This is a genomic window from Saccharothrix tamanrassetensis, assembly GCF_014203665.1.
Classification (GTDB): Bacteria; Actinomycetota; Actinomycetes; order Mycobacteriales; family Pseudonocardiaceae; genus Actinosynnema; species Actinosynnema tamanrassetense.
Map to the genome: position 1 here is coordinate 1 of NZ_JACHJN010000001.1, position 112,319 is coordinate 112,319.

The following is a 112,319-nucleotide window of genomic DNA, read 5'->3' on the forward strand; positions in this document are numbered from 1 at the left end:
AAGCCCCTACGCAAGGCTGACGCCCTACGCCGTCCTGCGCCACCTCCAACACTTACTCACGGTCTGGACAGGCCGCTGCCACACCTGCCGACAACCCGTCCAGACCCGAACAGCCCGACAAAACCGCAGCTCAACAGCACCTAACGAAGTCCTACTAGCGGGGCGGTCGGAAAAGGGGCCTGCCGATCGGCGGGCCCCCTTCGCGCGTCGTGAGGGCTTCCTAGGCGGTGCGGGTGCGCCGGCCCTTCAGCTCCTCCAGCCGCTCGTCCAGGAGCTCTTCCAGCTCCGGGATGGTGCGCCGCTCCAGGAGCATGTCCCAGTGCGTGCGCGGCGGCTTGACCTTCTTCGCCTCCGGCTCCGCGCCGTCGATGATCTTCGATTCCTGCCCGTGGAGTCGACACTCCCAGGTGTGCGGGATCTCGGCGTCGTCGGAGAACGGGACCTCGAAGTCGTGGCCCTTGGGGCAGGCGTACCGCACCGACCGGCGCGGGGCGAGGTCGTGATTGCGGTCGGTCTCGTAGCTGACTGCTCCGAGCCGGCTACCCCGTAGAACGCGGTCGGCCATGGCGGTGTCCTTTCGCTCGGCTCAGGGCCGGGGCCCAGGCTTTTTGCTCACCGAGTGCAACGATCGGACTGCTCCGTTCGTTCCCGGCTTAGCGGTCATGGTCGCCCACAGTGACGTCTTTCACCCGTCAACGAAGGCTTCCTCCTAAGGGATGCAATCGCGGCTGGATCGTGACGCGTTATCAAGCTGTCGGGCTACTTCATCACACGGATGGAGCAGTACCGGCAGAAAGTGTGCGGCTGCGACAGCTTAGACCGAACACGTAGGGCGATGTGACGGCGGGCTTAACGCGACAGTAGTGACAGTCATCATCCTTGTGGTCACGCAAAGTTATTTAGGTGGCGTACAGCACAGTCGCCACGCTGAGTGTCCGACTGATCGTGCTGCGTGGTGACCATCGGATGGGGTCACCCGTCCGGCCCGCACCCAAACGTCGGGCCCGGTACTTTATTTCCATAATGATTTCAGTGTGGACTTAAAGATCAATCCCGGCGAGTCGGTCCAGGAACACACGCTGCGCCGTGACGAGCTTCGAAGACGCCTCGGCGAGGGAGAACCAGGCGACCCGGTCGACTTCGGGGTACCGGCGGAGGTTGCCGGAGCCTTTGGGCCACTCCAGCTCGAACGTGCCGGGGACGACCTGCGCGGGGTCCAGGTCGCCTTGCAGCGCCCAGACGTGGACGGTCTTGCCGCCGGACTGCCGCACCTCGCCCAGGGGCGTCAGCTCGCCGTGGGGGACGGGCAGGCCGAGTTCCTCGGTGAACTCCCGGCGGGCGGTGGCCTCCAGCGGTTCGTCGGCGTCGGGTTCGCCCTTGGGGACGGACCAGGCCCCGGCGTCCTTGCGGGCCCAGAACGGGCCGCCCATGTGGCCGATGAGCACTTCCAGGCCGTCGTTGGTGTGTCGGTACAGCAGGATCCCCGCGCTGATCTTCCCTGTCACGGGGGACAGTGTGGCGTGCCGCGTCCGCGGGCCGCGGGGCGGTGTTCCGACGGGGGAGGCCCGGGGCTTCCGGAGCTGCGACCAGTCAGCCGGCTCGGCCGGGCTCGCCGGGACCGGGCGGGGTGTGGTCGACCAGCATGTGCACGAGTTGCTCGACGCTGACGTGCCACGTCTCCTTGGTCAGGTGGCCGCCGAGTTCCATCCCGGCGATGCCGTAGGCACTGGACATCAGCAGGGCGCCGTAGCGGGGGGCGTCGGCCTCGCCGACCACATCCGCGACGAGCGCCAAGAACTCGCTCGCGACGCGGTCCGCGGCCTCGACGGCGACCGGCGTGTTCGCCGGAGTGCTGAACATCAGCGCGAACAGGTGCGGCTGCCGGCGGGCGACCGCGATGAGCGCCAGTAGACCTCCTTCGAGCCGCGCTCGCACGGGGATCTCGAGGTTCGCGCGAAGCCGCGCCGCCTCCTCGGCCAGTGAGTTCCACGCGTTGACGGCGAGCTGGGTCAGGAGGTGGTCCTTGTTCTCGAAGTGGCCGTAGGGCGCGCCGCGGGAGACCCCGGCCCGCGCGCCCACCGCGCGCAGGGTGACCGCGTCCGGGCCGCCTTCGTCGAGCAGCTCGGACGCGGCACGGATGAGCGCTCGTCGCGTGGTCGCTGCGGTCTCCGCTCGTGTCACGCCACCACCTTACTTGACAATGTCATCTGAAATGGGACCATCGGTCATATGACAGCGTCACATGAGACCGGGGCGGGCGACGCTCTAAACGCCCTGACGAAACCCTCGAACCGGAGGCACCTGGCCATGGCACCGACATCCCAAGCCGTTCCCGACCTCGCCGACCGCACCGTCGTCGTCACCGGGACCACCTCCGGCCTCGGCCGGGCCCTCGCCGCCGTGCTGGCGAGGGCCGGCGCCCGGGTCCTGATGACCGCTCGCGACGCCGAGCGTGGAGCGGCGGCCGTCGAGCAGGTGCGGGCGGGCATCGACGGGCCGGGCTCGGCCGAACTCGTGCTGCTCGACCTGGCCGACCTCGCCTCGGTGCACACCGCCGCCACGGACATCCGGGAACGCACCGGCGACCGGGTCGACGTGCTGGTCAACAACGCCGCCGTGTCACTGGGACCGCACGAGCGGACCCGGGACGGGTTCGAACTGCAGATCGGCACCAACCACCTCGGCCCGGCCGCACTGACCTGGCTGCTCATGCCGGCGCTGCGCACGGCCGGGCTGCCGGAACGGCCCGCGCGGGTGGTCACGACGTCGAGCCTCGGGCACCGCACCGGCGGCCTGGACCTCACCGACCTGCACTGGGAACGCCGCCGCTACTCACCGACACGCGCCTACGGAGCCTCCAAGCTCGCGAACCTGCTGTTCGCCGCCGAACTCGACCGGCGACTGCGGGGCACCGGGGACTCGGTGCTCTCGATCGCCGCCCATCCGGGACTGACGGCCTCGGAGCTGCTCAACAACGCCCTCGCCCGCAGTAACACCCGGGGCGCCCGAATGCTCGTGCTACCCGACCGGTACCTCTCCCAGCCGGTGGCCGCGGGCATCCAACCGCAGCTGCTCGCCGCCACCGGTCCGGTCCGCGGTGGTGACTACCTCGGACCGACCGGTCCCTTCGAGATCCGTGGCCCGGCCGGTCCCGCCCGTCGCACCGCGACCGCACGAAACCCCGAGCTCGCGCGCGAGCTGTGGCAGCTCACCGCCTTCGTCACCGGGATCACGCCGGACCCCTGATCCACGATCACCCCGGGTACGGCCTGCCCGCCGCCACTTCACAGCCGGTACGGGTCGGTGAGGCCGGACACCGGGACACCGGAGCGCCGGGAGATCAGTCCGGCCAGCCCACGTACGTCGTCGTACGTGGTGTTGAACCTCCACGCAGCTTCCTGGCCGGTCTCCCGCGCCGTGAACGCCACCTCGTAGGCGAAGGCGTTGCCCGCCGGGAGCGAACCGATGGCGAACTGCGTGTTCTGGCCCTCGATCGACCGGATCTCCGACCACGCCACGGCGACCACGCGCCTGCCGGCGGCGTCGACGAAACCCTCGGAGAACAGGTAGAGCCCACCGCGCACGCGCTGGAACCAGACATAGCCCCAGGTGATGACGATCAGCAGGCCGACCACCACAACGCCGCGACCCCAGACGTTCTCCGGCCCGTTGACCACGAAGTTCATGACGACGACGAGGATCACCAGGCACGCCAGTGCCCCGCCGAGGCCGGGGCGGCGGCGCACCCGCCGCTCGAACCCGCCGAGGTTCTCGCGGGCGGCGCGGGCCAGCACGCGGGGCGCCGGCGTGTCGGTTGGGTCGCTCGTCCCGGCCATCGGGCCAGGGTAGCGAGCCGACCGGGGGTGGTCGGGGGTTATGGCCACCGTCGCAGGTTCCGGGCGTGGTCCGGCCGTGCCCCTACTCGGTGAGGCTGAGCTGGCGTCCCTGGACGGTGTCGGGGCCGAGGTCGCCGGTGCGGTAGTGCTTGCGGCACAGGACCTGGTAGCGGACCTCGTCGGGGGTGTGGGCGGTGTCGGCGACCAGGACCGTGTCGCCGGCGCGGACGACGTCGCCGTCGTGGACGCGGGCGTTGAAGCGTCCGGGGTGGCCGCACCAGCACAGGACGTCGACCTGGATGGCGTTGAGTTCGTCGGCGAGTTCGAACAGGCGGCGGGAGCCGGGGAACATGGTGCTGCGGAAGTCGGTGGCCAGGCCGAAGCAGTAGACGTCGAGCTGGGCGTCGTCGGCGAGTTCGGCGAGTTGGTCGACCTGGGCGGGGGAGAGGAACTGGGCCTCGTCGACGATGAGGTAGTCGACGCGGGTGCCCCGGGCCCAGTGTTCGCGGACGAGTCCGCACAGGTTCATGTCCTCGTGGACTTCGACGGCGCGGCGGGCCAAGCCCATGCGGCTGGAGATGGTGGGGGTGCCGGAGCGGTCGTGGCGGACCAGCAGGAGGCCGCTGCGGCCCTGGCGGGCCTGGTTGTGGTCGATCTGCAGGGCGAGGGTGGACTTGCCGCAGTCCATGGGGCCGAAGAAGAACCGGAGCCTGCCGGTGGGGGCGACGCCCCGTCGTGCGCCGGCGGCGGGCACGGAGGACAGGGCGTCGGTCGGGTCGGTCTGGGGGTTCGTCGGCTCCACGGCGGGCCACCTTAATGCGGCGTCGGGGCCCCTGGGCGTGCGACGGCGCGCGACACGAAGTACCACTCGTCACCCAATCGAGTGAATAACTTCAGTGCTGACCAAAAAGACACCCGACAAAGCAGCTCGGCTTCCGGCGCGCAAAACAAAAGCGCACAGAACCGACGGCCTGCCTCGGGCGATCAGCCGCGGCTCAACGTGCGGTCAGCGCGGTGGGCGACCGTCGCTGTCACCGAGGGGGTGCCGCCGACCCGGCGGTCCCATGACCGGCCGCCAGAGGGGCGCGGCCGGTCGACGGTCCGATGGGATTGGAGTGACATGAGGAGACTGTGCTCGATGGTGTCGGCGGCGGTTTTCGCCGTGCTGGTGTCGGCCGCCCCCGGGGTCGCCGGGGCGGAGGAGGGGGACTCCGCGATCGCGCCGCAGGCGGTCCAGACCTTCAAGAGCTACGGGACCGGCAAGTGCATGGACGACAGCCACGTGGGCCTGCGGGTGTTCCCGTGCAACGGCCTGAACTATCAGAAGTGGCAGGTCCAGGTGTGGCCGAACGGGACGCGCGAGCTGCGCAACGTGGCGACCGGAAGGTGCGTCGACCACAGTCACGAGGGTCTGCGCAGCTTCCCCTGCAACCGGTCGGCCTACCAGAGTTGGAAGGTCCGCAAGAACACGTTGGGCATCGAGTTCGTGAACCTGCACACGGGCCGCTACCTGATGAGTGCCCCGGACGGGCTCAACGAGTTGTGGGCCGTGAAGTGGTCGGTGGGCGGCGCCAACGCCATCTGGATCTGACCATCGCCGACGCCTTCGTCCGATCCGCCTCCGGTCGTCGCCTCGCGTGCGGCCGGAGGCGGTGCGTGTCACGGCGGAGTCGGTGAGGCCTCGTCCGTCGATCGCTCGCTGGACGCCATATTACGCTTTGCGATATAACCTGCGGTGTGAGAGGTATGTCGGAGCAGGCGTTCCTGGTGCTGACGGCGCTGGCCGAGGAGCCGTTGCACGGGTACGCGGTGGTGCAGTCGGTGGAGTCGTTGTCCGAGGGCCGGGTGGTGCTGCGGGTGGGCACGCTGTACGGCGTGCTGGACCGGTTGGTGGCCGAGGGGTTGACGGAGCGGGACCGGGAGGAGGTGCACCAGGGGCGGTTGCGCCGGTACTACCGGTTGACCGATGCCGGGGTGCGGGCGTTGTCGGCGGAGGTGGCGCGGTTGTCGGCGAACGTGCGGGCGGCGTCGTCGGTGTTGCGGGCGAGGGAGGCGCGGTGAGCTCGAACCTGGAACGCCGTTACCGGGCGCTGTTGCGGGTGCTGCCGGTCTGGTACCGGGCGGAGCGGGAGGAGGAGATGGTGGGGATCTTCCTGGCGGGCCGTGACGGTGACCTGGATGCCGAGTACGGGTGGCCGGGGTGGGGTGAGGCGTGGGCGACGCTGGGGTTGGCGGTGCGGGTCCGGTTGCGGGCCCGGAGCCGGGCCGGGGACGTGGTGCGGCTGGTGGCGTCGGCCGGTCTGCTGGGGCATGTGGTGTCGGCGGCGCAGGGCGCGGCGGCGGTGGTGCGGTTCGGCGGGGTGTGGACGGGGTGGTTCGACGCGTTGGTGGTGGCGGCGTTCGTGGGGCTGGTGGCCGGGCGTCGGGTGATGGCGCGGGTCGCCGTGGCGGTGGCGGCGTTGTGCGGGGTGGTGGTGGCGTTGCGGGCGGCGTTGTCGGCGGGGCCGGTGGGCTGGGTGTTGGTGGTGCAGGTGCCGCTGTGGGTGACGGCGGTGGCGGTGTTGCTGGGGTTCCACCGTGAGGCTCCCCCGGTCGCGCGGGTGCGGTGGTCGGTGGCGGCGGTGGTCGGTGCCGTGGTGGGTGCGGTGTGGGGTTTTCTGGTGCCGTTGTCGATGGCGGGGTTCGGCGGGGCGTGGTTGGTGGCCGCGGCTGTGGTGGTGGTGTTCCGGCCGTGGGCGGGTGTTCGTGCCGGGACGCCGGTGTCGGCCGGCTGAGGTGGTCGTGGGGTGGGGTCGCCGGTGGGCGCGCGTTGCGGCTGTGCGCCGGCCGGTGTGGCCCTTGCCCGTCTTTTCCTCGCCTTTCGTCCGTCCGGCCCGCGACGGGCCTCGGTGTCGCACCTCTCGGTGTCGGGCCCCGGTGCCGGGCCCCGGTGTCAGACCTTGGCGGGCACCGGGTTTCTGGAGGCGGTGATGGCCTTGCGGATCGGCACGAAGATCATCAGCACGAACCCGATGACGAAGAACACCACCAGCGAGATGATCGCCAGCCGGAACGAGCCGGTGGCCTGGCCGACGCCGGCGAACACCAGCGGGCCCAGCCAGGAGGTGGAGCGTTCGCCGACCTCGTAGAGGGAGAAGTACTGCGCTTCCCGGCCGGGCGGGATCATCTGGGAGAACAGCGACCGGGACAGGGCGTTGGTGCCGCCCAGCACGATGCCGATGCCGACGGCGAGGCCGTAGAACTGGAGCTGCTGTCCGGCTTGGACGAAGAACGCCGCGCCGATGACGAAGATCCACACGATGAGGCTGACCATGATGGTGCGCTTGGCGCCCCAGTGCTTGGCGACCCAGCCGTGCAGGACGGCGCCGGCGAAGGCGACGAACTGGACGATGAGGATGGTGGCGATGAGGACGGTCTCGTCGAGTCCGAGTTCGTCGCGGCCGTACTGGGCGGAGACGTTGGCGACGGTGGCGATGCCGTCGGTGTAGATGAGGTAGGTGCCCAGGAACGCGAGGGTGAGCGGGAACGTCTTGGCCTGCCGCATGGTCTGGCGCAGTTCGCGGAACCCGTCGGTGATCACCGACACGCCGGATTCGCCGCCGCGCGGTTCCCGGTGGCGTTTGAGGCGGGCGAGGGGGATGAGGGTGAAGCCCGCCCACCACAGGCCGGACATGACGAAGCCGACGCGCACGGCGGCGCCTTCGCTCAGGCCGATGGCGTCGTGGCCGATGAACAGGCCCAGTTGCACGGCGAGGGCGAGGCCGCCGCCGAGGTAGCCGAACGCCCAGCCGCGTGAGGACACCGCGTCGCGTTCGTCGGGGGTGGCGATCTCGGGCAGGAAGGCGTAGTAGACGACGACCGACGCGCCGTAGCAGATGTTGCCGAGGATGAACAGGACGACGCCGAGGTGCCAGTTGGAGCCGCCGACGAACGCCAGGGCGATGGTGGCGGTGGCGCCGCCGAAGGCCAGGCCGCCGAGCATGCGTCGTTTGTTCTGGGTGCGGTCGGCGATGGCGCCCATGACGGGCAGCACGACGACCTGGACGAGGGTGGCGATGGACAGCAGGTAGCCCCACAGCGATCCGGCGGGGAAGTGGGCGCCCAGCAGCGAGATGTCGCACTGCTGCAGCGAGCTGGTGGCGCACGCGTCGGGTCCGTTGCGGGTGGTGTCCTCGCGGGCGGCTTCCTTGGCCACGGCGGTGAGGTAGCCGGAGAGGAACACCGTGACCACGGAGGTGGGGAACACCTGGTTCGCCCAGTCGTACCAGGTCCATCCGCGTTGTTCCCGCTTGCGGTCGATCGCGGGTGCTGGGCTGTCGGCCACGCTCATGGAGGCGGACTGTACTTCCCCGTCCGGGGGTGCGTGGTGATCACCGCCAACCTGTTGCCGTTCAGCCGCCCGCCCATGCCTCGCGGTTTCGCAGCACGTCACGCAGGACGTCGGGCCGGTCGCTGACCAGGCCGTCGACTCCCAGGTCGAGCAGGGTCCGCATCCGGTGCGCGTCGTCGACGGTCCACACGTGGACTTCCAGGCCCCGTCGGTGGGCGGCGCGCACGAACCGGTCGTCGACCACGACCAGGCGGCCCTGGGTGGCGGGTACCTGGGCGATGCGCCCGGCGATCGGCAGGCCGGGCAGCGGGATCCGGCCGGCCGCCCACAGCGCGGCGGCCGAGCGGGGGCCCATCGAGGTCATCAGGTCCGGTCCGCCGAGTTGCCGCAGTCGGGCGAGGCGTCTGTCGGAGAACGACGCCAGGCACACCCGGTGCAGCGCGCCGGCGGCTTTGAGCAGGTCGATCACGGGGGTGACCGCGTGGTCGGCCTTGACGTCGACGTTGAGCAGCGCGTCGGGCAGTTCCTCCAGCAGGTCGGCCAGCCGGGCGATGGGTTCGCGGCCGCCGACGTTGGCGTTGCGCACGGCCGACCACGGTTGGCCGGCGACGGGGCCGGTGCCGTCGGTGGTGCGGTCGAGGGTGTCGTCGTGGTGCACGACGACGACGCCGTCGGAGGTGGCGTGGACGTCGGTCTCCAGGTAGCGGAAACCTTCCCGGGCGGCGCGGCGGAACGAGGCGAGCGAGTTCTCCATGCCCGCCAGGTCGTCGAGGTGCCAGCCGCGGTGGGCGAACGCCCTGGGGTGCGGGCCGGACAGGTACGGGTGGTTCGCGGTCACGGCGTGGAGTCTGCCTTGGCGGCGTGGCGTTGGGGTGACCGGTGGGTAGCGGGATACCGTCGCCCGCCATGGAGCTGGTGACCGAGGCCGTCGCGTCGCGCCGGGAGGAGGCCAGGCATTGTGCCTGGTGTGGCCGTCGGCTGCCCGACAGCGGCCGGATCGGGCGTCCCCGCCGGTATTGCGCGCAGCCGTGCCGGCAGCGGGCCTACGAGCGGCGGGCGGCGGTGCAGCGCGGCGGGTTGCCCGAGGACGCGGTGGTGTTGTCGGCGGGGGAGTTGGCCGATCTGCAGGACCGGTTGTTCCAGTTGCGGTGTGCCGCGGAGGACGTGGCGACGGCGGCCGCGGACGGGGCGGACCGGGCGGAGCTGCGCCGGTTGGCCGAGGAGCTGGTGGACACCGCGCGCGGGCTGGAGCGGCTGCGCTGATCCGCGCGGCGCTTCCGGGCACCCAGTCCGCGGTTCTGCGGCACGGTGTCACCGTCGCGGCGCGTCCGGGGCGTGTCGCGCGGGGCGTGTCACGGTCGTGCCGCGGGTGTGCCGTGGGGGTGGTCGCCGGAGTCGGTGCGGGTCGTGGCGGGTGCGGTCGGCGGGGCGGGCGGCGGAGGGCCCGGGGATCGCCCGTGCGGGGGTGGGCGTCGGCTTGCCCCCCGTGCGGGGACTCCACCATCATTGCGCGCGGGGTGGCGAGGAGGGCGCGTGGACGGCGACGGCGCGTTGCACCGGGAGGTGCTCGACCGGGCCGATGTCGGTTTCGGTGTGACGGACGGGCACGGGACGCTGCGCTGGGTGAACCCGGCGCTGGCGGAGATCGTGGGTGTGGCGGCGGACCGCGTCGCGGGCCGGTCGCTGCCCGCGTTGCTGCCCGGGGTGCCCGACCGGCCGCGGTCGAGCCTGGCGTTGCTGATGCCCAGCGCCCACCGCCGGGGTCACCGGTGGCTGGAGGTGACCTGCCAGCCGTTGGGCTGTGACGGGGAGCTGCTGTACCGGGTGGCGGACGTGACGGCGTGGCGGGACCGGGAGCTGGAGGCCACGCACGAGGCGGACGCGTTGCGCCGCGCGCAGATGATGGGCCGGATGGGCACCTGGGAGTGGCACATCGCCGAGGACCGGGTGGTGTGGTCGGACGCGCTGCTGGAGATGTTCGGGTTCCCGCCGGGCACGCGGCTGGACTTCGACGGCTACGCCGGGCTGGTGCACCCCGACGACCTGCCGATGATCCAGGCGACCCTGGAGGAGGCGATGCGGTCGGGCGCGGGGTTCTCCTACACCCACCGCATGGTGCTGGCCGACCGGCGCACCGAGCGGTGGTTCGAGTGCTTCGGGGAGATCGTCAGCGCGGAGGACGGCACGCCGCTGCGGGTGCTGGGCACCGCGCACGACATCACCCGGGCGCGCCGGGTGCACGACGAGCTGCTGGCGCTGTCCGAGCAGGACCCGTTGACCGGGTTGGCCAACCGGCGGGCGGTGACCCGCGAGCTGGAGCGGCGGCTGGGGTCGGGGTCGTCGGGGTCGTTGCTGCTGCTGGACCTGGACAACTTCAAGGACGTCAACGACCTGCGCGGGCACGCCGTGGGCGACCGGCTGATGAAGACCGTCGCCGGGACGCTGCGGTCGCGGCTGTCGGGGTCGCAGCTGATCGGCCGGCTGGGCGGCGACGAGTTCGCGGTGGTGCTGCCGGGCTGCACGTCGGCGGAGGCGGTGCGGGTCGCGGACGGCCTGCGGGACGCGGTGGCGGCGCTGCCGCTGGTCGCGGCGTCCGCGCACGTCACGGTGAGCACCGGGGTGGCGGAGTTCGGCGCGGGTGACACGTGGGAGCTGGTGCTGGCCAACGCCGACCTGGCGCTGTACGCGTCGAAGGCGGCGGGCCGCAACCGGGTCACCGTGTACGAGCCGGGCCACTACGCGGACACCGCGAAGCGGGTGTCGGTGATGGACCGGCTGCGGGCGGCGTTGGACGGCGGCGGGCTGGCGCTGCACGCCATGCCGATGGTGCAGCTGCTGTCGGGTCGCACGCTGGGGCACGAGCTGCTGCTGCGCCTGGAGGACGGGCAGGAGCCCTACCTGGGGCCGGCGGACTTCCTGCCCGAGGCCGAGCGTTCCAACCTGGTGCTCGACATCGACCGGTGGGTGCTGTCCACCGCGATCGACACCCTCGTGCGGCACCCGGACCTGGACCTGCGGTTCAACGTCAACGTCTCCGGCCGCACCCTGGAGGACGAGGACTTCGGCGGGTTCGTGCTGGACCGGCTGGCCACCGCCGGTGTCGCCCCGGGCCGGCTGGGCCTGGAGATCACCGAGACCGCGGCGGTGACGAACCTGGACGCGGCGCGGGCGTTGGCGTTGCAGCTGCGGGCCTTCGGCTGCCGCATCACCCTGGACGACTTCGGTTCCGGCTTCGGGTCCTTCGTGCACCTCAAGCACCTGCCGATCACCGGTATCAAGATCGACGGCGAGTTCGTGCGCGGTATCGACGAGCGCTCCACCGACGCGGTGCTGGTGGCCGGGATCGTGGAGATCGCCCGCGGCCTGGGGCTGTCCGCGGTCGCCGAGTGGGTGGAGCGGCCCGCGCAGGTGGAAACCCTGACGCGGCTGGGCGTCCGGGTGGGGCAGGGCTTCCACCTGGGCCGGCCGGTGCCGCTGGGGCGGATCCTGACGGCCGAACCGGTAGGTCCGAACGGAGCATTGTCGACACCCTTGGCCGGTGCGGAGGATGGGGCGCGTTCCTGATCTCCGCCCGCCGCTGTACCCGCCGATGGGAATTCGCCCCGTGTCCGGTCCTTCCGCCAGCCCCGCGCGCGGTGTGCGCCGCATCGAGCTGAGCACCGCCGATCCCGAACCGATCGCCGACTTCTACGCCCACCTGTTCGGCTGGGTGGTGATCGCCGAGACCGACGGCACGTTCACCGGCTGGGTCGGCGACCGCCTCGCCCTGCGGGTGCGGCCCGGCGGGGACGGGTTCCGGGTCGTGTTCGCCGGCCCCGGCCCGCGTGAACTGCGGCAGGGCGCCGCGGTGGACCAGGGGCGGGTGCTGCACGGCCCGTGGGCGCCCGAACCGCGTGCCGGGGAACCGTGCTGGGTGGAGTTCATGGGCACCGCCGACGACCCGTACTGGGCCGGTGAGCTGGGCTGGCGCACCCGCAGCCCGGACGAGCCGTTCACCGTCTACGACACGCCGCGCGAACACCGGGCCGTGGCGGGGCGGCTGGTGGGGGAGCGGCAGCGCTGGCTGTGCTACTTCGCCGTGCCCGACACCGCCGGGACCGCCGGGCTGGCCGCGGACCTCGGCGGGCGGGTGGTCGTGCCGCCCACCGAGGTCCCCACCGGGCTGGTCGCCTCCCTCGCCGACCCGGCGGGCGCGGAGTTCGCGGTGCTGCAGGACCCGCCCGGCTGGGGCGGCGCCTGGTACACCCCGCCCGCCGCACCCTGAACCCGCCCCGCCCGATCCCGCCGGGCACCGATCCCGCCCCCGCCCCGCCGGGCACCGGCCCGACGACCGATTCCCACGACGGGGTCGGCCGCCGGACGGGCACCCGGCAGTGCGCCCTACCCCGGCGGCGCCCGGAAGCCGCCGATCTCCCGTTCGAGCAGCTCGGCCAGCCGCAGCGGGGTGCGGTCCTCGAACATCGGGCCGATGAGCTGCACTCCGACCGGCAGGCCCTCGGGGGACCTGCCGGCCGGTACGGCGGTGGCGGGCAGGCCGGGCATGGTGGCCAGACCGGCCCAGACCAGTTGGTCGAAGTACGGGTGCCCGACGCCGTCGATGTCGATCCGGCGCCGCATCGGATCGGGTTCGTGGTCGTGCGGGAACGCGGGAGTCGGCGTGACAGGGCACACCACGGCGTCGAACTCGGCGAACAGCTGCCGCCAGCCGTGGCGGTGCAGCTCGCGACGGCCGGCGGCCTCCATCCAGTCGTGGTGGCTGAACACCATGGCGCGCAGCCTCGCCGCGTCGAGGCTCTCGTCGTCCGCGCGCAGTGCGGCGACGCGGGCCCGCAGCTGCTCGTCCGATCCGATCGGGAAACGCGCGACGGAGCCCGAGATCAGCAACTGCATGTAGAGCGTCGCGGCCTCGGCCAGGTCGGGCAGCAGCCGGCTGTGCCGTTCGACGCGGGCGCCGCCGTCGACCAGCGCGTCGGCCACCCGGTCCACGCCCGCCCGCACGGCGGACCCGGTCGGGACGAGCGGATGCCCGTCGACGACCAGGACCCGGAAGTCGCCGAGCCGCTCGTGGCGCGCGGGCGGCAGCCTCAGGTCGTAGGCCTTGCCGTGGGTCAACGGGTCCGGGCCGGCCATGACGTCGAGCAGGAGCGTGAGGTCGCGGGCGGTGCGCGCCATCGGACCCACGACGGCGAGGTCCAGGTCGACCGGCAACGGCGCCGCCGGCGGCGCGACCATGCCGCGGGTCGCCGCCAGTCCGAGTGTCGGCTTGTGCGCATACACACCGCAGAAATGCGCGGGGGTGCGCAGCGAACCGGCGAGGTCCGAGCCGATGGACAACGCGCCGAATCCGGATGCCAGGGCCGCCGCCGACCCGCCGGAGGACCCGCCCGACGTGCGACCGTGATCCCACGGATTGTTCGTGGTGCCGTAGATCTCGTTGAAACTCTGGATGTCCTGCAACCCCAAAGGCACATTGGTCTTACCCAGCACAACCGCGCCCGCGGCCTTGAGCCGCGACACCTGTACCGCGTCCTCGGCCGGCACATGATCCCGGTATTGCGGCATGCCCCAGGTCGTGGGCAGCCCGGCCATGTCGTAGGACTCCTTGACCGTCACCGGGATACCGAGCAGCGGCCGGACCTCCCCGCGGGCCCGCGCCCGGTCGGCACCGCGCGCGGCGGCCCGCGCCCGGTCGAAGTCCGGCACACAGATCGCGTTGACCGCCTTGTCGTCGCGTTCGATACGGGCAATCGCCTCGTCGGTCAGTTCCGCCGAGGTCACTTCACCGGCACGCAATGCGGCCGTCAACTCTCCGGCTGTCCGGAAACTCCACTCCATGAAATTCGACGCTACCGACCCCCGAAGCAGGCCACGAAATTCCGATTCGCGCAACCGGATGGACGTCTCGAATCATCATGTCGCTTTCCGGAACGACCCGTTGTGACCGTTCAACGGAATGTGATCACCCGCCCGGGTGCCGCGGATCAGGGGTGCACGGGGCTGGGTTCGTCGGTGGGTTCGTCGGTGGGCTCGTCGATGACCTTCGGCACCGAACGCAGGGCCCGGCCCGCGACCGCCGCCAACACCACCAGCAGACCGGCGCACACCCACAGGCTGGTCGCCGCGCCGTCCACGAACGCCTGCCGGGCCGCCACCACCAGCGGAGCGGCCACCTCGCCCGGCAGCGACGCCGCCACGTGCAGCGTCGCCCCCAGCGAATCGGCCGCCGCCGCGTCCACCCCGGCGGGCAGCACCACGTCGTCCCGGTACACCGCTCCCAGCACACTGCCCAGCACGGCGATGCCCAACGCGCCGCCCACCTCGGTCGCGGTCTCCGAGATCGACGCCGCCGCACCCGCCCGTTCCCGCGGCACCGACGCCAGCACCGTGTCGTTGGTGACCGCGAACGCGAACCCCACCCCGACCCCGTAGACGACCATCGCCGGCAGCATCGACCAGAACGACGCGTCGACCGCCAGCACCGCCGCGAACAACGCGAACCCCACCGCCGTCAACCCCAACCCGAGCGCCACCACCGCGGCCCGCCCCCACCGCCGCACCAGCGACCCGGCCAGCACCCCGCCCACCGCCGCGCACAACCCGCCCGGCAGACCACCCAAACCCGCCTGCAACGGCGACCACCCCAGCACCAGTTGCAGGTACTGGGCCAGCAGCAGCGACAACGACAGGCTCGCGAACATCGCCACCAGCGTCGCCCCGATCGACGCCGAGAACGCCCGCAGCCGGAACAGCCGCACGTCGATCAACGGCTCGGCCAACCCCGACTGGCGGCGCGCGAACACCACCAGCGCCACCACGCCCGCCACGGCCGCGACCGCCACGTCGACCTGCCCGACACCGTCGTGCGCGGCCACCTTGACCGCGTAGACCACCGCCACCACACCCACCACCGACAGCAGCACCGACAGCGGGTCCACCCGCCCCGGACGCGGGTTGCGCGACTCCGGCAGCACCACCGCGCCCACCCCGATCAGCAGCGCCACCACCGGCACGTTGACCAGGAACACCGAACCCCACCAGAAGCGGTCCAGCAGCAGCCCGCCCACGATCGGCCCGAACGCGAACCCCGCCGCACCCACCCCGCTCCACAACCCGACCGCCGCGCTGCGCTCCCGCGGATCGGTGAACACGTTGCGGATGATCGACAGCGTCGACGGCATGATCGTCGCCCCCGCCACCCCCAGCAGCGCCCGCGCCGCGATCAGCGACTCCGGGGTCGGCGCGTAGGCGGTGGCCACCGACGCCACCCCGAACGCCGCCGCGCCCACCAGCAGCAGCCGCTTGCGGCCCCACCGGTCACCGGCGTTGCCCATCGTCACCAGCAGCCCCGCCAACGCGAAACCGTAGACGTCGGCGATCCACAACACCTGCGACGCCGACGGATCCAGATCGGCGACCAGCGCCGGGACCGCCAGGTGCAGCACCGTCAGGTCGATCGCCAACAACAGCATCGCCAGACACGCCAACACCAGCGTGCCCCACTTGCGGAAATCCCTGTCCATGCGCGGCAGCCAAGACCACACCGCGCACCGGTCACGCACGAAGCGCTGACAACACCCCGTCACGCCCCAACCCGGCACCCTCCGCCGCCCGCGCCCGGAACACCGCGTCGCCCAGCACGGCCCGCGCCGCCCGCTCCGTGCCCAGCACATCCGGGTCGACCACCGCCACCGTGCCGCGCAGCCCGTGCGCCGCCCCCAGCAGCAACGCCGCGCCCCGCGCGTCACCCGACGCCAACGCCAACGCCGCCCGCGCGTCGGCCACCCGCGCCACGACCATCTGGTTGCCCCACTCCGCGGCCGACTCCAGCGCCAACCCCAACGCCTCCCTCGCCGCCACCGGATCACCCTCGGCCAACGCCGTGCGCCCCACCGCGACGTGGATCGACGCCCGCACCTCCGCCGGCCCGAACCACCCCGACGGACACACCCGCAGCGCCTGCTCGCACCAGTGCCGCGCACCCGCCAGGTCACCCCGCGACCGGCACACCTCCGCCATGCCCAGCCGCACCTCCGCCAACGTCCCCACCGCACCCTGCGACCGCGCCGAGGCCGCCGCCCGCTCCAGGTCCGCCCACGCCGAGTCGAACTCGCCCCGGTGCCGCGCCCACTCCGCCCGCTGGGTCAACATGCCCGCCGTGTGCTCGGTCACCCCGAACGCCTCCGACAGCACCAGCGCCTCGTCCAGGTACCGCACCGCCGCACCCAGGTCCCCGTCGGCCCGCGCCAACTCCGCCAACTGCGCCGACACCACCGACATGCCCCACCGCTCGCCCAACACCCGGAACCGGCCCAACGCCTCCAGGTGCGACACCCGCGCCTCGGCCAGCCGGCCCGCGTACTGGAACTGCATGCCCAACCCCAACCGCGCCAACGCCTGCGACCAGTCGTCCGGCCCGATCAGGCTGCCGCGCAACCCGTCCAACGTCGGCGTCTCCACATCCGGCACCCCGTAGGCCATGCCCCACAGCATCGTCAGGAACGGCCGCGTCGCGGGACCGGCGAACACGTCGTGCAGCTGCTGCTTCGGCGACGGCGCACCCGGCACCGCCTCCCGCGCACCGGTCGACGACGCGTACAACGCGCACACCAGGTACTCCTCGGCCAACCCCGCCGGCGCCACCGGCCCCACCGCGCGCACCACCTCCTCGGCCAACAGCGACCCCTCCGTGCGCAACCCCCGCACCCAGAAGTACCAGCCCAGCTCCGCCATCAACCGCAACGCCAACCCGCGCTCAACCCCGACCGCCCACCGGATCGCCGCCTTGAAGTTCTCGTGATCCGCCGACAACCGCGCCAGCCACTCCAACTGCCCGGCCCGCAACAGGTGCGGCGAGGCCTCCACCGCCACCCCCAGCGCCCACCGCGCGTGCGCCCGCCGCACCCGCTCGAGCTCACCGGCCTCCACCAGCCGCTCGGCGCAGAACGCGCGGATCGTGTCCAGCATCCGGTACCGCCGCCCGGACACCTCCACCAACGACTTGTCCACCAGCGACGGCAACAGCTCGTCGGTCCCCGGCACCCCGCACACCGCCGCCGCCGACTCCAACGTCGTGCCGTCGGAGAACACCGTCAACCGGCGCGCCAACACCCGCTCGTCGGCATCCAGCAGATCCCAGCTCCACTCCACCACCGCGTGCAGCGTCCGGTGCCGCGGCGCCGCCGCCCGCGACCCCCGCGACAACAACCGGAACCGGTCACCCAACCGGGCCGCCACCTCCGCCACCGGCAACGACCGCACCCGCGCCGCCGCCAGCTCGATCGCCAACGGCATCCCGTCCAACGCCCGGCAGATCTCCACCACCGCCGGCCCCGACACCCCGTCCAGCACGAACGACGGGTTCACCGCCACCGCCCGATCGACGAACAACCGCACCGCCGCCGACCCCACGTCGTCCACCGGCAACGGCGGCACCGGCCGCACCGTCTCCCCGGTGACCCCCAACGCCTCCCGGCTCGTCGCCAACACCCGCAACCCCGGACACGCCGTCAACAACGCACCCGCCAACACCGCCGCGTCCGCCACCACGTGCTCGCAGTTGTCCAACACCACCAGCACCGACCGCTCCGCCAACGCCGCCACCAGCCGCTGCACCGGCGACGACACCGCCCGCAGCCCGTCCTCCCGCAACCCCAACGCGGTCAACACCGCCTGCGGCACATCCCCGCCCGCACCCAACGGCGCCAGATCCACGAAGAACACATCACCCGGGTCCGACGCCGCGACCTCCACCGCCAGCCGCGTCTTGCCCGCCCCACCCGGCCCCAGCAACGTCACCAGCCGCGACCCCAGCAACGCCCTCCCGACCAGCCGCACCTCCTCCGCCCGACCCACGAAACTGGTCAACTGGGCGGGCAGCACGTGCCGCGCCGGCGACCGCTCACCCCGCAGCACCTCCAGGTGCGCCGCCGCCAACTCCGGCGACGGATCCGAACCCAACTCCTCGACCAGCACCGACCGGGTCCGCTCGAACACCGCCAACGCCTCCGCCCGGCGGCCCTCCCGGTGCAGCACCCGCACCAACCGCGCCACCAGCCGCTCCCGCAACGGGAACCGCGCCACCAACTCGGCCAACAGCGCCACCGGAGCCACGTCGTGATCCTCCACCGCCCGCAGCCGCAGCTCCTCCCACCGCGCCGCCTGCGCCTGCGCGAACGGCGCGTCACCCACGTCCCGCAACGCCGGACCACGCCACAACGCCAGCGCCTCGCCCGGCAACCCCCGCGCCACCAGGTCCTCGAACCGCAACGCGTCCACCTCGGACCGGTCCACCACCAGCCGATACCCCGCCGCGGACCGCTCCACCTCCACATCCAGCAACGACCGCAACCGCGACACCTGCGACTGCACCGCGTTCGCCACCCCCGCCGGCGGCCGATCCCCGTACAGGGCGTCCACCAACCGGTCCAGCCCCACCACCCGGCCCGCGTCCACCAACAACACCGCCAGCAACGCCCGCAGCCGCGGCCCGCCGACCGGGACCTCCGTCCCGTCCGCACGCCGCGCCACCACCGGACCGAGCACACCGAACCTCACGCGGCAGGATTGTTCCCCACCACCGGCACACCGCGGGCCCGATCGCGCCCGCCCGCAGTGTCGGCAACCCGACACCACGGGCCCGACGGGACACCAGACCCGTACCGGCCGGGACCGCCCGGACCCGGACAGTCGGCACGACACCCGACCCGGCGAACCGAAACCGGGGGAGTGCCGCACCGATCGCGCGACCCCCGCCGGGCCCACACCCGATCAGTCGCGGCGCGGCCCGACCCCCGCCGGGCCCACACCCGATCAGTCGCGGCGCGGCCCGTCCGGGGCGGCCCGCGACAGGATCTCGTCCACCACGTCGTTCTTCGCATCCGCGTAGTCCTGGACGTACGTCCAGTCCCGCGCCGCCAACCCCGACTTCACCGACTCGTACAACGCCCGATCCTCCTCATGGGCGCGCAACCAGTCCCGGAACGTCAACATCCGGGTGATCTCCGGACTCCCCACCGTGTGCACGTGCAGGTTGACGTCCGTGTCCGGGCCCTTGAACATCCGGTGCTCGTGCCACTCCGGCTCCCGCACCCGCAACACGTACCCCGCCGCCTCCAACGCCGGCACGTACGTCGACTCGTCACCCGAATCCGCCACCACCAGCAGCACGTCCACGATCGGCTTGGCCGCCAACCCCGGCACCGACGTCGACCCCACGTGCTCCAACGCCACCACCACCGGACCCAGCACCGCCCGGATCCGCGCCGCCTCCCGCTCGAACAACCCCGGCCACACCGGGTCGTACGCCACCACGTCCACCCGGCCGTTCAACTTCGCCGGCGGCGACACGTACGCCGCCAACATGGCCTCCTGCGAGGACACCGAACGCTCCCGGACCATGACCACCCTCCTGATAGGCAGTCGACCAGGATAAGCCCCTCACCCCGGCAACGGCGACGCGTTTCCCGCCGCGAACAGATCCCCGAACCGACCCACCCGCTCCCGCACCTCGTCCGCCACGAACACCAGGTCCTCCGGCGACCGGCACGCCACCACCTCGTCCCACGTCACCGGCGTCGACACCGACGGCACCGGCCGCGCCCGCAACGAGTACGGCGCCACCGTCGTCTTCGCCGGGTTGTTCTGCGACCAGTCGATCAACACCTTCCCGGTGCGCTGCGCCTTCGCCATCCGCCACACCACCGCCTCCGGCGACTCCCGCGCCAACCGCTGCGCCAACCCCTTCGCATACACCGACGGCCCCTCCGGCGACGACACCCGCACCGCCGCGTACACCTGCAACCCCTTCGACCCGCTCGTCTTCACCACCGGCGACAACCCGTCCGCCACCAACACCCCGCGCAACCGCTCCGCCACCCGACAGCACTCCACCACCGTCGCCGGCGCACCCGGATCCAGGTCGAACACCACCAGATCAGGGGAGTGCCGCGCACCCCGCGCACCCACCGTCCACTGCGGCACGTGCAACTCCAACGCCGCCAGGTTCGCCAACCACACCAACGTCGCCAAGTCCTCCACCACCACGAAGTCCGCGAACTCCGCCCCCCGCGACGACCCCGGCGTCCCCACCCGCACCGTCCGCACCCACTCCGGCGCGTGCGACGGCACGTTCTTCTCGAAGAACGACTGCCCCTCCACCCCGTTCGGGAACCGCCGCAACGTCAACGGCCGACCCGCCAGGTGCGGCAACAACACCGGCGCGATCCGCGTGTAGTAGTCGATCACCTCCGCCTTGGTGAACCCCACCTCCGGGTACAGCACCTTGTCTAGGTTCGTCAGCCTCAACCGCCGCTCACCGACCCGCACCACCTGCCCCTCACCCAAGACGCCGCACCTCCCCGGGCGACTTGTCCGGCCGCAACCCCCGCCACGTCGGGAACCGCAACCGCCCATCCGCCGTCCACTCCCGGAACACCACCTCACCCACCAACACCGGACGCACCCACCGCGCACCCCGCGCCCGCTCCCGCGGCACCACCGACGAAAACGGCGACCGACCCACCTCCAACGACCGCAACCGGTCGGTCAACCCCCGCAACTCCTCCTCACCGAACCCCGTACCCACCGACCCCACGAACCCCAGACCCTCCCCGTCCGGAATCCCCAACAACAACGACCCCACCACCCCCGCCCGCCTGCCCACACCCGGCCGCCACCCGCCGACCACCACCTCCTGCGCCACCACCTCCGTCACCTTCACCCAGTGCGGCGACCGCACACCCGGCACGTACCGGGAATCCAGCCGCTTCGCCACCACCCCCTCCAACCCCTGCTCCCGACTCGCCGCCACCACCTCCGGCCCCGCACCCGGATACGCCCTCGGCGTCGCCCAATGCGCACCCGCGACACCCAACCCCTCCAACAACTCCCGCCGCCGCACATACGGCAGGTCCAACGTCGACGCCCCGTCCAGGTGCAACACGTCGAACACCAGATAGGTCACCGGGTACCGCGCCGCCAACCGCCGCGCCTGCGCCCCACCCGCGTGCATCCGCTGCTGCAACGCCCCGAAACTCGGCCGCCCACCCGACAACGCCACGACCTCCCCGTCCAACAACACCTGGGTCGACCCCAACGCCCCACCCAACCCCTGCAACTCCGGATACGTCGCCGTCACGTCGTTGCCCGACCGCGACACCAACCGCACCCGACCACCCTCCACCCGCGCGACCGCCCGCACCCCGTCCCACTTGAACTCGAACGCGAACTCCCCACCGGGCTCCGGCAACACCGACGACGCCGTCGCCAACATCGGCGCCACCGACTCCGGCAACGCCACCCAGTCCGGCCGCGCCGCCTCATGCCGACGACGCACCATCCAGTCCTTCCCGTCACCCGACCCCGACCCCGCCCGCCGGAAGAACACGAACTCGCCCCGCACCCGAGACCCGTGCAGCACCACGTCCACCTCGCGGTCGCTCCACTTCACCGTCTCGTACCGGCCCCGATCCCAGATCGACATCGAACCCGCGCCGTACTCGCCCTTCGGGATCACACCCTCGAACGACGCGTACTCCAACGGGTGATCCTCGGTGCGCACCGCCAACCGGATCGTCCCCGGCTCCGCCGGCAACCCCTTCGGCACCGCCCACGACACCAACACCCCACCCCGCTCCAACCGCACGTCCCAGTGCAGCCGCGACGCGTGGTGCTCCTGGATCACGAACGTGTCGTCACCACCACGGGGGAGCAGCGCACCATCGGCGGGAACCGGCTCCGGCGTCCGACCCGGATCCCGCTTGCGCCGGTACTCCGAAAGATCCCCGCCCATCCACGCCCCCGACTCAACCGACCCGGACCAGGACCCCCGACCCCGCCTCAGGCAGGCTTCGCCTTCTTCTTCGCCGGAGCCTTCTCCGCCTTCTCCGACTTGCCCGCCGCACCGTCACCCGACTTCGCCGACGACGACCGCGACCGCGACGACGACGAACGCGCCGGAGCCTTCTTCGCCGCGGGCTTCTTCCCACCCCGCGACGACCGCGCCTGCTCCACACTCCGCTCCAACGCCGTCATCAGGTCGATCACCTCACCGGACTCCTCGGCCTCCGGCTGCTCCGGCAGCTCCGCACCCTCCGCCTTCGCCTCGATCAACTTCTGCATCGCCACCGTGTACTCGTCACTGAACTCACCCGGGTCGAACGACCCCGCCATGCTCTCCACCAGCGACGACGCCATCTTCAACTCCTGCGGCCGCACCTCGATGTCACCGTCGAGGAACTCGAAATCCGGCTTGCGCACCTCATCCGGCCACAACATCGTGTGCATCACCAACAGGTCGTCACGGGCCCGCAACATCGCCAACGTCTCCCGCTGACGGATCGTGATCTTCACGACCGCCAACTGGCCCGACTTCTCCAACGCCGTCCGCAACAACACGTACGGCCGCGCCGCCGCCTTGTCCGGCTCCAGGTAGTACGACTTCTGGAAGTAGATCGGATCGATCTCCTCCACCGGCACGAACTCCAACACGTCGATCGCGTGATCGGTGTTGATCGGCAGCTTCTCCAGGTCCTCCGCGTCCACCACCACCATCCGGCCGTCATCCAGCTCATAGCCCTTGGCGATGTCCGCGAACGGCACCTCCTCACCACACACCTGGCACACCCGCTTGTACCGGATGCGCCCACCGTCCTCCCGGTGCACCTGATGGAACCGGAAGTCGTGCTCCTCCGTCGCTGTGTACAACCGGACACCGATCGTGACCAGCCCGAAGGAGATCGCCCCGCGCCACACGGACCTCATTCCACGTGAGTACCCGTCACACGCGACTTCCGCACCAGTACGTCACCCGAACGGGCTAAAAACAGGCGTGGCGACACCACCCCACGGCCACCACGACACCCCCGACCGGCCCAACCGACGACCGACCCGGCCTACTCCTCCCGCGGCGACCGGGACGACCGCACCCGATCCAGACTCCGCCGCAACGCCGTCATCAGATCCAACCCGCCACCGGTCTCCTCCGGCGCCCGCGACACCGGGATCTCCGCACCCGCCGCCTTCGCCTCGATCAACCCCGCCAACGCATCCCGATACCCGTCCGAGAACACCCCCGGATCGAACTCCGCCGTCATCGAATTCACCAACGACGTCGCCACCCGGACCTCCGGCAACCCCGACTCCACCACCGCATCGCCCAAAAACCCGAAATCCGGCTCCCGCACCTCATCCGGCCACAACAACGTCTGCAACACCAACACCCGACCACGCGGCCGCACCACCGCCAACGACTCCCGCCGCCGGATCGCCACCCGCACCACCGCCACCCGCCACGCCCGCTCCAACGCATCACGCAACAAGCAGTACGACCTCACCGCCGACCGCTCCGGCTCCAGGTAGAACGAACGGTCCAACAGGATCGGATCCACCTGATCCGCCTGCGCGAACTGCACCACCTCGATCGTCCGCCCCGACACCACCGGCAACCCCTCGAAATCCTCCGGCTCGAACAGCACCAGCCGACCGTCCGCCAGCTCGTACCCCTTCACCACGTCGACCAGCGCCACCTCCTCGGCACACACCTCGCACACCCGCCGATGCCGGATCCGCCCACCATCCGCCCGATGCACCTGACGGAACCGGAACCCGTGCTCCCGCGTCGCCGAGAACAACCGCACCGGGAACGTCACCAGCCCGAACGTCACCGAACCGCGCCACACCGCCCTCATAAGACCTGCGTACACCCGTGCGAACAACCACACACCCAAGTCACCCGGACAGACCAGCCCAAGCCGACCCCACCCCGAACCCACGACAGCACAACCCCAGGGGCCTACTCCTCCCGCTGACCCGGCAACCGCGACAACGACACATACGTCCGATTCCCCGCCACCGCCGCCCGCCGCTCCCGAGCCGTCGCCTCGATGTAGTTCTGCGACGTCGACAACGACGCATGCCCCAACAACGCCATGATCTCCGACGCCGACGCACCGTCCTCCGCCAACCGCGTCGCGAACGTGTGCCGCAACGCGTGCAGGTTCGCCCCCGACGGCACCCGGTCGTGCAACCCCGCCCACCGGAAACACGACCGCACCAGGTACTCCAACCCACCCCGCCCGATCGGCTCCCCGCGCCGATCCCGCAACAACGCCGAACCCCGGTCGAACCGCGCCTGCGGGAACCGCGCCCGACACGACACCAGGTACTGCTCGATGATCCGGTCCATCGCCGGCTCGATCGGCACCGACCGATCCCGGTTGCCCTTGCCCGCCACGTGCAACCGCCGCTCACCCGGCCGACCCACCACCGACGCCAACGTCAACGTCCGCATCTCCGCCGACCGCAACCCCGCCACCAACCCCAACGCGATCACCAGCACATCCCGCTCCGGCCACGGATCACGCCCCTTGCTCGCCCCCTCCGCCGCCGCCGTCAACAACCGCTCCGGCGTGTCCTCACCCCGCAGCGGCTTGGGCACCAGGGGAGGGGTCTTCGGCCGCGCCACCGCACCCATCGGATTGCCCGGCACCAGGTCCTCGGCCACGCAGAACGTCAGGAACTGGTTCCACGTCGACCACGCCCGCAGCACCGAGCTCTTCGCGTGCGAATCGGCGAACACCCCGAACGCCGCCCGCAGGTTCCCGGCCGTCAGGTGGGCGATCAGCAGGTCCGCAGGGGGAGTGGAGCACACCTCGGCCAGCAGCGCCGTGATGCCCGCCAGGTCGCGCCGGTACGCCGCCGTGGTGTGGGGGGAGTCCTTCCGGGGGCGGCGGGCGAGGAAGAACGACTCCTGAGCGGCGAGAACTCGCATTGGATCTTCATACCGCACCCCACCGACAATCCCCGGCACCCGCCGATCCCCGTGTTGATCAAGCACCGCCCAATTCAACGCATGATGGATAATGGCGATTATCCATGAAACAGAGGTCCGGGCGGGGCTGGGCGGCGGTCGACCGGCCCGGAGGCTCCGCCGGGGGATGTCGCCGCTCCCGACGATCCCGCAGGCGCCCGACCGCCGTTCCCCGTGCGTCCTCGTCATGCGCGTCCGCATCGGCCGGCCCGGCGCATCCGGCCTGAGGTTCGAGCCCGAACGTTCCTCGGGACGACGCCAGGGCGTTGATCACCGGGCCGGGACGGCTCGGACGACGTTGTCGGGCCATCCCGGCACACCAGCATCGATACGTCACGTGACGTATCGATGCCCTGGTCCACCAGCCTGTCCATAACGCCGATAATCGACATTATGTTAAGTAAGACGTTCGGGAGGACCCTGCCGACTGCTGCGGGCCTCCCCTCCGGTCGCCGACGCGCCTCTGGCAGGCTGCGCCGCGCGCGTCGGGGTTTCGACGCCTCCGTGCCCCGCGACGCCCGACAGGCGACGCTTCCGACGTGACGGCCGGCGGCTCGTGTGGGCTGCCGGCGTGACGTTCGGGTCGTTCGGACCGCCTGGTCCACTGGCTCGATCAGGTGTTCGATTCCGTGCGTGGCGGTGTTCCGGGGAGCTACTCCCCTGTCGTGAAATGCGTGCCGGCCTTGATCTTGGCGAGGGTGTCGTTGTAGTGCGGGTTGGCCATGACGCCGAGGATGTTGCCGAACGGGTCGATGACGCTGGCGGTGATGTAGCCGTGGCCGCCGTGGTCCTTGGGGCCTTCGTGGGGCTTGGCGCCGAGGGTCTGGAGGCGTTGGTAGGCGGCCTCGATGTCGTCGACGGCCCAGAAGACGATCTGGCCGGCGGGGCTGGTGGTGACGTCGTGGGTGGCGTAGGCGCTGTTGATGATGCCGAACTCGTGCAGGTAGTCGCCGAGGCGGAATTCGATGTAGCCGCCGGGGACCTCGAAGTAGGGCTCCAGGCCGAGGACTTCGGTGTACCAGGTCTTGGCGGCGTCGAGGTCGTCGGCGAAGTAGTTGGCGGTGGTGAGTCCTCGCAGCATGTCGGTCTCCTCGGTGGTTCCTGCGCTGTGGTGGTTCCTGCGCTGTGTGGGTTCAGCTTGCGCCGCGAAAGTGCTCACCTTCTGAGCACTTTTCCGGGGAGACTGCTTTTCATGCGTGCGGATCGCCTGGTGGCGACTTTGCTGTTGATGCAGGCGCGTGGCCGGGTGACGGCCGCGGAGTTGGCCGGTGAGTTGGAGGTCTCGGTGGCGACGGCGCGGCGGGATCTGGAGGCGTTGTCGGCGGCGGGGATCCCGGTGTACCCGCAGCCGGGGCGTGGTGGTGGGTGGCGGTTGGTGGGGCGGGCGCGGACGGATCTGTCGGGGTTGTCCGCGGCGGAGGCGCAGGCGTTGTTCCTGTTGGTGGGTCCTGCGGCGGCGGTGTCGGCGGAGGCGAGGGCGGCGTTGCGGAAGTTGGTGCGGGCGTTGCCGGAGACGTTCCGGGCCGATGCGGAGGCGGCGGCGGACGCGGTGGTGGTCGATCCGGCGCGGTGGGGGCAGGAGGGTGGTGGGCGGTCGGGGTTGGTGGCGTTGTTGCAGGGTGCGGTGGTGCGGCGGCGTCGGGTGCGGTTGGGGTATGCGAAGCGGTCGGGTGAGCGGTCGGAGCGGGTGGTGGATCCGTTGGGGCTGGTCGACAAGGACGACGTCTGGTACCTGGTCGCGGGTACGGCGCGGGGGCAGCGGACGTTCCGGGTGGACCGGGTGGTGGATGCGGTGGTGACCGACGAGGAGGCGGTGCGGCCGGAGGGGTTCGAGCTGTCGGAGGCGTGGGGTCGGGTGGTGGAGGAGGTGGAGGGGCGGCAGAGGTCGGCGTCGGCGTCGGTGGTGGTGCCGGCGCGGTTGGTGTCGGTGTTGCGTAGCCAGTTCGGGCGGCATTGCGTGGTGGAGGCCGAGGTGGAGGGGCGTGCGCGGGTGCGGGTGTCGGCTCCGTCGGCGTTGATGATCGCGCAGCACCTGGCGGGGTGGGGTGCGGTGGCGGAGGTGGTGGGGTCGGTGGAGGTGCGGGGTGAGTTGGCGCGGTTGGGTGCGGAGTTGGTGGCGCGTTACGGGGTGTGAAGGTGGGCGCGGATGCGGTCGTGCATGGACCGCTCCCCCATGGCTTCGATGGCTCGTCGGACCAGTTCGCTGAGGGGGTACGGGAGTTCGGCGTCGAGTTCGCGGGCGGCGGCGTTGGTGGCGTCCCATTCGGCGTGGAGGGCGGGCAGCAGGGTTCGGGTGTGGTCGGTGAGGTGGACGATGCGTTGGCGGGCGTCGGTGCCGGGGCGCAGTTCGACGAGGCCGTCGCGTCGCATCTGGTTGACGGTCTGGCTGATGGCGGAGTGGGTGATGCCGATGGTGGTGGCGAGGTCGCGGATGGATTGGGGGCCTTGGGTGTCGACGAGTCGGACGATGGGTGTGTAGCGGGGGCGGAAGTCGGGCAGGCCGAGGTCGGCGTAGATGTGGGCGACGGCTCCGTCGGTGTGTTCGAGTAGGTGGCGCAGTCGGGTGCCGAGGAAGTCGGTGGTGGGGTTGTCTGCCACTCCCCTAATGTAACAGTGCTGTTGTTGTCGGGCGGCTGTTCTCGGGCTGTCGTCGGGCTGTCGTCGGTGTGGGAGGGGTGGCGCGGTGTACCCGGAGATCGAGCCGTTCGAGCACGGGATGCTGGACGTGGGTGACGGGAACCTCGTGTACTGGGAGGTGTGCGGCAACCCGGAGGGCAAGCCGGTGGTGTGCCTGCACGGTGGGCCGGGTACGGGCTGCTCCCCCGGTATGCGTCGGCAGTTCGACCCGGAGGCGTACCGGATCGTGTTGTTCGACCAGCGCGGGTCGGGTCGGAGTCTGCCGCACGCGGCCGATCACGGCACGGATCTGTCGGTGAACACGACGGCGCACCTGGTGCGGGACATCGAGTTGCTGCGGGAGCACCTGGGTGTGCGGCGGTGGATGGTGTTCGGCGGGTCGTGGGGTTCGACGTTGGGGCTGCACTACGCGGAGTCGTTCCCGCAGCGGGTGACGGAGGTCGTGCTGGTGGCGGTCACGTCGGGGCGGTACGACGAGATCGACTGGCTGTACCACGGGTTGGGGCGGTTGTTCCCCGAGGAGTGGCACCGGTTCCGGGCGGGTGCTCCGGAGGGGGCGGGGAATCTGGTGGCGGCGTACGACGCGTTGCTCAACGATCCGGATCCGGCGGTGCGGGTGAAGGCGGCGGACGACTGGTGCGACTGGGAGGGGTCGATCGTGTCGTTGGACCCGGATCACCGGCCGGGGCCGCGGTGGTCGGATCCGCGGTGGCGGCGGGCGTTCGCGCGGATCACGGCGCACTACTTCCGGCACTACGCGTGGCTGGAGGACGGTCGGGTGTTGCGTGAGGTCGGGCGGCTGCACGGGATCCCGGCGGTGTTGGTGCACGGCCGGTTGGACCTTCAGGGGCCTTTGGTGACGGCGTGGGAGCTGGACCGGGCGTGGCCCGATGCGGAGTTGTGGGTGGTGCACGGGGCGTCGCACAGTGCGCAGGATCCGGGGATGGCTGAGGCGGTGGTGGCGGCGACGGACCGGTTCCGGCCGTAGGGCTCCCCCGGCATCGGGCGGTGCGCGGTCGGGTGCGTCGCTCAGGGCCGGTCTGTCGGGGGTGTGGCGGGGCGCCAGACGAGGGTGGTGCGCAGGTCGGTGCCTTCGAGGTCGACGGGCACGGGGACGCGGTAGGTGCCGATCTGTTCGAAGTGGTCGCGTGGCAGGTGGGCGCGGTGGGGGTCGCCGACGAGGACCTGGGCGCCCGCGGTGTGGGCGCGGCGCAGGAACGGCAGGACGCGGGCGGCCATGGCGCGGTCGTAGAACACGTCGCCGGCGAGGACGACGTCGACGTCGGGGTCGGTGTCGAGCAGGTCGGTGATGTCGACGTGGACGGTGACGTGGTTGGCGTGGGCGTTGAGGGTGATGGCGGCGCCGGCGAGCGGGTCGATGTCGTTGGCGGTGACGTGGGCGGCTCCGGTGGTGGCGGCGGCGATGGCGACGAGGCCGGAGCCGGAGGCGAGGTCGAGCACGCGTTTCCCGGCGGTGGTGTGCGGGTGGTCGAGCAGGTGGCGGGCCAGGGCTTGGCCGCCTGCCCAGGGGAAGGCCCAGAACGGCGGGTCGGGGTGGCCGGTGGTCTCCCACAGGCGGGTCACGTCGGTGGCGGTGTGCAGCACGATCCCGGGCACCAGCGGGACCGGTGCGGGGGTGGTGTGGCGGCGGACGAAGTCCTGCACCGGGTCAGGCGGCGCCGGCCTGGCGGGGTTGTTGTTCGAGGTGGCGGCACAGGGCGTCGAGGGACAGGCCGACGGCGTCGGCGAGGGCGGCGACGGTGAAGAACGCCGGGGTGGGGATGCGGCCGCGTTCGATCTTGCGCAGGGTTTCCACGGAGATGCCGGCGGCGGTGGCGACCTGGACCATGCTGCGGGGGCCGCGGGCTTGGCGCAGGGCTTCGCCGAGGCGTTCGCCGCGGTCGCGGTCGGACTGGGTGAGTGGTTGTCGCACCATGCTGTGATAGTAATACCGGTATTACTATCACGGTGAGGAGCATGTGGTGATCGAGCTGAAAACCCCCGGCGAACTGGACGCGATGCGGGTGGCGGGCCTGGTCGTGGCCGACGCGCTGGCCGCGGTCCGGGCACGGGCCCGCATCGGGGTGTCCCTGCTGGAACTGGACGAGGTGGCCGCCTCGGTCATCCGCGACGCCGGTGCGTCCTCGTCGTTCCTGCACTACCACCCGTCCTTCGCGCCCACCCCGTTCCCCGGCTGGATCTGCGCGTCGGTCAACGACGTGATCGTGCACGGCATCCCCTCGGCCTATCGGCTGCGCGACGGCGACCTGGTCAGCATCGACTGCGGTGCGCACGTCGACGGCTGGCACGGCGACTCGGCCGTCAGCTTCGTCGTCGGCACCGCCGACCCCGCCGACCTGGCGCTGATCGGGACCGCCGAACGGGCCCTGGCCGCCGGCATCGCCGCCGCCGTGCCCGGCAACCGGATCGGCGACGTCTCCGCCGCCGTCGGCCGCGTCGGCCGCGCCGCCGGCTACGGGATGCCCTCGGACTTCGGCGGCCACGGCATCGGTCGCGCGATGCACGAGTCCCCCGGCGTGCCCAACGAGGGCAGGCCCGGCCGGGGGCTGACGCTGCGGCCGGGCATGGCGCTGGCCATCGAGCCGATGCTGCACGCCGGAGGGCGTGACGCGTACTACGCGGCCGAGGACGGATGGTCGTTGCACACCGTCGACGGCAGCCGCGCCGCGCACGTCGAACACAGCGTCGCGATCACCGACGACGGGCCGCGGGTGCTCACCGCGCCGCGCCTGCCCGCCGAGGCGGTCGTCTCCTGAGCGTGATCGGCCGCTCCCGCGCGCGGCACGCGTGCCGACGCGGGAGCACGGCGTGCCGCAGGGGGCGGCGCTCCTCCTGTCCGGACTGCCACCAGACGGCCGGGAGTGGCGCAGATGCGGCACTCCCGGCCGCATCGGCGCACCCGGATCCCCGCCCGGGAGTCGCACACCGGGTCGGGGACTACAGGCCACCCGCCACGCGCAGCACCGCGCCGGTCGTGAACGACGCCTCGTCGCCCAGCAGCCACACGATCGCCGCCGCGATCTCCTCCGGTTGCCCCGCCCGTCCCAGCGGGATCGCCGACGCCACCCGCTGCGGCCGGTCCGGCACGCCGGACAGCTCGTGGATCGCGGTGTGCACGGTGCCCGACGCGACCGCGTTCACCCGGATCCCGCGCGGCCCCAGCTCCTTGGCCAACCCGACGGTCATCGCGTCCACCGCCGCCTTGCTCGCCGCGTAGTGCACGTACTCCCCCGGACTGCCCAGCGTCGCCGCCGCCGAGGACACCGACACGATCGCCCCGCCCGCCACCAGGTCCCGCGCCGCCCGCCGCGCGCACAGCAACGCCCCCAGCACGTTGACCTCCACCACCCGCCGCAGGTCGGACACCTGCGTCGCGGCCAGCGGACCCACCGGGCTGGTGATCCCGGCGTTGATCACCACGCCCGTCACCCGGCCCAGTTCCGCCGCCGCGGTGAACAGCGCGTCCACGTCCTGCTCCGAGGACACCTCCGCCCGCACCGCCACGCCGCCCACCTCGGCCGCCAGCGCCTCGGCCTCCCGCGCCGCCGCCCGGTAGCCGATCACCACCCGGTGACCCGCCGCCGCGAGCCTGCGCACCGTCGCCGCGCCGATCCCCCGGCTGCCGCCGGTCACCACCGTCAGGCGTTCCGCCACGCCGTCACCTCCGTCCCGATCGCGTCCGACCACGCCCGCCGGCATGTCGGCCCCCGCCACCGTCGCCCCGATCCCCGCCGCCCGGCAACCGTGCTCCGCGACACCACCCGCCGACCGGGAGCGCGACCCGGGTGCCTAACCGGCGGCCTGCGCGGGACCGGCCGGTCCGATGACCCCGCCGTCAGAACCGGTGCCCCGCGGCCCACCGCACCCACCGGAGGGCCCACGCCGCCCCGACGGCACCGCGGCCCGGAACAACCCCAGACCCAACGCATACGGATCGTCCAACCCCACCGAGCGCACCGCGTCCGCCGGCAACGCCAGCAGCGACACCGCCACACCCAGGAAGTAGGCGTCCAGCAGGCCCGCGTCCCGCGCCGAGGACGGCAACCCCGCCGCCCGGTGCAGCGCCGCGCCGGCCTCCGCGTTGGACACCACCATCCGCCCCAACGCCTCACGCACACCCGGCCGCCGCACCGCCTCCAGGTACAGCTCCACCATCGCCAGCAACTGCGTCGGATCCTCCGCCACCGCGCGCCGCAGCAACGCGGGGTACAGCTCCGCCACCTCCGCCGGCGAGATGTCCGCCGGGGTCGTCGCCGCCAGCCGCGCCACCGCCTCGCCGTGCGACTGCGTCATCCGCCCGGCCGCCGCCTGCAACAACGACTCCCGCGACGGGAAATAGTTCTTCGTCGTGCCCTCCGGCACACCCGCCGCCCGGTCCACCGCGCGATGGGTCAACCCCCGGCCGCCCTCGGCGGCCAGCACGGAGATCACGGTGTCGCACAGCAGCTCACGGCGGGTCGTCACGGAGACGGGACCTTATCCGACCTCGGACCGCCCGCCGTGGCCACCACCCGCCCCGCGTCCAACACCAGCCACACCCCGCACACGCAGCGCACGTACGACACGCGGCCGTGCGTGGACGCCGGACGGACGTGCTCGGAGGTGGGCCAACCGCAGGAAGGGCATCTGGTCATCACACCACCAGCGTGGTGTCATGGTTCAGTGCATTTCAACCCTTACGGCGGAGCCGCCGCCCAACTCGCCGCCGCACTGGTCAACGCCCACCCCGACAGCACCGGCGACGACCTGCGCACCCTGCTGCACGACCAGGGCTACCGACCCGTCGGCACCCTCACCCCCGACCAGGCCCGCGAACTCACCACCTGGGCCCGCCGGCTCGAACCCGTCTTCGCCGGCACCACCGACCGCGTCGCCCACCTCAACACCCTGCTCGCCGAAACCGCCGCCAAGCCCTACATCTCCACCCACGACGACCGGCCACCCCACCTGCACTTCGCCCCGGAGACCGCGCCCACCGCCGACCGCGTCCGCGCCTTCACCGCCACCGGCCTGGCCCACGTCCTGTGCGAGGACCCCGACCGCCTCGGCCGCTGCGCCCGCCCCGGCTGCGGCACCGTCTACATCGACACCTCCCGCAACGGCCGCCGCCGCTACTGCACCACCCGCTGCGCCAACCGCCTCCAGGTCGCCCGCCACCGCCGACGCACCCCGACGACACCCCGACCGACGGCACCACAACCGGCCACACCCTGAACGGCAGCGCCCCGACCCGGCAGCACCCTGAACGGGCGGCAAGGCCCCGACCTGCGACGACGTCGGGACTGTCGGTGCCCCGTGGGACGATCGAACCGGGGGCCGGAGGCCACACCCGCACCCAGCGCGCGGGACCACGACGGGTCGGCGTGCGGCGTGCGGTGTGCGTCAGCGCATCACCCGGCGGCCGAACCGGACGTCGCCGAACTCCGCCGTCCCGCCGATCAGCGCCGACCCCACGTCGGTCCACCCCCGGAACCACGACCGCGAGAACACCGCGTCCTGGTGGAACACCGCATCGGTGAACAACGCCCGCCCGCCGAAGAACCCGTCCGCGAAGTCCGCCGCACCACCGAACTCGGCCCGCCGCAGGTCCACCCGCCCCGACACCTTCACCGCCCGCAGCCGCGCCTCCCCCGCCACCTGCACCCCCGAGCACGCCAGGTTCCCGGTGAACACCGCCGACAGCGCCGACAGCGACCGCGCGAACAGCGCGTCGGTGAACACCGCGTGCCGCAGGAACCGCGCCCCGTCGAACGCGGCCTCCCCGGTCACCGTCATCGCCGCGAACCGCGCGTCGCCCACGAACACCGCCCCGGTGAAGTCCACCCGCCCCACCCGGCACCCCGACAGGTCGAAGTCCACCAGGATCGCGCCGGCCGCGGGCACGTCCATGCCCGGCCAGAAGTCCTCGCCCGGCCGCAGGTGCGACACGAGCTCCCGCTGCACGGCCGTGCGCCACGGCGAGTCCAGCCCCCGGCTCACCCCGCCCCGCAACGCCGCCAACCACGTGTCCACCACGTCCTGCCGGCGGCGCGGCAGCTCGCGGCCGATCGCCGCCAGCAGCAGCAACCCCTCGCGCTCACCCGCCCGGAACAGCCGGTTCGCCTCCCGCCACACCGACACCGGCGTCACGGCCTCGCCACCCGTGCGGCGACGGGCGTGCTCGTCGAGCAGGGTGTCGGCACGCCACCGCCGGTGATGGCGCACCACCACCGCGGCGACCACCAGTGCGACCGCCAGCCACAGCACCCACGTCGGCATGACCCCGATCATGCCCTGCCGGATACGCCGGCGGACGTACCGCACGTCGCCGCTTCCCGACGGACGCCGAAATCCGCCACGGCGCGGAGGATCGGTGACATGAGCGCCCCCGACCCCGCACTGCGGGCATCCGACACCGAACGCGAGCACGTCGTCGCCGTCCTGCGCGACGCCGTCGGCGAAGGCCGCCTCACCCTCACCGAAGCCGAGGACCGCATCGCCGCCGCCTACACCGCCGTCCACCGGGCCGACCTCGCGCCCCTGACCGCTGACCTGCCCCGGGCCGACCCGCCGGCCACCGCCGGCCTCGCCGCCACCGGACGCCCGGACCGACGACCGGACCGCCGGCGACCCCCGCTGCTGCCGGTAGTCGCAGTGCTGCTGGTCGTCGCCTGGATCGCCTCGCCGCTGCCGTTCCCCTGGCCGATCCTGCTCGTGGCGTTCCTCGTGCTGCGCCACCGCACCCGCCACCGCACGACCTGACCACCGCCGGGCCCCGCCTGCCCTAAAGTTCGACCATGGACCTGACCGACGCGTGCTTCGCGGGCGCCGCACGCCAAGCGGACCTGCTGCGAGCCGGTGACCTCACCTCCCGCGACCTGGTCGCGGAATGCCTGCGCCGCATCGACCGGCACGACCGCGACCTCAACGCGTTCCGGCTGGTGTTCACCGACCGCGCCCGCGCCGAAGCCGAGCAGGCCGACGCCCGCCGCGCCCGCGGCGAGGACGCACCCCTGCTCGGCGTGCCCGTCGCGGTCAAGGAAGACCTCGCCCTGCACGGCCTGCCCACCACCGGCGGCACCGCCGGCGTCGACACACCGGCCGCCGCCGACGTCACCCTCGTGCGTCGGCTGCGCGACGCGGGCGCGATCGTCATCGGCCGCACCCGCATGCCCGAACTCGGCCTGTGGCCCTACACCGAGAGCAGCTGGGCCGGCCCCACCAGGAACCCGTGGTCGCGGGAGCACTCACCCGGCGGCTCCAGCGGGGGATCGGCCGCCGCCGTCGCCGCGGGCCTGGTCGGAGCCGCCATCGGCACCGACGGCGCGGGCTCCATCCGCATCCCGTCCGCCTGCACCGGGCTGTTCGGCCTCAAACCCCACCGCGACCACGTCCCGCTCGACGAACCGGTGTGGACCGGCCTGGTCTGCGCCGGCCCCATCACCCGCCACGTCCGCGACGCCGCACTGCTGCTCGACGTCCTGGCCCCCGGCCACGAGCACACCGCCGCCGCCACCACCGACCCGCGACGCCTGCGCATCGCGGTGTCACTGCGGCCGTGGGGCCCGCCCGGCATCCCCATCAACGGCGAAGTCCGCGACGCCGTACTCGACACCGCCGGCCTGCTGGTCGACCTCGGGCACGACGTCACCCGCCTGGACCCGGAACTGCGCGAGATCACCGGCTCCACCGCCTTCGCCGCCCGCTACCTGCACTGCGCCGCCATCAGCGAAGCCCGGCTCGACCACCCCGAACGCCTCGACCGCCGCACCCGCCACGCCGCCGCACTGGGCCGCGCGCTGCCCGCGGCGACCGTCCAGGCCGCACTGGATCAGCAGGAACCCCTCACCGCGCACGCCAACCGCGTGTTCACCGACCACGACCTGCTGCTCACCCCGGTGCTCACCCGGCCGCCGCTGCGCATCGCCGAATGGCGCCACCGCAGCGCCGTGCCCACCCTGCTCGCCGCCGCCCGCATGACCACGTTCCTGCACCTGTGGAACGTCACCGGCAACCCGGCGGCCGCGGTACCGGCAGGCCACACCCGCACCGGCCTGCCCCTGGCCGTGCAACTCGTCGGCGCACCCCACGACGAGAACACCGTCCTCGCCGCGGCAGGCCAACTCGAACGGGCCCGCCCCTGGGCCGACCGCCGCCCACCCGCCTACGACACCCGCTGACCACCCCACGAGCCCGACGGACCTTCCGGCGACACGACGCCGCGCGGCGAACACGGCAGCGTCAGCGCCCCGGACCGGACACAACCCGGCCACCGCGACGCCACGACACAGCGGTCGCAGCCGTCACAGCGGTCGGTCGTCGCAGCCGTCACAGCAGTCGGTCACAGCCCGCGCGCCGCCAGCTCCTTCACCAGCACCCGCACCTCGTCCGACACCGACGCCCCACCCGCCAGCCGCGACTGCACCACCCGCCCCGACCACCCCAACCGCAGGCACTCGTCCACCGCCAGGTCCACCAACCGCCCCGCCGCACCACGCCCGCCGGTCGCCCGGATCCCGCGCCCCACCCACTCCAGCGCCTCCTGCGACCGCCCGGCGTCGCGCAACACCGTCGCCAGCTGCAGGTAGTGCCACCCCGACGACAGATCCCGCGCCAGCACCAGCACCTGCAGGTCAACGTCCCCGGTGTGCTCGGCCAGCTCCTCCATCACCCGCAGCAGCGCCCACCGCTCCCGGTCGTAGCGCCCCGGCTGCCCGAACCCGATCACCGGCAACCCGGAGAACCGCGCCACCGCCTCCGCCCGGTACCAGGCCAGCCCCGCCGCGCCCAACGCCGCCGCGTACGGCGCCAACCGCACCTCCGGCGGCTCCGCGAACCCCGTCTGGAGGTGCAACAGCCACCGCGCCAACGACTCCGGCGCCGGCGGATCCGACCCGCAGGCCACCGCGTGCAGGTCCAGCACCCGGTCCACCAGCCCGGCAAACGCCGCCCGATGGCCCCGATCCGCCCCCGCCGCCACCAGCAGCTCCGCGACCTGCTCGGTTACCCGCCGCGACCCCGCACCGGCCGACACCACCCCGGACAGGTCCGCCACGGCCGACGCCACCCCGTCCCACCGCCGGGACCACGAGACATCGGAGCGATCCAGCCAGAACTTCACTCGATCGGGTAACGGATGCACCGATACATCCAACCGCACCCCCTACCGTCCCAGCGATGCTCCACCCCGGTGCGCCACTGTGACGGTCATTGCCGAACGCAATGGGGGTGATCAACCGGACACCGGCCGATCGCCCCCGAACCCGGACAACGGTGGGGAACTACTCGTGCGACGAACGCGGCGGCTCCGTGCCCGGCGCGCCACCCGCAGCGCCACCCCCGGCGGGATCGGCCACGAGATCCACCTCGCCACCCGCGACCGCGCCCGGCAGCCCCGGCCGCTCGGCCGACTCCGACAACGCCTGCCGGGCCGAGTCCAACGGACCCGGCACCTCCTTGCGCGCCACCGCCTCCGCCGCCCGCACGGCCTCGGCCACCGCCGGGTCGGGCGCGGTGTCGAACCAGTCCGCCACCGACGCGTCGTCCTCCTCCGGCGTCGAGGTGCGCGGCTCCTCGGCCGGCGGCTCGTAGCGGAACACCCCGTCCTCGCCCGGCGCGCCCAGCATCCGCGCGAAACCCTCCAGCGCCTTGCCGTAGTCCGACGGGATCAGCCACACCTTGTTCGCATCGCCCTGCGCCATCTGCGGCAGCGTCTGGAGGTACTGGTAGGCCAGCACCTCCGGCGTCGGCTTGCCCGCCTTGATCGCCGCGAACACCTTCTCGATCGCCTTCGCCTGGCCCTGCGCCTGCAGGTAGCGGGCCGCCCGCTCACCCTGCGCCCGCAGGATCCGCGACTGCCGCTCCGCCTCGGCGGACAGGATCGCCGCCTGCTTGGCGCCCTCCGCGGACAGGATCGCGGCCTGCTTCTGGCCCTCGGCCGACTTGATCGCCGACTCCCGCTGGCCCTCCGCGTTGAGGATCATGGCGCGCTTCTCCCGGTCCGCGCGCATCTGCTTCTCCATCGAGTCCTGGATCGACGGCGGCGGGTCGATCGCCTTGAGCTCCACCCGCGCCACCCGGATGCCCCACCGGCCGGTCGCCTCGTCCAGCACGCCCCGCAGCTGGTTGTTGATCTGGTCGCGGGAGGTCAGCGTCTCCTCCAGGCTCATCCCGCCCACCAGGTTGCGCAGCGTCGTGGTCGCCAGCTGCTCCACACCCACGATGTAGTTGGAGATCTCGTACACCGCCGCGCGCGGATCGGTCACCTGGAAGTACACGACGGTGTCGATCGACACCGTCAGGTTGTCCTGGGTGATCACCGGCTGCGGCGGGAACGACACCACCTGCTCGCGCAGGTCGATGCGCGCCCGCACCCGGTCGAAGAACGGCACCAGGATGTTCAGCCCCGGCGCCGCCGTCGTGCGGTAGCGGCCCAGCCGCTCGATCACCGCGGCCGTCGCCTGCGGGATCACCAGCACCGACTTGACCGCGACGATCAGCACGAACAGCACCAGGACCGCGACGACGATCAGCGTGGTGGTCAACTCTTCCGCCCCTCCGACACCTCAGGACCCGGACAGCACCACGGCGGTCGCGCCCGAGATCTCCACAACAGTCACTTCCGCACCGGGTTCGATGACCGCGTGGTCGATCGACCGCGCCGACCACACCTCGCCACCGATGCGCACCCTACCGCCGTGCCCGTCCACAGTGGACACCACGACCGCCGTGCTGCCCGGCAGCGCGTCCACACCCGACCGGTGCCCCAACCCGGACTCCAGGCGCCGCTTCAACACCGGCCGCGCACCGACCACCAGGCCCAGCGCCAGCACCGCGAACGCCGCCGCGCCGAGCACCGCGTCCGCGCCCAGCGCGGAGGCACCCGCCGCGCCCAGCGCCGCCAACCCCAGCATGACCAGCACGAAATCGCCGGACAGGATCTCGGCCGCCACCAGGACGACACCGAGGATCAACCAGATCAACGCGGCCACGGGTCCATCCTCGCACCAAAGCGGCCCGCGAAACCCGTTTCACCCCGACTCCGGTTCCGTCACGAAGTCGATCAGCCGCTCCACCGCACCGATCAGTGGCGTCTCCAGGTCCCGGAACCCCCGCACCGCGGCCAGCACCCGCTGCCACCCCTGGTAGGTCTCGCCCCAGCCCAACGCCTCGCACACGCCTTCCTTCCACGGCACCCCGCGCGGCACCACCGGCCACGCGGCGATCCCCACCGACGACGGCTTCACCGCCTGCCAGACGTCCACGTACGGGTGGCCGGTGACCAGGACGTGCTCGTCGTGGACGTCGGCCACCAGCCGGGACTCCTTGCTGCCCGCCACCAGGTGGTCCACCAGCACCCCCAGCCGCCGCCCGGGGCCGGTGCCGAACGCCGCGATCCGCCCGGCCAGCACGTCCACCCCGTCCAGCGGCTCCACCACGACACCCTCGACCCGCAGGTCGTGGCCCCACACCCGCTCCACCAGCTCGGCGTCGTGCAGGCCCTCCACCCAGATCCGGCTGTCCCTGGCGGTGCGCGCCCGCAGCCCCCGCACCGCCACCGAGCCCGACGCCGACACCGCGCGCGTCGCGACCCGCCCGGCGACCGGCCTGACCAGCGTCACCGGCCTGCCCTCGAGCAGGAACCCGGCGGGCCGCAGCGGGAACAGCCGCTCCCGGCCGTGCCGGTCCTCCAGCACCACCCGGCCGTGCTCGAACCGCACCACCGCGCCGCAGAACCCCGACGCCGGGTCCTCCACCACCAGGCCGGGCTCGGCCGCCACCTCCGCCACCTCGCGCCGCTTCGGCCCGGCCAGCACGTCCCGGTCGTAGTCCTGTGATCGCACGACCGACGACGCTAGCCGCTCACCCGGTCGGATGACCCGCAGGCACGCCGGGGTCCGTCTCGCGGCCGGGGAAGAACACCGAGAACGCCGCGCACCACGCGGCCAGCCGGTCGCCGTCCACCGCGGCCGACATCGCCTCGATCCCGGTCGCCAGGTCCGGGGCCGCGAACGCGAAGTCGACCGCGTCCGCCGCCGCGTCCCCGACGCACGGCCGGGGGTCGATCGCCACCAGCCCCCGCGCGCCCGCGTCCAGCACGTTGCCCGGGTGCAGGTCGCCGTGCAGCAGCACCTGCGGCACCCGGTCGCGCGCCAACCCCGCCGCCGCCGCGTGGGCCGCCGAGTAGTCGCCCGGACGGCGCCGCGCCAGCAGCGGGAACAGGAAGTCCACCCGCTCGGCCAACGACGGGAACCCTCGCGGAGGCGGGATGTGCAGGGCCCGCAGCACGCCCAGCATCCCCGGCACGTCGTACACCGCCGACGTCCCCGGCTCCAGCCCCTCCAGCAGCAGCACACCCGCCGGCAGGTCCGCCTCCACCACCCGCACCGTCCGCGGCGAGGGCTCCCACGCCCGCAACGCGTCGTGCTCCTGCACCGCCAGTTCCGGCTCCGGCGTCAGCTTGAGCACCACAGGTGTGGTGCCCCGTGTGCACAGCAGCGTGTGCGACGTGCCGCCGGTCAGCTCCCGGACCGGCTCCAAGCCCCACCGCGCGCACAGCGACGACACCAGCGCGGGCAGCGCCTCGACCCACGTCACGACCCCCGGCCCGAACCGGGTCACCAACCTCGCGTTCACCCCGGCCCCCAGATACATCCCACTCGGACACCTACCACCCGGACCACACCCCGCCCGGGACATGTCTCAGGCGTCCAGGCGCAGGATGAACTCCTCGACCTCCTCGCCGCGGCCCTCGGCGAAACCCACGTCCTCGCCCACCGCGACGAACCCGCACTTGTCCAACACCCGCAGCGAACCCACGTTGTCCACGGCCGCCCGCGCGTACAGCGGCCGCACCGGGTCCGACGCCAGGTACGCCTGCAACGCCGCGGTGGCCAGCCCCAGCCCCCAGAACGCCCGGTCGATCCAGTACGTCACCTCCGGCTCGCCGAACTGGGTGAACCGCGCCACGTGCCCCACGACCCGCCCGTCGAACTCGATCGTCCGGGCCACCACCGCGTCGTCGGCCAGGATCCGCGCCCACCGCACCAGGAACGCCGCCCGGTCGGTCGGATCGGCCGCGCCGAAGGCGGCCATGCGGTTGGCCTCCGGGTCGAGCTGGTGCTCGAAGAACACCGGCACGTCGGCCTCGGTCACCTCGCGGAGTCGGACGATGCTCACGCGACCGATTAGACCACTGTCAGAACGCCGGCCACGGTATTGCCGGCCAGTCGTCGGACGGTCGGGGGAACACCCCGGCCGCCAGCAGCTTGTCCACCCGCTCCGCCAGCGTGCGCACCTCCGCGCGCGTCAGGTGCTCGTGCAGCGACTCGCCCAACGCGCCCTCCAGCCCCGAGCGCAGCCGCCGCAGCGACTCCACCGCCTCGCCCGGCAGCCGCTCGCCCAGCCAACCCCACAGCACGGTGCGCAGCTTGTCCTCGGAGTGCAGGCAGATCCCGTGGTCCACCCCGTACACCGCGCCGTCCGCGGCGTGCAGCACGTGCCCGCCCTTGCGGTCGGCGTTGTTGACCACCGCGTCGAACGCCGCCATCAACCGCACCCTGGGGTGGTCGGCGTGCACCAGCACCGCCGGTTCGCCGAACCGGTCGTGCGCGCGCAGCACCGGACGCCACCCCGGCCGCACCCGGTCCACCGGCACGATGTCCACCAGGTCGTCGTCCTCCCGGGTGTCCACCCACAGCTGCACCATGCCCGACCCGAACGGGCCCGCGCGCAGCACCGTCGGCGGCACCAGGTCGAACCCGGCCGCCTCCGACACCAGGTAGGCGGCCACCTCGCGGCCGGCCAGCGTGCCGTCGGGGAAGTCCCACAGCGGGCGCTCGCCGCGCACCGGCTTGTACACGCACTGCGCGGCCACCCCGTCCAGGGTGATCCCGCAGAACAGCGTCGCGTTGGACGCGTCGACCAGCCTGCCCTCGACCTCTATCCGGCCGCGCCGGAGCAGGTCCAGCACACCCTCGTCCGCGGGCCCCACCCTCGGGTCAGCCTTCGTCCGAACGCCGGTAGCCGTTCTGCCGCGGGCACACGTGCCCCGCCGGGTCCAGCGGCTCCGCGCACAGCGGGCACGGCTTGCGGCCCGCCCGCACCACCCGGTCGGCGCGCTCGGCGAACGCCCGCGCCTCCACCGGGCTCAGGAACACCCGGACCGCGTCGGGCCCCTCCTCGGTGTCGTCGAGGACCACCGCCTCGTCGACCTCCTCCTCGGTGATCGCGAGCAGTTCGATGACCACCGCCCGGGACTCGGCGTCCCAGCCCAGCCCCATCGTGCCGACCTTGAACTCCTCCTCGACCGGCACCGTCAGGGGTTCGGTGTCCCGGAGGTCGTCGGGTACCGCCTCGGGGACGTCCGCGCCGAACCGCCGGTGCACCTCCTCCAGCAGCGAGCCGATGCGTTCGGCGAGTACGGCGACCTGTTGCTTCTCCAGCGCCACGCTGACCAGCCGGGCCTCCTCGGAGGCCTGGAGGTAGAACGTGCGCTCGCCAGGCTCCCCGACTGTCCCGGCGACGAACCGGTCGGGCTGGCGGAATACGTGGATGACGCGTGCCATGACACCTGCGACCCTAGGCCACGCGGACAAGATCGGCAGCCCTCCCCCTGCTTTTCCGTCATCTGTGGAGGCGTGCGGCGCGGGCCCGCGCGGCGGGCCTGCCGCTAGGGTCGCGTGCGTGGTGAAGATCGCACCGTACGGAACGTGGACATCGCCCATCGGCGCGGCCGACGCGGCCGCCGCCGGCGGCGGCCTGCACTGGGTCGACCTGCACCGGGGTCGGGTCTGGTGGGCCGAGGGACGCCCCGCCGAGGGCGGCCGGGTCGCGCTGGTGCGCGACGGACGGGACCTGTTGCCGCCGCCGTGGAACGTGCGCAACCGCGTGCACGAGTACGGCGGGCGGCCGTGGGTGGTGCTGGACACCCCCGACGGGGAACGCGTCGCGTTCACCGACTGGGACGACCAGCGCATCTACCTGTTCGACCCGGACGACCCCCACCCGGTGCCCATCAGTCCCGAACCGGAGCGCCACCACGGCCTGCGCTACGCCGACCTCACCGCCGGACCCGGCGGCACCGAGGTGTGGTGCGTGCGGGAGACCGTCACCGGCGACGCGCGCACCGACGTGCGCCGCGAACTGGTGGCCGTGCCGCTGGACGGCTCCGCGCCGCGCGTGCTGGCCGCCAGCCACCACTTCATGACCGGCCCCCGGCTGTCCCCCGACGGCGCGCACTTCGCGTGGATCGGCTGGGACCACCCCGACATGCCGTGGGACGGCTCCGAGCTGTGCGTGGCCGCGGTCGGCTCCGCCGACCACCGCGTCCTGGCCGGCGGACCCCGCGAAGCGGTCTGCCAGGTCGAGTGGGAGACCCCCGACGCCGACGCGGACGACCCGGCGCCGGCGCTGCTGGCGCTGACCGACCCCGACGGCTGGTGGAACCTCTACCGGATCGGCCTGGACGGCACGAGCAGGAACCTCGCCCCGTGCCGGGAGGAGCTGGGCGGGCCGATGTGGCGGCTGGGCAACCGCTGGTTCGCCGCCATCCGCCCCGGCCGCTACCTGGTGCTGCGCTCCGGCGCGCTGGCCGTGCTCGACGAGCGCAGCGGCACCGTCACCGACGTGGACAACGACCTGCCGGTGTGGCTGTCGCAGCTGGCCGTGCACGACGGCGTGGTGGTCGGCGGTGCGGCCGGACCTCGCGACGAGGCGGCCGTGGTGACCCTGGACCTGTCCACCGGCGAGCTGACCCGGCTCACCGACCACCCGGCGTCCCTGCCGCCCGCCGACTACCTGCCGGTGCCCGAGGAACGCGTGTTCACCGGCCCCGACGGGCAGGACGTCCCGGCCTACGTCTACCCGCCGACCAACCCCGACTTCACCGGCCCCGACGACGAACTGCCGCCGTACGTGGTGCACGTCCACGGCGGGCCCACCGGCCGGTCCGTGCCGGTGCTCGACGTCGACATCGCCTACTTCACCAGCCGCGGCATCGGCGTGGTGTCGGTCAACTACGGCGGCTCCACCGGCTACGGCCGGGCGTTCCGGGAACGGCTGCGCGAGCAGTGGGGCGTGGTCGACGTCAACGACTGCGCCGCGGTCGCCCAGGCGCTGGCCGACGAGGGCACCGCCGACGGGGCCCGGCTGGGCATCCGGGGCGGCAGCGCGGGCGGCTGGACCTCCGCGGCGTCGATGACCTCGGTCAAGACCTACCGGTGCGGCATGGTGGCGTTCCCCATCCTGGACCTGCGCGGCTGGACCGGGGAGGGCGGCGAGACCCACGACTTCGAGTCCCGCTACGTCGAAGGCCTGGTCGGGCCGTGGCCGCAGACCGCCGACCGGTACGCCGAACGCTCCCCGTCCGGGCGGGTGGAGCGGCTGGCCGGACCGGTGCTGCTGCTGCAGGGCCTGGAGGACGAGATCTGCCCGCCCGAGCAGGCCGACCGGTTCGTCGCCGCCCTGGACGGCACCGGCATCCCGCACGCCTACCTGACCTTCGAGGGCGAGCAGCACGGGTTCCGCAAGGCCGGGACGATCATCGCCGCGCTGGAGGCCGAGCTGTCCTTCTACGGGCAGGTCTTCGGGTTCGTCCCCGACGGTGTGCCGGTGCTGGAGCTGCGTCGGTGACACCGCGTCCGCTGCGGGCCGGGGACCGCGTCACCGTGGTCAGCCCGGCCGGTCCCGTGCCGGCCGGGCTGCTGCAGGCCGGGGTGTCGTGGCTGACCACGTGGGGTCTGGACGTGCGGGTCGCGCCGCACGCCCTGGACATGCACCCCACCCTGCCCTACCTCGCCGGGTCCGACGCCGACCGGGCCCGCGACTTCGAGGACGCCTGGTGCGCCCCGGACACCGCGGCCGTGCTGTGCGCGCGCGGCGGCTACGGCAGCCAGCGCATCGTCGACCTGGTCGACTGGGACCTGGTGCTCAGCAGCCGCCCGAAGGCGTTCGTCGGGTCCAGCGACATCACCGCCCTGCACGAACCGCTGTGGCACGCCGGCGTGCCGACCTGGTTCGGGCCGATGATCGGCACCGGGGCGTTCGTGTACGACCCCGCCGCGCGCGACCGGTTGCGCCGCGCCCTGTTCGAGGGCGTCACCACGTTCCACGGCGTCACCGTCGCCCCGGGCACGGCGCGGGGCGTCGCGGTCGGCGGCAACGTCAGCCTGCTCGGCGCGCCACCACCGGACGGCGCGATCGCGTGGCTGGAGGACGTCGGCGAGGAGCCCTACCGGCTGGACCGGATGCTCACCTCGCTGCTGCGCGGCGACTGGTTCGCCGACGTCGCCGGAATCGTGCTGGGCTCCTGGACCGACTGCGGCGACGTCGCCGACGTGCTCCACGACCGGCTCGGCGGCCTCGGCGTGCCCATCATCGGCTCGGTCCCCTTCGGGCACTGCGCCGGACAGCACACCGTGCCCTTCGGGGTGACCGTGGAACTCGACGCCGACGCCGGCGTGGTGAAGGTGCTGGAGTGAGCCGCCCGGCCCGCCGTGCGGCGGGCCGGGCGAGGTCGCCCGGCGGGCGACCTCGCCGCGCGGGTTCCGCCGTCCCCGTCCCGACGGGGACCGGAGCGGCCCGGGGCTACCGGCCGAAGGCCAGCAGGACGCTGCCGCCGTCGGGGTTGGGGTAGCTGGGCCAGTAGCCGGCCTGGACGTAGACCATGCCGTTGGACACCACCGCGCCACCGCCGCCGCCGGAGATCGCGCCGCCGCGACCGGGCAGCCCGTTGACCGTCGTGAAGTCCCGCACCGTGTCGAACGTCCACAGCACCCGGCCGGTGCGGGCGGAGTAGGCGCGCAGCTTGCCGTCGTTGCTGCCCTCGTAGACCACGCCGGGACTCGACGACACCGCCGGGCCGTGCGCCAGGGTGCAGACCTCCGGGTGCTGCGCGGCGCCTCCCGTGGTGCAGCCGTCCGCCGGGTGCGGCGTCTCCCACAGCACCGCGCCGGTCGCCGGGTCCACCGCGAACAGCTTGCCCGGGTTGGCGAAGTAGGTCGCGATGTAGAGCCGCTGCCCGTCGAAGCTGGAACCCCACTGGATGCCCGAGACACCGCCGCTGGGCAGCGGCACACCCAGCTGGCGCCGCCACACGACCTCACCGGTCGTCGCGTCGAACACGTGGTAGACACCCAGCTTCTGGCCCACGCCGACCAGCTTGCGGCCGCCGACGGTGAACAGGTTCGGCGTCGCGCCAATGTCGTAGTCCAGCGCCGAACCGTCCTTCAGGCCGGGGCAGTAGCCCTCCGAGTCCGGGTCGTTGCACAGGCCCCGCCAGGTGTCGGACTCGGTCACCTGGTTGCGCCACTTCACCGCGCCCGACCGGGTGTCCAACGCCAGCAGCGTGTCGAAGTCACCCGCGCTGCCCGTGTAGTTCTGGCCGGTGCCCACGTAGACGGTGCCGGTGCGCGGGTCGATCGTCGGCGAACTCCACACCCCCGCGCCCGACGGCTCGTAGCGGGTCGCGCCGCTGGGCCACGTGCCCACGGCCCGCGGCTCGGGCACCGTGTAGTGCCGCCACACCAGGTCGCCGGTGCGGGCGTCCAATGCGTCGACGTGGCCGCGGAACGTGCAGCACGGGTAGGCCCGGCCGGTGCCCGGGTCGATGTCGGCGTTCTCGCTGCTGGACGTGCCGACGTAGACCTTGCCGTCGTGCACCAGCGGGGAACTGGTCACCGTCGCCGCCGGGTGCGCGTCGACCTGCTTGGCCCACACCACCCGCCCGGTGCGCTGGTCCAGCGAGTACACGTAACCCCGCAGGTCGCCGAAGTACACCCGGCCGTCCACCACCGCCGGGCCGTCCCACGGGACCGCCGGCCGCGGACCCGGCGCGATACCGGCGAGGTCGGTGGTCCACCGCTCCGCGCCGGTGCGGGCGTCCCGCGCGTAGAACTTGCCGTCCGGCCCGCCGAAGTACGCCGGGCCGTCCACGATCGCCGGCTGGCTGCGCACCGGCGCCGCCGACTTCCGGTAGGCGAACGCCCACTTGAGCTTGAGGTTGTGCACGTTGTGCGGCGTGATCCGCCACTCCGCGGCGTTGTGCCGCGACCCGGCCGGATCCTTCTGCCAGGTGGCCCAGTCCCCGTCCCGCCGGGGAGGCGAGGCACCGGTCGACCCGGCCCCCACCAGCACGACCGACGACGCCACCGCGAGCAAAGCCAGGACACGCTTGGGAAAACCCATCTTCTCCCCCTGTCATGGGTGCGACACACCCACCCTGACAGCACGCGGACGACAGGACGACAGGCGAAAGGAGCGGATCGGATCGGGAGAAGGTTGACCGTCGACCCACCGATCGGTTGATCCGCCCCGTCGCCGATCCCACTACGGCAACCGCCGGGCTGCCGGGGAACCGGCCACGACCTGTCTCACCGCCGAGCCCGATGCGGGGTGGTGGCGTGCGTCGAGCCGTGGACGACCGGCAACGATCCGGTGGTGGGCTTTTCCCCGCCCACCACCGGAATGCCGGCGGATCAGCGGGTGGGCGGGGCGCCGATGCGGTCGACCACCGCCGTGGTGACGGAGGAGTAGCCGGTGACGGTGCCCTTCGGGACGCCGGCGAACATCGAGTCGGACACCTTGCGCTCCCCGATCACCTCGCCGGTGCCGGGGTCGAGGATGATCTCCTGACGCTCTTCGCCCTCGGAGATGCCCAGCGCCACGCCCTTGTTGCCGTCCAGATCGACGGCGCCGTCGGTGACGTCCAGTCCGGGCAGGTGGGCCAAGGCCCGCAGCAGGTTCGCCCGTGCCGCGGCGGGCATCAGCCCGGTGCGCAACGCGTCCGCGGCGTAGACCAGGACCTGCTTGCCGCCGCCGCTGTCGGTGCGCAGCCGCTCGTACAACCGCGCCGGGTCGGTGGGCAGGCCGGCGACGAACTCCGGTCCGGGGAACTGCCAGTTCCCGTGCTCGGGAGCGCCCTGGACGAACTCGCCGCCCTCGGCGCGCCGCTCCGGCCACGGCAACTCCTCGATCACGACCCCGGCCGCGCGGGCTTCGGCCTCGGTGCCCTCGACCCACTTGCGGTTGCCGGTCTCCCGGCGCCGCTGCAACCACTCCCCGCCCGGATCGGCCGGAATCCACGTCTCGACGAGGTTCTCGTTGAGGAAGGAGAAACTCCTGCTCTCCGCGCCCGTCGTCTTCATCCACCAGGCATGGGTGGCCAGATAGCGGTACTGGCCGGCCGCCAACACCGGATCCGCGGCCCGCGCGGCGACGTCGGCGGCGCTGGTCAACGCCTCCTGTGCCTGCGCGGTGGCGGTGTCGGCGGAGAACAACACCGTCTGCGCCACCACACCCCCGGCCGCGAGCACCGCGACCGCGGCCGCCGCGGCCAGCCAACGGCGCACCGGACTGCGCCGACGCGCACCCTCCCCGGTCCCGACTGCGCCGGTCCCGAGCGTGCCCGGCCGCGGCCCGGTCCGGCCTTCCGCAGCCGCCACCAGGTTCTCCCGCACCCCCGCCAAACCGCGTTGATCAGTCTCGATGTCCATGTACAGCCCGGCCAGCGCGCGGTCGAGCTCGTCCTCGGTCCACACCTGCCGCATCCCGGCACGATCCCCCTCACGCATCGCCGTCCTCCATTCCACTGGTCGCAACAGGACTGTGTGAGCGCAACCACCGACGCACCCTGTGCAGGCGCGAGTGGACCGTGCCCACCGGGATGCCCAGGGCCTGGGCCACCTCCGTCGAGCTCAGCCGACCCCACGACGTCAGCAGCAGCACGTCCCGGTCCCCGGGCTCCAGCGCGGCCAGCGCACCGGCCAACTGCCGGACCTGCTGCTGCGCGGTGACCCGCTCGGACGTGCGGACCTCGGGCGACTCCGCCTGCACCCGGTCCGCCCCCACCATCCGGGCCCTGGCCTGCCAGCCCCGGACCTCCTGCCGCACGTGCCGCCGCAGCAGGTTGCCGGCGATCCCGTACAGCCACGGCCGCACCCCGGCCCGCGTCGGGTCATAGGTGTGCCGTCGCTGCAACGCCACCAGGAACGTCTCCGACACCAGGTCGTCGGCGGTCTGGTCCCCGACCCGACGGGCCAGGTAGGCGTGCAGCGACCCGGCGTGGTCGTCGAAGAGCCGCCCGAACACCACCCCCGGATCCGGCCCCGACAGATCCGGGTCGTCCCCGAGCGGCGGCCCCTGGCCGGGCTCCGCTGAATTCGCGGTCATCCTCGTCACGCCTCTACTTGCCCGCAGCCCACCGAGTCCTTCACGAGACCACCGGGCCCTGCCGGTCGTCAGACCCCGCCGGCAGAAGTGGCAGGCGCCGTCGCCCGGTCGCACACCGGGCCGGATCGTGCGCAGACACCGCAGTCCACCCGCCGCCCCGCGTGCACCCGTGGCCCGGCCGGGACACCCACGTCCCGGCGGCCGGCCCTCCGTCCCCGGCGCGTCAGCCCCGTGCCCGCCGAACCGCGTCCGCCGTGTCCGCCACCACCCGGATCTCCGCGGCCAACCCCGGATCGGCCACCCGGTCCGCCGCCTCCGCCAACGGCCCGACCAGCGCCGCCGAGTCGTCCTGCGCCAACGCCCGCCGCACCACCACGTCCACCGCCGCCACCCGGCCACCCAGGTCCCGCAACGACTCCGCGTTCTCCCGGGCCCACTCCCGCACCGCGCGCTCACCCGCGCGCCGGTCCCGCTCCGCGCGCACCCGGCCCTCGGCCGTGTCACCCAGGTCCGACCGCAACCGCAGGTACCGCCGCTCGGCCGCCTGCCTGCTCGACACCCCCAGCGCCGGGGCCAGCCGCGCCCAACTCGTGCCCTGCTCCCGCGCGGCGGCGATCAACCGGGGCTCCCACTCCGCCAACTCCGCCCGCAACCGCCGCAGCAGCACCAACGCCGCCAGCACGTCGCCCTCGCCGTCGACCGCCTCGCGCACGGTCTCGTAGTCGCCGCTCACGGCCCTACTGTGGCAGGTACGCGGCGTGCACGTCGTCCACAGACCACATCCGGTGCCGCATCCCCAACGCCACCATCCGCCGCACGTAGTCGGCGAGCGCCGTGTCGAAGTCCCAGCGCCGTTCCACCAGCCGCGCCGCCCCGTCCACGATCTCCGCCAGGTCCGCGCTGATCCGGTCGAACGACATGCTCGGCGAACGCGGACCGTCGTCGGACACCGGCTGCGGGTCGTCGGCGAACAGGTTGAACGCCGGGAACCGCGCCACCTCCGGCAGCACGCTGTAGAACGGGGTGCCGGGGAAGTAGTACTCCGGCCACCGGTTGCCCGAGATCGACAGCCACGGCGTGCCCACTGCCAGGGCCGCCATCGAGAACCCCGAGTGCGGCGAGACCAGCACGTCCGACGACGCCACCTCGGCCAGCTGCGCCACCAGCGGCCGGTCCACCGCGTCCACCGAGCGCACCGACCCGATCAGCTCGTCGAACTCCCCGCGCCCGAACGAGGTGCTGGTCCGCGCGTCGTCCCGCAGCTTGCCCACGAACACGAACTCCGCACCGGGGAACCGCACCGCCAACGCGTCGAGCACCAGCCGCCACGACCGCACCGACGGGTAGTTCGACCGCGGCCCGCTGCCGCCCGGCAGCACCGCGATCCGCACCCCCTCGTGCGGCTCGGCCTGGATCGGCAACCGGAACGCCTCGCCCGCCGCGTAGGGGAACCGCACCCCGCCCGGACGGAAGTGCTCCCGCGCCTGGTCGAAGTACCGCGCCAGACCGGGGAACAGGGTGCGCTGCCACGACTGCGACGCACGCTCGTCTTCCACCACCTGGTCCCAGTCGCGGCCGATGCGCGCCAACCGCGGTGCGAAGTCCGCCGACCCGTCGAACACGTCGACGTCGACCGCGTGCACCTCGTCGATGAAGGGGCACAGCCGCGCCGGTTCGACCGGGGTGGCCGAGTTCAGCACCACCCCGATCCGCAGGTCCGGATCCGCCCGGTGGTAGCCGTGGCAGCGGTGCAGCGCCTCGATCGCGTGACCGACCGGGTGGCAGTACACGAAGTTCACCAACAGGGATCCGGGCACGCCTCATCACACCGGTCCACCGGCCCGCACCGCCACCGGATTCCCGCCGACCCGGCCGGAACTGCCGGAATCCGGTCGCACCAGGCGACCGGATTCCGCGACACTGCCCGACCATGCGCCCCGCACCCGGCGAAGTGCTGCACTTCTCCGAAGACCCCACCATCACCCGGTTCGTCCCGCACGTGGCGGCCACCGCCCGACAACCCGACGCCTACGTGTGGGCCGTCGACCACGACCAGGCGCCCTCCTACTGGTTCCCCCGCGACTGCCCGCGCGCCATGGCCTGGGCCGGCCCCGACACCACCGCCGAGGACCGGGCCTGGCTGGGCCCCCGCCGCGTGCACGCCGTGGAATACCGCTGGCTGCGCCGCATGCAGACCGTGGCGCTCTACGCCTACCGGTTCGACGCCACCGCGTTCCGGCCCTTCGGCGACGCCGCCCACGTGGCCACCGGACCCGTCGAACCCCTCGGCCCGCCCGAACGCGTCGACGACCTGCTCGGCCTGCACGAACAGGCCGGCCTCGAACTGCGGCTGCTGCCCGACCTGCGGCCGTTCTGGGACGAGGTCACCACCCGCACGCTGGACTTCAGCGGCATCCGCCTGCGCAACGCGCAACCCGCGCCATGACCGGCCCAGCAACCGGCCCAGCGGCGGGCACAGCAACGGGCACCTTCGGTCGCACGCCGTTCACATTTCGATGGCGAAGGACGTGTTCAGGTCTGCGCCGGAATGACGAAACACCGGGTTGCCCACATACCGACCGGTCGGTACCCTCGTCGGGTGGGTGGAACCGAGCGACGGATCGACGCGGTGGTGCTGGACTGGGGCGGCGTGCTCACCGTCTCCGTGCCCGCGTTCATCGAGGACTGGCTGCGCCGGGAGGACGTCGACCGCGAGCGCTACGGCGTGACCATGCGCGACTGGATGGGCCGCGACGCGCTCCCGGACAACCCCGTGTCCCGACTGGAGACCGGCGAGCTGGCGGTGGAGGCGTTCGAACGACTGCTGGCCGCCGAGCTGGTCACCCTCGACGGCCGGGAGATCGCCGCGAAAGGCCTGCTGCGCCGCATGTTCGGCAGCGCGCACCCCGACCCCGCGATGGTCGGGCTGGTCCGCGACCTGCGCGCCCGGGGCGTGCGGACGGTCCTGCTGTCCAACAGCTGGGGCGAGGGCTACCCCGAGGACCTGCTGCTGGAGCTGTTCGACACGGTCGTGATCAGCGGCCGGGTCGGACTGCGCAAACCCGACCCGCGCATCTTCGAGCACACCCTGGAGGTCGTCGGCCTGCCCGCGCACCGCTGCGCGTTCGTCGACGACGCCCCGGTCAACGTCGCCGGCGCGCGGGCGGTGGGCCTGCACGCCCACCGGCACACCGACGCCGAGTCCACCCGTGCCGTGCTCACCGAGCTGCTGGGAGCCACCGCATGACCGAACCGCCCGGCCTGGACCTGGCCGCGCTCGCCGCCCACCTCGGCACACCGCCGCTGACCGCCGAGCTCATCCCCGGCGGCCGCTCCAACCTGACCTACCGGCTCACCGACGGCACCAACCGCTGGGTGCTGCGCCGCCCGCCGCTGGGCCACGTGCTGGCCACCGCCCACGACATGGCCCGCGAGCACCGCGTCATCTCCGCCCTGGCCGGCACCGCCGTGCCGGTACCGGAGGCCGGACCGCTGTGCGAGGACCCCGAGGTCGTCGGCGCGCCGTTCTACCTGATGCAGGAGGTGCCCGGGGTCGCGCTGCGGCACCGCGACCAGTGCCCGTGGCTCACCCCGGACAAGGCGGCCATCCTGTCCGAGCGGCTGGTCGACGTGCTCGCCGACCTGCACTCCGTCGACCCGGACGCGGTCGGGCTGGGCGACTTCGGCCGCCCCGACGGGTTCCTCCGGCGCCAGGTCGCGCGCTGGGGCCGGCAGCTGGAGTCCTCCCGCAGCCGCGAGCTGCCCGGCATCGACGAACTGCGCGACACGCTCGCCGCCACCGTGCCGCGGTCCCGCCGGGCGACCGTCGTGCACGGCGACTACCGGCTGGACAACGTGCTGGTCACCGCGGAGCCGACGGCGATCAGCGCGGTCCTGGACTGGGAGATGGCCACCCTCGGCGACCCGCTGACCGACCTCGGCCTGCTGTGCGTGTACTGGAACGGCCTCGGCATCGAGGACGACCCGATCACCGGCACGGTGTCCGCGCTGCCCGGCTTCGCCACCGCCGACGACCTCGTCCAGCGCTACGCCACCCGCAGCGGCGCGGACGTCACCGGCCTCGGCTGGTACACCGCGTTCGCCTACTTCAAGCTCGCCGTCATCCTCGAAGGCATCCACTTCCGCTTCACCACCGGCAAGACGGTCGGGGCGGGATTCGACCGGATCGGCCGACTCACCCTGCCGCTGGTCCGACGGGGACTCGCCGCGACCGCACGGGAGCACTGATGGACTTCGCCTACGACACCACCACCGGACAGCTGCGCGAGAAGCTGCTGCGGTTCATGGACGAGTTCGTCTTCCCGGCCGAACCCGTGGCCGAACGGCAACTCGCCGAGGCGGCCGACCCGTGGGCCCGGCCCGCCGTCATCGCCGAGCTCAAGGCCGAGGCCCGCCGGCAGGGCCTGTGGAACCTGTTCCTGCCCGACGCCGAACACGGCGCCGGCCTGACCAACCTCCAGTACGCGCCGCTGGCCGAGATCACCGGCCGCAGCCCGCACCTCGCGCCCGAGGCGCTCAACTGCGCCGCGCCGGACACCGGCAACATGGAGGTGCTGGCCATGTTCGGCACCGAGGCGCAGCAGCAACGGTGGCTCCGGCCGCTGCTCGACGGCGAGATCCGCTCCGCGTTCTGCATGACCGAACCCGACGTGGCCTCCTCCGACGCCACCAACATCGCCACCCGCATCGAACGCGACGGCGACGAGTACGTCGTCAACGGCCGCAAGTGGTGGTCCTCGGGCGCGATGAACCCCGACTGCGCCGTCTTCGTCGTGATGGGCAAGACCGACCCCGACGCCGAACGGCACCGCCAACAGAGCATGGTCCTGGTGCCCCGCGACACGCCCGGCGTGCACGTCGAGCGCGGTATGCACGTGTTCGGCTACACCGACGCCGCCCACGGCGGCCACGCCGAGATCCTGTTCGACGACGTCCGCGTGCCCGCCGACCACCTCATCGCCGGCGAGGGCGAGGGCTTCTCGATCGCCCAGGCCCGCCTCGGCCCCGGCCGCATCCACCACTGCATGCGGCTGGTCGGCATCGCCGAACGCGCCCTGGAGCTGATGTGCCGGCGCGCCGTGCAGCGGGTCGCGTTCGGCAAGCCCCTGGCCAACCAGGGCGTGGTGCAGGAGTGGATCGCCGAGTCCCGCGTGCGCATCGAACAGGCCCGGCTGCTGGTGCTCAAGACCGCGTGGCTGATGGACACCGTCGGCAACAAGGGCGCGCACACCGAGATCCAGGCCATCAAGATCGGCACCCCGCTGATGGCGGAGTGGGTGCTGGACAAGGCGATCCAGGCGCACGGCGCGGGCGGGGTCGGCCAGGACCTCCCGCTGGCGAGCCTGTGGGCGCAGGCGCGGACGCTGAGGCTGGCCGACGGCCCCGACGAGGTCCACCGCATGTCGCTGGCCAAGCGCGAACTGCGCCGCTACCGCTAGTCGCCGTGGCCGACACCGGGCCGGGCGGCGAATACCGACACCGTGATGCAGCGCCTCATGGGCGGGCTGCCAACCCGCCCGACCCGCCGCCGGTGCACCGAACCCACCAGTACACACCGTGACCGCCATCCTCCGAAGAGGGGAAGTCAAGAAGTAACCACTGTGGTGACAGGCGGGTCAACGACCGACACCCGTCGGTACGGTGTCGCCATGAGGCTCTTGATCTCCGCGGACATGGAGGGCGCGACGGGGGTCACCTGCACCGCCGACGTCGTGCCCGGGACCGAGCAGTGGCAGCGCTTCCGGCGGCTGTTCACCGGCGACGTCAACGCCTGCGCGGCCGGGGCCTTCGCCGGCGGCGCGACCGACGTGCTGGTCAACGAGGCGCACTCCAGCCAGCGCAACCTGCTGCTGGAAGACCTCGACAGCCGCGCCCGGATGCTCACCGGACGGCACAAGCCGCTGTCGATGATGCAGGGCGTCGACTCCGGTGTGGACGGTGTGGTGTTCCTCGGCTACCACGCCGGCGCGGGGGAAGAAGGCGTGCTCGCCCACACCTACCTGGAGAACTCGATCACCGGCGTGTGGCTCGACGGCGTGCCCGCGAGCGAGGGCAGGCTCAACGCGGCACTGGCCCGCGAGTACGGCGTGCCGGTGCTGCTGGTCACCGGCGACGACCGGACCTGCGAGGACGCCCGCGACTACGCGCCCGACGCCGAACTGGTCACCGTGAAGGAGTGCGTGAGCCGCTACGCCGCGATCTGCGCGCCACCCCGGGTCACCTCCGACCTCATCACCTCGGCCGCCCGGGTCGCGATTGGACGCGCCGGACCGGGGAACCCTGCCTTCGGCGCACACCGCATCGAGGTCGAGTTCGACGCGACACACCTCGCCGCGGCCGCCGCCGTGGTACCTACCGTGGAACAGGTCGGTCCGCGCCGGGTCGGCTTCGACGCCGCGTCGATGACGTCGGCGATGCAGGCGTTCAAGATCGTCACCGCCATCGCGGCGGGAGCGGTGGAGGGGATCTATGGCTGAGGACGTCGTCGACCTGTGCGCCGCGCTGCTGCGCTTCGACACCACCAACCACGGCGGGGGCACGTCGGCCGGCGAACGCGAGGCCGCCGAGTTCGTCGCCGGGCACCTGGACACGGTCGGCGTGTCCGCGTCCATCCTGGAACCCGCCCCGCGCCGGTCCAACGTGCTCGCCCGCGTGCCCGGCACCGATCCGACGCTGCCCGCGCTGCTCGTCCAGGCCCACCTGGACGTGGTGCCCGCCGACCCCGCCGAGTGGAGCGTGCCGCCCTTCTCCGGCGTCGAGCGCGACGGGTTCCTGTGGGGACGCGGCGCGGTCGACATGAAGGACATGGTCTCCATGGTGCTGTCGGTCCTCGGCACCTGGTCGCGGGAGGGCCGGCAGCCCCGCCGGGACATCGTGCTGGCCTTCGTCGCCGACGAGGAGGACCAGGGCTACTACGGCGCCCGCTGGCTGGTCGAGCACCAGCGGGACTTCTTCGACGGCGTCGCGGCCGCGATCAGCGAGTCCGGCGGCTACTCCTACCGGGCCGGTCCCCGCCGGCTGTACCCGATCGGCACGGCCGAGCGCGGGACGTCCCACCTGAGGCTGACCGCCCGCGGGCGCGCCGGGCACGGGTCGCGGCGCAACCCCGACAACGCCGTCGTGCACCTGCTCGGCGCGTTGGGCCGGATCGCCGCCCTGGAGCACCCGGTGCGGCTCACCCCCACCGTGCGGGCGTTCCTGGAACGCACCGGCGAGGCGCTGGGCGTCGCGGTCGACCTGACCGACGTGGACGGCACGCTGGCACGCCTGGGCCCGGCCGCGGCGCTGGCCGAGTCGACCGTGCGCAACAGCACCACGCCCACCGTGCTGCGCGCCGGGTACAAGGTGAACGTCATCCCCGGCACGGCGTCGGCCGACGTCGACGTGCGCACCCTGCCCGGCACCGTGGACGAGCTGATGGCGTCGATCGACGCCGTCCTCGGACCGCACGTGACGCGCGAGTTCCTCGACGAACAGCCACCGGTGCAGGCCCCGATCGACTCGCCGTGGTTCGACGCGATGGCCGACGCGCTGCGCGCCGAGGACCCCGAGGCGGCGGTCGTGCCGTACTGCATGGGCGGCGGCACGGACGCCAAGGCGTTCACCCGACTGGGCATCGACTGCTACGGCTTCGCGCCGCTCCACCTGCCCGAGGGGTACGACTACCGGGCCATGGCACACGGGGTGGACGAACGCGTGCCGGTCGAAGGCCTGCGCTTCGGCGCCCGCGTCCTGGACCGGTTCCTGTCGTCGTGACCCGCGGCCGGCCGCCGCATCGGCCTACGGGTACGGGTCGGTGACCTCGCGCAGCCGGGTCAGCGCGTCGCACAGCGCCGCCATCCGGCGTCGGCCCAGGTGGGCGGTCCACTCGGCTTCGACCTCGGCGATGACGGCCTCGGCGACCGGGATGGCCTGCCCGCCGCGTCCGGCGACCCGGACCAGGCGGGCGCGGGCGTCGGTCGGGTCCGGGGTGCGTTCCACGTAGCCGGCGCGTTCGAGCTGGTCGACCAGGAAGCCCGCGGTCTGCTTGGTGACCCGGGCGGCCTCGGCCAGTTCGGTCAGCCGGGAGCCGCTGGGGCCGATGCGCTGGAAGATGCGCGCCTGGGCCGGCGTCACGTCGTCGAACCCGGCCTCCGCCAAGGCCGCGAACACGCGGTTCTCCAGTTCCCGGTACGGGACGTAGAGCAGCAGGCCGATGTTGGGGTCCGCCAACGCCACTCCTCCTCGACGGAAGACAGGGAGACTGGTCGAAGTAGTCAGCCTATCGTTCCAAGTCGGGCGGTGGGCCGGCCGCACGGCGACTCCGGTGTGGACCGGTCCACCGAGGTCAGTCGAAGCGGATGTGCCTCACCCCGGTCCACGCCCTGCGCAGCCGGCCGCGCAGCGGGCTGTCGGTGTTCGGCGCGAGCGTCAGCCCGGCGGAGGCCGCGATGCGGTCGGCCGCCTGGGCGACGGTGATGTGATCGGTCCACAGGTGTTCGGCGAACTGCGGCTCGCGCAGTCGTTCCAGGCACCGGTCGAGCACCTTGACCGCCCAGCTCTCCCGGCGCAGCGGCGTGCCCTTGCCCACCAAGGCCTGTGCCACGTGCCCGAACGCCCGCTCCCGCAGCCGGTCCAGCACCACCTCGCGCGACGCCAGCAGCGCGAAGTGCCGCACGTCGTGACCGCGGTCGCGCAGACGCCCCACGATCTCCTCGAAATAGGCGGGCTCGATCACCGTCATGGGTGCGATCAGCACACCGTCCTGCTTGGACAGCGCCAGGTCCAGCACCTCGAACACGCCCTGCCGCCACGCCGGGAAGTCCTGGAAGTTGCCGCGCAGCGCGGGCGGCGTCATGCGGCGCAGGGCGAAGCCGACGGTCTCCGGGTCGCAGATGTGGCTGCCGGGCAGTCGTCGGGCCAACTCGTGCGCGGTCTGGGTCTTGCCGCCGCCGAACGGGCCGTTGATCCACAGGAGCATGGCTCCTGACTATCACGGATGGCGCAAACGCGGACGGTGCTCACGCGGGCAGGCTGTCACGGCCGGTGTCGACGCGCGCGGCACTGTCACGGGCGGCGGGCCAGGCGGGCGAGTTTGAGCGCGAGGTGCAGCTCCAGCCGGACCTGCCCGTCGGCCAGGTCGCGCCCGGTGACCGCGGCGATACGGCCCAGCCGGTAGTACAGGCTGGTGCGGTGCAGGTGCAGGGCCTCGGCGGTGGCGCGCGCGTCGCAACCGGCGTCCAAATAGGCCTCTAAGGTGGCGAGCAGCACGTCGGACAACCCCGCCAGCACACCGTCCGGCGCGGCACCGAGCAGCAGCCGGTACGCGCCCAGCTCCGACCAGCGGGCGACCCGGGGCAGCGCCGGATCCAGCGACGACAGCTCGGCCGCCGCCAGCGCCTGCCGGTAGGCCGACCCGGCGCGGTCCGGCGGGTGCGGGTCGCTCACGCCGACGTGCCCGGCCAGCTCCGGCAACGGGTCGGCGGCCGGCACGGTGCGCACCACGCGCGGCCGGAGCGCCACCACGACCCGGATCGGCGCGCGCTCGCCCACCTGCACCCCGGCGGCCAGCGCCGGCAGGTGGCCGACGACCGCCGCCGGGTCGACGTCGCCCAGCACCCACAGGTAGCCGACCAGCACGCCGTTGTGCCGCAACGGGAAGCCGACGCGTGCCTGGAACCCCAGCTCCTCGTTCGCGGGCACCCGCACCGGGCCGGTCGCGGTCGCGACACCGTGCCGGTCCTGCCACGCCGCGACCTCCGGCGGCACCCGCCGGGTGAGGATGGCGCGCACCCGTGCCGCGTCCACCTCGTCGGTCTGCGCGCTGTGCGCCACCACCCGGCCGGACACGTCGTCCACGGACACCCCGCGCCCCAGCACCCGCGACAGCTCGTCGAGCAGCTCCTGCATTCCTACAACTGTAGGAACAACTCGCGACCCCGCGCGGTCGCGGGCCGTCGGACGCCGGTCCTAGCGTCGGCGGCGTGACGAACAGCAGGATCGCCCCGTGGGCCTCGCCGCGCGCCCAGCGCCGGCTGGCCGAGGTGGAAGCCGCCGTGTCGGCCGACCTGAGCGCGGCCGGCGTCGCGGACACCGTCGGCAAAGCCCTGGCGGCGCACGCCGCACAGGTGGACGACGACGGCATCGTGCTCTACGCGGGCACCAACGTGCTCAGCCCGGCCGCCGCCGCGGCGAACCTGTCGTCGGTGTCCAGCCGGCCCAGCATGGGCTGGCCGGGCGAGAAGTACCAGGTGGGCCTGGAACACCTGGACACCCTGGAGGTGCTCGCGCCGCTGCTGGTCGCCGAGCTGATGGAGGGCTCCCACGCCGAGGTGCGGCTGCAGAGCGCCACCCTGGCCAACCTCGCGGTCTACACGGCGTTCGCCCGGCCCGGCGACAAGATCGCGGTGCTGCCCGAGGCCGCCGGCGGGCACGCCAGCCACCACCCGCAGGGCGTGCCGGCGGTGCGCGGCCTGACCGTCGTGGACCTGCCCTACGACCCGCGGCGGCTGGACCTCGACTACCCCGGACTGCCCGGTTTCCTGCGCGTGCACCGGCCCCGGATCGTGGTGATCGGGGCGAGCATGATGCTGTTCCCGCACGACGTGGCGACGGTGCGCGCGGCCTGCGACGAGGTGGGCGCGATCCTGCTCTACGACGCCTCCCACATGGCCGGGCTGGTGGCGGGCAGGGTGTTCCAGCGCCCGCTGCACGAGGGCGCGCACGTGCTCACGTTCTCCACCTACAAGTCCTTCGGCGGCCCGTCCGGCGGCTGCGTCGTCACCCGTGACCCGGAGCTGGCCGAACGCGTCTCGACCGTCGCCTATCCGGGGATGCTGGCCAACTACGACGCGGGCCGCCTCGGCGCGCTCGCGGTCACCGCCGCCGAACTGGCCGAACGGGGCCCGTCCTACGCGGCGGCGTGCCTGGCCAACGCGCGGGCGCTGGCGGCTTCCCTGCACGACGAGGGCTTCCGGGTCGCCGGGCGCGACGGCGAGTTCACCCGCTCCCACCACATCGCGGTCGACGCGCTGGCCCTGGGTGGCGGCGACGCGGCCGGCCTGCGCCTCGGCGAGGCGGGCGTCTACCTCAGCGGGATCGGCCTGCCGTGGCAGCGCGCCGACGAAGGCCTGCGCGGACTGCGCATCGGCACCCAGGAGATCACCCGCCGGGGCTTCACCCCGCAGGACCAGCCCGCCATCGCGTCCCTGATGCGCCGCGCCCTGCTCGACGGCGAGCCGCCGCACCGCGTCCGCGCCGACGCCGTCGCCCTGCGCCGCGAAGTCAACCGGCGCACCCTGTGACTCCCGCAGGGGTTCCCCGCCGCGCTGGGGAGCCCCTGCGGGCCCGATCACCGCTGCCCGTCGGCACCGACCGCCCGGGTGAACCGGTCCGCCAACGCCCGGAGCCGCGCCACCAGCTCCGGCGGGCCGGTCACCGTGAAGTCCGCATCCAGCATGCCCAGATACAGCGCCAGCAACCCCGGCGTGTCGGAACCGACGCTGAGCACGCAACTGGTCTCGTCCACCGCCTGCACGGCACCCTGGGGGACCGCGGCGGCGACCTCGGCGGCCGGGGCGTGCACCAGCACGTCGGCGCGGAACCGCCACGTCGCGGCCACCAGGCCTTCCGACACGTAGGCCGCGAGGTCCGGCGAGGGCAGCTCCCGAGGGCTGAACCGGGGCCCGGTAGGCACCCGCGGCGTGATCCGGTCGGCCCGGAACGTGCGCCAGTCCCCGCGGTCGACGTCCCATGCGACCAGGTACCAGCGGCCACGCGCGTGGACGAGCCGGTAGGGCTCGACCCTGCGCAGCGTCGCCGCGCCCCCGTGGTCGCGGTAGTCGAACCGGAGCTGCTCCCGCGCACGGCACGCGGCCACGATCGCCGTCAGCACCGACGCGTCGACGGTCGGCGCACCGGTGACCGGCACGGTGACGCTCTGCATCGCGCTCACCCGGTGCCGCAGCCGGGACGGCAACACCTGCTCCAGCTTCGCCAACGCCCGCGCCGAGGTCTCCGCTATCCCGGACACGCCCCGTGCGGTGCGCAGCCCGATCGCCACCGCGACGGCCTCCTCGTCGTCGAGCAGCAGCGGCGGCAGCGCCGCGCCCGCACCCAACCGGTAACCACCCGCCCTACCGGGTGTGGCGTGCACCGGATAACCCAGCTCGCGCAGCCGTTCCACGTCGTTACGCACGGTCCGGGTGGTCACGTTCAACCGGTCGGCCAGGTCCGGACCGGTCCAGTCACGCTGCGTCTGGAGGAGCGACAGCAGCCGCAGCAGTCGCGCCGAGGTTTCCAACATGGACCTCATCCTGCCCGACAATGCGGAACGAACCTTTCCGCAATGGCTCCTACCGTGCGTGGCATGACCGAGATCCGAGAGTTCCGCATCGACATCCCGCAGGTCGACCTGGACGACCTCAAGCACCGCCTGGTCAACACCCGGTGGCCGGTGCAGTCGGCCGGCGGATGGGAGCGCGGCGTGCCCGTGGCCTACCTGCGCACGCTCGTCGCGTACTGGGCCGACGGCTACGACTGGCGTGCCGAAGAGACGAAGCTCAACGCGTTCCCGCAGTTCACCACCGACGTGGACGGCAAGCGGATCCACTTCCTGCACGTCCGGTCGCAGCACCCCGACGCGCTGCCGCTGCTGCTGGTGCACGGCTGGCCGGGCTCGCCGGTCGACTTCACCCGGCTGATCCCGCTGCTCGACGACTTCCACCTGGTCATCCCGTCCCTGCCCGGCTTCGGGTTCTCCGACCCCGGCGGCGGCATCCCCGAGGCAGCGGCGGCGTTCGGCGTGGTGATGGAACGGCTCGGCTACCACAGGTACTTCGCGCAGGGCGGCGACGCGGGCGCGGGGGTGATCGGCGCGCTGAGCAGGCTGCACCCCGAACGGGTGCTCGCCCTGCACGTCAACGGCCCCGGCCCGACACCGTTCGGCCCACCCCTGGAACTCGACGGGCTCACCGGCCGGGACCTGGAGCGCGCGCGGCGGTTCAACGACCTGCGCGTCACCGGGCTGGGCTACCTCCAGATCCAGACCACCCGCCCGCACACCATCGGCTACGCCCTCACCGACTCGCCCGTGGCGCAACTGGCGTGGATCGCGGAGAAGTACCGTGAGTGGACCGATCCGGGCCGTGAGCTGCCCGAGGACGCCGTCGACCTGGACCAGATGCTGACCAACGTCACGGTGCACTGGTTCACCGGCACCGGCGCGACATCCGCCGAATTCCTGTATGAAGGCATGAACTCGGGCGGTGCCTGGGACGCCCCGGCCGCGCCGGTAGGACTCACCGTGTTCGCCGGCGACCTGGGCATCCGCAGCCTGTACGACCCCGAAGGCGTGCTGCCGCACTGGACCGAGTACGACCGCGGCGGCCATTTCCCCGCGATGGAGGCACCGGACTTGCTGGCCCAGGACGTGCGCACGTGGTTCGGGAACTTCCGGTGATCACGCTGCGCGGCCTCAACCGCGCCCTGCTGCACCGCCAGCTGCTGCTGGAACGGTCCGAGCGGTCCGTGACCGACGCCGTGGAACACCTGGTCGGCATGCAGGCCCAGGAACCGCAGGCGCCCTACTACGGGCTGTGGTCCCGGCTGCAGGACTTCGCCCCCGCCGACCTCGGCGACCTGCTCACCGACGCGAAGGTGGTGCGCGCCCCGCTGCACCGCGCCACCATCCACCTCGTCACCGCCGCCGACCACGCCCGCGTCGAACCGGTGCTGCGCGACCTGCTGCACCGCCGGTTCGGGTCGTCCCAGTTCCGCGGCGTGCTCACCGGACTGGACCTGGACAAGTTCGACGCGGTGGCCCGCGAACTGCTCGCCGAACGGCCCCGCACCCGCTCCGAGCTGGGCCGTTGCCTCGCCGAGCACTGGAGCGGCCGCAACGCCGAGTCGCTCGGCTACGCCGTGACCTACCTGCTGCCGGTGGTGCAGCTGCCACCGCGCGGCGTGTGGGGGCGGTCCGGGCAGGCGGTGTGGGCGACCGCCGAGCAGTGGCTGGGCCGGGTCGGCGACGACGCCGACCTGACCGGGTTCGTGCGCCGCTACCTGGCCGCGTTCGGCCCGGCGACGGTGAAGGACATCCAGCTCTGGTCGGGTCTGACCCGGCTGCGGGACGTGGTGCGCGGCATGGACCTGCGCGTGCTGCGCGACGAACAGGGCCGGGAGCTGTTCGACGTGCCCGACGGTCCGCTGCCCGACCCGGACACCCCGGCCCCCGTGCGGTTCCTGCCCGAGTTCGACAACCTGCTGCTCGGACACGACGACCGGACACGCGTGATCTCCGACGAGGACTACCGGCGCGGCATCGTGATCGGCGGCAAGCCGACCCTGCTGGTCGACGGGTTCGTGCACGGCACCTGGCGGTTCTCCGAAGGGCTCGACGTGCAGGTATTCCGTCCGCTGACCGCCGCCCAACGCGAGGAGGTGCTCGCCGAGGGCGCGCGCCTGCTGGCGTTCGCGTCGGTGCGGGGAGAGGTCCGCATCACCACCTGACTCGCGTTTGGACGATCGTCCAGTACGATCGTCCAAACAGGTGGAGGTGCCATGGCGTCGGTCCGGGAGAGGCTGCTGGAAGCGGCCGCGGAACTCATCGCGGAGAAAGGTTGGGGCGCGGTCAGCACCCGGGTGCTGGCCGACCGGGCGAGCGTCGGGTCGGGGGTGGTGCACTACCACTTCGACTCGACCCAGGCCGTCCTCGTGCAGGCGTCCGTCGGGGCGCTGCGGGCGGCCCTGGCCGGGCTGCCCGACGTGCTGGAATCGTCGTCCACCCCCGACCAGGCCCTGGACGCCCTGCTGACGGCCCTGGACGACGCCGGCGGCCGGGAACTGTTCACCGAGACCTTCCTCGCCGCCACCCGCAACGACGAACTGCGCCAGGCCGTCGGCGCGGTGCTCGCCGAGTTCCGCCAGGTGCTGGCCTCGTGGCTCGCGTCGCACGGCGTCCCGACCCCGGAGCAGACCGCAGCGGTGCTCGCCGCCGCGATCGACGGCCTCCTGCTGCACCGCGCACTCGACCCCGACCTGTCCCGCGCGTTCGTCGTGCCCGTGCTCGGCAGGGTGCTGCGATGAAGGTCGTGATCTGCGGGGCGGGCATCGCGGGCCTCACCCTCGCCGGACGCCTGGCCGCGGCAGGCCACCCGGTCGTCGTGGTAGAGAAGTCCGCCGGCCCCCGCCCCGAGGGCTACATGATCGACTTCTTCGGCCCGGGCTACGACGCCGCCGAACGGATGGGCCTGCTCCCCCGGTTCCACGAGCTGGGGTACCGGTTCATCGAGGCCGGCTACCACGACGAGACCGGACGGCGGCGGGCCGGGCTGAACTTCGCTCGGTTCGCCGAGTCCATGGGCGGGCGGATGACCAGCATCATGCGACCCGACGTCGAACACATCCTGCGCACCGACCTCCCACCCGAGGTGACCCTGCGGTTCGGCGCGGGCGTCGTGGCGGTGGACAACCGGCCCGACGGCGTGTCGGTGGCGTTGTCGGACGGCACGTCACTCGACGCGGACCTGCTGGTGGGCGCGGACGGCATCCACTCGACCGTGCGGCGACTCGTGTTCGGCGACGAGCAGCGGTTCTTCCGCTACCTCGGCTTCCACACCGCCGCGTTCACCGTCACCGACCCGGAAATCCACCGCCTGGTCGAAGGCCGGTTCTGCCTGACCGACACCGTCGGCAGGCAGGTCGGGTGCTACGGGCTGCGCGACGGCTGGGTCGCGGCGTTCACCGTGCACCGGACCCCCGACCCGACCCTGCCCACCGACCCACGGGCATCCGTGCGCGCGGCGTACGGGACGCTGGGCTGGATCGTGCCGCGGGTGCTGGAGCGTTGCCCGCCGGAGATCTACTACGACCAGGTGGCGCAGATCGAGCTGCCCCGGTGGAGCGCCGGGCGGGTGGTGCTGGTCGGCGACGCGTGCGGCGCGGTGTCGCTGCTGGCCGGGCAGGGTGCGTCACTGGGCATGGGCGGGGCGTTCGTGCTGGCCGGACACCTGGACGACCTGGACGGCTACGAACGCCGCTGGCGGCCGGTCGTGGCCGAGAAGCAGCGGATCGCCCGGTCGGGAGCCCGCTGGTTCCTGCCGGCCACGGCCCTGCGCCTGCACGTACGACGGTGGGCGATGCGCCTGGCCAGGGTTCCGTGGATCGACCGCCGGATCGCGACCAGCCTGGTCGGCAAGCCCACCGCACTGGTCGGCGACTGAGCAACGCCGCACGACCGGTCGGGTGCGACGACCTGTCGCCGCGAGTCCGCCGAACCGCGAGGGCGTGGCGACGTGCGGCTACCCGGCCGGTCGAAGACCACACCCCGCGGCGCGTAGTTCTTGCTGCCGATCAGCGTTCGCTGCCCGGTCACACGGTCGGGTGGCCGGTTCTCCGACCGGTTGTTCCCGGGCGCAGCCGTGCAACCCCAAGGGGGACCGGAGGTGACGCACTCGGCGTCGTCCGCTCACCGATGAGAGGTGATCCCATGCGACCGATCCGACCCGCTGTCCTGGCCGGGGGCCTGGCTGCCGCCGCCGTCCTCGCCGTCCCGACCCCCGCCACCGCCGCCGCCGTCGCGGAGGAGATCCCGCGCGAACGGGTGTTGTTCCAGACCACCGACGAGGACAACGTCCCCCACATGAAGATGGTGCTGTGCGGCGAAGCGACCGGACCCACCACCTACCAGCTCACCGCCCAGCTGCTCACCCCCGGCGAGGAGCCGCCCGTCGGCCTCTGCCAGGCGCACGCCATCACCGACATCCCCGGAGCCCGGGAACTGCTCGACAAGGTGCACCTCGACCCCGACGGCACCCACGGCTCCCCCACCCGCGCCGAGGACGACTTCGACTCCCACGAGGTGTACGACGCCACCGACGACGAGCCCAAAGTGACCAAGAAGAACATCACGGAACACCTGGTCCGGCAGCTCCTGAACCAGCCGACCGGCCTCATCGACATGCAGGAGATCCTCGGACCGGGCTCCGACCAGGCCCTCACCGTCGGGCACGAGTCGTGACCGAGCCGGCCCCGCCGAGGCCGGCCCCACCCGTTGGGGAACCGCGGCGGTGGGCGGCTCGGCACGAACTCGGGCCGACTCGTCCGAGAGTGCCGCCGCGGCCGCCGGCACCGCGGCGACGTCATCGGGCACGAACCCCAACCACGGCAGCGCGCACATCCGAGAAGAACCTCGTCGACACCGCAGTACCACCCGTCTAGAAGATCAACGACGGGCACATCCCACGACGCTCTCGCGGCAGACGGAGCCGGGGCCTTACCGACCTACCGCGCCCCCACGAACCACTCCACGCCCTTGACCATCGCTAACACAATCAATCGTGGTTTTTTCGGCGTGCGCTACCGAAAGGCCTACCCGCGTGAGGCCCGTAGTTCCTCCAACGCCCGGTCCAACTGCGCCTCGGCCCGTTCGGCACGCGCCAGTGTCTGGACCCTGGCCTCCTCCAACGCCGCCACCCGCTCGCGCGCGACCCGTTCGGCCTGCTCGATCTGGCCCTGGTGGGCACGACGCAACGCGTCGATCTCACCACGGGCCCGATCGAGTTCGGCCCGCGCGTCCACCGCCGCCTGCCCGGCCCGCTCGGCGGCGGCACGGGCATCGGCGGCGGCACCGGTGGCCTGCCGGACCTCGGCCGTGGCGCGGCCGAGCTGGTCCTCGGCCTCGGACCGAACCCTGGCGACCTCGGCTTCCGCCTTGCGCCGCTCCGCGTCCCGGGCCGCTTCGACCTCGGTCCGGGCGTCGAGCCGCAGTCGTTCGATCTCGGTCGCGGCCAGGTCGAGCCGGGTCTTGGCCTCGGCGCGGGCTCGTTCGATCTCGTCCCGGGCGTCTGCCCGGATCCGTTCGACCTCCTGCCGTGCGGCGGCCTGGGCGTCGAGCTTCGCCTGCTCGACCTCCTTCACCGCCTGCCGCCGAGCCTGCTCGGCCCGTGCCACGGCATCGGCCCTGGCCTGCTCCACCTCGGCCTCGGCATCCCGTCGAATCCGGTCCACCACGGCCGCCGTCTCGGTGCGGACGGCGGCGATCTCCGCCTCGGCTCGTTCCACGGCGGCCGTGGCCTCCGCGCGGGCAGCGTCGCGCTGCTCGTAGGCCGTGGCAGCATCCTGTTCCGCTTGTTCGGCGGCCCGGACGGCGTCCTCGGTGGTGTCTTCGGCGGCCTTGCGCGCCCGCTCGGCGTCCCGCCGATGCCGCTCGGCCTGGGCGACAGCCGCTTCCGCCTCGGCAATCCTGCGCGCGGCATCGGCTTCGGCGGCCTGCACCTGGCTCTCGGCGACACTCGGATCGGCAATGGCGGACAGCTCGCCCACCGCGCCGGTCAACGTCACCGAGAGCTGCTCGGCCAGCGCTCGGAACCGCTCCAGCAACTCTTCAGCCCTGATCTTGCCGGTAGTGATGCCCCTAGGGTCTTTCGTCACGGTGACGATCTCTGCCGAGGCTTCCTCGGCCTGCGCCAACCGCTGCCGCTCCCGCCATGCCCGCCACCGGGTGTGTTCGGGCAGGTCGCAGTACTCCGACGGCCGCCCAGGACCACCACTTCGCAGCACGGGACGCGTACAGCCGGGGTAGTTGCAGGTCGAGGCAGGTGCGTCGGTCACTGTCACGGCAATATCGTAGCATATTTGCGTCGTTTCAAACGTTATATGTCACAACGCAACACTATCTCCGGCGAGCTTGACTTCCGATAAGGTTCACTTATCGGAAGTCAACGTTAAGTCGAAGTAGCCGCCCGGCCAAGCCCTCTGACCTGCCCCCACGTCGCCCGCGTGATCGCCGACGCGGTGACGAGCACTACGACCAGGACCAGCGCGCCGACGTCGGTGACAAGTGACGGCAGCAGCCCGACGACGCCGAACCGCTCCTGGGCCGCGGTGAACACCTCCGGCGGCACCAGCAGCACCCCGGCCGCCTGGGTGCCGTTGACCACCAGCACGACCCAGAACAGCCACCGGCTCGGCCGGCGGCGCAGCGCGAGGACGCCCAGCGCGTTGCCCACCAGGTACAGGCACCCGACCACGCGGAACCCGATCAGGAATCCCGGCGCCTGCCCGGGATCGGCCCCGGCCAGGACCATCATCCGGGTCAGCGTCTGTTCATCCACGACGACGAACGCGTGCACGGCCGTCCCGACCGTGAAAACCACCGACGCCCACCCGGTCAGGACGAGCAGCGGCGTGGCCCAGCGGCCCGGACGCACTGCGGTCCGGTCACGTAAAGACATCGGTCCTCCCCTATCCGACACAGCTCGATCATCGGCCGCCGGGAACCGGCGGGGATCCGGGAATGACCCCGGCATCAAGCCCGGCGCTTCGGGGTGGGGACGTCGGGGTACGAAGGGCAAGGACCAGGCCGAATCCGGAGTGCTTGCCGCACCGACCTCCGACACCGTCGACTACGAGCCCGGTCGCACGCGGTTCAGTGCCGGAAACGCCGAGGTCAGGGCGGCACATAACACCGTTTGGATGGCAAAGTGGTGTTAGCCGCCGGAATCCGGGACGCATACGCTGGTTCCGGCGCGTGTTCACAGATGTGCGCCCACGGATGGACCAAAGGAACTACAAGTATCCTCGGGAGCCTCCAGTGAGAAGCACCAAGATTGTGCTGTCCGCCCTGCTCATCACCTGGGCCGCCGGCCTCTCCCCCGCCGCCGCTTCGTCGGCACCGGCGCCGTCGGCAGGCCCAAGCGCGTTCACCCTGTCCAGCGCCGCCTTCGCCAACGGCGGCGTCATCCCCAAGATCCACGAGTGCACCAGCGGCGGTGGCAACGACCCCGCGAAGAAGAACGAGTCGCCGCCCCTGGCCTGGTCGGGCGCTCCGGCCGCCGCCAAGAGCTACGCGATCGTCATGCGGGATCTCGACAACGCCAACCTCATCCACTGGGTCATCTACGACATCCCGGTGAGCACGACCTCGCTCCCCCAGAACGTCGAGCACGTCTACCAGCCCCCGGTGCCCGCCGGAGCCAGGCAGGTCTACTACCGGGGAAGCGCGAGCCTCTTCGGCTACCAGGGACCGTGCTCGCCCTCGACGGTGAACACCTACGAGTTCGTCGTGCACGCGCTCAACCGGGCGTCGCTGACCAACCTGAACTCCAACTCGTCGACCCAGACCGCCGCCAGAGCGATCACCGCGGCCTCGGTCGGTTCGGCGAGGATCACCGGCGAGTCGTAGCTCCACCGTGCCGACGTGCGTGCCGCCCTGCCGACTGCGGCGGGGCGGCACGCACGTGCTTGTCGGACTCGATCAGCCCGGCTGATCCGGCTGTGCACGAGGTACGGCCCGCAGCAGTGAACGCAGCAGTTGCGCGGCGGTGTCGGCGGACACTTCGCCGGGTGTGTTCATGATCTGACCGGCGAGTCCGTCGACGAACGTGTGCAGCAGCGCCGCCCAGAGCTCGACCTGCTCATCGGGGTGCGGAAGCGTGGCCCGGCTCGGATCGCGGGTCGTTTCGTATCCGCGCAGGAGAGCGATGCATTGGCGGTACAGCGCTCGTTGGTCGTTCCACGTCACCGAGCCTCCCTCCGGCGGGTGCTGACGTTCCCATTCGACGATCGCCGACCACAGCGCGTATTCCTCGCGCCGCTCATCATCGAGCGGCAGCATCTCTTCCACGATCGCGGCGATTCGTTCCACTACCGCTCTTTGCCGGCGGGGCCGCTGGACGCGTGGGACGACCCGTCGGCGAAGGATGTCGGTGGTGGCCTGCACGACGTAGGCCTGCAACTCGTGCTGATTGCCGAAGTAGTGCCGCAGGGATCCGGTGGACCAGCCGGCCTCGGCGGCCACTCCACGGACGGTCACGCCGGCGAGGCCTTCGCGCAGGATCACCCGGATGGCGGCCTCGCCGATCTCGGCCCGTCGTTGGTCGTGATCGACGAGTCGGGGCACGTCCCCATGCTAACACGCCCGTGTTAGCATAACTAACACGGGCGTGTTAGCAAAGGTCGTCGGTTACCGGCGGGAGACGGATTTGTCGATCACGTTGATCGGGGCGGTACTCGGACTGGCCGTGCTCGACACGCTGAGTCCGACCCTTGTCGGGATTACTGTCTACCTGCTGCTGGCCAGGCCACACCGCGTGGGTGCGCTGCTCGGCGCATACCTCGGATCGGTCGCGGTCGCGTACTTCGCTTTAGGCGTGCTGCTCATGTTCGGCCTGGGTGCTGTCGTGCCACTTGTCGATGACACCGTGTGGGCTTGGGGACAGGCCGCCCTCGGCGTAGCGCTCCTCGTGGGTAGCTATTTCATCCCCGACAGGAACCCGGAACGCGCATCCGTCCAAGGCCGGTCGTTCACCACGCGTTCGATGCTGCTGTCGGGACTGGGCACCTGGTTGTTCGAGTTCGCCACCGCCGTGCCGTACTTCGCCGCGATCGGCATCATGACCTCGGCCGACCTGCCCGCCGTCCACTGGATCCAGCTCCTCGGCGTGTACGTGATCATCATGGTGCTCCCGGGCATCCTCCTGTTCGTCGCATGGGCCGCGCTGCGCGAGCGGATGCGGGAAAGGCTCGAACGGTGGCAGAGCAGGCTTTCCTCCGGGTCGCGGACAACACTGCGCTGGATCGTCGGGATAGCCGGATTCCTGATCCTCCTGGACGCGGCACCAGACCAGATCACCATCACGATGAGCCCGTGACCGCTCGCGCCACAGTCGCGTCGGGCCACAGTCGCGGTCAGCCGACGGCAGCGCCGAACCACTCGGGCAGCCGGTCGAGCAGGTCCTGCCGGTCCTCACCGACCCACGCCACGTGGCCGTCCGGACGCAGCAGCACCGCGGGCACGTCCAGTTCCTCGCTGACGTCGACGACGTGGTCGACCCGATCCGCCCAACCCGCCACCGAGAGCCGGCCGGTCTGGTCGAGCAGCAGCCCGCGGCCACCGTGCATCAGCTCGTAGAGGCGCCCCTGCTTCAGCCCCACGTCCCGCATCCGCCGGCCGAGCAGGTGGTGCCCCTCGCCGAAGTCGTAGCGGATCGCGGTCGCGGTGATCTTCTCGATCAGGTACCGGTTCACCTCCTCGAAGTCCATCAGCTCCGACACCAGCCGGCGCACCGACCGGGCACCCGGCTCCAGGGACATCAGGTGCATCTGCGCGCGGGTGTTGTCCAGCACGTCGGCGGCCACCGGGTGCCGTTCGGTGTGGTAGCTGTCCAGCAGTCCTTCCGGTGCCCAGCCGTCGACCGCGGCGGCCAGTTTCCAGCCGAGGTTGAACGCGTCCTGGATGCCGAGGTTGAGGCCCTGCCCGCCGGTCGGCGGGTGGATGTGCGCCGCGTCGCCGGCCAGCAGCACCCGGCCGGTCCGGTAGCGCTCGGCCAGCCGGGTGGCGTCGCCGAAGCGGGCGAGCCGGCGCGGCGAGTGCACGCCGAAGTCGGTGCCGGCGACCGCTGTCAGCTGCTGCTTCACCTCTTCGAGGGTCGGCGGGACGGTGCGGTCCTCGGCCACCCCTTCGGCGGGGACGACGATGCGGTACGCCCCGTCCCCGAGGGGCATGGCGCCGAACCGCAGTTGGGTCTTGCGGACTTCGGCCACCACGGCGGCCACCGTCTCGGGCGGTGCGGCCAGCTCCACCTCGCCCAGCAGCGTCTCGACCCTGCTGGGTTCGCCGGGGAAGCCGACGCCGAGCAGCTTGCGCACCGTGCTGCGCCCGCCGTCGCAGCCCACGAGGTAGCGCGAACGCAGCCGCGTGCCGTCTGCCAGTTCGGCGGTCACCCCGTGGTCGTCCTGGTTCAGCCCGACCAGTTCGCACCCGCGTCGGATCTCGGCGCCGAGCTCGGCGGCGTGCTCGGCCAGCAACCGGTCCGTGGTGGTCTGCGGGATGCCGAGGACGTACGGGTGTGCGGTGTCCAGCCGTTCCGGTGAGGGCTTGGCGATGCCGGCGAAGAACCCGCCGACCGGGTGCTGCCGGCCATGCGCGAGGAACCGCTCCAGCAGACCGCGCTGGTCCATCACCTCGACGCTGCGCGCGTGCAGGCCGAGCGCGCGGACGTACCCGGTCGGCTCCGCCTCCTTCTCCAGCACCAGCGTTCGCACGCCGTGCAGCCGCAGTTCGGCGGCCAGCATCAAGCCGGTCGGTCCGCCTCCGGCCACGATCACGTCAATCATGAATCCCCCCGTTTCAACACAGCGCACGTACTTCACAGATCCCCGATTTCCGCAGGTTCTGGCTTCGGCCGGAGATTGTGCAGGACAACCCGGGTCTTGCGGCAAGAGCCCCTGTGCGCTATATGTTGAGAGTGGCAAGGAGTGCGCAACGCCTCCTTGCCTTTGTCTTGGGCTCACCAGGTCGAGGGTCGTGTGCCGGAGCGGGTCGATCGCCCGCAGCAGGGGATACAGCGAAGCGGGGCGTGAACGGAGAGGTCACGAGAATGACCTCTCCGTTCACGCCCCTGCTGACAGGTACGTTCCCGGTTGTCGTTCCTGGTTGTCGTTCCTAGCTGTTCAGCGTCACTCCGTACGCGGTCAGCGCCTCGCCGACCGGCTGGTAGTACGAGGTCCCGCTGCCCTTGCCGGAGGTGATGCCCAGCCCGACGCTCCCGGAGAACAGGCAACCACCGGAGTCACCGGGGTTGGCCAGCGCGTTGGTCTGGATCAGCTGGTGCACCGAGCCCTCGGAGTAGTTCACCGTGACGTTCAGCCGCTGCACCGAACCCGAGGTCAGGCGCGTGGTGCTGCCGCTCTTCTGGATCCGCTGCCCGACCGTCGCCGCCGCGTGCGAGCTGATCTTCTGGCTGGAGCCGTTCCACAGGGTGACCGCGCCGGGAGCGCTGCCCGTGGTGTTCCGGATCAGGCCGTAGTCGTTGGTCGGGAAGCTGGCGCCCTGGGACGGCCCGACGTTCCACTGCGACACCACGCGGGTGCAGTGCCCGGCGTCGACGATGTAGTTCTGGCCGCCCTTGTTGGTGTTGAAACCGACCGAGCAGCGGGTTCCGCCGCCGGTGATGGCCTCACCGTTGAGGATGGCCAGGTGCATCTCGCCGGTGACCCGCTCGACCCGCACGCGGTCGCCGAGCCGGTGGGCGGTGCGCAGCAGCGCGGCGAGGTCGCCGCCGGTGGCCGCGTCCGACACGCTCAGCACGACCTGGTTGGTCTTCGGGTCCAACCCGATCGAGGTGTGCGTGACCGCGGGTACCGATTCCAACGTGCTCTGGGCGGACGCCAACGCCTGGGTGGAGTGCCGGACCAGCTTGGCCTCGGCACCGGACGCGCGGACCTCGTCGGCGGTGGCGGCGTCCAGCACGTTCACCACCGGCTTGCCCTTCGCGTCCAGGTAGACGCCGGCGGTGCGGTCGCCCAGCTTGTCGCTGATCTGGTCCAGGGTGCGCACGCTCGCGTTCTGCGTGCGCAGGATCTCGATCGCCGCGGCGGGCGAGATCCCCTCCCGCTCGGTCATGTCGGCGACCGCGGACTGCGCCACCTCCGGTGCGTACCCGTCGACACCGGCCGCCGAGGCGACCGGGGCGGCCAGGAAACCGGCGGCCGTGGCTCCGGCCAGCAGGGCGATGGCGGAGCGGGCGACGAAACGTCGCCCCTTGACGATCTTGCGCATACCGGCAACTCACTTTCACAGGGAAGCGCGGGGATGACCGCGCCGATCAGTGGGTTGTGCCGGGCACGTTGTACGTGACCGACGCCGGATAATTCCGGTGCATCCCAGAGTGTTCCGGTAAGCCTCAGCCCGGTACCGCCTTTAGTCGCAAAGACGGCGACTCCGGATCGGCGCTCGGGTGACCGACCGAGTCGGTGGCAGCCCGCCATATGGAAGCCTCGGCAAGCTTCGGCGGAGATCGGCATAGCGCGATCAAATCCGGTGAAAGTGCTGGTCAGGGTCATTTATAAGCGGGAGGACACGGTCGTCTCGTGGGGCTGCGGGCTTGTGCGGGAATCGACCGAACCGGGCCGGTAGTCGGCGACATCGTCCGACTGTCGAGTACTGTTAAAATGTAAATTTCCCGCCGCCGTACCGACGGACCTCGCTGTGCCGCCGCGAATCGGCCGCGGGTGCGGTCGGTTTGCCCGCGCTCGTCGATCAAGTGCGTGATCACTATCGGCGGTAAATATGCTCGCCAATGGCACCCAGGGCACGCCGGTCGCCGGGGGTGCTCCGGCACGGCTTCCCGCGGTGAGGCCCCGCCTCGAAGCGCACCCACAACGAACACCGGGCAGGAACGGCAGCCGTACCGGGGTTTCCCGAGGCCGTGCTACGGTGATCTCGTGACTGCCGGGTCGGCCTTTGGCCATTACCGAGACGGGCACCCGGCTCAGGTTTGAGCGCCGGGCGGGCCAGGGGTCCGCCTGTTCTCCGGGAACCGCGCGCGTGCGCGGGACGACTTCCTCAGTTCTTGAAGCCGATCAACCCTGGAGAACGGACGAACATATGGCGCTTGATTTCAACCGGCAGGTCATCGAGGAGTTCCGGGCCAATCGCGGTCGCGTGGGCGGGTTCTTCGAAGGGGGCCGGCTCATCCTGCTGACGACCACCGGCGCGCGGTCCGGGCAGCCCCGCACCACTCCGCTGGGGTACCTGCCGGACGGTGACCGGATCCTGGTCATCGGGTCCGCCGGCGGGTCGGACAAGCATCCGGACTGGTACCACAACCTGCTGGCCGAACCGCGTGCGACGGTGGAGGACGGCGCGTTCACCTACGAGGCGAAGGCCACCGTCCTCACCGGCGAGGAGCGCGACGCGGTGTTCGCGCGGGCGGTGGAGGCGGATCCCGGGTGGGGCGAGTACCAGGCCAAAACGACGCGGGTGCTGCCGGTGGTGGCGTTGGAGCACGTCTCGGGCGGGCCGTCGAACGTGAAGTCGATGGGTGAGGGGCTCCGGGTCGTGCACGACGCGTTCCGGCGGGAACTCGCCGTCATCCGGACCGAGGTGGCGGCGGCCGGTCCCCGGCTGGGGGCGCAGTTGCGGGTCAACTGCCTCACCTTCTGCCAGGGGTTGGCGTTCCACCACCGGGTGGAGGACACCGGGATGTTCCCGGCGCTCAACGACCGGTACCCGGAAATGGACGCCGCGTTCGCCCGGTTGCGTGCCGAGCACGAGCGGGTCGCGCAGCTGCTGGACGAGCTGCGCGCGGTGGTGTCCGGTGACGGTGGGGACGACCTGTTGGAACGGGTCGACGGGCTCATCGCGGAGTTGGAAGCCCACCTGACCTACGAGGAGGAGCAGCTCATTCCGCTGCTCGACGCCTGACCGGAGCGGTAGCCTCCCGCCGTCGTTCAGTGGGGGGCGGATGGTCGAGCACGTGCGCGGCGTCGGTGTCGCGGGGCTGGTCGCGGTCTGGGTGGTGGTGGCGACCGAGGTCGTGTTCTCCGTGTGGAGCTGGTTCTACCTGGTCACCACGGACGAGGGGCCGGGTGCCGTGGTCACGGGCGTCGTGGACGCGGTCGGCGGCGTGTCGCGGGTGGCCCGGCCGGTGGCGGCGATCCTGATCGTGCTGTGGCTGTGGCGCGCCAGGTCCAACGCCGAGCGTGTCCCGGGCCGGCACCGCTATGGGCGGGGTTGGGCGGTCTGGGGGTGGCTGCCGGTCGTGGGGCTGTGGGTTCCGCGTCGGGTGGTGGCCGATGTCTGGGCGGCCTGTGCGCCCGACGGCGAGCCTCGGGCGGCGGTGCACCGGTGGTGGGTGTTGTGGCTGCTCTACGACCTGGGCGGCCACGCCTACTTCGTGCTCACCCTGCTCACGATCCAGGACCCGGAGACGTCGCGGACCGTCGTGCGGGTCGCGGCGGTGCTGTTGCCGGTGTTCGCGGCGGGTGCGGCGGTGTTCCTCACCGTCGTGGTGCGGAGGATCTCGGGGTGGCAGTCGGTCGAGACGGTGGAGCGTGTGGCGTGACCGGGCCGGACGTGATCGGGCTGGACCTGTCGGACGGGGCGGTGGCGCGTGCCGTGCACCGGGTGGGGCTGCGGTCCTATGCGGTGGAGGCCGAGCTGATCGGGTCCAGGGCGATCCCCGCGCTGCACGAGACGGTCGACGGGATGTGTGCCCGGCCGCTGCGGTGGCTGGGCACACACGTCGACGGGACGCTGGCCGGGTTCGTGGCGTGGGCACGGGTGGACGGGGTCCTGGACGTCGCCCGGCTGTGCGTGGATCCGGGGTTCTTCCGGCGTGGCCTGGCGCGGCGGCTGGTGCGGGCGGTGCTGGCCGAGGGAGGTCCGGCGGTGGTGGCCACGGGTGCGGCCAACGCGCCGGCGATCGCCCTGTACGAGGGGCTGGGGTTCCGCCGGGTGGGCACGTTCGAGCCCGAGCCGGGGTTGCCGGTCGCCGAGTTCAGCCGGCCAGGAACGCCCTGAGCATCGGCAGGAAGCCGGGGGCGAGTTGCTCGACGCGGGGCACGTCGGGTGCCGGGTCGGCGGTGAACAGGCTGTGGTCGGCTCCGGGGAACACGGCGAGGCCGGTCGCGTGCGGTGCGAACGCGACGACGCTGTCCGGCACGGGGATGATGTCGTCGGCTCCGCCGAACAGGGCGAGCACCGGGCAGGCGAGGTGGGGCAGCTGTCCGGCCGGGTCGACGTCCATGCTGCGGGCGAAGAACCCCAGCCGCTCCTCCACGTCGTAGACCAGCGACACCTGCGGGTACCACGGCCGGTCGCGGAAGCGCTCCTGGTCCGCGATGATCCGGGCGGGCGACTCCCCCGCGCGGAGGCGGCGGGTGCGTTCGTCGACCCACGCCATGGCGTCCTCGGTGGGCACGCCGTCCAGCACGAGGGACCGTTCGATGCGCCATCGTTCCTGCTCGGCCATCGACATGCCGGGACCGGACACCGTGACGACGTGGTCGACCCTGCCGGTGGCCGCGGCGAGCAGCGACACCCAGCCGCCCTGGCTCCAGCCGATGAGGCCGATCCGTTCGGGGTCGACACCGGGCCACGACCGCAGGACGTCCACGGCGGCCAGGGCCTCGTCGGCGCGGTCGGCCGGCGACTGGTGCCGCCAGTTGCCCGGTGACGGTCCGCTGCCGGGTTTGTCGTGCCACAGCACGGCCGCGCCGCAGGAGCTGATCCACTGCGGCCAGTCGCCGTGGTCTTCGAGCGCCGAGTTGCCGGAGCCGTCGACGAACACCAGTCCGGGCACGGCGGGCCCGTCCGCAGGTCTGCGGACGCGGGCCCGCAACTGCCCTACGGCGGTGTCCTCCTCGATCCACATGTGATCACGGTAGCCGGACGCCGATGTAGGACATGTTCTGACCTGGATGGCTTCTAGCGTTGTCGTCGTGAACGAGATCCGCGAGTTCCGCATCGACATCCCGCAGACCGACCTGGACGATCTGAAGTCCCGCCTGGACCGCACCCGGTGGGCACCGCAACTGCCCGGCGGCGGGTGGGACCGGGGTGTGCCGGTGGACTACTTGAAGGAACTGGCGGCGTACTGGCGTGACGGGTTCGACTGGCGGGCGGTGGAGGCGCGGCTCAACGCGTTCCCGCAGTTCCTGACCGACGTCGACGGGTCGGAGGTGCACTTCCTGCACGTCCGCTCGGCGAACCCGGACGCGTTGCCGCTGCTGCTGGTGCACGGCTGGCCGAACTCGGTCGTGGAGTTCGTGGACGTGATCGGGCACCTGCGGGAGTTCCACCTGGTGATCCCGAGCATCCCCGGTTTCGGGTTCTCCCAGGCTCCCGGGGACGGGTTCGACGTCGCCCGGACAGGGCGGGTGTTCGCGGCGTTGATGGCACGGCTGGGGTACGGGCGGTACGGCGTGCAGGGCGGCGACCTGGGCGCGTACATCGCGCCGGAGGTGGCGAAGGCCGCGCCGGGACATGTGGTCGGCGTGTACGTGAACGGCGGGCTCGGGTTCCCGACCGAGGACGACGACCTGACGGCCGAGGAGTCGGCGTTCTTCGCGCGGATGCAGGAGTGGATGAGCGCGGGCGTGGACCACCACACGTTGTTGCGGGCCGCGCCGCAGACCTTCGCGTACGGCTGGCACGACTCGCCGGTGGGCCTGCTGGCGTGGATGATGCAGAAGTTCCAGGAGTTCACCATCACGGTGGACCTGCCGGAGCAGGCCATCGACCGTGACCTGCTCCTGGCCAACGTGACGCTGTACTGGCTGACCGGCACGTCCGGGTCGTCGTCGTGGTTCATGTACGGCAACGAGCGGTTCCGCTGGCCGGAGGGGCAGAAGTCGGCGCCGACCGGCGTGTACAGCGGCCCGCCCGGTATCCGGCGGCTGGCCGAGCGGCACAACGACATCGTGCACTGGCCGGAAGGACAGCCGGGTGGCCACTTCGTGGCGATGGAGGTGCCGAAGGTGTTCGCCGCGGACGTCTCGACGTTCTTCGGTTCGGTCGGGACGCGGTCGTGAGCGCGGACGCCCGACGGACTGCCCGGAGGATGGCCCGGCACTTCCTGACCGTGCCGGGCTCCTCGCCGGCCGAGGTGGTGCGGGCGATGTGCGGGGCGCACGCCCAGGTGATGTCGGCCGCCGAGCTGTCGATCGGCCTGCGGATCCCGGGGATCACGCGTCAGCGGGTGCGTGACGCGATCTGGGTGGACCGGACGCTGGTGAAGACGCGCGGGCCGCGCGGCACCGTGCACCTGCTGCCGACCGAAGACCTGCCGGTGTGGCTGGGTGCGCAGGGGCGGTTGGCGGACCGGCCCCAGCTGCTGACCGCGGAGCAGACCGACGCGGTGGTGGCGGCGATCGCGGACGCGTTGCGGGAGGCGGAGCTGACCACCGAGGAGTTGACCGACGCGGTGGTGGCGCGGACCGGGTCGTGGGCGGGCGACCGGGTGAAGGACGCGTTCCAGGACAAGTGGCCGCGCTGGACGGAGGCGATCACGGCGGCGACGAACCGGGGCGCGATGTGCTTCGCGCCGAACAAGGGCCGCCGGACCGCGTACACCAGCCCGCAGCGCTGGCTGCCCGGCGTGACGCCGAAGCCGGACGGGGCGGTCGACCTCCTGCACCGCTACCTGCATTCCTACGGCCCGGCGACGCCCGAGCACTTCGCGCGGTGGCTCGGTGCGCCGCGCCGGTTCGTCGACGAGGTGTTCGAGCAGGCCGACGTGACGGAGGTGGCGGGCGGTTTCGTGGTGCGCGGCGACACCGAGTGGCCGGACGAGCCGCCGCGCGGGGTGTGGCTGCTGCCCTACTTCGACGCGTTCGTGGTGGGCAGCCACCCACGTGAGCAGCTGTTCCCCGGCCGGGCCTGGCAGCGGGCGCTGGCGGGCGGCCAAGCGGGGAACTACCCGGTGCTGCTGGTGGACGGGGTGGTCGCCGGGGTGTGGCACCAGCGGCGGTCCGGCAGCCGGATCGCGGTGACCGTGGAGCCGTTCGGCGAGTTGACCGCGGCGCAGCGGCGTGGGTTGGACGCGCGGGTGGAACGGGTGGGCGAGTTCCTGGAAGGACGCCCGGAGCTGACCGTCGGCGCGGTGTCGGTGGGCCCGCACGCCTGAACGTCGCACCGCCGCCTATTCTAGTACTAGAATAGGCGGCATGGCCCCCTCGTTGACCCCGGCCGAGCTGACGTTGCTCGGCCTGATCGTGGAGACGCCGCGGCACGGTTACCAGCTGGAGGAGGTCATCACCGCGCGCGGTATGCGGGACTGGACCGAGATCGGCTTCAGCTCGATCTACTACCTGCTGGGCAAGCTGCGGGACCGGGGACTGATCACCCAGGCCGGCCCGTCGGCAGGCGGTCGGACGACCGGGCGCAGGGTGTTCGCCGCAACGGACGAGGGGCGGCGGGCCTGCGCGGAGGCGGCCGAGCGGGCGATCGCGGAGCCGCTCCCGCTGTTCCCGCCGCTGCTGGTCGGGCTGGCCAACCAGCCCGCCATCCCGCCCGGACGCCTGCACGCCGCGCTGGAGCGACGCGCCACCGCGCTCGCCGGACGGCACCGCGAGGTCCGGGCCGCCGCCGACGCGCAGCCCGACGCCCCGGAGTTCGTCCGCGCGATCTTCGACTACTCGCTCGCCCAACTCGCCGCCGAACGCGCCTGGCTGTCCGCCTACCGGGCGTCGCTCGGAAGCACGTCGACCCCACCGGAAGGCTGACCATGGCCACGTACGACCTCAAGCGGGAGCTCAAGGAGTTCTACGCGCCGAAGAACACCACCTGGGAGCTCGTGGACGTGCCCGAACAGCAGTTCGTCGCGATCGACGGCACCGGCAACCCCAACACCGCCCCGGCCTACACCCGCGCGGTGGAGGCGCTCTACGCCGTGGCCTACACGCTCAAGTTCGCGAGCAAGCGCGAGGCCGGACGGGACTTCGTGGTCGGGCCGCTGGAAGGGCTGTGGTGGGCCGACGACCCGGAGGCGTTCACCGTGGCCGCCAAGGACTCCTGGAACTGGACGCTCCTCATCGCGCAGCCGCCCTGGATCACCCCGGACCTGGTCGGGAACGCTCGGCAGGCCGCGCTGGCGAAGAAGAAGCTGCCCGCCATCGCCGACATCCGGCACCTGACGCTGCACGAGGGGCGCAGCGCCCAGGTCCTGCACGTCGGGTCGTACGACGACGAGGCTCCCCTGCTGGCGAACCTGCACGACGAGTACTTCGACACCCACGGCCTGACCTTCGGCGGGCTGCACCACGAGGTCTACCTCGGCGACCCGCGCCGGACCGAGCCCGCCAAGCTCCGGACGGTGATCCGCCAGCCCGTGCGGCCCGCGCTCCGGCACGCCGAGCGCGGTTGACCGTCGGCAGTCGGATCGTCGGCAGTCGATCACCGCCGGTCGCCGGTCGCCGGTCGCCGGTCGCTGGTCGCTGGTCGACCACCGGTGGTTGATCGTTGGCGCGGCCAACAAGTGGCTAGACTGCGCCGCATGGAGACCAGGGGTGCGCCCGCGCGGCTGCGCGGGACGCCGAGTTGGCTGCTCAACCAGACCGCGACGGTGGCGCAGCGGCTGGTGGCGGACGGGTTCGGCGCGGAGGGCGCGCGCCGCTACCACTACTCGCTGCTCGCGACGCTGGAGGAGTTCGGCCCGACCAGCCAGGCCGAGCTGGGACGGCGCGGCGGGGTGGACCGCAGTGACGTCGTGGCGACGGTGAACGAGCTGTCCGAACGCGGCTTCGTCGAGCGGTCCCCCGACCCGGGCGACCGGCGGCGCAACGTCGTCACGCTCACCGAGGCGGGCACGGCGCACCTGCGTCACCTGGACGAGGTGTTGGCGCGGGCCCAGGAGGCGCTGCTCGCGGCCCTGCCGCGGAAGGACCGGGAACAACTCGTCCGGCTGCTGAACCAGGTGCTGGAGCACCACTCGTGACCGGGACGACGCGGTTGGTCGTGCTCGGCGGACCGGTGCCGCGGTGAGCGAGGCCCGGGCGCGGAGATCCGGGGGCGGAAAACCGGGCTGCGAAATTCGTCGACGCGGTGTGTCGATCCGGGCGTGGGCCGTTCGTGTAGAGGGTGGGAAACCCACTCGAAGGAGGACTTGATGACTCACTACCTGATCAGCGTGGTCGAACCCGCCGGCGGTCAGCAGCCCACGCCGGAGGAGCTGGAGCTGATCACGCGGGACGTGGAGAAGGTGGACGCCGACATGCGCGAGGCGGGGGTGTGGGTGTTCGCCGGTGGGCTGCACGGCCCGGAGGCGTCGACCACGCTGCGGCCGCAGGGCGAGGAGATCGTGGTGACCGACGGCCCGTTCGCCGAGGCGAAGGAGTACATCGGCGGGTTCAGCGTCGTGGAGGTGCCGGACCTGGACGCGGCGCTGGCGTGGGGGCGTCGGATGAGCGCGGCGTGCACGCTGCCGGTCGAGGTGCGGCCGTTCCACGTGACCACCGGCTGACGTCGTGCCGGAACCGGCCGGGACGGAACCGGTCGAGCGGGTCTTCGGCCGGGAGTACGGGCGCTCGGTGGCCGTACTGGTCCGCGTGTTCGGCGACATCGACATCGCCGAGGAAGCGGTCCAGGACGCGTTCGCCGAGGCCGTGCGCCGCTGGCCGGAGACCGGTGTGCCGCCGAGCCCGGCGGGCTGGATCATCACCACGGCCCGCAACCGGGCGCTGGACCGGCTGCGGCGGGAGGCCCGCCGGGACGACAAGCACGCGCAGGCGGCGCTGCTGCACGCCCGCGACGAGCCGGCGGAGGAGGACGTGGTGCCCGACGACCGGCTCCGGCTGATCTTCACCTGCTGCCACCCGGCGCTGGGCGCGGGCGTGCGGGTGGCGTTGGCGCTGCGCCTGCTGGGCGGGTTGACCACGGCGGAGATCGCGCGGGCGTTCCTGGTGCCGGAGTCGACCATGGCGCAGCGGCTGGTGCGGGCGAAGGCGAAGATCCGCGACGCCCGCATCCCCTACCGGGTGCCCGACGAGGCCGAGCTGCCCGACCGGCTGCGCGGGGTGCTCGCCGTGCTGTACCTGATCTTCAACGAGGGCTACGCGGCGTCCTCGGGTGACGACCTGGTGCGGGAGGAGCTGTGCGCGGAGGCGATCCGGCTGGGACGGCTGCTGGCCGGGCTGGTGCCCGACGAGCCGGAGGTCGTGGGGCTGCTGGCGTTGATGCTGCTCACCGAGGCGCGGCGGGCGGCCCGCACGTCGGAAACCGGCGGGCTGGTGCGGCTGGCCGACCAGGACCGGTCGCGGTGGGACGCCGCCCTGCTGGCCGAGGGGCGGGACCTGGTGCGGTGGTGCCTGCGCCGCGGCCGGCCCGGCCCGTACCAGGTCCAGGCGGCGATCAACGCCGTGCACAGCGACCCGCCGCCGACCGACTGGCGGCAGGTCGTCGCGCTCTACGACCAGCTCCGGGCGTTCACGCCGAGCCCCGTGGTGGCGCTGAACCGGGCGGTCGCGGTGGCCGAGGTCGACGGGCCGGCGGTCGCGCTGGACCTGGTGGACGGGCTGTCCCTGGACTCCTACCACCTGTTCCACGGCGTGCGCGCGGACCTGCTGCGCCGCCTGGGCAGGCCCGCCGAGGCGGCGCGGGCGTACCGGCGGGCGTTGGCGCTGGCGGGCAACGCGGCGGAGCGGGAACTGCTGGCACGGGCACTCAGCGAAGTCGGCGGATCAGCGCCGCGACCTCCTGCGGCGTGAACTCCAGGGCGGTCAGGCCGATGGTCAGCTCGATGGAGCTGCGGCCCGGTTCGGACCCCGCGCGGGCGTGCAACGGCAGCTCGTCGCCGGTTTCCTCGAAGATCGCGCGTGCGGCGGCGGACACGGCTTCCCTCGGTGCGGGCAGGTGGATGTGGAACAGCGGTGTCTGCGGCACCTCGGGTCTGGTGCGGGCGTAGCCGTCGGCGTTGACGGCGGCGGCGATCGCGCGGGCGTGGGCGAGGAACTCGCCCATCCGGGGCAGGGTGTCCTCCATGCCGACGAGTGCGGCCACGGCCAGCGGCCACGCGTCGGGTAGCTTGCCGCCCAGGCGGGTGCGCCACACCGAGACCTCGGCCATGGTCTCCTCGTCGCCCGCGAGGATCGCGCCGCGTGCGCTCTCGACCGCCTTGTAGAGCGAGACGTAGACGGTGTCGAACAGGGCGGCGATCTCGGCGTGCGGGCGGTCGTAGAACGGCTGCGACTCCCACAGGCGGGCGCCGTCCATGTGCACGGCCGCACCGCGTGCGCGGGCCCACCCGGTCTGCGCCTCCAGGTCGTCCCAGGTGGGCAGCAGGCCGCCGATCTCGCGCTGCGGCAGCTCCAGCAGCAGCGCGGCGAGCGGCTCGTGGATCTCGTCGAGATCGGCCAGGGTGATCAGGCCGTGGTGGTCGCCGACCGGGCGGTGCACCAGGTGGTGCACCGCGTTGCAGGCCTGTTCCTCCCACAGCGCGAGGTGGGTCTGCGGGTGGGCGGCGAACGTGCGGCGGCCCAGTCGGTCGGCGTGCACGCGCAGTGCGCTCTGCTGCGCCATCGTGCCGGAGGGGAAGAACAGGGCGGCGGGCTTGCCGAGCAGTTCGGCGATCCGGGTCTCCAGTTCGGCCACCGGCTCGTCGAACCCCATGCCGGGCGGCACCCGGTCGAGCATCCTGCGCAGCACGGCGTGCGGGTCGCGGCGCAATCGGGTGTGCAGGACGAGGGACCGCCGGATCTCGGGTGCCATGCGGGGAGTCTCGTCATGGCGCCGACCGGTGGGCAACAAGGTTCCCGCGCACCGGGTTCCGGGTGGGCCCGGTCCGACGTGGCCGCGGCGGCGGGTGCGCGTTCGACGGCTTGAGAGGCGTGACGTGCGTCCTCACCAGCCGCCGGGTCCGGCGGTGATACTGGCGGTATGGGCAAGGTCTACGAGCGCATCGACGGCCGGCTGCGCGAGTTCATCGAGGCGCAGCCGGTGTTCTTCACCGCCACCGCGCCGCTGGCGGCCGACGGGCACGTGAACCTCTCGCCCAAGGGCCGGGCGGGGACGTGGCGGGTGCTGGACGAGCAGCGGGTGGCCTACCTGGACTTCGGCGGCAGCCACGCGGAGACCATCGCGCACCTGCGGGAGAACGGGCGGATCACGCTGATGTGGTGCGCGTTCGACGGTCCGCCGAACATCGTGCGCGTGCACGGCACGGGCGAGCCGGTGTTCCGCGACGATCCCCGGTTCGCCTCGCTGGTGGCCGGGTTCGGGGAGGCGGACGGGCCGGGGCTGCGGGCGGTCGTGGTGGTCACGGCGAAGCTGATCAGCGACACGTGCGGCTTCGCCGTGCCGCTCATGGACTACCGGGAGGAGCGGGCGCTGCACTCGGAGTTCTTCGGGCGCAAGACGGACGAGCAGTTCGCGACCTACTGCGAGGGCAAGGACTTCAACGGTCGGAGCATCGACGGCCTGCCCGCGCTCCCCTTGCCGCTGCCACCACGGTCCTAGCCTCCGGCGCGAGGTCGGCACGCCACCCCCGTGCGCCCGCTCGGCCGGTGGTCAGGCCGTGCCGGCGGCCGAGGTCCGGGAGGTTCAGGCGACCACCCGGAAGTGGGTGGTGAGCCTGCCCTCGTCGTCCAGGACGTGGAACGCGACGGCGGGCGGCAGGTCGCGGTCGACCAACCGGTCGGACTCCCACGGCAGCAGCAGGGTGGAGACGACGCCGGGCGCGACGAGCACCGGTGTGCCCGCGAAGGTGGTGGCGACCCCGGCGTGCGCGTGCCCGCACAGCACCGCGACCACGTTGTCGTGGCGGGAGAGGACGGCGGCGAGGCGGTCGGCGTCGTTGAGCCGGATCCGGTCGATGCCGGGTTCGTGCACCGCGACCGGCGGGTGGTGCAGGCAGACGAACGTCGGCGCGCCCTGGCGCAGGACGGACTCCAGCCAGTCCAGGGTCTCGTCGGCGAGCAGGCCGTCGGCGCGGCCGGGGATGCTGGAGTCGCACAGCGCGAACACCGCGTCGCCGATCTTCGCGACCCGGTCGACCGGAGCGGTGCCCGGCGGCTCGCCCAGCAGGACTTCCCGGAAACTTCCACGCACGTCGTGGTTGCCCGGGAGCAGCAGAACGGGGAACTTCGACACCAGGTGTTCGCGGGCCAGTTCGTATTCGGGGGTGAGGCCGTGGTCGGCGATGTCGCCGCTGACCAGGATCGCGTCCAGCGGACCTGGCAGGGCGTCCAGGTAGTCCATGACGCGGCGGGCGCGTCCGGTGGCGCGCGGGTCGCCGTCGAAGTGGGTGTCGCTGAGGTGCGCGATGACCATCACGGCGTCGAGCCTAGTTACGCCGGGTCGCGGTCACCTGGCCAGTGGCGCGAACCGGCCCCCGCGACTCCGACTTCGATCTACGCTAGCGGTGCGGCGAGTGGCGCGGATCACTCCGGGAAGGGGGCGGTCGTGCTGGTCGAGGCTCAGCGGAACCGCGGTGTCGTGCGCCGGGTGACCGGCCTGGCCCGCAGCACACCGGGCCGGTTGAGCCTGGTGGCGCTGCTGCTGATCGTGGCGAGCCTGCTCGTGGGCGCGTTGACGGCGGTTGCGGTGCAGCGCCGTTCGGCGGCGCTGGAGGTGTTGGCCGACCGCAGCGAGCCGTTGGCGTTCGCCGCGCAGGAGGTCTACCGGTCGATGGCCGACGCGGACGCGACGGCGGCCAGCGCGTTCCTGTCCGGCGGTGTCGAGTCGGCGGACCTGCGGCGGCGGTACGAGGCGGACGTGGCGAAGGCGGCGGCGGCGCTGTCCACCGCGACCGGGGAGATCACCCGCTCCCCCGAGCTGTCCACCGCGCTGTCGACGCTGTCCGGTCAGCTGCCGGTGTACACGGGGCTGGTGGAGACGGCGCGGGCGCACAACCGGCAGGGCAACCCGGTGGGCGCGGCGTACCTGCGGGAGGCGTCGGACCTGATGCGCTCGCGGTTGTTGCCCGCCGCGCAGGAGCTGTACCGGGTGGAGACCCGGAACGTGGTGCGGGACCTGGAGGACGCCGGGGCGTGGCCGTGGCTGGAGGCGCTGCTGGGCACGCTGCTGCTGGCGGCGCTGGTGATGGCGCAGCGGTACCTGACGCGCCGGACGAACCGGGTGTTCAACGTCGGGCTGGTGGCGGCTTCGGTGGCGTGCGTGGTGTCGCTGCTGTGGGTGCTGGTGGCGTCGCTGGTGGTGGTGTCGGACGCGTCGGCGGGCAAGGACGGCGCCGCGGCGGTGGACGTGCTGGCCCGCGCCCGGATCGCGACCCTGACCGCGCGGGGCAACGAGATGCTGACGTTGGTGTCGCGGGGCAGCGGGACGCTCTACGAGAAGCGGTACGCCGAGGTGAGCGGCGAGCTGAAGGGCCTGCTGGACCAGGCCGGGCACCAGCCGCCGACCTCCGCGGTGCGGCAGGCGGGCGACCACTACGAGCAGTGGCAGCAGGCCCACGCCAAGGTGCGGGAGGCCGACGAGAAGGGCGAGTACACCACGGCGGTCGGGTTGGCCCTGGGGTCCGACGCGGGCGGCGCGGCGGTCGCGTTCGACAAGCTGGGAGCCGACCTGGTGGAGGCGTTGGGCCGGTCGCGGGCGGAGCTGACCGACACCATCGCCGGGGCGCGGGGCGCGCTGTCCGGGGCGGTGCCGGTGGTGGTGCTGTTGGCGTTGCTGACGGCGGCGGCGTCCACGGCGGGGCTGTGGCAGCGGTTGAAGGAGTACCGGTGACAGGGCGGCGTTCGGGTGGCGTGATCGCGTTCGCGGCGGTGCTCGCGCTGGTCACGGGGTGTGCTCCGGTGCCGAGCGGGGCGCCGGGGATCGGTGGCGGGTCGGTGGTGCCGCCGCGGCCCGCCGACGTCACGGAGTCGGTGGTGCCGTCCGGCACGGCGGCCGGGCCCGAGTCGTGCGACGCCACCGCTAGCCTGCGGCCCGTCGGGTTGCCGCCGGCCGGGCAGATGCCGGACGGGTCGAGGATGAAGGTGATCCAGGACCGCGGCCGGCTGATCGTCGGGGTCGACCAGAACACCTACCTGATGGGGTTCCGCAACCCGTTCTCCGGCGAGTTGGAGGGGTTCGACGTCGACATGGCCCGGGAGGTCGCGCGGGCGGTCTTCGGCGACCCGACGCGGATCCAGTTCAAGGTGCTGACGTCGGAGGCGCGCATCCCCGCCCTGGAGGACCGCCAGGTGGACATCGTGGTGCGCACGATGACCGTCAACTGCGAGCGCTGGCAGAAGGTGTCCTTCTCCACGATCTACTACCAGGCCGGGCAGCGGGTGCTGGTGCCGAGCACGTCCGACGTCACCGGCATCGAGTCGTTGGGCGGTCGGCGGGTGTGCGCGACGAAGGGGTCCAGTTCGCTGGCCAACGTCGCCGACGCGCCGTCCGAGCCGATCGCCGTGTCGGTGCCGAACTGGACGGACTGCCTGGTCATGCTCCAGCAGGGTCAGGTGGACGCGATCTCCACCGACGACACGATCCTGGCCGGGTTCGCCGCGCAGGACCCGTACACGAAGATCGTGGGGCCGCCGTTCACCGCCGAGCCCTACGGGATGGCGTTCCCGAAGCAGGACGAGGACTTCGTGCGGTTCGTCAACGCGCTGCTGGAACGGCTGCGGGCGGACGGCACGTGGGCGTCGATCCACCGCCGGTGGCTGGGTACGCCGCCGGCGCCGCCGGTCGCGGCGTACCGGGACTGAGCCGTGGACGCGGGAACGGATGTGGGGATGGACGCCGGCATGGACGCCGACGCGGAGCTGGCCAGACTGAGCGCGGAGAGCGATCGGGTGGCCCAGTCGCTGCTGGCGATGGACGACCACCCGGGACACCGGCTGCTGCGCGGCGCGGGCCTGACCGGGGTGAGCGCGCGGCGGTGGGAGTCGGCGAACGCCGCGGTGGTCGGGCTGTGGGAGTGGTTCGACGCCTACCGGGCGGTGCTGGCGCAGGCGACGGCCACGCGTGACCCGGCGGAGTTGCGGCGGCTGCTGACCGGGCCGGAGGTGGTGCTGGCGGCACAGGCCCCGGTGCGGACGCTGACCGGCCCGGCGGTGGCGGCGGAGCGGATCACGCTGGCGGAGCTGGTGGAGCGGATGAAGGCCCGGTACGCGGAGCTGACCGCGTTGTTCGACGAGGTGCACGACGCCTGGTCGCGGCGGCTGGCGTTGCTCGACCCGTTGGGCGGGCGGTTGGCCGCGCTGGCGGACTCGGCGGCGGTCGTCGGGTTGCGGTCGGAGGTGGCCGCGGCGCACGCGCGGGCGGTGGCCGACCCGTTGACGCCCGATCCGGGGGTGGCCGGGCTGGCGGCACGGGTCGCCGAGGTCGCCGGGCTGCACGAGGGGTTCGCCGCGCGGGCGGACGCGGTGGCGGCGACGCTGGCGGAGGCGGCGGACGTGCGCGCGGCGGCGGTGGCGCTGCGGGAGCGGGTGGTGACCGGGATCGCCGGGGAGCACCCGGCCGTACCGGAGGTTTCCGGGCCGGTCGGGGCACTGGCGGGGCTGCGTTCGCGTTTCCCCGAGGTGGGTGAACGGGAGGTGGCCGAGGTGGAGTCGGCGGCGGGGACGGTGCTGGCGCGGGTGCGCGCGGTGGCGGCGCAGCTGGCCGGGTCGCTGGACCGGCGCTCCGAGCTGCGCGGCCGGCTGGACGCCTACCGGGCCAAGGCGGCGGCGCGCGGGTACGCCGAGGACGCCGGGCTGGCGGCGCTGCACCGGGCGGCACGCGACGCGCTCCACAGCGCGCCGTGCGACCTGCGGGCCGGCACGGTGGCGGTGGCCCGCTACCAGCGGGCGGTCCTGGACCGGACGGAGGCGGCGCGATGAGGACGTGTCCACGACCGGCGTGCGGTGGCGGGGTCGAGCAGGACGGGTTCTGCGACCGGTGCGGCCTGGAGGCACCGGTGCTGGTGGGCACGGCTCCCGCCGCGCCCGTGTCGCCCGACACCGGACCGGGCACTGGTCCGGGCACTGGTCCGGGCACGGCTCCGTGGACGGCGTCGACGTCGACCTCCTCGAGTGGTCGCTCGCGGCGGGCCTCCACCCGGTCGTCCGGGCGCGGCAGGCTCGGCGCGGGACTGGTGGAGGTACCCCGCATCCCCTACCGCGACCCGAAGACCGCGGTGCTGGCCGACCCGGAGGTGCCGGAGGCCAAGCGGTTCTGCTCCAGCTGCGGCAAGGAGGTCGGGCGCGGCAAGGACGGCCGGCCGGGGCGCGTGGAGGGGTTCTGCGCGCACTGCGGCCACCGCTACTCGTTCACGCCGAAGCTGGCGCCGGGCGAGGTGCTGCACGAGCAGTACGAGGTCCTCGGGTGCCTGGCGCACGGCGGGCTGGGCTGGATCTACCTGGCGGCCGACCACGCGGTGAACGACCGGTGGGTGGTGCTCAAGGGCCTGCTGGACTCCGGCGACGCGGACGCGATGGCGGCGGCGATGGCGGAGCGGCGGTTCCTGGCCGAGGTGGAGCACCCGAACATCGTCAAGATCCACAACTTCGTGCGGCACGCCGACCGGGCGTCCGGCGAGCTGGTGGACTACATCGTGATGGAGTACGTGGGCGGCACGTCGGTCAAGGACATGATCAAGGCGTTGCGGGCGGACGGCACGGGACGCGAGTCGCTGCCGGTGGCGCAGGCGATCGCCTACGCGCTGGAGGTGCTGCCCGCGCTGGGCTACCTGCACGGGGTGGGGTTGCTGTACTGCGACTTCAAGCCGGACAACGTGATCCAGACCGAGGAGCAGCTCAAGCTGATCGACCTGGGCGCGGTGCGGCGGATCGACGACCGGCACTCCCCCATCTACGGCACGATCGGCTACCAGGCCCCGGAGATCGGCACGATCGGCCCCTCGGTGGCCTCCGACCTGTACACGGTGGGTCGGGCGCTGGCGGTGATGAGCTTCCCGTTCGACTTCCGCGGCGCCCACCGGGAGTCGTTGCCGTCGGCGGACGACGAGCCGGTGCTGGCGCGGCACGACTCGTTCCGCCGGTTCCTCGGGCGCGCCACGCACCGCGACCCGGAGCAGCGGTTCGCCTCGGCGGAGGAGATGGCCGAGCAGCTGACCGGAGTGCTGCGGGAGGTGCTGGCGCAGCAGGACGACGTGCCGCGGCCGGGGCTGTCGCGGCAGTTCACGCCGGAGCGGCGGGCGTTCGGCACGGAGGGCGCGCCGGACGCGCGGGCGGCGGCGGCCGGGCTGCCGGTGCCCCAGGTGGACGCGGCGGACCCGGCGGCGGGGTTCCTGGCGACCGCGACCACGGGTGATCCGGACCAGGCGGTGGCGGCGTTGCGGGCGGCCCCGGTGTCCACGGTGGAGGTGCGGTTGCAGGTGGTGCGGGCGCTGGTCGAGGCGGACCGGGTGGCCGAGGCGGAGGCGGAGCTGGACGAGTTGGCCACGCCGTCGCTGTTCGACCCGGACGATCCGCAGGTGCCCGCGCCGGACGACTGGCGGCCGGACTGGTACCGGGGCCTGGCGGCGTTGGTCGACGGCCGCACCGCGCGGGCGCGCGAGGCGTTCGAGCGGGTGTGCGACGTGGTGCCGGGCGAGGCCGGGCCGAAGCTGGCGTTGGCGTTGTGCGCGGAGCTGGCGGAGGATCCGGTGACGGCGGCGGCGCACTACCGGGTGGTGTGGCGCACCGACCACGCGTACGTGAGCGCGGCGTTCGGGTTGGCCAGGGTGCTGTTGGCCTCGGGTGGGCGGGAGGCGGCGGTGCGGGTGCTGCACTCGGTGCCGGAGACCTCCAGCCACCACGTGGCGGCGCAGGTGGCGGCGGTGCGGGCGCAGGCCGGTGGCGGGCTGGTGGACGTGGTGGCGGCGGGAACGAGGTTGTCGGGTTTGGAGCTGGATGTGGCGCGGCGCGCGAAGTTGACCGCGGAGTTGTTGCGCACGGCGCTGGAGTCGTTGCCCGCCGACGGTTCCACGCCGGCGGGCCGGTTGTCGGGCTGCGAGCTCACCGAGGTGGGGCTGCGGTCGGGGCTGGAGCGCTGCTACCGGCAGTTGGCGCGGTTGGCCGACACCCCGGAGCAGCGCATCGCGCTCGTCGACCGCGCGAACGCGGTCCGTCCCAGGACGTTGGTGTGATGGTGGAATCGTGCCCTGAGTGCGCGTCGGCGGTGTCGCCGCAGGACCGCTTCTGCGAGGAGTGCGGGCGCAACCTGCGGGTGCAGCGCACACCCGTGGGCGGACCGGAGGCGGTGGCGGACGCGCGGTGCGCGTGCGGTGGCGGGTTCGACGCGGACGGCTTCTGCGGGCGGTGCGGGCGGGACCGGCCCCCGGCGCGGGACCGGGTGGAGTACGTGCTGCCGGGGTTGGCCGGGGTGAGCGACCGGGGCCGGCGGCGGCAGCGCAACGAGGACTCGATGGCGTTCGGCCGGGTGCGCGGGCGCGGGGTGGCGGCGGTGGTGTGCGACGGGGTGGCGTCCTCCGAGCGCGCCGAGCAGGCCTCGCAGGTGGCCGTGGACACGGCGGTGGACCTGCTGCTGACGGCCGTGCAGTCCGGGGCCGACCCGGAGGAGGCGACCGGCGACGCGGCGCTGGCGGCCGACGCGGCGGTGGGCCGGTTGGCGCGGCCGGGCGCGGAGGAGGTCGCGCCGTCGTGCACGTTCGTGTCGGCGGTGGTGACCGACGAGTCGGCGACCGTGGGCTGGGTGGGCGACTCCCGGGCCTACCTGGTGGGCGAGTCGGGTGCGGCGCGGCTGACCACGGACGACACCTGGGCGGCGCAGCTGGTCGCGGAGGGGGTGCTGACCGAGGAGGAGGCGCTCACCGACCGCCGGGCGCACGTGCTGTCGCGGTGGCTGGGCGCGGACTCGGCGTTGGACGCGCCGCAGGCGGTGACGTTCCGGCTGGAGACGCCGGGGCTGCTGGTGCTGTGCAGCGACGGGTTGTGGAACTACCTGCCCGAGCCGGAGGACCTGTGGGCGGTCCTGCCGCGCGGGGTGGCGCCGGTCGAGGTGGCGCGGGAGCTGGTGGAGGTCGCGTTGAAGGCCGGTGGGCACGACAACATCACGGTGGTAGTCGTTCAACTGCGGGGTGGGCATGGCGCTTGAGTTCGCCGTCGAGGTGTTCCAGAACGAGTACCTGCCGGAGGGCGCGGCGGAGGTGAACGCGATCCTGACGGTGTCGGCGACCGGTGAGGCGGACGCGGTCGCGGTGCCGTCGGCGGACGCGGCGGAGGTGATCGTCGTGGACACCTCCGGGTCGATGCGGTACCCGCCGACGAAGCTCGCGGCCGCGAAGCAGGCCACCGAGGCGGCGGTGGACACGCTGCGGGACGGCGTGGCGTTCGCCGTGGTCGCGGGCACCGACCAGGCCCGGATGGTGTACCCGGAGCAGCCGGGGCTGGTGCGGGCCTCGCCCGCGACCCGGTCGGCGGCCAGGCGCGCGGTGGCGCGGCTGCGGGCGGACGGCGGCACCGCGATGGGTCAGTGGCTGCTGCTCGCCGACCGGGTGTTCGCCGGTCACCAGGGCGGCCCGAAGCACGCGATCCTGTTGACCGACGGGCAGAACCAGCACGAGACGCCGCACCAGCTGACCGCGGTGCTGGACCAGGTCGCGGGCCGGTTCACCGGCGACTGCCGGGGCGTGGGCACCGACTGGCAGGTGGCCGAGCTGCGCCGGATCTCCGAGGCGCTGCTGGGCACGGTGGACATCGTGGCGGATCCCGCGAACCTGGCGGAGGACTTCCGGGCGATGACGTCGACCGCGATGGACAAGGCGCTGGCCGACGTGTCGCTGCGGCTGTGGACGCCGGAGGGTTCGCGGGTGCTGTTCCTGAAGCAGGCCTCGCCGGGGCTGCTGGACCTGACCGACCGGCGGGTGGAGTCGGCGGCGCGCACCGGGGACTACCCGACGGGCGCGTGGGGCGGCGCGGAGAGCCGCGACTACCACCTGTGCGTGCGGGTCAACCCGGCGCGGGTGGGCGACCGGATGCTGGCGGCGCGGGTGAGCCTGGTGGGTCCGGGCGGGGACGTGCTGGGGCAGGGCAGGGTGCTGGCGGTGTGGACCGACGACACGGCGCTGTCGACGAAGATCAACGCCGAGGTCGCGCACTACACCGGGCAGGCGGAGCTGGCCGAGGCGATCCAGGAGGGCCTGGAGGCGCGCAAGACCGGTGACGTGGAGACCGCGACGGCCCGGCTGGGGCGGGCGGTGCGGCTGGCGCACGAGTCGGGCAACTCCGACACGGCGAAGCTGCTGGCCAAGGTGGTGGACGTGCAGGACCCGGTGCGCGGCACGGTCAAGCTGCGGGCACGGGTGGCGGACGCGGACGAGATGACCCTGGACACCCGGTCGACGGTGACCAAGCGGGTCGGGAAGGGCCGTTGATGGCGACCTGCCCCGCCGGCCACGCCACGACCACCGACGACTACTGCGACGTGTGCGGCGCGCCGCTGGAGTCCGCCGGGGCCACGGCCGTCCCGGCCGCTCCGGCGGCGGTGGCCTCCTCCGCGGAGGAGCAGACGTGCCCGGCGTGCGGGGCGGTGCGCACGGGAAGGTTCTGCGAGGACTGCGGGCACGACTCGCTGGCGCCCGTGCCCTCCGGCCTCCCGTCGACCCCGGCCGCTCCGGTGCCCGACGCGCCGGAGCGCTGGCACGCGACGGTGGAGGCGGACCGCGACTACTTCGAGCGGGTGGTGGCCGCGGGCGGACCGGACGCGGCGGCGGTCGCGTTCCCGGAGTTCTGCCCGGCGCGCCGGTTCGACCTGGTGGGCCCGCAGGTGACGATCGGGCGGCGCAGCCGGTCGCGGGGTGTCTTCCCGACCGTGGACCTGGTGGGTCCGCCCGAGGATCCGGGGGTGTCGCACAGCCACGCGCTGCTGGTGTCCACGCAGGACGGCTGGTCGGTGGTGGACCTGGGTTCGACGAACGGGACGACGGTGAACGGCGCGCACGACCCGCTGCGCCCCAACACCCCCCGGCCGCTGTCCGACGGCGACCGCGTCCACGTGGGCGCGTGGACGACGATCACCCTGCACCGCTCGGCCTAGCAGCGGCGACGGCGACCCGGGCGGTCCTGTGGTCGCGGTCCCCTCCCGTCGGTGCCGTCTCCTCCCGTACGGCACCGACGGTGCGCGGCGTCCGGTGCGCTCAGGCCTGTCCGGGTCGGAACGCGTCGGCGTGTTCGGTGGCCCATTGGGCGAAGGTGCGGGCGGGGCGGCCGGTGACGCGTTCGACGGTGTCGGTGAGGGTGCGGCCTTCGGCGGGGATGTCGCCGTAGAGGCGCAGCACGAAGTCGGCCTTCTCGGCGGGGCCGCCGGGTGCGATGCGGAAGATCTGCAACGCGGGCGGGTGCTCGGTCCACAGCGCGCGGGCCTGCTCGGGGGTGAGTTCCTCGAACACCAGGTCGCGGCCGGTGGCGTCGGCGAGGTGGCGGAGCTTGACCCGGGGCGTGAGCAGTTCGGGGCCGGTGAGCGGGTAGGTCTTGCCGTGGTGGCCCTCGCCGGTCAGGGCGGTGGCGGCGACGGCGGCGATGTCGGCTTCGTGGACGGGTGCGCTCGGGCGGTCGCCGTGGGGTTCGCGGATGACTCCGTCGGCGCGCAGCGGCGGGCCCCAGTCGGCGAGGGTGTTGGCCATGAACTCGCCGGGCCGCAGCTGGGTCCACTCCAGCGGACTGGCACGGACGGCGGGTTCGAGGGTGCCCTCTTGCCAGCCGCCGAGCAGCGTGACGCGGCGGATGCCGGCGTCCCGGGCGGCGGCCACGATCCCGGGCCCGTTGGCCAGGGGGTGGTAGGTATGGCCGAAGTTGATCAGGTGGGCGGCGGTGACCCCGTCGAACGCGGCGCGCAGCGAGGCCGTGTCGGTGGTGTCGCCGCGCACGACCTCCGCGGCGTCGGGCAGGTCGGCGCGGGCGGGGTCGCGGGTGAGCGCGCGGACCCGGTGGCCGGCGGCGAGGAGCTGGTGGACGAGGTGGCGGCCGACGGTGCCGGTCGCGCCGGTGACGAGGACGGTCATGTGCTGTTCCCCCGGATACGCTTTGCCTGGTGCAGATACGATACGGAGAGCATATCATATGACTTCCATAAATTCTGGGTGGTCGCGGCGCCGGGCGGCGGCCGGGATCAAGGCGTCGCTGCGTGCGCTGCGCAACCAGATGTCGCTGCTCAACCACCAGGTGGGGGCCCGGTTGGAGCTGCGTGACGTAGACCTGGACTGCCTGGAGATCGTGCAGGAGCACGGCCCGCTGACCCCGTCCGCGCTGGCCCGCCGGGCGGGTCTGCACCCGGCGACGGTGACCGGCATCCTGGACCGCCTGCAGCGCGGTGGCTGGGTGGCGCGGGAACGCGACCCGGACGGGCCGGACCGGCGGGCGGTGCTGGTGCGGGCGTTGAAGGACCGCAACGCGGAGCTGCTCGGCCTGTACGCGGGGATGAGCACGGCGCTGGACGGCCTGCTGGCCGGCTACGACGACGACCAGTTGGCGCTGCTGGCCGACTTCCTGCGGCGCACCACCGAGGCCGGGCGGACCGCGACCGAGGAGCTGGGCCGGGACTGAGCGCCTGCCCCCGGACTCGTTCTCCGTTGTGCGACGTCGTCGTGCGAAGTCGCCCGGGATGATGGCCGAGCACCGATGGGACCAGGCGGACGGCGGACGCGGCGTCACCGCCGCGATCGGCCGCACTACGCCCGATTCCCCCACGACGACCGGATCAGGTCCGTAATGTCCCGCCGGTGTCAGGACGCTCGCGAAGTGTTTCGGGCTCCCCTCCCGGCGGTGGGACACCCGAGGCCGAAGGGCCGGTGAGTCGTCCGCCGGGCTTCTTCGAGCAGCCGGTCTGGACCGGGCTCGGGCTCCTGGTCGTGTGCGCCGGTCCCCTGGCCCTGCTGGCCGGTCTCGGCGGGTACGTCCCCGACGACGACAGGCTGGGCGTCCGGCCGCCGTTCACCACGAGCCACCTCGTCGCCGGGGAGGAGGTCGTCGAAGTCGGGACGGGCATCCCGGTCGAGGTGCACCCGACGCGCGACCTCTTCCGCCTGGTCGCCGACCCGTCCGGTTAGGACGGCCGGGAGTTCCGGGACACGCGCCGAGCGTCCGCGTCGTCCACCCCCGTGAAGACGGGCACCGAGCCCGGATCGCCCGGCGTGGGGCCGTTCGGGGGCACGGGTTGGTCCGCCGGCGGGAGCGGTGCCTCGGCGGTGGGTGGTGGATTCGCGGGAAACGGCCCTCGCCGCGGCGCGGGGCGCGAGCATGGGTGTGGGGGGACTTCGGAGCGTTTCGCCCTGTCCGGCCGAGGCCGGGGCGGATTCCGCCGCCGATGATTTCATCGTGCACATCCGGTGTTCCGACCAGTTCCGCGGCGAGGTGTTCGGGGTTGAAACACGGGAGGGTTTCGATGGGTGACGAGGTCGACCTGGTGCTGGCGCAGTGGCAGGTGGAGCGGCCGGACGTGGACGCCTCGCCGGTGGCCGTGCTGGGGCGGGTGGCCCGGCTGGCGCGGCTGGTGGAGCGGGAGCTCAAGGAGTTCCTGGCGCACTTCGAGTTGGAGCCGGGCGAGTTCGAGGTGCTCACCACGCTGCGCCGGACGGGCGGCGCGGAGGGGTTGACCGCCGGGGCGTTCCTGAACGCGGCGCTGGTGACGGCAGGGGCGATCACCAACCGGATCGACCGGATGGCGGCCAAGGGCCTGGTGGAGCGGGTGCCGGACGGGACCGACCGGCGGGTGGTGCGGATCAAGCTGACCGACGCGGGCCGGGTGCTGGTGGACTCCATGCTGGCCGAGCACATGGCGCGCTACGCGAGGCTGCTGGAGCCGTTGGACCCGGGGACGCGGGAGGTGGTGGCCGACGCGCTGCGGGCGTTGCTGGAGCGCTGCGAGTAGAGGGGTCAGCGGGGGATCGCGTCCAGGGCTTTGAACACGCGCTTGTCGGACACCGTGTAGCGGGTGGGGATGGTCTGGGCGAAGTAGCTCAGCCGCAGTTCCTCGATCATCCACCGCACCTCGTCGAGTCCGGGGTGCGGCTCGTCGGCGGGCAACCGGCCGCGCAGGTCGCGGTACTCGGCGTGCACCTGGTGGATGCGGTCCATCCACTCCCGGTCGCGGCGCGGGTTCTCGGTGAGCTTGTCCAGCCGGCGGGAGATGCCCTGCAGGTAGCGGTGGATGTCGGACAGCCGCGCCGCGCCCGCCTCGGTGACGAACCCGTTGTGGACCAGGCCGCCGAGTTGGGCGCGGACGTCGGCGAGGGCTTCGTCGAGCGCCGGGCCGCGGATGCCGCTCAGGCGCAGTTCGACGTCCTGGGCGGCGTCGAGCACGTTGCGCACCTCGCGGACGACGTCGAAGACCGTCTCCCCCAGGTACTTGCGCACGTAGTCGGTGAGCCGGGCGAAGCCCTTGGCGTTCCAGGCGGGTCCGCCGGCGGATCCCACCAGGTGGTCGACCGCCGCCGAGATGCAGTCGGCGAGCAGGGGTGCGACACCGCCGTGCGGGTTGCGGGTGAGGGTGAGCTTCTCCGCGTTGTCCAGGCCGCGTTGGAGCAGTTTCACCGGGGACGGCACGGTGAGCAGCAGCAGGCGTCGGGTGCCGCGGCGCATCGCCAGCGCCTGCCGTCCGGGGGTGTCCAGGATCTCCACCGCGACGCTGTCGCCCTTGTCGACCAGCGCCGGGTAGGCGGTGACCACGATGCCGGACTGCCGCCGCTGCACGGTCTTCGGCAGCTCGTCCAGGTCCCACGTGGTCAGCCCGGTGCGGGCGAGGCTGGACGCGGCGGCGGCGAGCGTCTCCCGCAGCCGTCCCCGCAGTTGCTGCTTGAGCGCCGCGAGGTCCTTGCCCTGGGCGAGTTCGCGGTCGTTCTCGTCGACGACCTGGAAGGTCAGCTTCAGGTGTTCCGGGACCTGGTCGAGCTGCCACTCCTCGCGCGGCACGACGACACCGGTCAGGGTGCGCAGTTCGCGTTCCAGGGCCGGCAGCAGCGGTTCGTCCGGGTCGATGCCCGCGAGCGCGGCGGCGGCGACGTCGGGCACCGGCACGAAGTTGCGCCGCACCGGCTTGGGCAGCGACCGGATCAGGGCGACCACGAGTTCCGTGCGCAGACCGGGCACCTGCCAGGACAGCGCGTCGTCGGGCACGGTGGTCAGGGCGGGCAGCGGCAGCCGCACGGTCACGCCGTCCACCGCCGCACCGGGTTCGAACCGGTACGTCAGCGGCAGCGCGACACCGCCCCGGGTCAGTTCGTCGGGGTAGGCGTCGGCGCTGATGTCGGCCTTGTCGTTGACCAGCATCGACTTGTCGAACGTCAGCAGGTCCGGCTCGCTGTGCCGGGTCTTCTTCCACCACGTGTCGAAGTGCCGCGCCGACACGACCTCCGCGCCGACCCGCTGGTCGTAGAACTCGAAGAGGGTGTCGTCGTCCACCACGATGTCGCGGCGCCGCGCCCGGTTCTCCAGCTCGGCGACCTCCTCCAGCAGGCCGCGGTTGTGGTGGAAGAACTTGTGGTGCGTGGTCCACTCCCCCTGCACCAGGGCGTGCCGGATGAACAGCTCGCGCGACAGCTCCGGGTCGATGCGCCCGTAGTTCACCTTGCGGGCGGTCACGATCGGCACCCCGTAGAGCGTGACCTTCTCCGACGCCACGACCGCGCCCCGCTTGGCCTCCCAGTGCGGTTCGCTGTAGCTGCGCTTGACGATGTGCTCGGCGAGCTTCTCGGCCCACTCCGGTTCGATGCGGGCCACGATCCGCCCCCACAGGCGGGAGGTCTCGACCAGTTCGGCGGCCATCACCCACTGCGGGGGTTTGCGGAACAGCGCGGAGCCGGGGAAGATCGCGAACTTGGCGTTGCGCGCACCCAGGTACTCGGTGGCCTGCCGCTTGCCGGGGTCGCGCTTGGGCACGTCCTTGACGCCGATGTGGGACAGCAGCCCGGCCAGCAGCGAGATGTGCACGTTGCGCGGTTCGGCGGGCTGGTCGTTGACGTGCACGCCGAGTGTCTTCGCGACCTGCCGCAGCTGGCTGTAGATGTCCTGCCACTCCCGCACCCGCAGGTAGTTGAGGAACTCGTTGCGGCACAGCTTGCGGAACTGGTTGGACGACAGCGCCTTCTGCTGTTCGCGCAGGTACTGCCACAGGTTCAGGTACGCCACGAAGTCCGAGTCGGGGTCCTTGAACCGGCTGTGCTGCTCGTCGGCGGCCTGCTGCTTGTCCGCCGGCCGTTCCCGCGGGTCCTGGATGGACAGCGCGGCGGCGATGACCATGACCTCGCGCACGCACCCGTTGCGGTCGGCCTCGATCACCATCCGCGCCAGGCGCGGGTCCACCGGCAGCTGGGCGAGCTTGCGCCCCAGCGGGGTCAGCTTCTGCTCGGCGGGCAGGATCGCGCCCAGCTCCTGCAGCAGCTGCACGCCGTCGTTGATGTTGCGCGCCTCGGGCGGGTCGATGAACGGGAACGCGGCGATGTCGCCCAGCCCGATGGCGGTCATCTGGAGGATCACCGACGCGAGGTTGGTGCGCAGGATCTCCGGGTCGGTGAACTCCGGCCGCGCGTCGAACGAGTCCTCGCTGTAGAGCCGGACGCAGATGCCCTCGGAGACCCGGCCGCAGCGTCCCTTGCGCTGGTTGGCCGAGGCCTGCGAGATCGGTTCGATCGGCAGCCGCTGCACCTTCAACCGGTTGCTGTACCGGGAGATCCGCGCGGTTCCCGGGTCGACCACGTACTTGATGCCGGGCACGGTCAACGACGTCTCGGCGACGTTCGTGGCCAGCACCACCCGCCGTCCCCGGTGCGGCTGGAACACCCGGTGCTGCTCGCCGAACGACAGCCGCGCGTACAGCGGCAGGACCTCGGTGTTCGGCAGGTCCAGCGCGGCCAGCGCGTCGGCGGTGTCCCGGATCTCCCGCTCCCCGGACAGGAACACCAGCACGTCGCCGGGCCCCTCGGCCTGGAGCTCGCGCACCGCGTCGCACACCGCCTGGGTCTGGTCGCGGTCGGGGTCCGCGCCCGGGTCGTCCGGGTCGACCACCGGCCGGTACCGCACCTCGACCGGGTAGGTGCGCCCGGAGACCTCGATGATCGGCGCGTCCCCGAAGTGCCGGGAGAACCGCTCCGGGTCGATCGTGGCCGAGGTGATGACGAGCTTGAGGTCCGGTCGCCTGGGCAGCAGCTGCCGGAGGTAGCCGAGCAGGAAGTCGACGTTGAGGCTGCGCTCGTGCGCCTCGTCGATGATGATCGTGTCGTACCGCGACAGCATCCGGTCGGTCTGGATCTCCGCCAGCAGGATGCCGTCGGTCATCAGCTTGACCAGCGTGTCGTCACCGGACTGGTCGGTGAACCGCACCTTGTACCCGACGGCCGCGCCCAGCGGCGTGTCCAGCTCCTGCGCGACCCGCTCGGCGACCGTGCGGGCGGCCAGCCGGCGGGGCTGGGTGTGCCCGATCTGCCCCAGCACGCCCCGCCCGAGCTCCAGGCAGATCTTGGGCAGCTGGGTCGTCTTGCCCGACCCGGTCTCCCCGGCCACGATCACGACCTGGTGGTCCCGGATGAGCGCGGCGATGTCGTCCTTGCGGGCGCTGACCGGCAGCTCGCCCGGATAGGTGATCTTCGGCACGGCCTCCCGCCGCACCGCCACCTTCGACTCGGCCCGCGCGACGTCGGCCGCGATCTCGTCGAGGACGGCCTGCCGGGCCTTGCCGTCACGGACCTTCCGGGCCCCTTCGAGCCGGCGCCGCAGCCGCCGCTGGTCCCCGGCCATCAGGTCGGACAGGCGTCGGTGCAGGTCGGTGTGCGCGGTGGTGTCCATGCTGGGACCAGGATAGTAGGGCGCCCCGGGCGAGGCCGCCGAATATCGCTCCGCCGGCCCGAGAGCGCCACCACACCCCGGACCCCCACCCCGGGTGTCCACTTCGGCCGCGTCGCGCTCCGGCCGTCCGGCGACGGCGGTTCCCGTCGCGCCGTCACGTCCGGTAGGGCGAGCCCCCGTCCCGGATCCCGGTGGCCAGGGTCTTGAGCTGCGCCATCAGCAGCCGGTGCAGTCCGGGGCCGAAGCTGACCCGGGCCACGCCGAGCCTGCCCAGCCCTCCGGGTGTCGGGTTGTCCGGGGTGTGGGCGACGTTCACCGGTCCTTCGACCGCGCGGCAGAACGCCTCCACCGCATCGGTGGCCAGCCCGAACGGGTAGACGCAGTCGGCCCCGGCGGCGAGGTAGGCGCGTGCGCGTTCCACGCCCTCGTCGAAGGAGCGGCTGCCCTGGAAGAACACGTCCACCCGGGCGTTGATCACCAGGTCCGGGTCGGCGGCCCGCACCGCGCCCAGGAACTCCACCTGCTCCTCCACCGGCACCATCGTCTCGGTGGCCGGGTCGGAGTCCTCCAGGTTGCACCCCACCGCACCCGCGTCGGCCAACCGCGCCGCGATCTCGGCGGGCGGCAACCGGTACCCGCGCTCCACGTCGGCGGTCACCGGCACCCGCACCGCGCGCACCACCCGCGCCACGGCGGCGAACGCCTCGTCGGCGGGCATGTCCTCGCCGTCGCGGTAGCCCGACGACGCGGTGACCGCGGCGCTGGCGGTGGCCACGGCGGGGAACAACTCCCCCACCACGCGCGCCGACCCGGCGTCCCAGACGTTCGGCAGCACGATCGGGTTGCCGGGCACGTGCAGCGCACGCAGCGCGGCGGCTTTGCCCGCGGTGTTCACGCGACCCCCCAGGCGTGCGTGGTGGCGACCACGCGGTTCCAGGCGTTGATGGTCGCGATCACCCACAGCAGCTCGGCCAGCTCGCGTTCCTCGAAGCGGGCCACCGCCTCCACCCACACGTCGTCGGGCACCCCGTCGGACAGCTTCGTCACGGCCTCGGTCAGCGCCAGCGCCGCCCGCTCCTGCTCGGTGAACACCGGCGCGTCGCGCCACACGGCCAGCAGGTCGAGCCGTTCCTGCCGCTCACCGACCTCGCGGGCCTCGCGCAGGTGCAGGTCCACGCAGTACGCGCACCCGTTGACCTGGGAGGCCCGCACCTTCACCAGTTCCTGCAACGCGGGGTCCAGCGAGTTGGCCCCCGACGCCTTGGACAGGGCCCTCATCGCCCTCAGGGTCTCCGGTGTCAGGTCCTGCACCGGCAGTCGAATCGTCATGATCACACCCTATGAACCCATTGGCTCCTTGCTAAGGTCCAATCCCGTGTCACAACCTCGGGCCACTTCCGGCGTGGACCTGCACCTGGACCTCGACCCGGCCACCGGTCGCCGCACGGGCCTGGAGCACGCCCTGCGCGACGCCATCCGCACCGGCCGCCTCGCCCCCGGCGCACGCCTGCCCGCCACCCGCCGGCTCGCCGTCGAACTCGGCCTGGCCCGCAACACCGTGGCCGCCGCCTACGACCAGCTCGTCGCCGAGGGCTACCTCACCGCCCGCCGGGGCGCCGGAACCCGGGTCGCACCCCTGGCCCGGCCGCGCACCCCCGCCCCCGTCACCGACCGCGACGACGCCGCACCCCGCTACGACCTGCGGCCCGGCAGCCCCGACGTCACCGCGTTCCCCACCGCCGACTGGCTGCGCTCCACCCGCCGCGCCCTCACCGCCGCCCCCGCCGAAGTGCACGGCTACACCGACCCGCGCGGGCGCATCGAGCTGCGCCGCGCCCTGGCCGAGTACCTCGGCCGCACCCGCGGCGTGCAGGCCGACCCCGCCCACATCGTGATCACCGCCGGCTACGTCCAGGGACTGTCGCTGCTCGCCGGCGTCCTCGACGGCCCGGTCGCCATGGAGGATCCCGGCCTGCGCTTCCACCGCGAGGTCGTGCGCCGCACCGGGCGTCCCGTCGTGCCGCTGCCGGTGGACGGCGACGGCGCCCACCGCTTCCCCCACGACGTGGCCGCCGCCGTGGTCACCCCCGCCCACCAGTACCCGACCGGCGTCACCCTGCACCCCGCACGCCGCCACGCCCTCGTCGAGTGGGCCCGCACCACCGGCGCGATCGTCGTCGAGGACGACTACGACGGCGAGTACCGCTACGACCGGCAACCCGTCGGCGCGGTCCAGGGCACCGCGCCCGACCACGTCGTCTACGCGGGCAGCGTGTCCAAGACCCTCGGCCCCGGTGTGCGCCTGGGCTGGCTGGTCCTGCCGCCGCGCCTGCTGGACCCCGTCGCCGACGCGAAGCGCCACGCCGACCACCAGACCGAGACCATCGGCCAGCTCACCCTCGCCGACCTGATCACCAGCCACGCCTACGACCGGCACATCCGGGCCGGCCGACTGCGCTACCGCCGCCGCCGCGACCTGCTGCTCGACACCCTGCGCGAGCACACCGCCGGCAGCCGGGCGCTGCGCGACCGGATCCCGGGCACCCACGACCCGGCCATCCACGACCCGCGCACCCGACAGCCGGGCAGCCACCAGTCGGGCGCCCACACCGCGCACGGCGTGTCCGCCGGCCTGCACGCCCTCGTCCACCACCCCGACGAGGCCGCCGCCACCGAGGCCGCCGCCGCGCACGGCCTCGCGTTCGGCAGGCTCAGCGAGCACCGCCACCACCCCGACCCGGCCGCCCCGCAGGGCCTGATCATCGGCTACGGCACCCCTGCCGAACACGCCTACCGACCGGCCCTGCGGGCACTCGCCGAGGTCCTCAGGGCGTGAGGTCCACCGCCGAGGAGAACGACCCGTCCATGTGGAACGGCGTGGACGTGTGCTCGTGCGCGATCCGCCACGCCCCGTCCACCTCGCGCAGGCACACCGTCGACCGGAACCACAGCTGGAACGCCTCCGCGCCACCGCGGGGTACCGCCGACACCCGGTTGAGCGAGTGGCAGAACGCCACGCCACCGCCGACCTCCACCCGCAGGTCGCGCATCTCGAAGTCCACCGCGCTGTCGAACGTCGCGAACCAGGACCGCATCGTCGCCGGGTCCAGCACCTCCGGCGCGGTGTGCCGCAACGGCGGGGCCAGCGTGAACGCCACCACCTCCGGCAGGTAGTCCGCCACCAGCGCCTCGGCGTCCCCCGCGCGCATCGCCTCGACACGCCGCGCCAGCAGTTCCCGGATCCGCGTCTCGTCACCCATGATCGTCCTCCCGGTACCGGCACCCCCGTGGGCGCCGCTCACCCGGGACGTAGAAGCTGGACCCCGGTTCTCGACACCGATCCCCCCACGACTTCCCGACAATTTCCCGACGACCCCGGAGACGACGTGAAGTACCTGATCCTGATCTACCGCAACCCCGAGTCCCGTGCCATCTGGGACGGCCTGCCCGCCGACGAACGCGCCTCCGGCCTGGCCGCCTACGCGAAGCTGGACGACGACCTCGCCGACACCGGGGAACTCGTCGTCTCCGAAGCCCTCGCCGACCCGTCGCTGACCAAGCGCCTGGTCGTCCGCGACGGCCAGGCCATCACCACCGACGGCCCGTTCGCCGAGGCCAAGGAACTGCTCGCCGGGTTCTACCTGGTCGACTGCGACACCCCGGAACGCGCCGTGGAGATCGCCTGGCGCGTCCCCGAAGCCCCCTACGGCCTGGTGGAGGTCCGGCCCGTGATGTCCCTGAGCGACTTCGGACTCTGACCGCCGGTGACCGTCGAACCGCTCCTGCGCGAACTCGCGCCACAGGTCCTCACCGCCCTGGTCCGCCACCACGGCGGGTTCGCCGAGTGCGAGGACGCCGTCCAGGAAGCCCTGCTCGCCGCCACCACCCGGTGGCCCGCCGACGGCGTCCCGGCCAACCCCAAGGGCTGGCTGATCACCGTCGCCTCGCGCCGCCGCATCGAGTCCTGGCGTGCCGACACCGCCCGCCGCCGCCGCGAGCAGACCGCGTTCACCCTCGCCCCGCCCGACCCCGAACCGATGCCCGGCGTCGACGACACCCTCACCCTGCTCATGCTGTGCTGCCACCCGGCACTCACCCCGCCGTCCCAGGTCGCCCTCACCCTGCGCGCGGTCGGCGGCCTGACCACGGCGGAGATCGCACGCGCGTTCCTGGTCCCCGAAGCCACCACCGCCCAACGCATCAGCCGCGCCAAGCAGCGCGTCAGAGGCGCCCGCTTCGCCCCGCCACCCGACACCGAACTCGACCAGCGGCTCGACGCCGTCCGCCACGTCCTCTACCTGGTGTTCACCGAAGGCCACACCGCCAGCTCCGGCGCCGCGCTCAACCGCGTCGACCTCACCGCCGAAGCCATCCGGCTGGCCCGCGGCCTGCCCCACGACGGCGAAACCGACGGCCTGCTCGCCCTGATGCTGCTCACCGACGCCCGCCGGCCCGCCCGCACCACCCCCGACGGCGCCCTCGTGCCCCTCGCCGAGCAGGACCGCTCACTGTGGGACGCCGACGCCATCGCCGAAGGCACCCGCCTGGTCAGCCACGCCCTGACCGCCCACCCCGTCGGCCCCTACCAGCTGCAGGCCGCGATCGCCGCCGTCCACGCCGAAGCGCGGACCGCCGACGACACCGACTGGCCGCAGATCCTCACCCTCTACGACCTGCTGCACAGCATCACCCCGGGCCCGATGGTGACGCTCAACCGGATCGTCGCCACCGCCATGGTCCACGGCCCCACCACCGCCCTGGACCGCCTCGCCACCGCCGAGACCGACCCCGCCCTGGCCGACCACCACCGCGTGCACGCCGTCCGCGCCCACCTGCTCGACCTCGCCGGCGACCACGAGACGGCCCGCGCCCACTACGCACGGGCCGCCCGCTCGACCCTCAGCCTGCCGGAACGCCACTACCTGGAGGAACGCGCCCGGCAGTGAGCGCGGCACCCGGCCGCCCACACAGCCCGGCGGTCCGTCACCACTGCTGCGGCTGCCCCGGCCGATGCGTGCCGAACGTCCACTCGAAACCCTCCGGATCGATCACCCGGAAGCGGTAGTTCCCCCACTCGGTCGACGCCGGCTCCCACACCGTCACGCCACCCGCGCCCACCGCCCGCGCGTACAACCCGTCCACCTCGGCATCGTCGTCCACCGCGACGTACACGCCCAGCCCGCCGGTGTCGCCCTTGCGCGGCGCCCGCTCGTACCCGTCCCGGTCGCTGAACACGACCAGCGCCGCATCACCCCGCCGCAGCTCCGAGTGCGCCACCCCGCCCTGCTCGTCCGGGAACCGCATCGTCGCCTCGAACCCGAACGCCTTGCCCAGCCACTCGATCGCCGCGTCAGCGTCGCGGTAACCCAGGTACACGTGAAGAGAAGTCATGCCGCGAGCATGTCCCCCGATGCGGACAGCCACCGCCCTCGACCGGCGAACCACGCCACCGACCCACAAACCCACCGTTCGGCGGATACCGAACACCGCTCGGACTGGTGAGGTAGACCCTGCGATGGGTCGGGGGACACATCGAGGGGGAGACGAGTTTGTTCCGACCCGTGCCGGTGCCCGCACTGCCGCCCAGCACCGCACTGGCCGACCTGGCCATGACCGCACCCGACCACGCCTGGCTCGCCGGCACCACCGGCGTGTTCACCAGCAGGCCCTCCGCGCCGCTGGTGCTGCGCTGGACCGGCGTCGACTGGACCGACGAACCACTGCCCGAGCTGCCCGCCGCCGCCAGCCTCGCCGGCATCTCCGCCGCCGCGCCCGACGACGTGTGGGCCGTCGGCAACAGCGCCGGCCGGCCCCTCGTCCTGCACTACGACGGCACCCGCTGGCACACCGTGAGCACCCCCGCCATCGCCTGGGCCAAGGCGGTCGCCGCCATCACACCCGACGACGTCCACATCGTCGGCTCCGGCAGCGACACCCTGCACTGGGACGGCCGCGACTGGACCCGCAGCACCATCCTCACCTCACCCCGCGAAAGCCTGCACACCATCACCGCCACCGCGCCCGACAACGTGTGGGCGGGTGGCGGCGGCGTCACCGGAGCCGGACCCGCCACCTACGAGTACCCCGTCCTCATCCACTGGGACGGCACCACCTGGACCGACCTGCACGGCCCCCGCCTCGACCACGGCCACATCACCCGCCTCGCCGCCACCGCACCCCACGACCTGTGGCTCGGCCACACCAACGACACCGACGGCCTGCACATCCACCACTTCGACGGCCACCGCTGGCACCCCGTGCCACCACCCGGCGACACCGACCGGCTCAGCCTGCACGGCATCGCCGCCGGCTGGACCTGGGGCGTGCGCGCCACCCGCCGCAGCTTCGAGACCCGCCCCGCCTACCACCGCTGGACCGGCGACCGCTGGACCCGCGTCCCCCTGCCCGACAACCTCACCCGCACCTCCGCCTCCCACCTCGGGCTCACCACCGACGGCACCACCACCTGGGCCTACCTCAAGACCGCGGCGGGCGTGCAGGTCCTGCGGCACACCGCCCCGTGACCTCTGCCCCGTGACCTCTGCCGCAGACCGCGCCCACGACCTGTGCGGCACACTGCCCCGTGACCTTCACCCTCACCGTCCTGGGCACCGCCACCCCCTACCCGCGCCCAGACCAGGCCTGCTCCGGCTACCTGCTGCGCACCGACACCACCACCGTCTGGGTGGACGCCGGCCCCGGCACCCTCGCCAACCTGCAACGCCACACCACGCCCGACCGGCTCGACGCCGTCTGGATCTCCCACACCCACGCCGACCACACCACCGACCTGCTCCCCGCCTACTACGCCCTGCTGTTCGCCGACCTGCAGCCGCGGCGCCCCATCCCCCTGTACGGACCACCGGGCCTCGCCCGACGCCTCGAAACGTTCCTCGCGAGCACCGGCCCCAACCCGGCCGACGCCGCCTTCGACGTCCACGAACTGCACGACGGCCACCACACCGGCATCGGCGACCTCACCCTCACCAGCCGGGCCGTGCACCACGGACTGCCCGCGTTCGGCCTGCGCGCCACCCACCACGACACGACCTTCGCCTACTCCGGCGACACCGGCCCGTGCCCCGCACTCGACGACCTCGCCGACGGCGCGGACCTGTTCCTGTGCGAAGCCGAAAGCGACCACCCCACGCCGCACCACTGCACCCCCGAGGACGCAGCCGCAGCCGCCCGCACCACCCGGCGGCTCCTGCTCACCCACATCGGCCACACCCTCACCAGGCAGCAGGCGGCGGAACGAGCCGGCGCGCCCCTCGTCCGTGACCACGACACCCACCACGTCGGAGAGGCCACGCCGTGAAGTGCGCGACCAGTTCGGCTCCGCCGACGTGATCACGACCAGGACGGCTTCCGGCGCCCATCCCGCACCGAACCGGGGCGACCCCGGGCTCCAGTCCCCGCCGACAGGTGCGATGCGGGCCAGTCTGCCGATCTCCAGCGCGGTCCACAGCGCACCGTCCGACCCGAGCGTGATCCCGTGCGGCTCCGACTTGGGGCTCGGCAGTCCGTGCCCAGGTGATAGATCACCGAGTCCGACCGTCCGCCGAGCAGATCAGCGCGGTGGCGAAGGCGCGAGCGAATAGCGCTCCACCGACGACCTGCGGGACTACCGGTTGCCGCCGACGCGCCGCGCGACGATGGCCGCATGGGGCCGTTGGCCCGGATCGACGCGGCTTTCCGTCGCCTCCACGCGGAAACCCGCATCCACCAGGCGCCGCGACATCTCCTCGACCGACCAGAAGTAGGCGGTCGTCACGGCGTGCGGGAACGGCTCGACCCGCGCGCCCTCGAACATGCCGAGCAGCAGGCTGCCACCGTCGCACAGGCACCGTGCGAACTCGCCGAGGATGCGGGGCACGTCGTCGGGTCCGGTGTGGATGATCGAGTACCACGACAGGATCCCGGCCACCGAGCGATCGGGGACGCCGAGGTCGTCCAACTCCGCAACGCGGAAGGAGTTGCCGGGGAACCGCGATCGGGCAATTCCGACGAAGCGCGGCACGAGGTCCACCCCCTCGACGTCGCAGCCCTGGCGACGCAGGAAGTCGGTCCACTGCCCCGGCCCGCACCCCGCGTCGATCATCCGCCCGGACACCTCACCGGCCCACCGGGACACCAACTCCCGGTCCAGCTCGTGCACGGCCTCCTGCGATCCGAACAGGTCGGTGTACTCCTCCGCCCGCCGGCCGTACGCATCCCGCACATCATCCACCGACACGAAACACCCCCGGGTTCACCGCATCCGGTCTGCCGACGGCGTCGTGACCCCGCCGGCGCGGAGACGATCAAGCCTCGGCGCCGACATGCTCTCACCGTCGCTCACTCGACAACCATCGAGCCCCGGCACCCTCGCCCTGCCCACAGCTGCGCGGTCGGCGTTCACGCCTCGTCGATGGCACGGGTGATGGAGTCCAGCACGCCGGGGAACCGGCGTTCCATCTCCTCCAGCCGCAGTTCGTGCGTGCGGTAGCTGCCCTGCGGCGTCACGCGCAACACGCCCGCCTCGCGCAGGACCTTCAGGTGGTGCGACAACGTCGACATGCTCACCGGCACGTCGAACTGCCCGCACACGATCCCGCCGGAGCGGGCCAGTTCCGCCACGATCCGCAGCCGTACCGGATCGGCGAGTGCGCTCAACACCGTGTCCAGGCGGAGGTCCTCCACGGCTGGGTGTTGTAAAGCGCGCATGTCCGGGATCGTAGCGGCCACGGTCAAGGGGTGATTCCAGTATTCACTGAAATGATTAATACTATCGAGCCTGCTAGGATGACGTCCGTGACCCTGCCCGAGCCGGTGCGTGCCGAGCTTGATCGTGTCGCGCACCCGGTGCTGGTCGACTTCGCCGCGCTGGAGCAGGTGCGTCGTCGGTTCGACGACGAGCAGGCCGCCGCGCTGGCCGGTTACCTGCACGCCGCCCAGTCCCCCAACACGCTGCGCGCCTACCGCTCGGACTGGGTGGGGTGGGCCGCGTGGTGCGAGCAGGAGGGCCGCCAGGCGCTGCCCGCCGACCCGGTGGACGTCGCGGTGTACCTGGCGGTGGCCGCGCGGAGCGTGAAGGCGGACGGCTCCCCCGCGTTCAGCCCGTCCACCCTGGAGCGCAAGGCCGCCGCGATCGCCGCCGTGCACGCCGCGGGCGGCCTGCCCTCCCCCACGCGCTCCGACGTGGTGCGACTGACCCTGCGCGGTATCCGGCGCACCCGTCGCGAGCAGCCGCGCCGCAAGCGTCCCGTGCTGCTGGACACGTTGGAGTCGCTGCTGGCCGAACGCCCCGCGCCCGGCTGGCCGACCGGCGTGGCCCGGCGGCGCGACGCGTTGCTGCTCCTCGTCGGGTTCGCCGGAGCGCTGCGCCGCAGCGAGCTGGCGGCGCTGGAGCTGGAGGACGTGACGGTCGACGTGGACCCGCGCACCCACGAGCCGTTGCTGCTGGTCGAACTGGGCGTGACCAAGACCGACCAGACCGGCGGGCACCGCCAGCAGGTGGTGCTGCCGCGTGGCGCGCGGCGTCCGACGTGCCCGGTGTGCGCCTACGCGGACTGGGTGGACGTGCTGACGGCGGCCGACCCGAGGGCGTTGCTGCAGGACGAACCGGACCCGCGCCCGACCCACCGCTGCCACTCCTACCGGCCGGGCCGGCACAGCGGGCCGTTGTTCCCGCCGGTGAGCAGGTACGGGCGGCTGGGCGTGCGGTCGATGTCGGACAAGGCGGTCTCGGACGTGGTGAAGCGGTACGCGCTGAAGGCCGGGCTGGACCCGGCGCTGTTCGGCGGCCACTCGCTGCGCGCCGGGTTCGCCACGCAGGCCGCGCTGGGCGGCGCGAGCGACCGGGAGATCATGCGGCAGGGCCGGTGGACCAACCCGCGCACCGTGCACCGCTACATCCGGACGGCGAACCCGTTGGAGGACAACGCTGTCACCCGTCTCGGACTGTGACGCACGGCGCACGACCGGCTGTTAACTGTAAACACGCTCCGGCCTCCCGGACGCAGCCGAACGGCGCAGCGAAATGCGTCATCCGGTCGGTTGCCGGGATTTGTTCGCGTGGTGTTTCCACATCGTTTGAGCTGCGGTTTTGTCCCATTTTCGAGCGTCGGGCAGGGACCTGACCTGCACTGCTCGGCGAGACCCGAAACGCCCTCGCGTCCAAAGAGGGCATTTACGCGTGCATTAACGCCCATACGATCAGTCCAGTTGGCCACCGTCCCGGCCAAGGCGATCCGCCGCCCGACCGGTGGCCCCCGGACTACCCTGCACTGTCCGGGGGCCACACGTCAGCCCTCCGGCCCGTACCGCCGCGCTCGGAGCGCCCTCCCACCGATGCCCGGGCTCCAGGGCTTTCCGGCGGAGCCGAGTGCCTCGGCGGGATCGCGGTCAGGTGCCCGTGGTGCCGCCGACGACGGCGTCCGAGGACGGCGGCGCTTCGGTCTTCTCCTGCTGCGGCGGCACCACGCCGGAGAGGTCGCCGCCATTGTCGTTGACGCGCAGCACGAACGGGCGGGTCCGGGTGTACTGGACGACGGACAGCGACGCCGGGTCGACGACGATCCGCTGGAAGCCGTCCAGGTGTACGCCCAGGGCGTCCGCCAGCAGGGCTTTGATCACGTCGCCGTGGCTGCACGCCAGCCACACCGCGCGCGGGCCGAACTCCTCGCTGATCCGCGCGTCGTGCGCCCGGATCGCGGCGACCGCGCGGGCCTGCACGGCGGCCAGGCCCTCGCCGCCGGGGAACACGGCGGCGGACGGGTGCTGCTGCACGACCTGCCAGAGGGGTTCGTCGAGCAGGTCCTTGATCTCGCGGCCGGTCCACTCGCCGTACTCGACCTCGGCCAGCTCCGGCTCGACCACGGCTTCCAGGCCGCGGTCGGCCAGCAACGGCGCGAGGGTCTGCCGGCAGCGTTCCAGCGGGGAGGTGACGACCGCCTGGACCGGCACCCCGGCCAGCCGCCGGACCAGCGCGCCTGCCTGCTCGACACCCCGTTCCGCCAGGCCGACCCCGGCCTGGCGACCGGCCAGGACGCCGGAGCCGTTGGCGGTGGAACGGGCGTGTCGGAGCAAGATCACGGTAGCCACCACCACACCCTATGTCGGGTTGATGAGGCCCATCGACAGCAGGCCCATGAGCACCATGCCCAGCAGCAGCCGGTACCAGACGAACGCCGAGTAGCTGTGCTTGGACACGTACCGCAGCAGCCACGCGATGGTGGCGTAGCCGACGCCGAACGCGACGATTGTCGCCACGATCATCTGCGGCACCGACGCGGCGTTGGGCTCGGACCGGTCCAGCACGTCGGGGATGGAGAAGATGCCCGCGCCGAACACCGCGGGCAGGGCGAGCAGGAACGAGTAGCGGGCGGCGGCGGCCCGGTCGAGGCCGAGGAACAGGCCCGCGGTGAGCGTGCCGCCGGACCGGGAGACGCCGGGGATCAGGGCCAGCGCCTGCGCCAGGCCCATGCCGACGGCGTCCTTGAGCTCCAGTCGGTCCCGCACGTGCTTGGCGAAGTGGTCGGCCAGGCCCAGCAGCAGGCCGAACACCACCAGCACGGTCGCGGTGATCCACAGGTTGCGCAGCGAGCTGCGGATC

General features: G+C 72.7%; 114 protein-coding genes and 1 pseudogene (1 of these 115 running past the window's edge). 56 read left to right on the forward strand and 59 right to left on the reverse strand.

Going from position 1 to position 112,319, the window contains the following annotated elements; translation table 11 throughout:
• Nucleotides 1–220 precede the first annotated feature (220 nt).
• The 3 genes from FHS29_RS00005 to FHS29_RS38000 all read right to left on the reverse strand — a co-directional run bounded on the left by FHS29_RS00005 (nt 221) and on the right by FHS29_RS38000 (nt 2,181).
• A complete protein-coding gene (locus tag FHS29_RS00005) occupies nt 221–565 on the reverse strand; it encodes an RNA polymerase-binding protein RbpA (RefSeq protein ID WP_053722354.1) in 345 nt (114 codons plus the stop codon).
• Between the two features lie 475 nt (nt 566–1,040).
• Nucleotides 1,041–1,505 (reverse strand): NUDIX hydrolase, encoded by a 465-nt coding sequence (locus FHS29_RS00010; protein WP_184687013.1) that lies wholly within the window; start codon nt 1,503–1,505, stop codon nt 1,041–1,043.
• Between the two features lie 85 nt (nt 1,506–1,590).
• Complete coding sequence (locus FHS29_RS38000; protein WP_184687015.1) at nt 1,591–2,181, reverse strand: TetR/AcrR family transcriptional regulator; 591 nt, start codon at nt 2,179–2,181, stop codon at nt 1,591–1,593.
• 126 nt (nt 2,182–2,307) lie between these two features.
• On the opposite strand from FHS29_RS38000, the gene FHS29_RS00020 reads away from it, so the two are divergent.
• The gene (locus tag FHS29_RS00020; protein WP_184687017.1) at nt 2,308–3,246 is read left to right on the forward strand and encodes an SDR family NAD(P)-dependent oxidoreductase; all 939 of its coding nucleotides are present in this window, start codon (nt 2,308–2,310) and stop codon (nt 3,244–3,246) included.
• Nucleotides 3,247–3,284: 38 nt separating this feature from the next.
• On the opposite strand, the gene FHS29_RS00025 is transcribed toward FHS29_RS00020, so the two are convergent.
• Nucleotides 3,285–3,836: a DUF6585 family protein gene (locus FHS29_RS00025; RefSeq protein WP_184687019.1), complete on the reverse strand. Its 552-nt coding sequence runs from the start codon at nt 3,834–3,836 to the stop codon at nt 3,285–3,287.
• 82 nt (nt 3,837–3,918) lie between these two features.
• Entirely contained in the window at nt 3,919–4,638 is a 720-nt protein-coding gene (locus FHS29_RS00030; protein WP_184687021.1) for a thymidine kinase, read from the reverse strand.
• Between the two features lie 318 nt (nt 4,639–4,956).
• Here FHS29_RS00030 and FHS29_RS00035 point away from each other — a divergent pair, with 318 nt between their 5' ends.
• From FHS29_RS00035 to FHS29_RS37495, 3 genes are all read left to right on the forward strand, one after another.
• Complete coding sequence (locus FHS29_RS00035) at nt 4,957–5,427, forward strand: RICIN domain-containing protein (RefSeq protein WP_184687023.1); 471 nt, start codon at nt 4,957–4,959, stop codon at nt 5,425–5,427.
• Between the two features lie 155 nt (nt 5,428–5,582).
• On the forward strand, nt 5,583–5,897 hold the full coding sequence (locus tag FHS29_RS00040; RefSeq protein ID WP_184688512.1) for a PadR family transcriptional regulator: 315 nt from the start codon (nt 5,583–5,585) through the stop codon (nt 5,895–5,897).
• Nucleotides 5,894–6,610, forward strand: coding sequence for a hypothetical protein (locus FHS29_RS37495; protein ID WP_184687025.1), 717 nt, complete (start codon nt 5,894–5,896; stop codon nt 6,608–6,610). The genes FHS29_RS00040 and FHS29_RS37495 overlap by 4 nt, the downstream gene beginning before the upstream one ends.
• A gap of 158 nt (nt 6,611–6,768) precedes the next feature.
• Here FHS29_RS37495 and FHS29_RS00050 read toward each other — a convergent pair whose 3' ends face one another.
• Together FHS29_RS00050 and FHS29_RS36430 are read right to left on the reverse strand one after the other, a co-directional pair.
• A complete protein-coding gene (locus FHS29_RS00050) occupies nt 6,769–8,166 on the reverse strand; it encodes an MFS transporter (protein WP_184687027.1) in 1,398 nt (465 codons plus the stop codon).
• Nucleotides 8,167–8,227: 61 nt separating this feature from the next.
• Entirely contained in the window at nt 8,228–9,004 is a 777-nt protein-coding gene (locus FHS29_RS36430) for a glycerophosphodiester phosphodiesterase family protein (RefSeq protein ID WP_184687029.1), read from the reverse strand.
• Between the two features lie 68 nt (nt 9,005–9,072).
• On the opposite strand from FHS29_RS36430, the gene FHS29_RS36435 reads away from it, so the two are divergent.
• From FHS29_RS36435 to FHS29_RS00070, 3 genes are all read left to right on the forward strand, one after another.
• Nucleotides 9,073–9,429, forward strand: coding sequence for a hypothetical protein (locus FHS29_RS36435; RefSeq protein ID WP_184687031.1), 357 nt, complete (start codon nt 9,073–9,075; stop codon nt 9,427–9,429).
• Nucleotides 9,430–9,699: 270 nt separating this feature from the next.
• Nucleotides 9,700–11,730: a putative bifunctional diguanylate cyclase/phosphodiesterase gene (locus tag FHS29_RS00065; protein ID WP_312864664.1), complete on the forward strand. Its 2,031-nt coding sequence runs from the start codon at nt 9,700–9,702 to the stop codon at nt 11,728–11,730.
• Between the two features lie 40 nt (nt 11,731–11,770).
• On the forward strand, nt 11,771–12,430 hold the full coding sequence (locus tag FHS29_RS00070; protein WP_184687035.1) for a VOC family protein: 660 nt from the start codon (nt 11,771–11,773) through the stop codon (nt 12,428–12,430).
• 116 nt (nt 12,431–12,546) lie between these two features.
• Here FHS29_RS00070 and FHS29_RS00075 read toward each other — a convergent pair whose 3' ends face one another.
• The 10 genes from FHS29_RS00075 to FHS29_RS00120 all read right to left on the reverse strand — a co-directional run bounded on the left by FHS29_RS00075 (nt 12,547) and on the right by FHS29_RS00120 (nt 26,054).
• Complete coding sequence (locus tag FHS29_RS00075) at nt 12,547–14,001, reverse strand: amidase (RefSeq protein ID WP_184687037.1); 1,455 nt, start codon at nt 13,999–14,001, stop codon at nt 12,547–12,549.
• Nucleotides 14,002–14,147: 146 nt separating this feature from the next.
• On the reverse strand, nt 14,148–15,686 hold the full coding sequence (locus FHS29_RS00080) for an MFS transporter (protein WP_246439743.1): 1,539 nt from the start codon (nt 15,684–15,686) through the stop codon (nt 14,148–14,150).
• A gap of 31 nt (nt 15,687–15,717) precedes the next feature.
• Entirely contained in the window at nt 15,718–18,720 is a 3,003-nt protein-coding gene (locus FHS29_RS00085; RefSeq protein ID WP_184687041.1) for an AfsR/SARP family transcriptional regulator, read from the reverse strand.
• Between the two features lie 255 nt (nt 18,721–18,975).
• The gene (locus FHS29_RS00090; protein ID WP_184687043.1) at nt 18,976–19,563 is read right to left on the reverse strand and encodes a GrpB family protein; all 588 of its coding nucleotides are present in this window, start codon (nt 19,561–19,563) and stop codon (nt 18,976–18,978) included.
• 39 nt (nt 19,564–19,602) lie between these two features.
• Nucleotides 19,603–20,508 (reverse strand): non-homologous end-joining DNA ligase, encoded by a 906-nt coding sequence (gene ligD, locus FHS29_RS00095; RefSeq protein ID WP_246439745.1) that lies wholly within the window; start codon nt 20,506–20,508, stop codon nt 19,603–19,605.
• The gene (gene ligD / locus FHS29_RS00100; protein WP_184687046.1) at nt 20,501–21,955 is read right to left on the reverse strand and encodes a non-homologous end-joining DNA ligase; all 1,455 of its coding nucleotides are present in this window, start codon (nt 21,953–21,955) and stop codon (nt 20,501–20,503) included. The genes ligD (FHS29_RS00095) and ligD (FHS29_RS00100) overlap by 8 nt, the downstream gene beginning before the upstream one ends.
• Before the next feature lie 47 nt (nt 21,956–22,002).
• Nucleotides 22,003–22,926, reverse strand: a complete 924-nt coding sequence (gene ku / locus FHS29_RS00105) for a non-homologous end joining protein Ku (protein WP_184687047.1) — start codon at nt 22,924–22,926, stop codon at nt 22,003–22,005.
• A gap of 131 nt (nt 22,927–23,057) precedes the next feature.
• Nucleotides 23,058–23,852 carry a non-homologous end joining protein Ku gene (gene ku / locus FHS29_RS00110; RefSeq protein ID WP_184687048.1) on the reverse strand — a complete coding sequence of 265 codons (795 nt, stop codon included), beginning with the start codon at nt 23,850–23,852 and terminating at the stop codon, nt 23,058–23,060.
• A 104-nt stretch (nt 23,853–23,956) separates the two neighbouring features.
• Nucleotides 23,957–24,952, reverse strand: a complete 996-nt coding sequence (locus tag FHS29_RS00115) for a tyrosine-type recombinase/integrase (protein WP_312864665.1) — start codon at nt 24,950–24,952, stop codon at nt 23,957–23,959.
• Nucleotides 24,953–25,625: 673 nt separating this feature from the next.
• Entirely contained in the window at nt 25,626–26,054 is a 429-nt protein-coding gene (locus FHS29_RS00120) for a VOC family protein (RefSeq protein WP_184687050.1), read from the reverse strand.
• Between the two features lie 111 nt (nt 26,055–26,165).
• Here FHS29_RS00120 and FHS29_RS00125 point away from each other — a divergent pair, with 111 nt between their 5' ends.
• Nucleotides 26,166–27,107, forward strand: a complete 942-nt coding sequence (locus FHS29_RS00125) for a helix-turn-helix transcriptional regulator (protein ID WP_184687051.1) — start codon at nt 26,166–26,168, stop codon at nt 27,105–27,107.
• Here FHS29_RS00125 and FHS29_RS00130 read toward each other — a convergent pair.
• Nucleotides 27,095–27,571 (reverse strand): MarR family winged helix-turn-helix transcriptional regulator, encoded by a 477-nt coding sequence (locus FHS29_RS00130; RefSeq protein WP_184687052.1) that lies wholly within the window; start codon nt 27,569–27,571, stop codon nt 27,095–27,097. The two genes, FHS29_RS00125 and FHS29_RS00130, sit on opposite strands and share 13 nt — an antisense overlap.
• Before the next feature lie 85 nt (nt 27,572–27,656).
• Between FHS29_RS00130 and pip the strand changes: the two genes are divergently transcribed.
• Nucleotides 27,657–28,598, forward strand: coding sequence for a prolyl aminopeptidase (pip, locus tag FHS29_RS00135; RefSeq protein ID WP_312864666.1), 942 nt, complete (start codon nt 27,657–27,659; stop codon nt 28,596–28,598).
• Between the two features lie 41 nt (nt 28,599–28,639).
• Here the strand turns inward: pip and FHS29_RS00140 are convergent, their stop codons facing one another.
• Together FHS29_RS00140 and FHS29_RS00145 are read right to left on the reverse strand one after the other, a co-directional pair.
• Nucleotides 28,640–29,275, reverse strand: coding sequence for a class I SAM-dependent methyltransferase (locus FHS29_RS00140; protein ID WP_184687054.1), 636 nt, complete (start codon nt 29,273–29,275; stop codon nt 28,640–28,642).
• A gap of 4 nt (nt 29,276–29,279) precedes the next feature.
• Complete coding sequence (locus FHS29_RS00145) at nt 29,280–29,546, reverse strand: helix-turn-helix domain-containing protein (RefSeq protein ID WP_184687056.1); 267 nt, start codon at nt 29,544–29,546, stop codon at nt 29,280–29,282.
• A 46-nt stretch (nt 29,547–29,592) separates the two neighbouring features.
• Here FHS29_RS00145 and map point away from each other — a divergent pair, with 46 nt between their 5' ends.
• On the forward strand, nt 29,593–30,387 hold the full coding sequence (gene map, locus FHS29_RS00150; RefSeq protein WP_184687058.1) for a type I methionyl aminopeptidase: 795 nt from the start codon (nt 29,593–29,595) through the stop codon (nt 30,385–30,387).
• Between the two features lie 181 nt (nt 30,388–30,568).
• On the opposite strand, the gene FHS29_RS00155 is transcribed toward map, so the two are convergent.
• Both FHS29_RS00155 and FHS29_RS37500 read right to left on the reverse strand, forming a co-directional pair.
• Nucleotides 30,569–31,285 (reverse strand): SDR family oxidoreductase, encoded by a 717-nt coding sequence (locus FHS29_RS00155; RefSeq protein WP_184687059.1) that lies wholly within the window; start codon nt 31,283–31,285, stop codon nt 30,569–30,571.
• Nucleotides 31,286–31,420: 135 nt separating this feature from the next.
• Nucleotides 31,421–32,095 carry a TetR/AcrR family transcriptional regulator gene (locus FHS29_RS37500; protein ID WP_312864667.1) on the reverse strand — a complete coding sequence of 225 codons (675 nt, stop codon included), beginning with the start codon at nt 32,093–32,095 and terminating at the stop codon, nt 31,421–31,423.
• Nucleotides 32,096–32,293: 198 nt separating this feature from the next.
• Between FHS29_RS37500 and FHS29_RS36455 the strand changes: the two genes are divergently transcribed.
• The gene (locus FHS29_RS36455; protein WP_184687061.1) at nt 32,294–32,845 is read left to right on the forward strand and encodes a CGNR zinc finger domain-containing protein; all 552 of its coding nucleotides are present in this window, start codon (nt 32,294–32,296) and stop codon (nt 32,843–32,845) included.
• 168 nt (nt 32,846–33,013) lie between these two features.
• Here FHS29_RS36455 and FHS29_RS00170 read toward each other — a convergent pair whose 3' ends face one another.
• Complete coding sequence (locus tag FHS29_RS00170; RefSeq protein WP_184687063.1) at nt 33,014–33,889, reverse strand: pentapeptide repeat-containing protein; 876 nt, start codon at nt 33,887–33,889, stop codon at nt 33,014–33,016.
• Between the two features lie 99 nt (nt 33,890–33,988).
• Between FHS29_RS00170 and FHS29_RS00175 the strand changes: the two genes are divergently transcribed.
• Both FHS29_RS00175 and FHS29_RS00180 read left to right on the forward strand, forming a co-directional pair.
• Nucleotides 33,989–34,372 (forward strand): DUF1707 SHOCT-like domain-containing protein, encoded by a 384-nt coding sequence (locus tag FHS29_RS00175; RefSeq protein ID WP_184687065.1) that lies wholly within the window; start codon nt 33,989–33,991, stop codon nt 34,370–34,372.
• A gap of 35 nt (nt 34,373–34,407) precedes the next feature.
• Nucleotides 34,408–35,790 (forward strand): amidase family protein, encoded by a 1,383-nt coding sequence (locus tag FHS29_RS00180; protein ID WP_184687066.1) that lies wholly within the window; start codon nt 34,408–34,410, stop codon nt 35,788–35,790.
• Nucleotides 35,791–35,951: 161 nt separating this feature from the next.
• On the opposite strand, the gene FHS29_RS00185 is transcribed toward FHS29_RS00180, so the two are convergent.
• From FHS29_RS00185 to FHS29_RS00220, 8 genes are all read right to left on the reverse strand, one after another.
• Nucleotides 35,952–36,731 (reverse strand): hypothetical protein, encoded by a 780-nt coding sequence (locus tag FHS29_RS00185; RefSeq protein WP_221455244.1) that lies wholly within the window; start codon nt 36,729–36,731, stop codon nt 35,952–35,954.
• Between the two features lie 160 nt (nt 36,732–36,891).
• Nucleotides 36,892–38,154, reverse strand: coding sequence for an SPFH domain-containing protein (locus FHS29_RS00190; RefSeq protein ID WP_184687070.1), 1,263 nt, complete (start codon nt 38,152–38,154; stop codon nt 36,892–36,894).
• A 21-nt stretch (nt 38,155–38,175) separates the two neighbouring features.
• Nucleotides 38,176–38,601, reverse strand: coding sequence for an NfeD family protein (locus tag FHS29_RS00195; protein WP_184687071.1), 426 nt, complete (start codon nt 38,599–38,601; stop codon nt 38,176–38,178).
• Nucleotides 38,602–38,640: 39 nt separating this feature from the next.
• A complete protein-coding gene (locus FHS29_RS00200) occupies nt 38,641–39,453 on the reverse strand; it encodes a DUF3097 domain-containing protein (RefSeq protein WP_184687072.1) in 813 nt (270 codons plus the stop codon).
• Nucleotides 39,454–39,472: 19 nt separating this feature from the next.
• Nucleotides 39,473–40,264 carry an aminoglycoside phosphotransferase family protein gene (locus tag FHS29_RS00205; RefSeq protein ID WP_184687073.1) on the reverse strand — a complete coding sequence of 264 codons (792 nt, stop codon included), beginning with the start codon at nt 40,262–40,264 and terminating at the stop codon, nt 39,473–39,475.
• A gap of 48 nt (nt 40,265–40,312) precedes the next feature.
• Entirely contained in the window at nt 40,313–40,789 is a 477-nt protein-coding gene (locus tag FHS29_RS00210; protein WP_184687074.1) for a GNAT family N-acetyltransferase, read from the reverse strand.
• Nucleotides 40,790–40,808: 19 nt separating this feature from the next.
• Nucleotides 40,809–41,603, reverse strand: coding sequence for an Rv2133c family protein (locus FHS29_RS00215; RefSeq protein WP_184687075.1), 795 nt, complete (start codon nt 41,601–41,603; stop codon nt 40,809–40,811).
• Nucleotides 41,604–41,610: 7 nt separating this feature from the next.
• Nucleotides 41,611–42,177, reverse strand: coding sequence for an Rv2134c family protein (locus tag FHS29_RS00220; RefSeq protein ID WP_184687076.1), 567 nt, complete (start codon nt 42,175–42,177; stop codon nt 41,611–41,613).
• Between the two features lie 118 nt (nt 42,178–42,295).
• Between FHS29_RS00220 and FHS29_RS00225 the strand changes: the two genes are divergently transcribed.
• Both FHS29_RS00225 and FHS29_RS00230 read left to right on the forward strand, forming a co-directional pair.
• Nucleotides 42,296–44,242 carry a dipeptidyl-peptidase 5 gene (locus tag FHS29_RS00225; protein WP_184687078.1) on the forward strand — a complete coding sequence of 649 codons (1,947 nt, stop codon included), beginning with the start codon at nt 42,296–42,298 and terminating at the stop codon, nt 44,240–44,242.
• On the forward strand, nt 44,239–45,090 hold the full coding sequence (locus FHS29_RS00230; protein ID WP_184687080.1) for a S66 peptidase family protein: 852 nt from the start codon (nt 44,239–44,241) through the stop codon (nt 45,088–45,090). The genes FHS29_RS00225 and FHS29_RS00230 overlap by 4 nt, the downstream gene beginning before the upstream one ends.
• Nucleotides 45,091–45,196: 106 nt before the next feature.
• Here the strand turns inward: FHS29_RS00230 and FHS29_RS00235 are convergent, their stop codons facing one another.
• From FHS29_RS00235 to FHS29_RS00255, 5 genes are all read right to left on the reverse strand, one after another.
• Nucleotides 45,197–46,795, reverse strand: coding sequence for an outer membrane protein assembly factor BamB family protein (locus tag FHS29_RS00235; RefSeq protein WP_184687082.1), 1,599 nt, complete (start codon nt 46,793–46,795; stop codon nt 45,197–45,199).
• A 290-nt stretch (nt 46,796–47,085) separates the two neighbouring features.
• Nucleotides 47,086–48,180: a CU044_5270 family protein gene (locus tag FHS29_RS00240; RefSeq protein ID WP_184687084.1), complete on the reverse strand. Its 1,095-nt coding sequence runs from the start codon at nt 48,178–48,180 to the stop codon at nt 47,086–47,088.
• On the reverse strand, nt 48,173–48,778 hold the full coding sequence (locus tag FHS29_RS00245; RefSeq protein WP_184687086.1) for an RNA polymerase sigma factor: 606 nt from the start codon (nt 48,776–48,778) through the stop codon (nt 48,173–48,175). Before FHS29_RS00245 ends, FHS29_RS00240 begins: the two co-directional genes overlap by 8 nt.
• A gap of 223 nt (nt 48,779–49,001) precedes the next feature.
• On the reverse strand, nt 49,002–49,511 hold the full coding sequence (locus FHS29_RS36190; RefSeq protein WP_221455245.1) for a hypothetical protein: 510 nt from the start codon (nt 49,509–49,511) through the stop codon (nt 49,002–49,004).
• Between the two features lie 4 nt (nt 49,512–49,515).
• Nucleotides 49,516–50,595, reverse strand: coding sequence for a glycosyltransferase family 9 protein (locus FHS29_RS00255; protein ID WP_184687088.1), 1,080 nt, complete (start codon nt 50,593–50,595; stop codon nt 49,516–49,518).
• Nucleotides 50,596–50,708: 113 nt separating this feature from the next.
• Between FHS29_RS00255 and FHS29_RS00260 the strand changes: the two genes are divergently transcribed.
• The 6 genes from FHS29_RS00260 to FHS29_RS00285 all read left to right on the forward strand — a co-directional run bounded on the left by FHS29_RS00260 (nt 50,709) and on the right by FHS29_RS00285 (nt 56,554).
• On the forward strand, nt 50,709–51,224 hold the full coding sequence (locus tag FHS29_RS00260; protein ID WP_184687090.1) for a DUF6886 family protein: 516 nt from the start codon (nt 50,709–50,711) through the stop codon (nt 51,222–51,224).
• 153 nt (nt 51,225–51,377) lie between these two features.
• The gene (locus FHS29_RS00265; RefSeq protein ID WP_312864670.1) at nt 51,378–52,025 is read left to right on the forward strand and encodes an HAD family hydrolase; all 648 of its coding nucleotides are present in this window, start codon (nt 51,378–51,380) and stop codon (nt 52,023–52,025) included.
• Nucleotides 52,022–53,026, forward strand: a complete 1,005-nt coding sequence (locus FHS29_RS00270) for a phosphotransferase family protein (protein ID WP_184687094.1) — start codon at nt 52,022–52,024, stop codon at nt 53,024–53,026. Before FHS29_RS00265 ends, FHS29_RS00270 begins: the two co-directional genes overlap by 4 nt.
• Nucleotides 53,026–54,237 (forward strand): acyl-CoA dehydrogenase family protein, encoded by a 1,212-nt coding sequence (locus FHS29_RS00275; RefSeq protein ID WP_184687095.1) that lies wholly within the window; start codon nt 53,026–53,028, stop codon nt 54,235–54,237. Before FHS29_RS00270 ends, FHS29_RS00275 begins: the two co-directional genes overlap by 1 nt.
• Before the next feature lie 210 nt (nt 54,238–54,447).
• Nucleotides 54,448–55,275, forward strand: coding sequence for a M55 family metallopeptidase (locus tag FHS29_RS00280; RefSeq protein ID WP_184687097.1), 828 nt, complete (start codon nt 54,448–54,450; stop codon nt 55,273–55,275).
• Nucleotides 55,268–56,554 (forward strand): M20/M25/M40 family metallo-hydrolase, encoded by a 1,287-nt coding sequence (locus FHS29_RS00285; RefSeq protein WP_184687098.1) that lies wholly within the window; start codon nt 55,268–55,270, stop codon nt 56,552–56,554. Before FHS29_RS00280 ends, FHS29_RS00285 begins: the two co-directional genes overlap by 8 nt.
• Before the next feature lie 24 nt (nt 56,555–56,578).
• Here FHS29_RS00285 and FHS29_RS00290 read toward each other — a convergent pair whose 3' ends face one another.
• The 3 genes from FHS29_RS00290 to FHS29_RS00300 all read right to left on the reverse strand — a co-directional run bounded on the left by FHS29_RS00290 (nt 56,579) and on the right by FHS29_RS00300 (nt 58,687).
• Nucleotides 56,579–57,010 carry a MarR family winged helix-turn-helix transcriptional regulator gene (locus FHS29_RS00290; RefSeq protein ID WP_184687100.1) on the reverse strand — a complete coding sequence of 144 codons (432 nt, stop codon included), beginning with the start codon at nt 57,008–57,010 and terminating at the stop codon, nt 56,579–56,581.
• 115 nt (nt 57,011–57,125) lie between these two features.
• Nucleotides 57,126–57,758: an AAA family ATPase gene (locus FHS29_RS00295; protein WP_184687102.1), complete on the reverse strand. Its 633-nt coding sequence runs from the start codon at nt 57,756–57,758 to the stop codon at nt 57,126–57,128.
• Nucleotides 57,759–57,844: 86 nt separating this feature from the next.
• On the reverse strand, nt 57,845–58,687 hold the full coding sequence (locus FHS29_RS00300; RefSeq protein ID WP_184687104.1) for a PucR family transcriptional regulator: 843 nt from the start codon (nt 58,685–58,687) through the stop codon (nt 57,845–57,847).
• 74 nt (nt 58,688–58,761) lie between these two features.
• Between FHS29_RS00300 and glyA the strand changes: the two genes are divergently transcribed.
• Nucleotides 58,762–60,081 carry a serine hydroxymethyltransferase gene (glyA, locus tag FHS29_RS00305; protein ID WP_184687106.1) on the forward strand — a complete coding sequence of 440 codons (1,320 nt, stop codon included), beginning with the start codon at nt 58,762–58,764 and terminating at the stop codon, nt 60,079–60,081.
• A 47-nt stretch (nt 60,082–60,128) separates the two neighbouring features.
• Here glyA and FHS29_RS00310 read toward each other — a convergent pair whose 3' ends face one another.
• A complete protein-coding gene (locus FHS29_RS00310) occupies nt 60,129–61,082 on the reverse strand; it encodes a helix-turn-helix transcriptional regulator (protein ID WP_184687108.1) in 954 nt (317 codons plus the stop codon).
• A gap of 63 nt (nt 61,083–61,145) precedes the next feature.
• Here FHS29_RS00310 and FHS29_RS00315 point away from each other — a divergent pair, with 63 nt between their 5' ends.
• The 5 genes from FHS29_RS00315 (at nt 61,146) to FHS29_RS00335 (ending at nt 65,795) form a co-directional block, all read left to right on the forward strand.
• Nucleotides 61,146–62,237 carry an epoxide hydrolase family protein gene (locus FHS29_RS00315; protein ID WP_184687111.1) on the forward strand — a complete coding sequence of 364 codons (1,092 nt, stop codon included), beginning with the start codon at nt 61,146–61,148 and terminating at the stop codon, nt 62,235–62,237.
• A complete protein-coding gene (locus FHS29_RS00320; RefSeq protein ID WP_184687113.1) occupies nt 62,216–63,286 on the forward strand; it encodes a winged helix DNA-binding domain-containing protein in 1,071 nt (356 codons plus the stop codon). Before FHS29_RS00315 ends, FHS29_RS00320 begins: the two co-directional genes overlap by 22 nt.
• A gap of 51 nt (nt 63,287–63,337) precedes the next feature.
• Nucleotides 63,338–63,862 (forward strand): TetR/AcrR family transcriptional regulator, encoded by a 525-nt coding sequence (locus FHS29_RS00325; RefSeq protein ID WP_184687114.1) that lies wholly within the window; start codon nt 63,338–63,340, stop codon nt 63,860–63,862.
• Nucleotides 63,859–64,998: an FAD-dependent monooxygenase gene (locus tag FHS29_RS00330; RefSeq protein ID WP_184687116.1), complete on the forward strand. Its 1,140-nt coding sequence runs from the start codon at nt 63,859–63,861 to the stop codon at nt 64,996–64,998. The genes FHS29_RS00325 and FHS29_RS00330 overlap by 4 nt, the downstream gene beginning before the upstream one ends.
• Before the next feature lie 266 nt (nt 64,999–65,264).
• Entirely contained in the window at nt 65,265–65,795 is a 531-nt protein-coding gene (locus tag FHS29_RS00335; RefSeq protein ID WP_184687118.1) for a hypothetical protein, read from the forward strand.
• A 350-nt stretch (nt 65,796–66,145) separates the two neighbouring features.
• Here FHS29_RS00335 and FHS29_RS37505 read toward each other — a convergent pair whose 3' ends face one another.
• Both FHS29_RS37505 and FHS29_RS00345 read right to left on the reverse strand, forming a co-directional pair.
• Nucleotides 66,146–67,393, reverse strand: a complete 1,248-nt coding sequence (locus FHS29_RS37505) for a coiled-coil domain-containing protein (RefSeq protein ID WP_221455246.1) — start codon at nt 67,391–67,393, stop codon at nt 66,146–66,148.
• 107 nt (nt 67,394–67,500) lie between these two features.
• The gene (locus FHS29_RS00345) at nt 67,501–68,010 is read right to left on the reverse strand and encodes a hypothetical protein (RefSeq protein ID WP_184687119.1); all 510 of its coding nucleotides are present in this window, start codon (nt 68,008–68,010) and stop codon (nt 67,501–67,503) included.
• A 359-nt stretch (nt 68,011–68,369) separates the two neighbouring features.
• Here FHS29_RS00345 and FHS29_RS00350 point away from each other — a divergent pair, with 359 nt between their 5' ends.
• Complete coding sequence (locus tag FHS29_RS00350; protein WP_184687121.1) at nt 68,370–68,960, forward strand: YbhB/YbcL family Raf kinase inhibitor-like protein; 591 nt, start codon at nt 68,370–68,372, stop codon at nt 68,958–68,960.
• A 72-nt stretch (nt 68,961–69,032) separates the two neighbouring features.
• On the opposite strand, the gene FHS29_RS36465 is transcribed toward FHS29_RS00350, so the two are convergent.
• The gene (locus FHS29_RS36465; RefSeq protein WP_184687123.1) at nt 69,033–69,677 is read right to left on the reverse strand and encodes a TetR/AcrR family transcriptional regulator; all 645 of its coding nucleotides are present in this window, start codon (nt 69,675–69,677) and stop codon (nt 69,033–69,035) included.
• Nucleotides 69,678–69,720: 43 nt separating this feature from the next.
• Here FHS29_RS36465 and FHS29_RS00360 point away from each other — a divergent pair, with 43 nt between their 5' ends.
• Nucleotides 69,721–70,428 carry a GAP family protein gene (locus tag FHS29_RS00360; RefSeq protein ID WP_312864671.1) on the forward strand — a complete coding sequence of 236 codons (708 nt, stop codon included), beginning with the start codon at nt 69,721–69,723 and terminating at the stop codon, nt 70,426–70,428.
• 37 nt (nt 70,429–70,465) lie between these two features.
• Here the strand turns inward: FHS29_RS00360 and rox are convergent, their stop codons facing one another.
• Both rox and FHS29_RS00370 read right to left on the reverse strand, forming a co-directional pair.
• A complete protein-coding gene (gene rox / locus FHS29_RS00365; protein ID WP_184687126.1) occupies nt 70,466–71,893 on the reverse strand; it encodes a rifampin monooxygenase in 1,428 nt (475 codons plus the stop codon).
• A gap of 328 nt (nt 71,894–72,221) precedes the next feature.
• A complete protein-coding gene (locus FHS29_RS00370; protein ID WP_184687127.1) occupies nt 72,222–73,337 on the reverse strand; it encodes a S1 family peptidase in 1,116 nt (371 codons plus the stop codon).
• A gap of 828 nt (nt 73,338–74,165) precedes the next feature.
• On the opposite strand from FHS29_RS00370, the gene FHS29_RS00375 reads away from it, so the two are divergent.
• Genes FHS29_RS00375 through FHS29_RS00385 form a run of 3 tightly spaced genes read left to right on the forward strand, consistent with a single transcriptional unit; the run spans nt 74,166 to nt 76,082 of the window.
• Nucleotides 74,166–74,984 carry a nitroreductase/quinone reductase family protein gene (locus tag FHS29_RS00375; RefSeq protein WP_184687133.1) on the forward strand — a complete coding sequence of 273 codons (819 nt, stop codon included), beginning with the start codon at nt 74,166–74,168 and terminating at the stop codon, nt 74,982–74,984.
• Nucleotides 74,985–75,024: 40 nt separating this feature from the next.
• A complete protein-coding gene (locus tag FHS29_RS00380) occupies nt 75,025–75,624 on the forward strand; it encodes a DUF4328 domain-containing protein (RefSeq protein ID WP_184687134.1) in 600 nt (199 codons plus the stop codon).
• Complete coding sequence (locus FHS29_RS00385) at nt 75,621–76,082, forward strand: GNAT family N-acetyltransferase (RefSeq protein WP_184687135.1); 462 nt, start codon at nt 75,621–75,623, stop codon at nt 76,080–76,082. The genes FHS29_RS00380 and FHS29_RS00385 overlap by 4 nt, the downstream gene beginning before the upstream one ends.
• On the opposite strand, the gene FHS29_RS00390 is transcribed toward FHS29_RS00385, so the two are convergent.
• Nucleotides 76,060–76,935 (reverse strand): alpha/beta hydrolase family protein, encoded by an 876-nt coding sequence (locus FHS29_RS00390; protein ID WP_184687136.1) that lies wholly within the window; start codon nt 76,933–76,935, stop codon nt 76,060–76,062. The two genes, FHS29_RS00385 and FHS29_RS00390, sit on opposite strands and share 23 nt — an antisense overlap.
• Before the next feature lie 46 nt (nt 76,936–76,981).
• Here FHS29_RS00390 and FHS29_RS00395 point away from each other — a divergent pair, with 46 nt between their 5' ends.
• The 7 genes from FHS29_RS00395 (at nt 76,982) to FHS29_RS00425 (ending at nt 82,765) form a co-directional block, all read left to right on the forward strand.
• The gene (locus FHS29_RS00395; RefSeq protein WP_184687137.1) at nt 76,982–78,094 is read left to right on the forward strand and encodes an epoxide hydrolase family protein; all 1,113 of its coding nucleotides are present in this window, start codon (nt 76,982–76,984) and stop codon (nt 78,092–78,094) included.
• A gap of 29 nt (nt 78,095–78,123) precedes the next feature.
• Nucleotides 78,124–79,188: a winged helix DNA-binding domain-containing protein gene (locus FHS29_RS00400; protein ID WP_184687139.1), complete on the forward strand. Its 1,065-nt coding sequence runs from the start codon at nt 78,124–78,126 to the stop codon at nt 79,186–79,188.
• Nucleotides 79,189–79,228: 40 nt separating this feature from the next.
• Nucleotides 79,229–79,786, forward strand: coding sequence for a PadR family transcriptional regulator (locus FHS29_RS00405; protein ID WP_184687140.1), 558 nt, complete (start codon nt 79,229–79,231; stop codon nt 79,784–79,786).
• 2 nt (nt 79,787–79,788) lie between these two features.
• Nucleotides 79,789–80,427: a GyrI-like domain-containing protein gene (locus FHS29_RS00410; RefSeq protein WP_184687141.1), complete on the forward strand. Its 639-nt coding sequence runs from the start codon at nt 79,789–79,791 to the stop codon at nt 80,425–80,427.
• Nucleotides 80,428–80,556: 129 nt separating this feature from the next.
• A complete protein-coding gene (locus tag FHS29_RS00415) occupies nt 80,557–80,997 on the forward strand; it encodes a MarR family winged helix-turn-helix transcriptional regulator (RefSeq protein ID WP_184687142.1) in 441 nt (146 codons plus the stop codon).
• A gap of 171 nt (nt 80,998–81,168) precedes the next feature.
• A complete protein-coding gene (locus FHS29_RS00420; protein WP_184687143.1) occupies nt 81,169–81,522 on the forward strand; it encodes a YciI family protein in 354 nt (117 codons plus the stop codon).
• Nucleotides 81,523–81,526: 4 nt separating this feature from the next.
• Complete coding sequence (locus FHS29_RS00425; protein WP_184687144.1) at nt 81,527–82,765, forward strand: RNA polymerase sigma factor; 1,239 nt, start codon at nt 81,527–81,529, stop codon at nt 82,763–82,765.
• Here the strand turns inward: FHS29_RS00425 and FHS29_RS00430 are convergent.
• Nucleotides 82,722–83,765, reverse strand: a complete 1,044-nt coding sequence (locus tag FHS29_RS00430) for a threonine aldolase family protein (protein ID WP_184687145.1) — start codon at nt 83,763–83,765, stop codon at nt 82,722–82,724. The genes FHS29_RS00425 and FHS29_RS00430 overlap by 44 nt on opposite strands.
• 168 nt (nt 83,766–83,933) lie before the next feature.
• On the opposite strand from FHS29_RS00430, the gene FHS29_RS00435 reads away from it, so the two are divergent.
• Nucleotides 83,934–84,512 carry a pyridoxamine 5'-phosphate oxidase family protein gene (locus FHS29_RS00435; RefSeq protein WP_184687146.1) on the forward strand — a complete coding sequence of 193 codons (579 nt, stop codon included), beginning with the start codon at nt 83,934–83,936 and terminating at the stop codon, nt 84,510–84,512.
• 84 nt (nt 84,513–84,596) lie between these two features.
• Here FHS29_RS00435 and FHS29_RS00440 read toward each other — a convergent pair whose 3' ends face one another.
• A complete protein-coding gene (locus FHS29_RS00440; protein ID WP_221455310.1) occupies nt 84,597–85,325 on the reverse strand; it encodes a metallophosphoesterase in 729 nt (242 codons plus the stop codon).
• A 132-nt stretch (nt 85,326–85,457) separates the two neighbouring features.
• Here FHS29_RS00440 and FHS29_RS00445 point away from each other — a divergent pair, with 132 nt between their 5' ends.
• From FHS29_RS00445 to FHS29_RS00475, 7 genes are read left to right on the forward strand one after another with little or no spacing between them, the layout of a single operon-like run.
• Nucleotides 85,458–86,741 carry a GlnX family signal transduction membrane protein gene (locus FHS29_RS00445; RefSeq protein WP_312864672.1) on the forward strand — a complete coding sequence of 428 codons (1,284 nt, stop codon included), beginning with the start codon at nt 85,458–85,460 and terminating at the stop codon, nt 86,739–86,741.
• Complete coding sequence (locus FHS29_RS00450) at nt 86,738–87,712, forward strand: glutamate ABC transporter substrate-binding protein (protein ID WP_184687148.1); 975 nt, start codon at nt 86,738–86,740, stop codon at nt 87,710–87,712. Before FHS29_RS00445 ends, FHS29_RS00450 begins: the two co-directional genes overlap by 4 nt.
• 27 nt (nt 87,713–87,739) lie before the next feature.
• On the forward strand, nt 87,740–88,828 hold the full coding sequence (locus tag FHS29_RS00455) for a hypothetical protein (RefSeq protein ID WP_184687150.1): 1,089 nt from the start codon (nt 87,740–87,742) through the stop codon (nt 88,826–88,828).
• Nucleotides 88,825–91,077, forward strand: coding sequence for a serine/threonine-protein kinase (locus FHS29_RS00460; protein ID WP_184687152.1), 2,253 nt, complete (start codon nt 88,825–88,827; stop codon nt 91,075–91,077). Before FHS29_RS00455 ends, FHS29_RS00460 begins: the two co-directional genes overlap by 4 nt.
• Entirely contained in the window at nt 91,077–92,045 is a 969-nt protein-coding gene (locus FHS29_RS00465; protein ID WP_184687154.1) for a PP2C family protein-serine/threonine phosphatase, read from the forward strand. Before FHS29_RS00460 ends, FHS29_RS00465 begins: the two co-directional genes overlap by 1 nt.
• Nucleotides 92,035–93,324 carry a vWA domain-containing protein gene (locus tag FHS29_RS00470; RefSeq protein ID WP_184687155.1) on the forward strand — a complete coding sequence of 430 codons (1,290 nt, stop codon included), beginning with the start codon at nt 92,035–92,037 and terminating at the stop codon, nt 93,322–93,324. Before FHS29_RS00465 ends, FHS29_RS00470 begins: the two co-directional genes overlap by 11 nt.
• A complete protein-coding gene (locus FHS29_RS00475; RefSeq protein WP_184687157.1) occupies nt 93,324–93,986 on the forward strand; it encodes an FHA domain-containing protein in 663 nt (220 codons plus the stop codon). Before FHS29_RS00470 ends, FHS29_RS00475 begins: the two co-directional genes overlap by 1 nt.
• A 100-nt stretch (nt 93,987–94,086) precedes the next feature.
• Here the strand turns inward: FHS29_RS00475 and FHS29_RS00480 are convergent, their stop codons facing one another.
• Nucleotides 94,087–94,950 carry an SDR family oxidoreductase gene (locus FHS29_RS00480; protein ID WP_184687160.1) on the reverse strand — a complete coding sequence of 288 codons (864 nt, stop codon included), beginning with the start codon at nt 94,948–94,950 and terminating at the stop codon, nt 94,087–94,089.
• Nucleotides 94,951–95,008: 58 nt separating this feature from the next.
• Here FHS29_RS00480 and FHS29_RS00485 point away from each other — a divergent pair, with 58 nt between their 5' ends.
• The 3 genes from FHS29_RS00485 to FHS29_RS37515 all read left to right on the forward strand — a co-directional run bounded on the left by FHS29_RS00485 (nt 95,009) and on the right by FHS29_RS37515 (nt 96,815).
• Nucleotides 95,009–95,491: a MarR family transcriptional regulator gene (locus FHS29_RS00485; RefSeq protein WP_184687162.1), complete on the forward strand. Its 483-nt coding sequence runs from the start codon at nt 95,009–95,011 to the stop codon at nt 95,489–95,491.
• Between the two features lie 245 nt (nt 95,492–95,736).
• The gene (locus tag FHS29_RS00490) at nt 95,737–95,994 is read left to right on the forward strand and encodes a hypothetical protein (protein ID WP_184687163.1); all 258 of its coding nucleotides are present in this window, start codon (nt 95,737–95,739) and stop codon (nt 95,992–95,994) included.
• Between the two features lie 335 nt (nt 95,995–96,329).
• Complete coding sequence (locus tag FHS29_RS37515) at nt 96,330–96,815, forward strand: MarR family winged helix-turn-helix transcriptional regulator (protein ID WP_184687165.1); 486 nt, start codon at nt 96,330–96,332, stop codon at nt 96,813–96,815.
• Nucleotides 96,816–96,820: 5 nt separating this feature from the next.
• On the opposite strand, the gene hrpA is transcribed toward FHS29_RS37515, so the two are convergent.
• From hrpA to FHS29_RS00510, 3 genes are all read right to left on the reverse strand, one after another.
• Entirely contained in the window at nt 96,821–100,723 is a 3,903-nt protein-coding gene (hrpA, locus tag FHS29_RS00500) for an ATP-dependent RNA helicase HrpA (RefSeq protein WP_184687166.1), read from the reverse strand.
• A 154-nt stretch (nt 100,724–100,877) separates the two neighbouring features.
• Nucleotides 100,878–101,618 carry an isocitrate lyase/PEP mutase family protein gene (locus tag FHS29_RS00505; protein ID WP_184687167.1) on the reverse strand — a complete coding sequence of 247 codons (741 nt, stop codon included), beginning with the start codon at nt 101,616–101,618 and terminating at the stop codon, nt 100,878–100,880.
• On the reverse strand, nt 101,615–102,052 hold the full coding sequence (locus FHS29_RS00510) for a carboxymuconolactone decarboxylase family protein (RefSeq protein ID WP_184687168.1): 438 nt from the start codon (nt 102,050–102,052) through the stop codon (nt 101,615–101,617). The genes FHS29_RS00505 and FHS29_RS00510 overlap by 4 nt, the downstream gene beginning before the upstream one ends.
• 46 nt (nt 102,053–102,098) lie before the next feature.
• Between FHS29_RS00510 and pdxR the strand changes: the two genes are divergently transcribed.
• Nucleotides 102,099–103,559, forward strand: a complete 1,461-nt coding sequence (pdxR, locus tag FHS29_RS00515) for a MocR-like pyridoxine biosynthesis transcription factor PdxR (protein WP_312864673.1) — start codon at nt 102,099–102,101, stop codon at nt 103,557–103,559.
• Here the strand turns inward: pdxR and FHS29_RS00520 are convergent.
• The gene (locus FHS29_RS00520; protein ID WP_184687170.1) at nt 103,549–103,983 is read right to left on the reverse strand and encodes a YybH family protein; all 435 of its coding nucleotides are present in this window, start codon (nt 103,981–103,983) and stop codon (nt 103,549–103,551) included. The two genes, pdxR and FHS29_RS00520, sit on opposite strands and share 11 nt — an antisense overlap.
• Before the next feature lie 126 nt (nt 103,984–104,109).
• On the opposite strand from FHS29_RS00520, the gene FHS29_RS00525 reads away from it, so the two are divergent.
• Together FHS29_RS00525 and FHS29_RS00530 are read left to right on the forward strand one after the other, a co-directional pair.
• Nucleotides 104,110–104,481 (forward strand): YciI family protein, encoded by a 372-nt coding sequence (locus tag FHS29_RS00525; RefSeq protein ID WP_184687171.1) that lies wholly within the window; start codon nt 104,110–104,112, stop codon nt 104,479–104,481.
• Nucleotides 104,482–104,487: 6 nt separating this feature from the next.
• Nucleotides 104,488–105,669 carry an RNA polymerase sigma factor gene (locus tag FHS29_RS00530; protein WP_184687172.1) on the forward strand — a complete coding sequence of 394 codons (1,182 nt, stop codon included), beginning with the start codon at nt 104,488–104,490 and terminating at the stop codon, nt 105,667–105,669.
• 37 nt (nt 105,670–105,706) lie between these two features.
• Here FHS29_RS00530 and FHS29_RS00535 read toward each other — a convergent pair whose 3' ends face one another.
• Nucleotides 105,707–106,114 carry a VOC family protein gene (locus tag FHS29_RS00535; protein WP_184687174.1) on the reverse strand — a complete coding sequence of 136 codons (408 nt, stop codon included), beginning with the start codon at nt 106,112–106,114 and terminating at the stop codon, nt 105,707–105,709.
• Between the two features lie 158 nt (nt 106,115–106,272).
• On the opposite strand from FHS29_RS00535, the gene FHS29_RS00540 reads away from it, so the two are divergent.
• Complete coding sequence (locus FHS29_RS00540; protein ID WP_184687176.1) at nt 106,273–107,247, forward strand: hypothetical protein; 975 nt, start codon at nt 106,273–106,275, stop codon at nt 107,245–107,247.
• Nucleotides 107,248–107,306: 59 nt separating this feature from the next.
• On the forward strand, nt 107,307–108,041 hold the full coding sequence (locus FHS29_RS00545; protein WP_184687178.1) for an MBL fold metallo-hydrolase: 735 nt from the start codon (nt 107,307–107,309) through the stop codon (nt 108,039–108,041).
• Nucleotides 108,042–108,134: 93 nt separating this feature from the next.
• Here the strand turns inward: FHS29_RS00545 and FHS29_RS36475 are convergent.
• The 3 genes and pseudogenes from FHS29_RS36475 to FHS29_RS00555 all read right to left on the reverse strand — a co-directional run.
• Nucleotides 108,135–108,251, reverse strand: a pseudogene (locus tag FHS29_RS36475) (virginiamycin B lyase); the annotation flags it as partial.
• 96 nt (nt 108,252–108,347) lie between these two features.
• A complete protein-coding gene (locus tag FHS29_RS00550) occupies nt 108,348–108,959 on the reverse strand; it encodes a class I SAM-dependent DNA methyltransferase (RefSeq protein WP_184687179.1) in 612 nt (203 codons plus the stop codon).
• Between the two features lie 161 nt (nt 108,960–109,120).
• Nucleotides 109,121–109,429 (reverse strand): ArsR/SmtB family transcription factor, encoded by a 309-nt coding sequence (locus FHS29_RS00555; protein WP_184687181.1) that lies wholly within the window; start codon nt 109,427–109,429, stop codon nt 109,121–109,123.
• Nucleotides 109,430–109,507: 78 nt separating this feature from the next.
• Between FHS29_RS00555 and FHS29_RS00560 the strand changes: the two genes are divergently transcribed.
• Entirely contained in the window at nt 109,508–110,671 is a 1,164-nt protein-coding gene (locus tag FHS29_RS00560; protein ID WP_246439746.1) for a site-specific integrase, read from the forward strand.
• 438 nt (nt 110,672–111,109) lie between these two features.
• Here FHS29_RS00560 and FHS29_RS00565 read toward each other — a convergent pair whose 3' ends face one another.
• Both FHS29_RS00565 and FHS29_RS00570 read right to left on the reverse strand, forming a co-directional pair.
• Nucleotides 111,110–111,808 (reverse strand): histidine phosphatase family protein, encoded by a 699-nt coding sequence (locus tag FHS29_RS00565; RefSeq protein ID WP_184687182.1) that lies wholly within the window; start codon nt 111,806–111,808, stop codon nt 111,110–111,112.
• A 9-nt stretch (nt 111,809–111,817) separates the two neighbouring features.
• Nucleotides 111,818–112,319 carry the 3' portion of an undecaprenyl-diphosphate phosphatase gene (locus FHS29_RS00570; protein ID WP_184687184.1) on the reverse strand. It continues 323 nt past the right edge of the window, so 502 of the gene's 825 nt are visible here — the last part of the coding sequence; the start codon falls outside the window, past its right edge; the stop codon is at nt 111,818–111,820.

Excerpts from the sequence above, each read along its gene's own strand:
- FHS29_RS00005 (WP_053722354.1), bottom strand. The coding sequence starts at position 565 with ATGGCCGACCGCGTTCTACGGGGTAGCCGGCTCGGAGCAGTCAGCTAC.
- FHS29_RS00020 (WP_184687017.1), top strand. The coding sequence starts at position 2,308 with ATGGCACCGACATCCCAAGCCGTTCCCGACCTCGCCGACCGCACCGTC.
- FHS29_RS00025 (WP_184687019.1), bottom strand. The coding sequence starts at position 3,836 with ATGGCCGGGACGAGCGACCCAACCGACACGCCGGCGCCCCGCGTGCTG.
- FHS29_RS00035 (WP_184687023.1), top strand. The coding sequence starts at position 4,957 with ATGAGGAGACTGTGCTCGATGGTGTCGGCGGCGGTTTTCGCCGTGCTG.
- FHS29_RS00040 (WP_184688512.1), top strand. The coding sequence starts at position 5,583 with ATGTCGGAGCAGGCGTTCCTGGTGCTGACGGCGCTGGCCGAGGAGCCG.
- FHS29_RS00050 (WP_184687027.1), bottom strand. The coding sequence starts at position 8,166 with ATGAGCGTGGCCGACAGCCCAGCACCCGCGATCGACCGCAAGCGGGAA.
- FHS29_RS36435 (WP_184687031.1), top strand. The coding sequence starts at position 9,073 with ATGGAGCTGGTGACCGAGGCCGTCGCGTCGCGCCGGGAGGAGGCCAGG.
- FHS29_RS00075 (WP_184687037.1), bottom strand. The coding sequence starts at position 14,001 with ATGGAGTGGAGTTTCCGGACAGCCGGAGAGTTGACGGCCGCATTGCGT.
- FHS29_RS00080 (WP_246439743.1), bottom strand. The coding sequence starts at position 15,686 with ATGGACAGGGATTTCCGCAAGTGGGGCACGCTGGTGTTGGCGTGTCTG.
- FHS29_RS00090 (WP_184687043.1), bottom strand. The coding sequence starts at position 19,563 with ATGGTCCGGGAGCGTTCGGTGTCCTCGCAGGAGGCCATGTTGGCGGCG.
- ligD (WP_184687046.1), bottom strand. The coding sequence starts at position 21,955 with ATGGGCGGGGATCTTTCGGAGTACCGGCGCAAGCGGGATCCGGGTCGG.
- ku (WP_184687047.1), bottom strand. The coding sequence starts at position 22,926 with ATGAGGTCCGTGTGGCGCGGGGCGATCTCCTTCGGGCTGGTCACGATC.
- ku (WP_184687048.1), bottom strand. The coding sequence starts at position 23,852 with ATGAGGGCGGTGTGGCGCGGTTCGGTGACGTTCGGGCTGGTGACGTTC.
- FHS29_RS00120 (WP_184687050.1), bottom strand. The coding sequence starts at position 26,054 with ATGCTGCGAGGACTCACCACCGCCAACTACTTCGCCGACGACCTCGAC.
- FHS29_RS00125 (WP_184687051.1), top strand. The coding sequence starts at position 26,166 with ATGCGTGCGGATCGCCTGGTGGCGACTTTGCTGTTGATGCAGGCGCGT.
- FHS29_RS00145 (WP_184687056.1), bottom strand. The coding sequence starts at position 29,546 with ATGGTGCGACAACCACTCACCCAGTCCGACCGCGACCGCGGCGAACGC.
- FHS29_RS00170 (WP_184687063.1), bottom strand. The coding sequence starts at position 33,889 with ATGCCGACGTGGGTGCTGTGGCTGGCGGTCGCACTGGTGGTCGCCGCG.
- FHS29_RS00175 (WP_184687065.1), top strand. The coding sequence starts at position 33,989 with ATGAGCGCCCCCGACCCCGCACTGCGGGCATCCGACACCGAACGCGAG.
- FHS29_RS00180 (WP_184687066.1), top strand. The coding sequence starts at position 34,408 with ATGGACCTGACCGACGCGTGCTTCGCGGGCGCCGCACGCCAAGCGGAC.
- FHS29_RS00205 (WP_184687073.1), bottom strand. The coding sequence starts at position 40,264 with ATGTATCTGGGGGCCGGGGTGAACGCGAGGTTGGTGACCCGGTTCGGG.
- FHS29_RS00220 (WP_184687076.1), bottom strand. The coding sequence starts at position 42,177 with ATGGCACGCGTCATCCACGTATTCCGCCAGCCCGACCGGTTCGTCGCC.
- FHS29_RS00235 (WP_184687082.1), bottom strand. The coding sequence starts at position 46,795 with ATGGGTTTTCCCAAGCGTGTCCTGGCTTTGCTCGCGGTGGCGTCGTCG.
- FHS29_RS00240 (WP_184687084.1), bottom strand. The coding sequence starts at position 48,180 with ATGCGTGAGGGGGATCGTGCCGGGATGCGGCAGGTGTGGACCGAGGAC.
- FHS29_RS00245 (WP_184687086.1), bottom strand. The coding sequence starts at position 48,778 with ATGACCGCGAATTCAGCGGAGCCCGGCCAGGGGCCGCCGCTCGGGGAC.
- FHS29_RS00260 (WP_184687090.1), top strand. The coding sequence starts at position 50,709 with ATGCGCCCCGCACCCGGCGAAGTGCTGCACTTCTCCGAAGACCCCACC.
- FHS29_RS00270 (WP_184687094.1), top strand. The coding sequence starts at position 52,022 with ATGACCGAACCGCCCGGCCTGGACCTGGCCGCGCTCGCCGCCCACCTC.
- FHS29_RS00275 (WP_184687095.1), top strand. The coding sequence starts at position 53,026 with ATGGACTTCGCCTACGACACCACCACCGGACAGCTGCGCGAGAAGCTG.
- FHS29_RS00280 (WP_184687097.1), top strand. The coding sequence starts at position 54,448 with ATGAGGCTCTTGATCTCCGCGGACATGGAGGGCGCGACGGGGGTCACC.
- FHS29_RS00285 (WP_184687098.1), top strand. The coding sequence starts at position 55,268 with ATGGCTGAGGACGTCGTCGACCTGTGCGCCGCGCTGCTGCGCTTCGAC.
- FHS29_RS00295 (WP_184687102.1), bottom strand. The coding sequence starts at position 57,758 with ATGCTCCTGTGGATCAACGGCCCGTTCGGCGGCGGCAAGACCCAGACC.
- FHS29_RS00300 (WP_184687104.1), bottom strand. The coding sequence starts at position 58,687 with ATGCAGGAGCTGCTCGACGAGCTGTCGCGGGTGCTGGGGCGCGGGGTG.
- FHS29_RS00310 (WP_184687108.1), bottom strand. The coding sequence starts at position 61,082 with ATGTTGGAAACCTCGGCGCGACTGCTGCGGCTGCTGTCGCTCCTCCAG.
- FHS29_RS00315 (WP_184687111.1), top strand. The coding sequence starts at position 61,146 with ATGACCGAGATCCGAGAGTTCCGCATCGACATCCCGCAGGTCGACCTG.
- FHS29_RS00325 (WP_184687114.1), top strand. The coding sequence starts at position 63,338 with ATGGCGTCGGTCCGGGAGAGGCTGCTGGAAGCGGCCGCGGAACTCATC.
- FHS29_RS00330 (WP_184687116.1), top strand. The coding sequence starts at position 63,859 with ATGAAGGTCGTGATCTGCGGGGCGGGCATCGCGGGCCTCACCCTCGCC.
- FHS29_RS00335 (WP_184687118.1), top strand. The coding sequence starts at position 65,265 with ATGCGACCGATCCGACCCGCTGTCCTGGCCGGGGGCCTGGCTGCCGCC.
- FHS29_RS00345 (WP_184687119.1), bottom strand. The coding sequence starts at position 68,010 with ATGTCTTTACGTGACCGGACCGCAGTGCGTCCGGGCCGCTGGGCCACG.
- rox (WP_184687126.1), bottom strand. The coding sequence starts at position 71,893 with ATGATTGACGTGATCGTGGCCGGAGGCGGACCGACCGGCTTGATGCTG.
- FHS29_RS00370 (WP_184687127.1), bottom strand. The coding sequence starts at position 73,337 with ATGCGCAAGATCGTCAAGGGGCGACGTTTCGTCGCCCGCTCCGCCATC.
- FHS29_RS00375 (WP_184687133.1), top strand. The coding sequence starts at position 74,166 with ATGGCGCTTGATTTCAACCGGCAGGTCATCGAGGAGTTCCGGGCCAAT.
- FHS29_RS00380 (WP_184687134.1), top strand. The coding sequence starts at position 75,025 with ATGGTCGAGCACGTGCGCGGCGTCGGTGTCGCGGGGCTGGTCGCGGTC.
- FHS29_RS00390 (WP_184687136.1), bottom strand. The coding sequence starts at position 76,935 with ATGTGGATCGAGGAGGACACCGCCGTAGGGCAGTTGCGGGCCCGCGTC.
- FHS29_RS00395 (WP_184687137.1), top strand. The coding sequence starts at position 76,982 with ATGGCTTCTAGCGTTGTCGTCGTGAACGAGATCCGCGAGTTCCGCATC.
- FHS29_RS00400 (WP_184687139.1), top strand. The coding sequence starts at position 78,124 with ATGGCCCGGCACTTCCTGACCGTGCCGGGCTCCTCGCCGGCCGAGGTG.
- FHS29_RS00405 (WP_184687140.1), top strand. The coding sequence starts at position 79,229 with ATGGCCCCCTCGTTGACCCCGGCCGAGCTGACGTTGCTCGGCCTGATC.
- FHS29_RS00410 (WP_184687141.1), top strand. The coding sequence starts at position 79,789 with ATGGCCACGTACGACCTCAAGCGGGAGCTCAAGGAGTTCTACGCGCCG.
- FHS29_RS00415 (WP_184687142.1), top strand. The coding sequence starts at position 80,557 with ATGGAGACCAGGGGTGCGCCCGCGCGGCTGCGCGGGACGCCGAGTTGG.
- FHS29_RS00420 (WP_184687143.1), top strand. The coding sequence starts at position 81,169 with ATGACTCACTACCTGATCAGCGTGGTCGAACCCGCCGGCGGTCAGCAG.
- FHS29_RS00430 (WP_184687145.1), bottom strand. The coding sequence starts at position 83,765 with ATGGCACCCGAGATCCGGCGGTCCCTCGTCCTGCACACCCGATTGCGC.
- FHS29_RS00435 (WP_184687146.1), top strand. The coding sequence starts at position 83,934 with ATGGGCAAGGTCTACGAGCGCATCGACGGCCGGCTGCGCGAGTTCATC.
- FHS29_RS00440 (WP_221455310.1), bottom strand. The coding sequence starts at position 85,325 with ATGGTCATCGCGCACCTCAGCGACACCCACTTCGACGGCGACCCGCGC.
- FHS29_RS00455 (WP_184687150.1), top strand. The coding sequence starts at position 87,740 with ATGGACGCCGGCATGGACGCCGACGCGGAGCTGGCCAGACTGAGCGCG.
- FHS29_RS00460 (WP_184687152.1), top strand. The coding sequence starts at position 88,825 with ATGAGGACGTGTCCACGACCGGCGTGCGGTGGCGGGGTCGAGCAGGAC.
- FHS29_RS00465 (WP_184687154.1), top strand. The coding sequence starts at position 91,077 with ATGGTGGAATCGTGCCCTGAGTGCGCGTCGGCGGTGTCGCCGCAGGAC.
- FHS29_RS00470 (WP_184687155.1), top strand. The coding sequence starts at position 92,035 with ATGGCGCTTGAGTTCGCCGTCGAGGTGTTCCAGAACGAGTACCTGCCG.
- FHS29_RS00475 (WP_184687157.1), top strand. The coding sequence starts at position 93,324 with ATGGCGACCTGCCCCGCCGGCCACGCCACGACCACCGACGACTACTGC.
- FHS29_RS00480 (WP_184687160.1), bottom strand. The coding sequence starts at position 94,950 with ATGACCGTCCTCGTCACCGGCGCGACCGGCACCGTCGGCCGCCACCTC.
- FHS29_RS00485 (WP_184687162.1), top strand. The coding sequence starts at position 95,009 with ATGACTTCCATAAATTCTGGGTGGTCGCGGCGCCGGGCGGCGGCCGGG.
- FHS29_RS37515 (WP_184687165.1), top strand. The coding sequence starts at position 96,330 with ATGGGTGACGAGGTCGACCTGGTGCTGGCGCAGTGGCAGGTGGAGCGG.
- hrpA (WP_184687166.1), bottom strand. The coding sequence starts at position 100,723 with ATGGACACCACCGCGCACACCGACCTGCACCGACGCCTGTCCGACCTG.
- FHS29_RS00510 (WP_184687168.1), bottom strand. The coding sequence starts at position 102,052 with ATGACGATTCGACTGCCGGTGCAGGACCTGACACCGGAGACCCTGAGG.
- FHS29_RS00520 (WP_184687170.1), bottom strand. The coding sequence starts at position 103,983 with ATGGGTGACGAGACGCGGATCCGGGAACTGCTGGCGCGGCGTGTCGAG.
- FHS29_RS00535 (WP_184687174.1), bottom strand. The coding sequence starts at position 106,114 with ATGACTTCTCTTCACGTGTACCTGGGTTACCGCGACGCTGACGCGGCG.
- FHS29_RS00555 (WP_184687181.1), bottom strand. The coding sequence starts at position 109,429 with ATGCGCGCTTTACAACACCCAGCCGTGGAGGACCTCCGCCTGGACACG.
- FHS29_RS00560 (WP_246439746.1), top strand. The coding sequence starts at position 109,508 with ATGACGTCCGTGACCCTGCCCGAGCCGGTGCGTGCCGAGCTTGATCGT.